Below are 113,577 nucleotides of genomic sequence, written 5' to 3'. Positions count from 1 at the left end.
ATTCCAACGGCGGGCTGATGTCTATCGACACGGTTCGCGCCTTCCCCGTGCGCACCTGCCTGTCGGGGCCTGCCGCTGGAGTGGTGGGGGCGGCCAAGGTCGCCATGGCCTCGGGCTTCCCCGATATCGTCACCTATGACGTAGGCGGCACATCGACCGATGTGTCGCTGGTGTGCGGAGGTCGTCCGGCATTTACCACCTCGCGACTGGTGGCCGATTATCCGGTGCGCTGCCCGATGCTGGATATCAATGTGATCGGCGCGGGTGGCGGCTCGATTGCCGCGCTGGATGATGCGGGCGCACTGAAGGTCGGCCCACGCTCGGCGGGCGCCTTCCCTGGCCCCGTGGCCTATGGCAAGGGCGGCACGGAACCCACCACCACCGATGCCAATCTGGTATTGGGACGGCTGGATGCAGATACGCTTCTGTCAGGTCGTATGACCGTGGATAAGGACGCTTCCCGAGAGGCGATCGACCGGCTGATCGCCTCGCCTCTCGGGATCTCCGTCGAGGAGGCAGCGCTTGGCATCTTGCATATCGCCGTCGCGAATATGGGCCGTGCAATCCGCGCGGTCTCTACTGAAAAAGGCCATAGGCTGTCAGATTTCGCGCTGTTTTCCTATGGTGGTGCGGGACCGCTGCATTCCTCGGCTGTCGCCGTCGAGACCGGTATGAAACGGGTGATCGTGCCCGCCCAACCCGGCACGATGTGCGCCCGTGGGATCCTGCTGTCAGATGTAGGTTTCGACTTCGTGCGCACCGGCGTGCGCACCGCCTCGGAAACCGGCTGGGCCGAAATCGCCCGCGAATTCCTCGAGATGGAAGCAGACGGGCAGGACTGGCTAGCCAATGAGGGCATCCCCCCCGAAGCGCGTTCGATGGAATATGTGGTCGATGCGCGCTATGACGGGCAGAACCATGAGGTGCAGGTCGTACTGGCTGAAGGTGCCGAGTTCGCGCAATTCGTCGAAGGTTTCCTTGCCGCCCACCGGCAGGAATACGGTTATGATATCGACGGACGCGCCATTGAGATTGTGAACCTGCGCCTGTCGGTCACCGGTGCCTCTGCCGCCCGCCCCGAAAGCGACTATGCCGCCGAAGACGGCGATCCGGTGCTTGGCACCCGTCAGGTCTATTTCGGCGGCGGCTGGTTCGAAACCACGCTTTACGAGCGCGCGAAACTTCCCGTCGGGCAGAAATTCGTAGGCCCCGCTATCGTGCAGGAAATGTCCTCCACAACCATCGTCGAACCGGGCCAGACACTCTATGTCGACCCTACCGGCACCATGATCATTGAGGTCTGAGCCATGACAGAACAAAACCGCCCCGCCCTTTCAGACCCCATCGCGATGGAGGTCTTCACCAACCGTCTGCTGGCTGTGGCAGACGAGATCGCAACCTCGATGATCCGCGCCTCATTCTCTTCCAATATCAAGGAGCGCAAGGATTGCTCGGTGGCGCTCTTCTCGGCCGACGGGCGGCTGATCGCGCAAGCCAGCCATATCCCGCTGCATCTGGGCTCGCTCATGGGGTCGGTGGGGGCCGTGCTTGAGGCTTATCCCGCCGAGACCATGGTCGAGGGGGATGTCTTCATCTGCAACGATCCCTATGTTGCTGGTGGCACCCATACGCCCGACATATCGGTAGTTACTCCTGTCTTTACCGGCGGGCGTCTACGTTATTTCACCGCCAATATCGGCCACCATTCCGATGTGGGTGGCACCGTGCCGGGCTCTATCCATGGTGGGGCGCGCTCGATCTTCGAGGAAGGCCTGCGGCTGCCGGTGATGAAACTCTTCCGCGCGGGCGTTCTGGACGAGGATCTTCTGCGGCTGATCTCGCTCAATTCGCGCGCCTCTGAAGAGCGCTGGCTTGACATCAAGGTGCAGGCCTCAGCCAATGAGCGCGGTGCGCGACTGATGCGGGAATTGGCCGACACGCTTGGCGCAGACAAGATTGATGCGCTAGTCGAGGATCTCTTCATCTATACCGCACAGCGCCTGCGCAACCGTATCATCGAGATGACCGATGGCAGTGCCAGCTTCCGCTCGAAGATCGAAGGCGACGGCGTGGACGAGACCGAAGTCCCGATCCAGGCCAATGTCACTGTGAAGGGCGACCGGCTGATCGTTGATTTCGAGGGCACCGGCCCGCAGGCCAAAGGTGGGCTGAATGTGGTGGCCTCAGCACTCAATGCCTCCGTATATTATGTGGTAAAGACCCTGCTTGATCCTTACCTTCTGCCCAATTCCGGTATGTTTGAGGGGGTCGAGATCTCGGCGCCCAAGGGCTGCCTTCTCAACCCCGTCGAGCCTGCGGCCACCGGCGCGCGTTCGATCACCTGCAACAAAGTAGTGCGCGCGCTGATCGGCGCCTTCTCGCAGCTTCTGCCCGAAGACCGCGCACAAGCCGCAGGGCAGGACATCGTGCCGGTCATGGTCTTTGCGGGCAAACGCCGTGGCCGTGAAGAGGGCTATGTCTATCTGGAGTCCATCGGCGGCGGTGCGGGCGCCCGCTATCAAGGCAACGGGATGGACGGGATCCATGTCCATGTGACGAATTCTTCGAACCTGCCGATCGAGCCTTTGGAGATCGAATATGATCTGGTGGTCGATGAATATGCGCTGGTCGAGGACAGCACGGGCGCAGGCAAATACCGTGGAGGTATGGGCATCGCGCGTCAAATTTCGGCTCCCAATGGAGGGGTGATCTTTACCGCGCGCTCGGATGGGCACCGCGAAGGCGCACCGGGTGCTGCCGGTGGCACCGAGGGCCGCGTTGCACATCTGGTGCAGAATGCTGGCACCGATCGGGCCCGCGAACTTAGCCCGATGATCTCGGGGCTGCCGCTGGGCCCGGGCGAGACAATTCGTCTTGAAACGCCGGGGGGCGGGGGCTTCGGTGACCCTGCAGCCCGCGATCCGGCAGCCCTTGGCCGTGACCTGCGGGACCAGCGGATTTCCAAAGCCTATGCCGAGACGCTTTACGGAGCGGCTCTCGTTGCAAAGGCGCTTGGCCAACCCGCATAGTTTCCCACCCCTCACAAGGGCACAGGACCATCGCCTTTCGGGGCGGTGGTTTTTTATGCCCTTCATGAATGTCTGCGCAATATAGAAAATTGGCAGAGCCAAATCGCACGCGGGCACGGCACATACCGCTGTAAAAGCACATAAAAATCCCCCTTCCACAAGGAAAGGGGGACAACAGGGGACTTCGTGTAAAGTCTATTTGGCAGCGATGGTTGTCACTTCGACCAGCGTGCCTTTGGACAGTTCCGCGCCGCCGATATAGGCGCGCACGGGAAAGTTCTCGGCCGAGAGCCACTCTGTCCATGCCGCGTTGAACGCATCCTTTTCTCCGAATGCGGCCGAAAAAATGGTGACCTGCAGAAGCTTGTCTTTCGACGTTCCGGCCTGAGCCAGAAGGTCATCGAGCTTGGCAAAGATTTCTTCCGCCTGCCCTTTCATGTCCTTAGTTTTATCGCTTGCGACGAGACCGCCAATATAGACAGTATCGCCATGTTCAACGATGCGATGGTGGATCTTTCCGGGAATATGGCGCGTAATCATTGCTTCTTCTCCTTGAATTGTCGGGGGTAGTAAGACAGCCGCATTATGGGCTGTCGGGATTAATGGCGGCCAGCTCGGAAAGGCTGAGCGGCTTCAGCGGCGGACGGATGCGGAAATAGCCCGCCTGATCGGGCGCGATCCCGCGCTGGTTTACGATCATCTGTGTCACTGCCAGCCCACAGACACGGCCCTGACAGGGGCCCATGCCCACCCGAAGGAAGCTCTTGAGCTGGTTCGGACCAGGCGCATTGGCAGAAATCGCGGCACGCAAACGCCCTGCCGTGATCTCCTCACAGCGACAAATCAGCGTATCATCCTGCGGGACCAGTGCCTGCGCGGCAGGCGCGTAAAGCGTCTCAAGGAAGGGGCGTATACGGGCATCTCGCGCGAGGGCTGTCCGCAAGGGGACTGCATTGCCCGCGAACTTTCCAGCCGCACGGGCAATCCCGATGGCCGCAATCCTGCCCGACAGCACTGCCGAGGCCGCGCCAAAGATACCGCCGCCGTCGCCTGCCACATAGAGCCCCTTGCAGCTCGTCTCGCCCCAGTCATCCAGCACCGGACGGAAGCAGTGCTGCCCGGCATCCCAGTGGTGGTCACAACGCATCAGACGTGTGATCTGCGCATTGGGGATAACACCGTGGTGGAGCGCGGCACTGGTGGTCAAGATCCGCTGTCTGCGGCCCCCGCTGGTAAAGCTTACTGCCTCGAGCGCGTCTGCCCCTTCAAGGGTGATATCGCGCGCGTCCTTATGAATGGGCACACCCGCACGGGCCAGCACCCGTTTCATGGCAAGCCCCTTGCGCAGATAGCCCAAGGCACCAAGCGCGCGCGGCACATGCGGCAAGGCCTTGCGCCAGTTCTCTTTTGGCACAGTCTCGACAATAGCGCGCGGCGGTTGGCCCGCCGCCACCATCTGCGAGGCGATAAGGTAGAGAAGCGGTCCCGCGCCTACCAGAACCGCATCGGGCGCTACAACGCTTGAGGATTTCAGCAAGATCTGCAGCGCGCCTGCCGTCGTCACCCCGGGCAGGGTCCAGCCCGGCAACGGCATCGGACGCTCCAGCGCACCGGTCGCCACAAGAAGCCGCGTGGCATCGACAGTGTAGGAGCCTGCCGGCCCCGAGACAGAAAGCTTAAAGCCCGGCTCCAGCGCCTCGATATGCCAGACGGTGCTGGAGGGGCGATAGTCGCAGCCACAGCCCTTGAAAACGTCATATTGCACACGGCCCTTGGCGTAATCGGGGCCAAGGCTCCTCAGACGCTGGGACGTGGCCCGTGCGATATCGCGCCAGATTTGGCCGCCTGCGTCAGCCGCTTCGTCAAGAACGAGGACCGACAGCCCCAAGGCACACGCCTCAATGGCGGCGGCCATTCCGGCAGGCCCTGCACCGATGATACACAGATCGATTGTGGTGGTCATTTTGCCGCCCCGTTCTGCACGGTTACGACCATGCCCTTGGTCGCCTTGACCATGCAGGATTGTCGGTTGGGTATGCCGTCAATGGTGACCAGACAATCGAAACAAGTGCCCATCCCGCAATACAGCGCTCGCGGCACACCGCTCTGCGGAGTGATGCGGAACACGCCCTCGCCCGCCGCTAGGAGGGCTACGGCCACGGTATCGCCCGCTTGGGCATCGATGGCGCGCCCCTCGAAGGTAAAGCGCACAGGATCGGCGAGCGGCGTCAGCCGTTTAAACATCGGAAAAGGCCCTTGAATAGCAGTGTTTAGCCTATTCTCCTTGCTTCGCTCGCCATAAATCAAATAATAATAATCTCCACCCTTATGCGGAAATATTATGGCCTACCTCTCCCAACGTGCCCTCGAAGCCTTCCAAATTGTCCTCGAATGCGGCTCCGTCTCGGGAGCGGCCGAAATCATGAATGTCTCGCAACCCGCCGTTAGCCGGTTGATCCGCGATCTTGAGGAGCGCACGGGCCTGCGGCTCTTCACCCGCTTCGGTGGCAAAATCGTGCCCACGCCCGAGGCCCATGAGCTGGCGATCGAGGTAAACCGCTCTTTCGTGGGACTTACCGCAATCGAGAAAAGCGCGCGCGATATTCGGCTGGGGCGGCGCTCGACCGTCTCGATTGCCGCGATGCCGGCACTGGCGCATTCGATCCTTGCCGATACGTTGGCCGATCTCCTGCCCCATCAGCCCGATTTCCGCGTGACATTGAACTCGATGCAGACCCACAATGTCATCAGGCAGGTCGCCAGCCGCCAGTGTCAGCTTGGATTTACCGCCCCTACCCGCCATGCCCACGACATCGATCTGATCCGTAATGTTCACCTGCCCTATGTCTGCCTGATGCCTGCAGGCCACCCCCTCGCCGCCTGCGACGTAATCCGGTTCGAGGATTTTGTTGGCCACGCGGTGATCGGATATCACGACACGACCGCCACCGGCGTGATGATGGAGCGCGCCTTCAGCCAGATGAATACTCCGCCCGAAGTGGTGGTGCGCTCACATCTGGCGACACTGGCCTCGCAGTTGGTGCTGCGTGGTCTGGGGGTCTCGGTGGCCGACCCCTGCACCGGACGGCTGCACGCGGCTGCGGGCGGGGTGACACGACCATTCGAGGCACGGACCAGCTTCGGCTTCTCTATCATTCGCCCGCGCGGCACGCTTCTCGGCCGCGATCTGGACGCGTTTCTGGACGCGTTCGACCGCCAGCTCGCAACCTATATGTCTACCACCTGAACGGAGACGGATACGCCTCTAGACTCAGGACCCATTGATTTCGGATGCATGGCATGATTCAGGATTCGCAAGGAGACCTGAACGATGAGCGATCTTTAGTGGCTAAGCGACGCCCAGATGGAGCGTCTGAAACCGTTCTTTCCCAAGAGCCATGGGAAGCCCCGCGTCGATGACCGTCGTGTTCTGAGCGGCATAATCTTCATCAATCGCAACGGGTAGCACTGATGTGATGCGCCGAAGGAACATGGCCCGCCGAAGACCCTCTACAACCGGTGGAAGCGCTGGAGCGACAATGGCGTGTTCGCCAGGATCATGGTGGGCCTGGCCGCCAAGCGCGCCGATCACAAGACGATCATGATCGATACGACCTATCTCAAGGCACACCGCACGGCGTCGAGCCTGCGATGCGCGTTCGGGTATGTCGCATCAATCATCACCGTTCGAGTGTCGGCCTTCCCAGACGCCAGCCCTTCCATGATCCGAGCGAAGACACCCATCCGGCTCCACCACTTCCAACGATTGTAGAGTGTCTTGGGATGGCCGCATTCCTTGGGCGCGTCGCACCACCTCAACCCATTGCGATTAATAAAGATAATCCCAATCAACACGCGCCTATTCTCGACGCGAGGCCGCCCGCGGCTTTTCGGAAAATAGGGTCGAAGGCGCTCCATCTGCGTTTCAGTCAGCCAGAACAGATTACTCATGACATTCAACTCCGGATCAATCAAATCCAGACTCAACCGCAAAAGTTAATAGGTCCTGACCCTAGCCCCTCTATCATTATTAGGGATCTCGGCCCTATCCGGACATTTATCGGGCTGCTCTATCCGGCGGTGCAGTTCGCTGAACCCGCCATTGTGGCACTATGCGGCACGACCCAGTTGCTCGACGTCAGCATTGCGGACACAGCTGCTAATCGGTCCCGCTTGCAAACGAGGGTCTGGCGCTGTTCGACGCCCCCGCTGAAAATTTTCTTGAATTGGCCAGAAAGACTGCAACTTACAAATAGGAAACGAATGACTCCTAAAAAAGGTAACTCTATGGGTCTCACACCAGAAACACGCCCTCGTGGCAGACCTCGAGCCTTCGACGAAGACCGCTTCCTCGATGCATCAATCGCATTGTTCAGCGCTGCAGGCTTTGCCGGGGTCAGCATGTCCGATCTGAAGACGGCGTCCGGGCTGACGACCGGCAGCATTTACAAAGCCTATAACGGCAAGGAGGGCGTCTTCGCCTGCGCGCTGGCCCGCTACATCGCCCTGCGCGAAGCCGAAATCGACGCACGCCTGAGTGCCGAGTCAGATGCACGGCAGAAGGTTGCCACCCTGCTACGGATCTTTGCCGCGTTGAGCCAGGGCCGGGATGGGCGTCTAGGCTGCATGGTCGTTTCCGGAGTGGCTGATCTGGACCTTGTCGGCGATGCAGCGACGATACTGCGCAATCAGCTGGCGACGCGACGGGACCGGCTGGAGCAGCTGATCAACGAGGGGCACAGCGACGGCTCGATTTCAAAAGAAGTCGACCCTGCCACGACCGCCGCCTTGCTGCTTGCCATGCAACAGGGTATGCGCATCTTGGGAAAGGTCGAGCTCATGGAAATGGACAGCGGGACCCTTGTCGCTGGCGCGCTCCGGCTTCTCGGGCGAGCCTGATGCCGTTTCTTATCCTCTCTGCCCTGCTGGCAGGTGCCATGCTACCACTGCAGGGCGCCTTCAATGCCAAGCTCGCGCGCGCTCTGGGATCGGCCTTCTGGGCGGCCGGCATCTCTGCGCTACTTTCGGCTTTCCTGTTGTTCGGGGCAGGCATTTACCTGACACGCGGATTGCCCCGAACGGTTGACCTCGTTGCGCTGCCACTCTGGGCCTGGGCGAGCGGGATCTGTGGCGTCATCACGCTGGCGGGGATAGCCTTTGCGACGCCGCGCTTTGGTGCCGCTGGCATGGTCGCGCTCGTGATCACCGGGCAAGTCGTGTTTTCGCTTCTGCTTGACCGCCTTGGAATGTTCGACATGTCGCAACATCCGCTGACCCTTCAACGATTTCTGGCCGACGGCATGTTGCTCGGTGGTGCGGTTCTCATTCGATAGGACTTCCCATGACATCGATAACACTTTCCCCCGCTCCCGAAGGCTTTGCGCAACGTTTCAAGCCTGTCGATGGGCTGCGCTTCCACTACGTCGATGATGGCCGCAAAGATGCGCCCGCATTTGGTCTTGCCCCACTGAAGTGGTCCACTTTTAGGGATAGTTTATCCCGTATGATGGAGGACTACTTAGATGGCAGGCAAACGCGAGAAGCCGGAAGATATCGTCATGAAGCTGCGTCAGGTTGAGGTCTTGCAGGATCAAGGCGCGAAGCTGGCGGATGCCGTGCGTCAGATTGGTGTGAGCCAACAAACCTATTATCGCTGGCGGCGTGAGTTTGGCGGTATCAACCGCGATCAGCTCAAGCGACTGAAGGAACTCGAGAAAGAGAATACGCGGCTTAGACGGGCCGTATCAGATCTGACGCTCGACAAGCTGATCCTGACGGAGGCGGCTCGGGGAAACTTCTAAGCCCTTCGCGTCGCCGACAGTGCATTGACCATGTCCGGCAGGAACTTGGCGTTTCCGAACGCCGTGCTTGGTCTGGCCCTTGGGCAGCACCGCTCAACCCAGCGCAAGATCCCGGTTAGTCGTCAAGATGAAGCTTTACTGACGGCTGACATCATTGAACTGGCAAGGCAATACGGACGGTATGGCTATCGCCAGATCACTGGCTTGTTGGTTCAAGCGGGATGGTGCGTGAACCATAAACGGGTCGAGCGAATTTGGCGACGCGAGGGGCTTAAAGTCCCGCAAAAGCAAAAGAAACGCGGGCGGCTCTGGCTGGCAGATGGCTCTTGCGTCCGACTGCGGGCCGAGCGGCCGAACCACGTCTGGTCTTACGATTTCGTCCAAGACAAGACCGCGGACGGGCGAGCCTACCGCATGCTCAATATCGTCGATGAGTACACCTAGGGCAGGTGCTGGTGATCCGCGTCAAACGCAAGCTGAACTCGGTCGATGTCATCGATGCGCTGACTGATCTGTTCATCCTTCGCGGCCCGCCGGAGTTTATCAGGTCAGATAACGGCCCTGAATTCATTGCCACCAAGCTGCGCAACTGGATCGATGCGGTGGGTGCCAAAACGGCCTATATCGAGCCAGGATCGCCCTGGGAGAATGGGTATGTGGAGAGCTTCAATGCTAGGCTTCGCGACGAATTGCTTGATGGGGAGGTGTTTTATTCGCTTAAAGAAGCCCAGATCCTGATCGAACGCTGGCGCCAGCATTACAACACGCTGCGCCCGCATAGCTCTTTGGGATATCGCCCACCAGCACCCGAAAGTATCGTGCCCGTAGACCAAAGGCCCACGATGCACTAATTTTTAAACTGGACCACTCAAGTGGGGCAGACCAAGGGGATTACCCCTATGGGTTTGCAAGACCATTCGCAAACGGATAGATCTGTTCGTAAGTTTTCAAAACGTGGAAATATGATGAAGCCCGAGGGAACTGCCAAATCTGTCACACGCCCTCGACGCACGCAGGCCGAGCGCTCGCAGGAAACACGTGCAAAAGTTTGTGATGCAGTCCTGCAGGCACTCGCCGAGCTTGGCTATGAGCAGATTTCAACGCCGCTGATTGCAAAGCGGGCCTCAGTATCACGTGGCGCCCTGACACATCAGTTCCCCACGCGGAATGATATGCTCGTTGCAGCATTCGAAACACTGGTGAACAGTTGGCGCACAGGGTACCCTTTCGGCCTGGACCCCGAGTGCACCCAGCTAAGCGTCGACGAGCTTATCGATGCGCTATGGGAGAATATCTTTGCAGACGGGCGGTACATAGCCGCGATGGAGCTGATGCTGGCCGCACGACAGGATAATGAACTAGGCCATGTGCTGCGTGACATACTGGTCAGTTGGATCCGCAAACGCGATCGTATCACCGTGCAGCTTGTCGGTGGCGATGTCGAAGATGCGGAAGCCGATCTGCATGTTCAGTTACATCTTTCGGTTCTGCGGGGCATTGCTATGCACCAGAGTTTCGATTCCGATCCAGACACCGCAAGCAAACTGATCACGCTATGGAAGCAGATCATCCGCAAGGCTTCATCGGCTTGAATAGCATTTACGAGCAGAATTGCCCGTAAAATAATCAGTATATAAACTAATTTTTACAGATGGTTACGGGATAAATTGTCAATCAGGCATTTATCCTACGCATTTTCACATGCCAGGGCTTGATTTACGAACAGAGCTGACTGCATGATGCAGACAGAGATGTTTGTAAGTTATAATATCTACGACACGAAGGAATGCCCGCCTAACGGGCCGCAACAGGGACGAACCATGACCTATAGAACGCTTCTTGGAACGACACTGGCAGCTGCACTCGCCGCGGCACCCGCGCTTGCCACGAACTGGGATCTGTCGAGCGAATATCCCGCAGGTTCGCTGCAAGGGCAGACCGCCGATTTCTTTGCCAAGGCCGTTGCCGAAAAGACCAATGGTGCGCTGGAAATCACCGTGCATCACGGCGCAGCCCTGGGCTACAAGAGCGTCGATAACTTCGATGCGGTAGGCGACGGCGCATTGCAGGCGGCCTCTTCGGCCTTCGTATTCTGGACCGGCATCGATCCGATCTTCCAGCTATCCTCCCTACCCTTCCTTGCGCCCACTTCCGACGATGTGCATGCGCTTTATGAACTGGCCAAACCCGAATACGAGAAGGTTCTGGAAGATAATAACCAGATGCTGCTGCTGGCGACCCCCTGGCCGTCCTCGGGCCTGTGGGGCAATAAGGCCTTTACATCGATCGATGACCTCAAGGGCGTGAAGGTCCGGACCTATGATGTTGCCTCCACCGAGACCATGAAAAGCGCAGGTGCCTTCCCGATCCAGATCTCCTGGGCGGATGTGCCGGCGCAGCTGTCGACCAATGCGATTGACGCGGTGCTGACCTCGCCCAATGGCGGCGTAGGTGTGCAAATGTGGGAATTGCAGTCCAATTTCACCAATGTGAATTATGCCTCCTCGCTTCAGGCGATCCATGTGAATATGGATGCGTTCATGGACCTGAGCGAAGAAGAACAAGCCGAAGTCCGTGAGGCCGCCAAAGAGGCCGAAGACTACGGCTGGGGCCTTCTCGCCGATGCGACTGCCAAGGATTTCGAGACCATGCGCAGCCATGGCATGACGGTGACCGACACGATCTCGCCCGAGTTCTCTGCCGCGCTCACCGAAGCGGCCCAGCCCTTCATCGACCAGTGGGTCAAAGATACCGGCACTCGTGCCACCACGATTATGGACGCCTATAAAGCCCGCTAAGCGCTTTGGCCTCCATTGCAGATCCCGCGCCCTCCCCCTCGTGCGGGATCTGCCCGAACTCTTCCCCCGACTTGCGCGGGGCTCTTCCCCGCGCCTCTTTTATGACCGGAGCCGCCATGCAGCGTTTCTATTCCGCCATCTATAGTATCAGCCGTCTGGCCGCCATCATCGCTGCCTGCGCACTGGTCTATATGGTTGGCCATATCGCCTACGAGATCGTGCTGCGCAGCTTCTTCGAGACCTCGACCTTCGTTCTGGATGAATTCGTGGGCTACGCCGTGATGATCTGTGTGATCTGGTCGCTGGGCTATGTTCTGGAACAGGGCGATCTGATCCGCGTGGGTCTGGTGACCAACCGTTTACCCGAACGTGTGCAAGAGCTGATGTCCGCCGTCTCCGCGCTGGTAACCTCTGCCGCAACCGCGGGGCTTGCATGGATGTTCTGGATCCGCGTGGCGCGTGCCTATAAACGCGGCACGGTGTCGTCTTCGGTGGCGGCTGTGCCTATGTGGATCCCCGAGTCCGCGATGACGGTGGGGCTGGCCCTCTTTGCGCTGGCAGCTCTCTCCTATGGGCTGCGCCATATCACCCGCCACCCTTCGCCCGCGCCGCAAGTGCCTCTGGCCACCCCTGTCGAGTAAGCTCCCATGGATACCCTTCTCACCGCCACCATTACACTTGTCTTCCTGCTGGCTTTTCTGGGCTTTGGCGCATGGGTCTTTGTCAGCCTTGCGCTGGTGGCCACGAGTGCTCTCTATTTCCTGCACGGGATGGATCTGTCGCGGATCGGCTCGATCGCGGCGGGCATCATCTACCGCTATTCCTCCAGCTGGGAACTCTCAGCCATTCCGATGTTCATCTGGATGGGCGAGATCATCTTCCGAACCGATATCTCGACCCGCCTGTTCCGCGGGCTGGCGCCTTTTGTCGATTATGTTCCGGGGCGTCTGCTGCATACCAATGTGTTGGGCTGCACGCTGTTTGCCGCTGTGTCAGGGTCATCGCCTGCCACCACTGCCACCGTGGGCCGGATCACCACCCGAGAGCTGGGCGCGCGCGGCTATGATGACCGCATGTCGCTGGGCTCACTGGCAGGCGCCGGAAGCCTTGGCCTTCTGATACCGCCATCAATCGTGATGATCGTCTATGGCATTCTGGCCGAGCAGTCGATCTCGCGGCTTTTTGCGGCGGGCGTCCTGCCGGGGCTGATGATCACCGCTCTCTATTCGAGCTACATCATGCTCCGCGCCAAGATGAATCCTGCTCTCGTGCCGCTCACCCGCGAGAAACGCCGGCCGGTAGACTTCCTGCGCGCTCTTTGGGATCTGACGCCGCTGGTGGCGCTTATGACCATCGTGCTGGGGTCGATCTATAGCGGGATCGCCACGCCCTCCGAGGCGGCCGCCGTAGGCGTCATTGCCGCGATCTTCCTGACCGCGATCACCGGACAGCTATCGCTGCGCTTGCTACGCGAAACCCTCATGGGTGGCCTACGGACCTCTACCATGGTCTGCTCGATCCTGATCACTGCGGCCTTCATGTCCACCGCCATCGGCTATCTGCATATCCCCGCCGATGTAGCCGCAGGTATCGCAGCCCTCAAGCTGCCGCCATGGGGCCTCTTGGTGGTGCTGTCGTTGTTCTACCTTGGTCTCGGGTTCTTCCTTGATGGTACCTCCATCGTGGTGATGAGCCTGCCGATCTCGCTGCCCTTGGCGCTACAGGCGGGATTTGATCCGATCTGGTTTGGCGTCTACCTCGTCTTGATGGTCGAAATGGCACAGGTCACCCCGCCCGTAGGATTCAACCTTTTCGTGCTGCAGGGCATCTCGGGCCGGTCTATCGGCTATGTCGCCCGCGCCGCTTTCCCATTCTTCGTTCTGATGCTTGTGGGTGTCGCGCTTCTGGCCGTGTTCCCGCAGATCGCGCTCTGGCTACCGAACTTCTTCTACGGATAAACAATGACTTCCCAGATTGACCTTTCTCCCCTCATCCGCGCGAGCGCGCAGATGGGCCAGCCCTTCACACTCTATCGCGCAGTGCAAGAGATGTGCGAGACGCGCTTCGGCTTCCGCTTTCTGACGGTGCTGAAAAACCTCCCCGGCACGGGCAATGTGATGCGGATGCATTCGTCAGAGGCGGACTACCCGACCGGAACCCTCAAACCCATGGGACTGACCGAATGGGGCAAGATCGTGCTGGAGGGCGGGCAGCCATGGCTGGGCAATTCGGAAGAAGATGTCCGCTGGGCCTTCCCCGATGCCGAGCTGATCCTGTCGAAAGGCTGTGAAGCCTGCGCCTGCGCGCCCGTCATCTGGGCGGGGCGCTGTGTGGGCGTTCTGTCACTGAATGCACCGCGCGACACCTATTCGCCCGAAGATATGGACGACATGACCCTGATCGCACAGTGCCTTGCGCCCGCGCTGATCTGACATCCCGAAAGGACAGACTATGACGACCCTTCTGATCAAGAACGCCCGTATCGTTGACGGCACCCAGACCGCCCCCACCGACCCTATGCAGATCGCCATCGAGGATGGCCGCATCAAAGAAGTTGCCTCAGAGGTCAGCTTCACCGCCGCCGAAGAACTGGACCTGAACGGGCTGACCGTGATGCCCGGTTTGATCGACTGCCACGTCCATACCATCGCTTCGACGGCCAATCTTGGACTGAATGCCTCGCTGCCGTCTTCGCTTGTGGCGGCACGGGCTTCGACGCTGATGAAGAATATGATCATGCGCGGTTTTACCACCGTGCGCGATCTGGGGGGGGCTGATCGTGGCCTGCAACAGGCTGTGGAAGAAGGTCATTTCACCGCACCCCGCCTTGTGATCTGTGGCAAGGCGCTCAGCCAGACCGGTGGTCATACCGATTACCGCGGCCCCTATGACAACCGCGATGTCAGCTGGTATGCGCAAGCGCTTGGTACGCTTGGTCGGATCTGCGACGGCAAGCCGGAACTGCTGCGTGCGGCCCGCGAAGAGCTGAAGAATGGCGCGCAATTCCTGAAGGTCATGGCCGATGGCGGCGTCTCCTCGCCGTCTGATCCGGTGGGCTATCTGGTGTTCTCGGTCGAGGAACTCAAGGCTTTGGTCGAGGTAGCAAATGGCTTTGGCACCTATGTCGCAGCCCACCTCTACGACGACAAGGCCATCATCCGCGCGCTTGATTGCGGCATCACCTGTATTGAACATGGCAATCTGATTGGCGACGAGACCATCAAGCGTGTCGCCCGCGAAGGGGCGGTCGTCGTGCCCACCAATATCACCTATGACCTTCTGGCCCGCAAAGGGGCAGAGTTCGGCCTACCGCCCGAGTCTGTGGCCAAAGTGGCCGATGTACGCGAGGCGGGGCTGGAACGTGTGGTCAAACTGCATGAGGCGGGCGTGACCATGGGATATGGCTCGGACCTCTTGGGCGGTATGCAAACCGAGCAATCTGGCGAATTCCCGCTGCGCGGGCGCTACATCCCGGCAGATGCGGTGATCCGCTCGGCCACGGTGGATGCGGCCAAAGTGCTGCGCATGGAAGGCGAGGTTGGCGTCATTGCCGCCGGAGCCCATGCGGACATCATTGCTGTGGATGGCAATCCGCTTCAGAACCTCGATCTGCTGACCGAACAGGGTGCGCATATGCCTCTGATCATGCAGGGCGGTCGCGCCATCAAAAAAGCCGCATCGCTTTAAGAAAACGCGGGCGGCCCGAACCGCCCGCATGTTCCAACATCGGAGATCCCTCATGAAAAAATTCCTGACCACCACGCTTCTGGCTGGCCTGCTAGCAAGCCCCGTCATGGCGAAAGACTTCATCGCCAATACCTTCTATGACGCGCAGCACCCGCTGGCGAAATACGGCTATACCGAATGGGCCGAAATCGTGAAGGATCTGTCCAAAGGCGATCTGAACCCGCAAGTCTTTACCGGAACCGTGCTGCTGGCACCGCGCGCCTCGCTGCAGGGGATCCGCGACAACGTCGTACAGGTGGGCCACCATGCTGCGATCTATACGCCTTCCGATCTGCCGGTCGCCAATGCCGTCCAGGAGCTGGGTTTCAACTACTCCGATCCGGTGGCGGCCATCTTCGCCGTGGCGGATTTCTCGATGCATGACGCGACCCAGCTTGCAGAGTGGAAAAAGCAGGGGATCGTCTATCTCGGGGCCTATGCTACCCCGCCCTATATCCTGATGTGTGCCAAACCCGTGCGTAATTTGGCCGAACTCAAGGGTAAGCGTATCCGCGTGGCGGGATCGGCCGTGTCGCAATGGGTCGAGGAAGCAGGCGGTGTGCCGGTCAATGTGCCCTCCTCCGAGATGTATACCGGGCTTGAACGCGGCACGCTGGATTGCGCAACCAATGCGGCCAACGATCTTGTAGACCGCTCGCTGATGGAAGTCGCCAAATACACCACATTGTTGCCGACCGGCATGTATTGGTCCGGCCCGAACTGGGGTTATAACCCTGACTTCTGGGCAGGCCTTACGGCAGATGAGCGTAAGGTGCTGATGGAGGCCTCGGCGCGGTCGATGGCGCGGACAATCATCAATTACAAGGCACAGGCCGAAGCAGCGCTCGTCACAGCCAAAGAGAAAGGCGTGGAAGTATACGAACCCGAAGCCGATCTGAAGGCCTCGGTCGAAGATTTCCGTAAGAAGACCCTCGAAGAGGTCTACGACAAGGCACAAGACACCTACGGTCTGACGAATGGCAAAGAGGTCATCGACGACTTCCGTGCCACGATGGACAAATGGACCGCGCTTCTGGCCGATGTCGACACCACCGATGAGGATGCGCTGACCGATCTGGCCATGAAGACCATCTATGGCGATCTCGACCCCGCAACCTATGGCGTAAAGTAACCCGCGCGGGCGGGGCTTCCCCCGCCCCCGTCTCTAGGAGGTGCCGAAGATGCATGCCCTGATCCGCTGGCTCAACCGAGCCGTCATGTCCCTTGCCTGCCTGTTCATGGTCATCATGATGGCACATATCACCATCGAGGTGGGGCTACGCTATTTCTTCGGCGGTCGATTGATCGGGACGCTTGAGGTGGTGTCCTATTACTACATGGTGGTCATCGTTTTCCTCTGCCTGGGCTTTGTCGAGCTGCGCGGTGAACATATCCGTGTGGATCTGTTCGCGCAGATGATGCCCAAGGGCGTACAGCTTGCGCTTTATGTACTGGCCTGTGTGCTGGGGCTCTGGTTCTTCGGCTTGCTGTTCTGGCAATCGGCGAAGGATGCGATCGGCGCCACGACCCGCGCCGAAGAAGCGATGAGCAATTTTACCTTCTACATCTGGCCCGCCCGCTGGGCGCTACCGATAGGCTTTGCCGCAATCTGGCTGGCCGTGCTGTCAAACCTTTTCAAATCCATCGCCCAGAAGCGCGCGCTGTAACGAGGCCCCCTATGAGCAATCTTGATATCGGTATTATCGGGACCGTCGTCGCGCTGGTTCTTATCGCGGTGCGCGTACCCATCGGCCTTGCGCTGGGGTTGGTCTCCATTGTGGGCATCTCGCAGATGTTCAACATGAATGTGGCTTGGGGCATGATCTCGGCAACGCCATTCGACTACGTCGGCCAGTGGGAACTTTCTGCCGCGCCCATGTTCCTGCTCATGGGCTTCATCTGTTCCTCGACCGATATGACGCGCGGGCTGTTCCTGTCGCTCAGGCTCTATCTGTCGCGTCTACCCGGTGGTCTGGCGATCACCTCGGTAGGGGCTTGTGCGTTCTTTGCTGCGGCATCGGGTTCGTCAGTTGCCACCGCCTCGGCAATGTCGCGTATGGCCGTGCCGGAGATGCTGAAACAGGGCTATGACCGCGGACTTGCCACCGGTACGATTGCGGCCTCGGGGACGCTGGGGTCGCTGATCCCGCCCTCGGTGCTGCTGATCCTTTACGGCGTCTATGCACAGGTCTCGGTGGGACAACTGTTCATGGCGGGCTTCATCCCCGGCATCCTTTCGGCGCTGGTCTATATGGCGATGATCATCACCCGCGTGAAACTGAACCCCGCGCTTGCAGGTATTGCGCCGCCGCCGCCCACAAATGAGGAACGCCGCGAGGCGCTGCGTGATGTCTGGCCGCTTCCCACGCTGATCCTGCTGGTGCTCGGCGGCATCTTCTCCGGCGCATTCTCTCCTACCGAAGCGGGTGCCCTTGGTGCCTTCTTCGCCGCGATCATCGGGGCCGTGCGCCGCAAGCTGACATGGAAAGCGACCGTCGAGGCCGTGACCCAAGCAGTGATCTCTACCGGATCGATCTTTATCATCCTGATCGGATCGCTGTTCTTCACGCGTTTCCTTGCGCTTTCGGGCCTGCCCACGGCGTTTTCCAACGCAATCCTTTCGGTATCCGACCAGACGTGGTGGATCCTGTTGGCAGTGGTGGTGATCTATCTGGTGCTGGGGATGCTTATCGACTCGATCGGGCTGTTGCTGCTTACACTGCCCATTCTGGTGCCTCTGGTGCAGACCACGGGGATCGACGCAATCTGGTTCGGTATCATCGTGGTAAAGCTGCTGGAAATCGGGCTGGTAACGCCGCCTATCGGGCTGAATGTCTATATGATCAACGGGGCACTCAATAATCAGGTGACTCTGCCCGAGATTTTCAAGGGCGTATGGTGGTTCATCATGATGGATATCTGCACGCTCATACTGCTCATCCTCTTCCCCGCCCTTAGCCTCTGGCTACCTTCTCTGGCTTACTGAAAGTGACGACGATGACTGACAGACCAACAATGATGCTCACCGGCGGCTCGCGCGGAATTGGTGCCGATATCGCGCGCGCCGCCCAAGCCGCAGGTTGGCATATCTGCCTTGGGCTGCGTAATCCGACAGCCATTCCTGAGGGGCTTTCCTCCGACCATCTCGACAGTTTCGTCTATGACGCAACCGACCGCGCGGCAGAAGCAGAATGGGCCCAAGCCGTCATCGAACGGCATGGCCGCATTGATGCAATTGTCGCGAGTGCAGGTCTTTTCACGGCCGAAAACATCGTCGAGGCCTCCGAGGAAGAGGTCGATCTTCTGCTTGAGGTCAATCTGCGGGCGCCACGCCGCCTCGCTATGGCCGCATGGCCAGCGCTGCAACGCTCGGGACGCGGGCGTGTGGTGATCCTCGGCTCGCTTTCGGGGAAAAGGGTCGCATCAGCGGGATCCGGACTCTACTCGGTCAGCAAATTCGCGGCGGTCGGGCTGGCCCATGCCCTCCGTTATGAAGGCTGGGATGCTGGTATCCGTGCCACCGCTATCTGCCCTGGGCTGGTCGCGACAGATATGGGCGAAACCGCCGCCAAGGGAGCACGCCCCACCGCCGAAATGACCCAACCCGAGGAAGTAGCGCACCTTGTGATGGAGGCCATCGGTCTTTCCAATACCGCTTCGGTGCCCGAAATCCATATCAATTGCCGGACAGACGGAATCTTCTAGCAGTTTTTGTCTGCGGTCATGCAACCTAGGGTGGCTTAGTCTAGCGCCGCTGGTCTTTTCCCGCTGAATTGGTCCATCTTTTGGGATAGCTTAGCCCATATGATGGCGAACGACTTAGTGAGGTGGTCCCCATTTTTTGGACAGTTTTTCGGCGGCGCTAAGCTTGCCTGTTGATCATGCTGCCGCCTTCAGATCGAGACCTTGATGAGCCGCGAAGCGTGTTCTGCCACCGAGTGTCGAATGGGGGCGCTTGGTGTTGTAGAAGGTCATCCACTTCCCGATACCGTGCCGGGCTGCGGTGCCGGTTTCAAACGCGTTGAGATAGACGCATCCGTATTTCAGCGACCGCCAGAACCGTTCGATCATCACGTTATCCATCCACCGGCCTCGCCCGTCCATCGATATCTTCACAGTGGCGTCTGACAGGATCTTCGTGAAGCGCGGGCTTGTGAACCGACTGCCCTGGTCTGTGTTGAATATCTCAGATTTTCCATGCCGTTGCATGGCCTGTTTGGTCTTGCCGCACTGAAGTGGTCCATCTTTTGGGATAGTTTATCCCGTATGATGGAGGAGTACTTAGATGGCAGGCAAACGCGAGAAGCCGGAAGATATTGTAATGAAGCTGCGTCAGGTTGAGGTCTGTGCCAAGGTCAAGGCGCGAAACTGGCAGATGCGGTTCGCCAGATTGGCGGTGAGGCATGTGCCCGCCACTGATCTGCCCCACTTTAGTGGTCCGGTTTAAAAGTTAGTGCATCGTGGGCCTTTGGTCTACTGGCACGATGCTTTCTGGTGCTGGTGGGCGATAGCCCAGCGAACTGTGCGGGCGCACCGAGTTGTAATGCTTGCGCCAGCGTTCGATGAGGATCTGAGCCTCTCTCAGCGTATAGAACACCTCTCCATCCAGTAACTCGTTGCGAAGTCTGGCGTTGAAGCTCTCCACATACCCATTCTCCCAGGGTGACCCCGGCTCGATATAGGCTGTTTTGGCCCCCACCGTCTCGATCCAGTTGCGCAGCTTGGTCGCGATGAATTCGGGGCCATTATCTGACCTGATAAACTCCGGCGGACCGCGAAGGATGAACAGGTCTGTCAGCGCGTCGATGACGTCGACTGAGTTGAGCTTGCGTTTAACACGGATCACCAGCACCTCTCGGGTGAATTCGTCAACGATATTGAGCATGCGGTAAGCCCGCCCGTCCGCTGTCCGGTCCTGGACGAAATCGTATGACCAGACGTGGTTTGGCCGCTCGGCCCGCAGCCGCACGCAGGAGCCATTCGCCAGCCAGAGCCGCCCGTTTTTCTTCTGCTTTTGCGGGACTTTAAGCCCCTCGCGTCGCCAAATGCGCTCGACCCGCTTGTGGTTGACGCACCATCCCGCCTGAACCAGAAGGCCCGTGATCTGGCGATAGCCATAGCGTCCGTATTGCCGTGCCAGTTCGGTGATATCGGCCGTCAAAAGAGCTTCATCCTGACGACCAACTGGGATCTTGCGCTGGGTCGACCGGTGCTGTCCAAGCGCCCGACAGGCGCGGCGTTCGGAGATGCCGAGTTCCTGCCGGATGTGGTCGATGCACTGGCGGCGACGCGAAGGGCTTAGAAGTTTCCCCGCGCCGCTTCCGTCAGGATCAGCTTGTCGAGCGTCAGATCCGACACGGCCCGTCTGAGCCGCGTATTCTCTTTCTCGAGCTCCTTCAGCCGCTTGAGCTGATCGCGGTCCATCCCGCCAAACTCACGACGCCAACGGTAATAGGTCTGTTGGGTTACGCCAATCTGGCGCACCGCATCTGCCAGTTTCGCGCCTTGACCCTGCAAAACCTCAACCTGACGCAGCTTCATGACGATATCTTCCGGCTTCTCGCGCTTGCCTGCCATCTAAGTAGTCCTCCATCATGCGGGATAAACTATCCCAAAAAGTGGACCACTTCAGCGGGGCAAGACCACCACTGGTTCGAGGGCCATGCCGAACCAACAAACCTACTACCGCTGGCGTCGTGAGTTTGGCGGGATGGACCGCGATCAGCTCAAGCGACTGAAGGAACTCGAGAAAGAGAATACGCGGCTCAGGCGCGCCGTGTCGGAGCTGACACTCAACAAGCTGATCCTGACGGAAGCCGCAAAGATGAGGGGCGTGTAGCAAACCCTCCAGTGGAGGGTTTGTAGCCCCGAACACGCAGCCCTTCTAAGCCCTTCGCGTCGTCGTCAGTGCATCGACCATATCCGCTCGGCGCTCGGCATCTCCGAACGCCGTGCCTGTCAGGCGCTTGGGCAGCACCGGTCGACCCAACGCAAGATCCCGCTCGGTCGTCAGGACGAAGCCCTGCTGTCCGCTGACATCATTGAACTGGCACGCCAATACGGGCGATATGGCTATCGCCAGATCACCGGCTTGCTGCACCAGGCGGGATGGTGTGTGAACCACAAGCGGGTCGAGCGGATTTGGCGGCGCGAAGGGCTTAAAGTCCCGCAAAAGCAGAAGAAACGTGGACGGCTCTGGCTGGCGGATGGCTCTTGCGTCCGGCTGCGGGCGGAGCGTCCGAACCATGTCTGGTTCTATGATTTCGTCCAAGACAAGACCGCGGACGGGCGAGCCTACCGCATACTCAACATTGTCGATGAATTCACCTAGGGACGGTGCTTGTGATCCGCGTCAAACGCAAGCTCAACTCGGTCGACGTCATCGACGCGCTGACCGATCTGTTCATCCTTCGCGGTCCGCCCGGGTTTATCAGGTCAGATAACGGCCCCGAATTCATCGCGACCAAGCTGCGCAACTGGATCGACGCGGTCGGGACTAAAACGGCCTATATCGAACCGGGGTCACCCTGGGAGAACGGCTACGTGGAGAGCTTCAATGCCAGGCTTCGTGACGAATTACTGGATGGGGAGGTGTTTTATTCGGCTCAAGAGAAGCCCAGATCCTGATCGAACGCTGGCGCCAGCATTACAACACGCTGCGCCCGCATAGCTCTTTGGGATATCGCCCACCAGCACCCGAAAGCATCGTGCCAGTAGACCAAAGGCCCACGATGCACTAACTTTCAAACCGGACCACTCAAGTGGGGCAGACCAGAACAACGACAATATATTCTACCTCATCGTATTATATTACGAGGATCTACTCAGGGTTTGGTCGGCAAAACCTAAGGGACTGCGCCTTTCGACGCTCGGCCGACGATGCACCAATGTTCAAACCAGACCACTTGAGTAGGGCAGACCACTTGAACTCCCTCTGAAGGAGGCCATTAGCGCTCCGGGTTGACGGTTCTGCACTATATCAGCGGAATTCATCGTCAATTTTCGACCAAACCGCTGCAACCAAAATCAACCAAAACTATAAACGGCTATTTTGGTTGACCGCTATACAGGAAGTTGCAAGGTCTGGGATGAACAGTCTGGAGATCACGATGCCCGAAGTGCTGCGCCCCATATTTCCCGATGCGACCGAAATGGCGCGGCAGGTCCGCAATGGTGACGTCTCGCCAGAGACGCTTGATCGGCGCGCCCGCCAGCGGCTAACGCAGGTTGACGGACAGCTGAATGCGATGGTCCATATGATCGACGCGCAGCCCAATCCCTCGGCCGTCGGTCCTTTCGCCGGGGTGCCCCTGCCGCTGAAAAACATCGGGATCGCCGTCGAAGGCTCGCAGATGAGCCTCGGCTCTAAACTGTTCGAAACGATGGTCTGCACTGCCGATAATACTCTGGCGGCGCGTCTCAGGAAAGCCGGTTTCTTGTTTATTGGCCGGACCAACACCCCGGAACTGGCCCTATCTTTCACCTCTGAACCCGCCCTGCATGGTCCGTGCCGTAACCCGTGGGATTTGGGCCGCACCGCAGGCGGGTCTTCGGGCGGGTCGGCTGCGCTGGTGGCCGCGCGGGTCGTGCCTTTGGCGCAAAGCTCGGACGGAGCGGGCTCAACCCGCGTGCCTGCGGCCCATTGCGGCGTGTTCGGTTTCAAACCCAGCCGGATGCGCAATCCGGTGGGCCCGACCCATGCCGAAAGCGTGGCGGGCATGTCCACGCCGCACGCAATTTCGGTCTCGGTGCGCGACAATGCGCGGATGCTGGATGTCAGCCACGGCGCCGACATTGGCGACCCCTATGCTGCGCCCCCGATAAGCGAAAGCTTCGAGGCCGCTATGAACCGCCCCCTTGGTCGGTTGCGCATCGGGCTGCAAGTCACGCCGCCAGAAGGGCATCACTTTGACCCCGAATGCACTGCTGCAGCCCGCTATGCCGCAGATCTACTACGAGATCTTGGCCATGAGGTCGTCGAACTGACCCCGCACTATGACAATGCCGCGCTCAAACGGGCTTGGCGGGTCATTGGCGGGGTCTCCTGTGCGCAATCGGTCGATCAGGTCGCTCGGGCCAAAGGCATTGCTGATCCGGATGCGCTGCTTGAGCCGGTCAACGCCGAATGGATCGCCGAAGGCCGCAGGACCAGTGGCGTGGCCTACCTTGAGGCCGTGCAGGTCCTGCACCGGACCAGCCGCGATATGGGTGCCTATTTCCAGCAGGTGGATGCCTATCTCTCGCCGACAACCGCCCAGATCGCACCGCAGATCGGCTATCTTGCCGGCGCAGGGATGGGGCTTGATGCTTTCTATGACCGCTTCTGGGCCCATGCGCCGCTGACGGCGGTGTTCAACGCCTCGGGCTGTCCGGCGATGAATGTGCCGCTTTACTGGACCAAGGATAATCTGCCCGTCGGATGCCAGATCGGCGCGGCTTTTGGCGCAGACGGGCTTTTGTTCCAGATTGCGGCACAGCTGGAAAAGGCCGCGCCTTGGGCGCACCGCCTCCCGCCTATGGCCAAAGAGATGCTGAGCGGCGAAACCTTTGCCGAGGCTGCCAGATGACACCTCCCCCCCTACGGAGCATCGACCCGCAATGGATGACGGCGACCCAGATCTCGCACGCCGTCCAGTCAGGCGCAATAACCGCCCGCGCAGTGACCGAGGTCTTTCTGGATCGCGCCAGTCAGATGGAGCCGGAAATTGCAGCCTTTGCCCATCTGGCGCCCGAGGTTGCGCGCGCCGCCGCCGACCGTATCGATGCACAGCCGCACAAAGGCCCCTTGGCCGGGGTCCCCTTGGGGATCAAGGATGTCTTTGACACCGCCGATATCCCCACGGCCTATGGGTCCGCCGCTTATGCAGGTCACCAACCCCGCGCCGATGCCTCTGCCGTCCATCTTGCGCGGCGCGCGGGCGCGGTTGCCTTGGGCAAGACCGTGACAACCGAATTTGCCACCATGTCGCCCGGTCCGACGCGTAACCCGCATCATCTGGCCCATACGCCCGGCGGGTCATCCTCGGGCTCTGCGGCAGCACTAGCGGCAGGCAGTTGCCTTTTGGCCTTTGGCACCCAGACCTCGGGATCGACGATCCGCCCTGCGGCCTATTGCGGGGTGGTGGGCGTCAAGCTTGGGCCACGCAGGATCGACCGCACAGGCGTCAAAACCTTGGCGGAAAGCCTCGATGTTGTGGGAATAATGGCGCGCAATACATCTGATGCCGCGCTATTTGCCGCCACCTGTGCCCGCAGGCCGGATTGGCTGATCCCCATCGACAATCGCGTGCGATATGCGCTTTTCCTACCCGATCAGCCGGGAGAAACGATCTGTGACCGCTATGCGGCGGCACTGGAAGACACGGCCTCTACCCTTGGGGCTGTTCCTCACAAACAGCCCGGCTGGTGGGCGGATCTCGGGGCCGCGCAGGAGGCCGTTTTCGCTTGGGAGGCCTCTGCCGCACTGGCCTATGAGCGCGACTGCCTGAACGATCTTCTGACCCCGATTACCCGCGATTTTACCGCCCGTCATCAGAAGATCGCCAATGCACAGGCCTATCAGGACGGCCTAATACGGCGCGATCAGGCACTGGAGGATCTCGAGGCGCTCTTTGGCACTACCGATCTGTTGCTCACGCCTTCAGCCCCCTCTGCCGCCCCCGAAGGGATAAGGTCCACAGGCCCTGCCGATTACAATATCCGCTGGACGCTCCTCGGGCTGCCAAGCCTCAGCCTGCCCATAGGCTTTGACCGGAACGGGTTACCCTTCGGCATGCAACTGGTGGCGCGCCCCGGACAGGACCACCTGCTGTTACAAGCAGCGATCCGTATTGAGACAGAGCTGACGGCAAAGGGCCTGCGCCCTGCTCTCGCCCTGCAAAGCTGAAGCGAGACCCTGATTTGAGACCTGTTCTTCGCGATTTCACCGATGCTCCAAAGGCCCTGCGTCATCTGGCACTGCTGCTCGTCTTCGGGGCGCTCGCTGTGGGAGGACTGGCATGGGCAAAGTTTCCGGCGGCCTTACTACTGGGGCCTGTCTTGGTTGCGACTGCACTTGGCCTCAGAGGCACCCCTTTACGCGTGCCGAATAGCTGGCACGAGATGGCGCAAGGCGTGGCGGGATGCATGATTGCGCATTACCTGACGCCCGAGATCCTTATGCGCGCGGTGTCGCTCTGGCCGTTTGTCGCGCTTTTCGCTGCGATGACATTGGTTCTGGCCTGCCTGGTCGGGCTGGTATTGGGACTATGCACCAAGGTTGGTAAAGAAGAGGCAATCTGGGGTTTCCTGCCCGGCATGGCAGGGGCGGTCATCGCCATGAGTTCGGAGCGCGGGCTCGACAGCCGGATCGTGGCCTTTATCCAGATCATCCGGCTTATGACTGTCATTCTTGTGATGTCCATCGTGTCGCGTCTGCTTCTTGACGACACAAGCGGCATAGCAGCCGCGACCAATGGCGCGGCCCATTATGGCGTATTGCTGACGCTCTTTCTGGCTACGACTGGGCCGCTTGCGGCGCGATATGCGCCCATTCCTGCGGCAGCGACCATGGTGCCACTGGTCCTCGCCTCTATCTTGCAAGGGGGCGGCTGGGTCGATCTGGCACTCCCCCCTTGGCTGCTGATCGGAGCATATTTTCTGCTGGGCACACAGGTGGGGCTGCGCTTTTCACCCGATACGCTGCGCACCGCCGTTAAGATTTTCTGGCCCGTCGCGCTGTTTTCCTTCGGGCTTATGGGGCTTTGTGCGGTATCGGGCATAATCCTTGCCCGCATTGCCGGAGAAACCGTTCTTACCGGCATTCTGGCGACCGTGCCGGGATCGATCGAAACCATCGCCATTATCGCGGTCAATGCCAATGCGAACCTGTCTTTCATCATGACGATGCAGGTGGTGCGCCTTTTTGCGGTCGTACTGGCGGGGCCGCCATTGGCGCGGGCGCTGAGCCTGAGCATCCGGCAAGGGCTGCGCCGCTCCAACGCGCCCCCACAAGACAGCCCGCCTGCGGAATAAAGCTAGCGCGTCAGTCCGGCCCCGATCATCAGCTGATGGATCGAGGCCAGATGACGGCGCATACCGCGTTCGGCCGTATCCGGATCGCGCCCCGCGATGGCAGCAATGATGGCCCGATGTTCATCGGTGTCGCTATTGGGCCGCAAGTTATGCCCCGAAGCCGCACTCATCCGCACCTCGCCCTCGATCTGGCGCAGCATATCGTACAGCTCATGCGCCAGCGCATTGCCCGAGGCCTGCGCAATCAGCCGATGAAGATCCCCCGCGCGGTCCTTACCGCCCTTGTCGATCTGGTCGGCGATCTTCTTCATCTCGAGGATCATATTCGGCGTCGCCCGCAGCGCGGCCAGACGTGCCAGCGTCGGCTCGATCATCATCCGCAGTTCGATCACCTCGATCGGGTTGGTGTTGCGCACGATATCCTTGGCCCCCGCCCGACGGGATTTGCGCGGGTTGCGCGGACGCGGTTGCGGCGCATCGCCTGTATCACGCAGAAAACCCAGAGCAATCCGGAGTTGGTGACGCTTGACGCCCAGCTGCTCGGCCAGTTTCCGTTCTGCCGGGAGCCGGCCTGTTTGGGCCAGCACCTCGCGGATCTGGTCCATAAGCTCTGCTTGCGAGGGCGTCGGCTCGGCGCCTGTGGCGGCCTGCGTATCATCCCATTGCCCGCTTTGATGTTCGTCCTGGTCCATCGCTACCTCGTCCCCCTAAGTTGGTCGATCCTACCATTTAAGACCAAGATCCATCAACCAGCATAGATGGTTGATGGGCATTCAAGAGGAATTAGGCATCAACCGCTGGACGAAATCGGCAATCTTTCAAAATTGCCCGCGTTTTCGGCGGAGCGTGGCGGAAGACAGATGAAAACTTCACCTATGATAGAGCCAACCAAATCAACCAAAAATAAAATATATCTATTGGTTGACAAATGAACGCACCCAAAATCTTCATAGGTCATGACCCGAAATTCCGTGGTCGACCGCCCTTTTCATCCGGCACAGAAGGCAGAAACTGCCCATGCCAACGACATATCTCATCAACAGGGAATTACACGCACCATGATCCCCCGCAGAGTGTTTCTCACCGCTGGCAGCTTCGCTTTCGCAAGCCTTCTTCCGCTCGCCGGCTGGGCCGAAGATATCAAGACCATCGCGATCGTGACCCCCGAACAGGGCACCGATTTCGGCTGGAACCAGCAAGGCGTCGAGGGCCTGCAAGCCGCCGCCGAGGCCGCTGGTATCGATCCGATCGTGGCGCAGGGGCTGGGCTACGGCAATATCCGTCCCACGCTGCGCGAACTGGCCGATGACGGTGCGCAGCTGATCGTGGCGCATGCCTCGGGCTATAGCACCGAGGCGGTCGAGGTCGCCAAAGAGATGAAGGTGATGGTCGCCGCGGCCAATATCCAGTCCGAGCCGCCCTATGTCGCCAATTACACGCTAATGGCCGAAAAAGGCGCCTTCCTTGCCGGGGTTCTGGCCGCCAAGACCACGAAAACCGGCAAGATCGGCATCGTGGTCTCGTCGGAAAGCCCGAACTGGAACGCGCAATCGGCAGGCTTTGCTCAGGGCGTGCGCTATGTCTCGAAGGATATCGAGCTGCGTTATGCGATCATCGGCCCTGCCGCCTATGCCGATGTGGCGGGTGCACGCCGCGTGACGGAAAGCGTCATCGCTTCAGGCGCCGATATCATCTTCGGTCAGGGCAATGGCTCGTCTTTCGGGATGATCCAGGCAGTCGAGACGACCACTGCCCCCGGCTCCGACAAGACATGGTTCATCGATGTGATCGGCGACAAGACCTCGCTCGACAAGGGCAATCTCCTGTCTTCTGTCATCTGGGACATGTCCCCGATCTTCGGCGATATGATCAAGGATGCGAATGACGGGAATTTTGGCAAGAGCTCCTACGCGCTCCGCCTTGAAGACAACTCGCAGCGCCTGATGAAAACCTCCCATATCCCCGATGATGTATGGGCCGAAATCGAGGCTGTGAAGGCGAAGATCATCGACGGCTCCGTGAAGGTCGATCTGGTAACCGATCCAGAGGCAACCAAAGCTCTTATGAGCTCCACGCTCAGCGCTGCAAACTGATGGATGGCGTGCCGATTATCGCGCTCGAGGCCGTAACAAAGCGCTTTCCGGGCGTGGTCGCCAATGACCGTGTCAGTTTGGGTTTTGCGAAGGGCGAGGTCCATGCCCTGCTGGGCGAGAACGGGGCGGGAAAATCCACCCTGATCTCGATGCTGGCAGGCGTGCAGCGTCCTGATGCCGGGCAGATCCTGCTGGATGGCACCCCCATCCGGCTGAGATCGCCCCGTCATGCGCTCGAGTTGGGGATCGGCACCGTCTATCAGCATCGGATGCTGGTTCCGACACTTACCGTTGCCGAGAACCTGCTTCTGGGAAGCCCGTGGTGGCAGCGCCCGAACCGCGCGGCCATCAAGAAGCGCTTCATCCGTGATGCGGCGGCCTTCGGCATTACCATCGATCTTGATACGTTGGTGGGTGATCTGTCGCTGGGCGAACAGCAGCAGGTGGAGATCATCCGCGCCCTCTGGCGCGGCGGGCGGCTCTTGGTGCTGGATGAGCCCACCGCCATGCTCTCGCCGCAAGGCGTGCGCGAGCTTGGCCAGATGATGCGGCGCATGGCCGAGCAGGGCGTGTCGATCATCTTCATCACCCATCACCTGAACGAGGCGCTCGATTATGGCGACAAGGTCTCGGTCCTGCGCGGCGGTCGCTGTGTGGGCGGCATCAGCGCACAGGATTTCCGCACCCAACCCCGTGCGGAACTGATGGAACAGATCGTACAACTGATGTTCGGCAATACGGTAGCCAAGGGCTCGCCGCCCCTGCGTCGCCCTGCAGCGACGGGCCAGACCCAGCGCCGGATGCTGGAGGTCCTGCATCTGTCCGGCGAGGGATTCGAGGATGTCAGCTTCGATGTGCGCGCGGGCGAGATCTTCGGGATCGCGGGCGTTGATGGCAATGGCCAGACGCCCTTGGCCCGTGCGATTGCGGGGCAGGACTTGGCCCGTTCGGGCGAGATCACACTGGACGGTTTCGCATTGCGGGCAAAAACCGTGCGCGAGCGTCACCATGCGGGGCTGCGCTACGCCACCGATGACCGCAATGGCGAGGGCACCGTGCCCACGCTGCCGATCACGTTCAACCTCCTGCTGAAGGATATCGGGCAGCAGCCCTTCTGGCGTCGCGGTATCGCCGATATGAAAGCCATCGACGCGCATGGCCGCGTGCGCATGACCGAATTCGACATCCGCGCACCCTCCGGCCAGACCCCGATCGGCAAGCTCTCGGGCGGCAATATCCAGAAGGCGCTGCTGGCGCGCGAACTCGAGGGCGCCCCCAAGGCAATCATCTATAACAAACCTACCCACGGGCTGGACCTGCGCAATATCGAGGCCACCCGTGCCCGCATCCGCGACACCGCCCAGAACGGGCTGGCCACCGTTCTGGTCTCGACCGACCTATCGGAGATTATCGCGCTATCGGACCGGATTGGCGTGATGTCGCGCGGGCGGCTGGTGGGCATCATCCGCAATGGCCCCGAGGCTGATCCCGAAAGCATACGCGCCGCTGTGGGCCGCCTGATGGCGGGTATCGGCGATGAGACCCAGCGAGTTCCGGAGACGGCAGCATGAGTGACACGACAGATATCCCCGAGAAATCCGCCAGACCGAAGCAGTGGCGTGCCAGCCCTCTTCTGATGGTGCTGGGGCAGACGCTTGTGCCGATCATCCTTGCGCTGGTTGCAGCGGGGCTGGTGCTGGCGATGCTCGGCTCGGATCCGCTGGCCTATTATGGCTATGTGGTCGAGCGCGGCCTGCTAAAGGCCCGCGGGCTGCAAGCCACGCTGGAACATATGATCCCGCTTCTGATCCTCGGGGCGGCGCTGATCGTCAGCTTCCGTTCGGGGCTGTGGAATCTGGGGATCGACGGACAATATCTTTTGGGCACGCTGACCGCAGGCGCATTGGGACCGGTGTTGCTGGGCGCTATGCCGATGCTGCCTGCCCTTATGCTGACGGTGCTGGCGGGCGCCGTGGTTGGGGGCCTCTGGGCGCTACCGCCGGCATGGCTCAGGGCGCGCTACGGGACCAATGAGGTGATCTCGGGCCTGATGATGAGCCTGATCGCCACCTCGCTGTCCTCGGCGCTGATCAAACTCTGGCTGAAAGACCCGAATTCCCTCGAGCCGCAGACCCTGACGATCCCTGTCGACAGCCGCCTGCCCTCGCTGGGCGGCACCGATATCGATATCGGGCTGATCCTTGCACTGGGGGTCGTTCTGGGCGTTCACTTGATGATGACCCGCACGGCGTTGGGGCTGCGCTTCCGCATCCTTGGCCTCAACCCCAAGGCGGCGCTTCATGCGGGCTTTGGCGGGCCCCTTCTGGCGATGTCGGTCCTGTGCCTGTCGGGTGCGCTTGGCGGGCTGGCGGGGGCTGTGGAGCTCAGCGGTGCACTTGGCAAGATGCAAGCCAGCTGGAACCCTGCCTATGGCTTTGCTGTGGTTCCGCTGGTGTTTCTGGCCCGGTTCAACGGGTTTGCCCTGATCCTCTTTGTGTTCGCCTATTCGGTGCTGGAAATCGGCGGCGCCTCGGCGGCGACCCGCATGAATGTGCCACAGGATTTCACGTTGGTGCTAGTGGCCTTCGTGCTGGTCTTCCTCGCTCTGGCCGAGCTTCTTACCCAAAAGCGCAAGGGACAGTAACATGGGCGCACTTCTCTCCGAGACCTTCCTGACCGCCCTTCTGTCGGGCGCCGTGATTTCGGCGGTGCCGCTGATCCTGGCGGCATTGGGTGAACAATTCTCCGAACGCGCGGGCGTGTTGAATATCGGGCTAGAGGGCATGATGCTAGGCGGAGCCTATGCGGGCTTTGCCGCAACCCTTGCCGGTGCGGGCATCTGGGGCGGCATGTTTGCGGCCCTCCTGTGCGGCGCATGTATTGGGCTCATCATGGCGGTGCTCTGCGTTCGGCTTGGAATGAACCAGATCATTATCGGCATCGCCATCACACTGGGCGTCACGGGGCTGACCGCTTTGATGCATAACGTCTATTTCGCCCGCACCTATCCGCGCCTTGATGCGGCCCCCACCATTGCCCTTCCCGGACTGAGCGATCTGCCGGTGCTGGGAGGTGCGGTTTTCACCGCTCATCCACTGACATGGCTGGCCTTGCTAGCGCCGCTGGGCTTTGCGCTCATCTACCGCAAGACCTATCTCGGCCTCGATCTGGCCGCCGCCGGCGAGCGCCCCGATGCGCTCGATAGCGTGGGCGTCAATGTCACCGCGATCCGCACCAGCGCCGTCATGGTCTGTGGCGCGATGGCAGGATTGGGCGGCGGCTTCATGGCCGTGATCGGCTCGGGCATTTTTGTCCCGCATATGACGGGCGGCGCGGGCTATATCGCCATCGTTCTGGCCATGCTTGCCCGCGCGCGTCCGCTTTGGGTGCTGGGCGGCGGTCTTCTGTTCGGACTGTGCCTTTCCGCCACCACCGCGTTGCAGGTGGGCGGCATCGAGATCCCCACCGACATCATCCAGATGCTGCCCTTCGTGGCGGTGATGATCGTCCTCATCCTCTTTGGCCGGAATGCGCGGATGCCCGCGATGCTTGGCCAAGCCTATCGTCGCGGCACCCGCTAGGCGCCGCCCCATTTTCAAAGGAGATCTTCCATGAACCAAATGACCGAAGCCAAACCGGCGAAGAAACTTCGCACCGGCGCCGAATATAAAGAGTCCCTCAAGGACGGACGCCGCGTCTGGGTCGAGGGAAAAGAACTGGGCAGCGTCTATGACGCGCCGCATCTGGCCGCAGGGATCGATCTTCTGGCCGAGATGTTCGATGACCAGTTCACCCCCGAATATGCCGAAGCCACGACCTATTACGAGCCCAAGCTCGGCGCCATCGTCTCGCGCTCGTGGCAGGCGCCGATGAGCCCCGAGCAGCTCGTCGAGCGCCGCATGATGATCGAATATACCGCCAAGAAAACCGCAGGCACCTATGGCCGCCCGCCGGATCTCGGGCCCTCGATCGCCATGGGGCTCTGGGCCTATCTGCCAACCTTCAAGGCCAAGAAATCGACCTTCGAGGGGATCAATCCCGATTTTGCCGAGAATATCGAGCGCTATATGGAATATGGCCAGCTCAACGGGATCACCTGCGCCGAGAGCCTGACGGGCCCGCAGAATGACCGCTCGCAGCCTCTGGCGCAGGCCGCCTCGCTCTTGCGCGTCACCGGCGTCGAAAAGGGCGGCGTGCGGATCTCGGGCGCGAAATCGGTGGGCTCAATCGCGGCGCAGACCAACGAGATCTTCTTCACCAACCTCGCCTATGAGGGCACGCCCCCCGAGGCCTGCATCTGGGGCTCTCTGCCGATCGGCACCGAGGGGCTGAAGCTTGTCTCGCGCGAATGCCTGTCCAATCCCGGAGCCGATCCGCATGACCATCCGCTGAACTACAAGGGCGAGGAAGCCGACCAGCTGGTGATCTTCGACAATGTGTTTGTCCCCGAAGACCGGATCTTCAACCTGGGCGATCAGGAGCTGGTGACCTATTACGGCAAGACCACCAACTGGGCGCATTGGCATATCCTGTCGCGTCTGGCGGTGAAGGCCGAGCTGTTCGTGGGCTGCGCTCAGCTGGTGCTCGACATCCTCGGGACCGCCAAGTTCCAGGCCGTGCAGGCGCTGGTGGCCGATATGATCCAATATGCCCAGACCCTGCGCGCCTTTGTGCTCGCCGCCGAAGCGCAGGCCAAGCCCACCGAGAATGGCGTCTTTGCCCCCGATATCCCGCTCCTGACCGCGGGGCGGATGTATTCGATCCAGCATTACCCCAATATCATCCATACGCTGCAGGAGCTTTGCGGTCAGGGTCTGGTGATGCGCTTTGGCAAGAAGGCCTTCGAGAACCCCGAGATCGGCCATCATCTGGTCGAACTCCTGCCTGGGCATGGGGTTTCGGGAATCGAGAAAGAGCGGGTGATGAACTTCATCTGGGATCTTACGACCTCGTCCCATGCGGGCCGTGTGGCGCTGTTTGAAAACGTCAACGCGACCCCCGCGCCTCTGCTGCGTGCGCGTCTGTTCAATGAATATGACCGCTCCGAGCATGTGAAACTGGCGCGCAAGCTGGCGGGCATGGACTGATGTCTGCGCCCGATGTGATCGAGGCTTTCTACGCGGCCTATAACCGCGCGGATGCCTCGGCCGCCACCGCCCTTCATGCACCCGATGCGGTGCATGAAGAGGCAGCCTCGGGCAAATCGCGCCAGGGGCTTGCGGCTATCGAACAAGGAACAGCGGGCTTTCTGTCCATGCTGGAGGGGCTGCGTTTAGCCCCCGCGACCCGCATCACGGCAGGGCCAAAGGTGGTGGTGACCTATGTCATGACCGGACGGATGACCCGTCCCATCGGGCCGTTCGAGGCCCATGGCCAAGTGATTACATTGGAGGGCGCACATGTCTTTCACCTTGAGGATGGCAAGATCCGCAAGCTCACCGATTACTGGTCGCCCGAGGCCTTCATGGCGCAGATCCGTGCGGAACATGCGTCTGCTTGACCCCGTTTTGGCCTTAGCCCTTATCCTTCCGATGCCCGCCTTGGCGGGCGGGCTATATGATACCACACGCCCCGATCTTCCGGACTGGTTGCGCAGCCATAACTATCTGGCCGCACCGGACGCCCCCGCAAAGGCCGCGCCTGTGGATGTGGAAAACCGATCAAGTGCGCCGGTTTTGTGCCAGATCACGCTGGCGCATTGGTATATGATCCGCACCGATCCGGTCCCTGCGGGCGGCTCCGAGACCCTGCCCTTCCGCTTCGAGCCACAAAGCGGCACGGTGTCTTGGCTGAACGCGGCAGGGGAAGATATGGCCGTTGAAGGGCTCTCCTGCGGAACAAGCGCCCAGATCGACGCCCGCCCCACGGGCCTGCCGTTCCACCGGATCGTGGCCCAAGCCCGGATACTGACCTGCACATCACAGGGCTGTGGTGCGCAGTAACCTTACAAGCGGGCAGACGCCCCCCAGCTGATCGCCGCCGTCTGCGGCGGCAGATATCCCGTGATCCGGCGGTCTTTCGTTATCTCGACGGTCACCTGCCCCAAACCGGCGGCGCGTCGGCTTTTTGCCTGAACACTATAGATGCCCGCAGGCGGCAGAAGCTGCGCGGGATTGGCCTGATATCGCCCCGCCCCCACACAAGCCACCGGCACGACCCAAGGCTGGCCCAGCAAAGCCACCGCCTGCGGCACCTGCCCCGCCGCAATCAATTGGCGCACCAGAGACGAGGACACCCGCACCCCACCTTCGCTCACATCCTCGACCACATCAAGCAGGTAGCCCCAATGCCGCCCCGAACGCTCTAACAAGTCGACATCGCCCTGCCGCCCCGCACCAAAGCGGAAATCCTGCCCGACAACCACGCGCGAGACCGCGAATTCCGCCACCAGAAAACGCTCGACAAACGCCTGCGCGGAAAGGCCCGCAAAGGCGCGGTCAAACCGCGGGGTCCAGACCGTGTGGAGCCCCTCCTCGGCCAGCCGCCCGTAGCGCGCCATGCCGCAAGAGAGCCGGAACGGCGCCAGATCGGGAGCGAAAAGCTGTTTGGGATGCGGCTCGCAGGCCATAATCGAGAGGCTCCGGCCCTCTCGGGCCGCGCAGGTCTTGGCGCGGTGCAGCAGTGCCTGATGGCCCAGATGCAACCCGTCGAAATTACCTAAAAGCATCACCGAGCCGCAGAGGGGCTGGGGCAGTGGCGCATGGCCAAGATGCAGATGGGGAAGCCGCGCATCGGACGCGGCCACCCCCAGTGCGGGCTCAAAGCGAAGCGAGCCAGCGATCGGTTTCGTCGAAGGAACAGATACGAGCATATTTCTTCATCATATCGTAGAGATTGGCGAAATGGGGACTTTCATGCAGATCGGCCACGCATTCTTCGGGCACCACCACGCGGAAACTGCGCGAGAGCGCATCGACCACCGTGGCCCGCACACAGCCCGAGGTCGAGCCGCCAGTGACGATCACACTATCGATGCCGTGGAAGGTGGCGAGCGACTGCAGATGGGTCTCGAAAAAGGCCGAAGGCATCTTCTTGTTCAGGACGATATCGCCCTTTTGCACATCCAGCCGCGGGTCAAGCGCCGCGCGTGGCGAGCCGAGCTTGATATTCTGCAGACTGTTGGGATTATCATCGCGCGTACCGAAGATGCCGCAATCGGCGCCATCCTCGTAAAAGCCCACATAGGTCCAGATCACCGGCAGGTTCAGCCCGCGCATCCGGCCCGCCAGCCGGTTGACGTAATCGCATTGCGCGGGGTCGGTCTCATAGGCGGTGATATAGCTATCCGGCTGCGTGTAGGCGCATTGCAGATCGACATTGATCAGCATCGGCTTGTTGCCGAAATCATAGATCAGGCGGTTCGGGTCGTCGCGCAGCTCGTAAAACATCTCGCGCGCGGTCTTGTTGGACAGTTCCATAGGTACTCTTTTAATGCTGGGTCACGGGGGAATATTTCATCTCGGCCACGGCCATGCGGCCATTGTCGACGATGGTCTGACCATCGAGCTTCAGCGTGGCACGGCGCAGCGGGATATCCAGATGGCAGGCGGTATCATTATTGCCGCCAAGCTCGGTATTGGGGCCAAGCGAGAACAGCACATTGCCATAGTAACTGAGCGAATTGACCCCGATCTCGGTCGTGCGGGTCGCGGAAATCAGGTTGTTATACCATTTGGCAGACCCCAGCAGCCCCCAGCCGATATGGCTGATCGCATAGGCGCGCGGGTCGTCGAAACTGTCCATGAAATCCGACATCAGGGCGGCGTCCATGCCCTCGCCATCAATCTTCGTGACATAGCCATCCTTGATGGTCAACTCGATCTCGCGCTCGACATGGCGGTTCTTGAAGGCCACGATCACATCGCCGGGCATGATGACAACTCGGCCATTAACGCGACCATCGATCCCCTGGCTCAGCACCTGCCCCGTGCCCATATGGTCCCAGCGGCCGGGCGTGTCGGTATAGCCATATTGCGTCATCACCCGATACTGGCCCAGATCATAGGTGACATCGGTGCCGTACTCCGAGGTGATATGCATCTGGCGGGCCTGCCCCAGTAGTTTTTCGCCATATTCCACACGGGCGCGCAGCGCGGGGGACGGGAAGTTGTTGACCAGCACATCGAAAGGCTCATGTACGAACAGCATTCGCGTGCCCGAGGCACAGATCTCGTTCTGCTCATGGCTGAACAGCATCCCCATCAGATCGATCACCAGATCAGCCTGTTTGAGCGCCTCGATCACGGGGCGGTTTCCGGCGATCGCCGTGCGCCCCACCGTTAGCCGCATCTCGCGGTAATCACGGCCCGCGACGTTGATCTGAAACGCGCTCGCGCCCAGTTCTTTCGCGGCCAGCAGGAAGGCCGTCGCGTAATCGGCGCGGATATCGGCCTCGGAAAGAACGATGACGGTTTCTTCGGGCGTCACCTTGCACAGCTCCAGCTGCGTGGTAAACAGCTTCACCATTTCAAGTTGGGTTGGCATAATTCGGGTCCTGCATCTATCAAGCTTGCGCCATGATTGAGAGCCTGCCCCCGCCATGTCAAACCACGAAATCAACCATATTTTGGTTGAATGTGAATTGGGCAAAGATACTCCGGTCAAGCAGGGAATCCTGCATTTAAAATAGGCAAAAAGACTCATTTTTAAGATAAAAAGCATCCTATAGGTCAAAGGATGCGCAACCAATGAATCAACCAAAATTGAAATTTGTTATGACGATAGCCGCGCTCAAGGGTGGCTTCAAACCATGCCACATCTTAAGAGGCCCGCTGAAATGTCGACCACTTCCCAGTTGCGCACCGAAACGACAGAACCGCTGGGCACAGCCACGCCACCGCGCTTCCTTCCCGATCAAGCCCAATTCCGCGCGGCCATGCGGAGGCCCGTCTCGACGGTTGCCATTGTGACCGCTGGCGCACGGGGCGAACGGGCGGGCGTGACGATTACGGCCGCCTGTTCTTTGTCGGATAGCCCACCTTCTGTCCTGATCTGCATCCACCGCGACTCTGCAGCGCTTGAGACGATCCGTAAATCTGGCCATTTCGCGCTGAATTTCCTGTCTGCAAAGCAGACAGAACTGGCCAATCTCTTTGCGGGCCGTTCGGCTTTGCGAGGCGATGCCCGTTTCAGCGATGAAGACTGGGAGCTTTTGGAAAGCGGCGCACCGGTAGCAAAAAACGCCCTGACGGTTTTCGATTGCATCTTGGCCGAAGAACTTCCCTCCCCGACCCATGCCATCCTGATCGGCAGGGTCGCAGGTATCAGTGCATCTTCGGAAGATCCCGCACTGCTTTATAGCAATGGCAGCTACCAAGCCCTCGTACAGGAACCCGCAGAATAATCTCTTTCGCGGCGCAGTCGCCGCTACGCCGCGAAAGCCTCGACTGGCATGTCAATGGGCCTTGATGATGCAATCGCCGCCTAGGCCATCTCTGTGCCAAGCTGCGTCTGCAACAATCCACAAAGGGAGCGGTCATGTCAGAAATTATTACATTAGGACTGGATCCGGCGAAGAATGTGTTTCAGGTCCACGGCTCCTACTGCAAGGGTCGCGCAATCGTGCGCAAGAAACTCAAAAAGATGCAGGTGCTTACTTTTTGGCAACTTGTCACCCTGTTTGGTGGCGATGCAGGCGTTATCACGTTAATCGGGTCGCGATTGCCTCCTCGCTGTTTGCTACGGAGGTCACGGCGATGCAGACAGCTTCCATCAGCTACAAGCGGCACCGGTTCCCGCCTTCGATCATTGCCCACGCGGTCTGGCTCTACGATTTGTTCAATCTAAGGCCGAGAAGATGATGTTCGAACGTGACATTGGTCTTGCCCCGCTGAAGTGGTCCATCTTTTGGGATAGTTTATCCCGTATTATGGAGGACGACTTAGATGGCAAGCCTATGCGAGAAGCCGGAAGTTATTGTCATGAAGCTGCGTCAGGTTGAGGCCTGTGCCAGGGCCAAGGCGCGAAGCTGGCGGATGCGGTGCGTCAGATTGGTGTGACCCGAACCGGACATATTACCGTTGGCGACGTGAGAATGGCGGGATGAACCACGATCAGCTCAAGCGACTGAAGGAACTCGAGAAAGAGAATACGCGGCTCAGGCGCGCCGTGTCGGATCTGACACTCGACAAGCTGATCCTGACGGAAGCCGCAAAGATGAGGGGCGTGTAGCAAACCCTCCAGTGGAGGGTTTGTAGCCCCGAACGCGAAGGCCTTCTAAGCCCTTCGCGCCGCCGCCAATGCATTGACCACGTTCGGCAGGAACTGGGTGTTTCCGAACGCCGCGCCTGCCGGGCGCTTGGGCAGCACCGGTCGACCCAACGCACGCCCCCGCTCGGTCGTCAGGACGAAGCCCTGCTGACCGCTGACATCACCGAACCGGCACGGCGATACGGACGGTATGGCTATCGCCAGATCACTGGCTTTCTGCACCAGGCGGGATGGTGTGTGAACCACAAGCGGGTCGAGCGGATTTGGCGGCGCGAGGGGCTTAAAGTGCCGCAAAAGCAGAAGAAACGTGGACGGCTTTGGCTGGCGGATGGCTCTTGCGTCCGGCTGCGGGCGGTCCGCCCGGGTTTATCAGGTCAGATAACGGCCCCGAATTCATCGCGACCAAGCTGCGCAACTGGATCGACGCGGTCGGGACTAAAACGGCCTATATCGAACCGGGGTCACCCTGGGAGAACGGCTACGTGGAGAGCTTCAATGCCAGGCTTCGTGACGAATTACTGGATGGGGAGGTGTTTTATTCGGCTCAAGAGAAGCCCAGATCCTGATCGAACGCTGGCGCCAGCATTATAACACGCTGCGCCCGCATAGCTCTTTGGGATATCGCCCACCAGCACCAGAAAGCATCGTGCCAGTAGACCAAAGGCCCACGATGCACTAACTTTCAAACCGGACCACTCAAGTGGGGCAGACCATGGTGCGCTCGAAGAGCTTCACCCCCAGCTTGTGCTCAAGCTGCGCCACGGTCTTCGTAACCACCGGCTGGCTCATATTCAGCATCTCCGCGGCACGGTTGAAATTGAGCGTCTCGGCCACCCGCAGGAAACAGCGCAGTTCCTTGATTTCCATTCCAGCCTCCGATTGATGCAATTAGCGAATATATAGCGATATCCAATCAGAAATTAAACATCACTACCTGACGCATATATGAGAAGCGTATCGAAGATTGCAAGCAAAGGGGCATGATGACAATGCACCGCAAACTTATCATTCTGGGCTCGGGCCCTGCCGGCTATACGGCAGCGATCTATGCTGCACGCGCGGGGCTGGAGCCGCTTCTGCTGACCGGCCTGGAACAGGGCGGTCAGCTGACCATCACGACCGATGTCGAGAATTATCCGGGCTTTGCCGATCCGGTTCAAGGGCCGTGGCTGGTTGAGCAGATGCGCGATCAGGCCAAGGCCATGGGCACCGAGATCGTGACCGATATGATCACCGAAGCCCAGCTTCAGGATGGCATCCGGCTTACCGGCGATGCCGGAACGACCTATACCAGCGATGCGCTGGTGATCGCGACAGGTGCCAAGGCACGCTGGCTGGGATTGCCGTCGGAGGCAGCCTATCAGGGCGGAGGGGTCTCGGCCTGTGCGACCTGTGACGGCTTCTTCTATCGTGGCCGCCGCGTGGTCGTGGTGGGGGGCGGCAATACGGCCGTCGAGGAGGCGCTGTTTCTGGCCAATATCGCCGATCATGTGACGCTGATCCACCGCCGCGACAGCCTGCGCGCCGAGAAGGTGCTGCAAGACCGCCTCTTTGCCCATCCCAAGATCGAGGTGCAATGGCATAGCGAGATTGCCGAGATCACCGGCACCGAAATGCCGAAGGTTGTGACCGGCGTCACCCTGCGCGACACGCGCGATGGCAGCCTGCAATGCCTTGCTACCGACGGTGTCTTCGTGGCCATCGGCCATAGCCCCGCGACCGAACTGTTTGCCGGTCAGCTGGATCTTAAGCCTGGCGGTTATCTGAAAACCGCCCCCGATAGCACCGCCACCAATATCCCCGGTGTCTTCGCCGCAGGCGATGTCACCGATGACCAGTTCCGGCAGGCCGTGACGGCTGCCGGTCAGGGCTGCATGGCGGCACTGGAAGCCGACCGCTATCTGGCCGGTCTGCCCTTGAGCGTGCCCGAAACAGCCTGACCCAAACCCGAAAGGAAACGACTATGTCCAATGATGTAACCAGCCTGAATGTCGCGAATTTCTCCGAATTCATGGATAGCCCCGGCCGTGTGAAAGTGCTGCGCTTCTGGGCCACTTGGTGCCGCCCCTGTATCGCGCTCGAGCCGGTCTTCAACGAGGTCGCCACCGAGATGAAGGATAGCGCAGGCTTTGCCGAGATCGATATCGACAAAGCCCCCGAGATCGCTGGCACTTTCGGTATCCGTTCGGTGCCAACGGTTGTGGTCATGAAAGACGGCCAGCCGGTCGATATGGTTGTCGGGCTGAATCCGAAGGACCGCTACACGCAGGTCGTCAAGGCGGCCTCCTGATCCCCGAATTTCCCAGAAAGGAACTAACATGTCCGATATCAAAATGACCTCGAGCTGGACCGGCGGGTTCAAAGGCGAAGGCAAGATCGAAGGTGAAGGCTGGAATGTCGGCATCGGCATCCCGACAGATCTAGGTGGCTCGGGCGCGGGTGCTGACCCGAAATCGCTCTTCACCGCCTCGACGCTGGCCTGTTTTACCGCGACCCTGCGCGCGATCACCGAAAACAAGAAGGTGCCGGTGAAGTCCATCGACGTCGAGACCTTTGCCGTGGCGACCGATAAGGAATTCTCGATCCATCACCGTGCCAAGCTGGTGATGGAAGCGAATGCCACGGCCGAGGATTTCTCGGCGGCCGAAGCGGCTGTCGCGACCGCAGACAAGGTCTGTGTCGTCGGCAATCTGGCCAAGAAGGCGGGTGTGATAATCGAAGTCACGCCGGAGATTACCGCTGCCGCGGATGCCTGAAAGCATGTGGGGGCTTTGGCCCCCACACTCTGTAAAAGGGCCGATCAAAGGTCCGAGCAAAGGAATGAGTAATGGCAAAAGTCGAAATCTATACCACCCCGTTCTGCGGCTACTGCTCGCGGGCGAAATCGATCCTGAAAAGCAAGAAGGTCGCTTTTAGGGAAATCGATGCGGTGTCGCGGGAGAAGCGCCAGAAGATGATCGCACGCGCGGGCGGCGCACATACAGTGCCCCAGATCTTTATCGGCGACATCCATATCGGCGGGTGCTCGGAACTGATGGCGCTTGAGCGCAATGGCAAGCTGGATCAGCTCCTCCAACTTGATTAATCGCAAATCGATATCAATCTGACAGGTAAGAAAGAATTTATCAGCTGCTCCACTTGGCGCTACGTCTTCTGCAAAGATGGAGGAGTGAGTCATGTTTACCGATATAGTTCTGTTTACGCTCGTTGTGGGCATCGGGTCGACAATTGCCTTGGACCTGTGGGGTGTGTTCACTGGCAAGATTGGCTGGATGCCCGGTACGCATTGGCCCTCCGTCGGGCGTTGGATACAGGGGCTTCCCGCAGGACGCCTCGTCTTTGACGGATCCGATACCCGCCCGTTCACCAGCTCCGAGGCCGCAACCGGCTGGATCTTCCACTATCTGATCGGTCTGGGATATGCGCTGGTTATTCCACTGGTCTGGGGGACTGACTTTATTGCAGCGCCGACATTCTTGCCGTTCTTCTGGATTGGCATTGTCATCAGCACCCTTGCAGGTCTTGTGATCCTGATGCCGGGCATGGGCGGTGGTGTCTTCGCGCGCAAACTTCCCAACACCGCAGGCATGATCGCCTATGTTCTCGTAGCCCATGTAGTCTTCGCCATCGCGCAGTATCTGCTGGCGCTAATGCTGAGCTAAGCGCAAGCTTCATATCGTGATCGGCCTGTCGTTTTAAGAGCCAGTTAGATAGCGGACGTTCAAGCAATAGGATGCGAACGGCGGCAATGGGCCGTCCGTGAAGACGGCCCACGCCATTAGATTTCGATAGCCAGCGCATCCTCAATCTCAACGCCAAGGTATCTGACAGTGCTGTCCATCTTGGTGTGCCCCAACAGAAGTTGGACCGCCCGTAGGTTGCCGGTCTTCTTGTATATCTGCGTGACCTTTGTTCGCCGCATCGAATGCGTGCCATAGGCGCTGGCTTCCAGGCCAATGGATGTCACCCAGTCACGGACAATACGCGCGTATTGGCGGGTCGAAATGTGAAGTCGTTTATGAAAGCGCCCGGGCCAGAGGTATTCGGAGCCGACCATGAGCGGCTCCCGCATCCAATTTGCCAGAGATACACGGGTGCCTTCATAAATTTCGAAACGCGCAGGTTTCTGCGTCTTGCTCTGCAAAACCGATGCGCATTCCTTGATTTGGCCGGAGGCCATGACATCGACCACTTTCATCTTCACTAGGTCGCAGCCGTGCAGCTTGCTGTCGATGGCAAGATTGTAAAGGGCCAGATCGCGATAGTTTTCGGCCAGCTCCAGCCGCACCCTAGGTGTTTGATCCCACGGTTTGATGGTGTGATCCTTTCGCAGGAATGGAAGAATGCCATATGGGACAATTTCGTCTCGGAAGCGCCACGACCACGCACGCGGTCAGAGCAGCAATACAGCGATCGCAAGCTTCGATCGCGACGCTGAGCCGGGAGCTGGGGATCAATCCAAAGACGGTTGCGAAGTGGCGCAAACGACAGACGGTAGATGATCTTAAGACCGGCCCGAAGGAGCCACGTTCGACGGTCCTTACGGAGGCTGAGGAGGCAGCCATCGTCGCGTTTCGGCGCCACACGGCTCTGCCGCTCGATGACTGTCTCTATGCGCTTCAACCATCCATTCCGCACCTGACACGCTCAGCGCTGCATCGCTGTCTGCAGCGACATGGCATTTCGCGCCTGCCTGATATCGAGGGCGACAAGCCAAAGCGGTCGAAGTTCAAACGCTATCCAATCGGGTTCTTTCAAATCGACATTGCCGAGGTGCAGACTGCGGAAGGAAAGCTCTTTCTATTCGTTGGCATAGACCGAACGAGCAAATTTGCCGTAACCCAACTCGTCGAGAAGGCGGATAGAAAGACGGCCTGGGAATTCCCGCAATATATGCTGGAGGCCGTGCCATATCAGGTCCATACCATTCTCACTGACAACGGAATTCAGTTCGCTGAGCAGCCCCGGAACCGGAACACTGCTTATTCCCGCCCCATGCGTTTCGACATGATCTGTGAGGGCGAGACATTGTCCGCCATTGGTCCGAGGACAATGGTCGAGCGGGATCGAGCACCGGCTGACCAAGCCCAACCACCCTTGAACCAACGGACAGGTCGAACGGATGAACCGCACCATCAAGGAAGCGACCGTGAAACGCTTCCACTACGACACCCATGAGCAGCTGCGGACGCACCTTGCAGACTTCATGGCGGCTAACAACTTCGCTCGCAGGCTCAAGACCCTCAACGGGCTCACACACTACGAATACATCTGCAAGATTTGGACTTCAGAGCCGGACAGATGCATCTTGAACCCGATCCACCAGATGCCGGGACTGAACACGTAGTAACGGCATATCTACAGGTCGCTTCGTTTCCCGGCAGGCTTACGGCCGAGATCTTGCCCGTTCATGCCGTCTATATGGCCCGGACAGCCGGTCTCCGACGGCTCGGGGTTTTCTCGATTGGATAAGTGAAAGGTGCGGGTAATTGTCTGTGCTGCCGAAGACTTTTCGCTCATGCCAAAACTCAATCTTTCTGAAGCGCGCCCGGCAGCGACAAAAGCCGCGCCGGGATCAGTTGGCGCAGTTCTGTCAAAAGAGGAGGCGATCAGGATTTTCCCGGATCAGGTCTCGTCAGGGAGCAGAACCATATGTTGCGGACCGACCAGACGATATTGCCGCTTCGGCGGCAGATAGTCGAATGGTCGGATCGGCGAGCGGGCCTCCGTGGGCGGAGCCACACGACGCTGGCCCTTGCGGGTCGGGTCGGGTAGGGGCACCGCCTCGATCAGCCGGCGGGTATAGGGGTGTTGCGCATTGCCGAAAATATCGGCGCGGGTGCGGATCTCGACCAGTTCCACGAAATACATCACCGCCACACGGTGGGCGATACGTTCGACCACGGCCATGTCGTGGCTGATGAAGAGATAGGCGAGATTGCGCTCCGCTTGCAGATCCATCAACAGGTTCGATACCTGCGCTTTCACCGTCACATCCAGAGCCGACACGGCTTCATCCGCGACGATGAAATTGGGATCCAGAGCCAGAGCCCGCGCGATTGAAATCCGCTGGCGCTGACCGCCTGAGAATTCATGCGGAAAGCGGTTGGCGACGGCGGCGGGCAGCCCGACCTTTTCCAGCAGCTCAGCCACATGTGTGCGGGCCTCGGCTTTGCGCATCAGCCCGTGGCTGAGGATCGGCTCCATGATGGCGTCCCCCACCCGAATGCGCGGGTTGAGCGAGGCGAACGGATCCTGAAAGATCATCTGGGTGTTGCGCCGCAGTTGGCGCAGGGCGGCACCTCGGCTGGCATCAATGGTCTGGCCGCCGATCTCGACGCGCCCGTCGGTGGCCGGTTGCAGCCCCATGATTGTACGTTCGATGGTCGACTTGCCACAGCCGGATTCCCCCACCAGCGCCAGCGTTTCCCCCGGCGCAATGGTAAAGGACACATCTTCCACGGCATGCACGCGGCCATCGGGCAGATCGAAGCGGACCGACAGGTTTTCGACCCGTGCTGCAGGCGGCGCTGTGGTCTCGGTCACCGGGGCCATTTCGCGGCCTTCGCTGGCCTTGCCTGTGGTCGGATCGACCTGTGGGAAGTGGCGCGGGGCAAGACTGCCCGCCATAGACCCAAGGCGTGGGATCGAGGCCAGAAGCGAGCGGGTGTAGGGCTCTTTCGGTGCTGCAAACACCTCTTCCGTGCGCCCGGTCTCGATCAGATCCCCCCGGAACATCACGACTGTGCGGTCGGAGACCTCCGCCACCACGCCCATGTCATGGGTGATGAACAGAACAGCCATCTGCTCGCTTATCTGCAATTCGCGGATCAGTTGCAGGATCTCGGCCTGAATGGTCACGTCCAGCGCTGTCGTCGGTTCATCTGCGATCAGAAGCTTGGGCTGACAGGCCAGCGCCATGGCAATCATTACGCGCTGACGCATACCGCCGGAGAACTTGTGCGGGTATTCGTTCAGACGGGTGCGGGCAGAGGGAATGCGCACCCGTTCCATTAGGCGCAGCGCTTCGGCCTCTGCCTGCGACCAGCTCATGTCACGGTGCAGAACCAATGCTTCGGCAAGCTGGTTGCCGACGGTGAAGACCGGGTTGAGCGAGGTCATTGGCTCCTGAAAGATCATGCCGATCTCTCCGCCGCGCACGGAGCGCATCTCGGATTCCGAAAGTTTGAGCAGGTCGCGCCCGGACAACAGAATTTCACCCCGGCTGCGGGCGGTACGTGTGGGCAGAAGGCGCATCGTGGAGAGTGCGGTGACGCTTTTGCCTGATCCGCTTTCGCCGACGACGGCCACGGTTTCACCGGCATGCACATCGAAAGAAATGTTGCGCACGGTGTCGACCCAGCCGTCAGGGGTGCGAAACGCGGTGGTCAGATTGGTCTGCCCCACTTGAGTGGTCCAGTTTGAAAGTTAGTGCATCGTGGGCCTTTGGTCTACTGGCACGATGCTTTTTGGTGCTGGTGGGCGATATCCCAAAGAGCTATGCGGGCGCAGCGTGTTGTAATGCTGGCGCCAGCGTTCGATCAGGATCTGGGCTTCTCTTGAGCCGAATAAAACACCTCCCCATCCAGTAATTCGTTACGAAGCCTGGCATTGAAGCTCTCCACGTAGCCGTTCTCCCAGGGTGACCCCGGTTCGATATAGGCCGTTTTAGTCCCGACCGCGTCGATCCAGTTGCGCAGCTTGGTCGCGATGAATTCGGGGCCGTTATCTGACCTGATAAACCCGGGCGGACCGCGAAGGATGAACAGATCAGTCAGTGCGTCGATGACATCGACCGAGTTCAGCTTGCGTTTGACGCGGATCACCAGCACCTGCCCTAGGTGTACTCATCGACGATATTGAGCATGCGGTAAGCCCGCCCGTCCGCTGTCCGGTCCTGGACAAAATCATAGGACCACACATGGTTCGGCCGCTCGGCCCGCAGCCGCACGCAGGAGCCATCCGCTAGCCAGAGCCGCCCTCGTTTCTTCTGCTTTTGCGGGACTTTAAGCCCCTCGCGTCGCCAAATCCGTTCGACCCGCTTATGATTGACGCACCATCCCGCTTGAACCAACAAGCCAGTGATCTGGCGATAGCCATACCGTCCGTATTGCCTTGCCAGTTCAATGATGTCAGCCGTCAGTAAAGCTTCATCTTGACGACTAACCGGGATCTTGCGCTGGGTTGAGCGGTGCTGCCCAAGGGCCAGACCAAGCACGGCGTTCGGAAACGCCAAGTTCCTGCCGGACATGGTCAATGCACTGTCGGCGACGCGAAGGGCTTAGAAGTTTCCCCGAGCCGCCTCCGTCAGGATCAGCTTGTCGAGCGTCAGATCTGATACGGCCCGTCTAAGCCGCGTATTCTCTTTCTCGAGTTCCTTCAGTCGCTTGAGCTGATCGCGGTTCATCCCGCCAAACTCACGCCGCCAGCGATAATAGGTTTGTTGGCTCACACCAATCTGACGCACGGCATCCGCCAGCTTCGCGCCTTGACCCTGCAAGACCTCAACCTGACGCAGCTTCATGACGATATCTTCCGGCTTCTCGCGTTTGCCTGCCATCTAAGTAGTCCTCCATCATACGGGATAAACTATCCCTAAAAGTGGACCACTTCAGTGGGGCAAGACCAGTAGACCAAAGGCCCACGATGCACTAACTTTTAAACCGGACCACTAAAGTGGGGCAGATCAAAAAACCGGCGTAGTTTGGCACGTGGCCGACAATAGATTTATCGACCCAATAAACTTCCAGGGCTTCCTCGACTGAACTCGGTTCTTTGTCGAACTTCACATTGCCTCCTTGGCACAGCCGGTTATCGCAATCACCCAAGGTCCCGCTTGTAAACTAGAAACCGGCGGGGTCTTGCGCAAGTGGTTGGATAGCCGCCCTGCTCGACCTGACCAGTCCAGCCGCTTTCAGAATCTGCCCTTCCTGTCAGCTGTCAGCGTACCGATGGATCCGCTCAGCGTTGCCCCTATGTCCGCTTATGGTATGCGTTGACAGAGTCGGTGCGGAAGCGGCGAAGGTCGGCTCTCCGCCCTTCTGGCCGCATGCTGCACTGCGTTGATTATCTTGCGACCTCTGGCAAACTTCGTGAGTGCATGCCCTTGGTTAACAGATAATTTGCCCAAACGTCAGCTTCGCGAAATCAGACTGCCCACCACCAACGGCAATCAACATCCGCAAGGCAAGCAAACTTCGCCTAAAGCTAATTCAGATGTCCAGATAGCAGTTTTCCCCGAACAAGTTGCCAACTTAGGGCGAATAAGTTCCAATTTAGGGAGAACGTCACATTTTCAGACATGACTGGGGCGGTAGGATTTCCTGACAACTAGTTGGTATTTATACAAGATAATGAAATTATAAGGATATTGTATCAACCGGTGACGCGAAAAAGAATTACTGTGCACCACTGTGAATCTCAATCAGCCGGAACCGGTTTCAAATTTCAGCTTAGAGTTTATAACCTCTCTGGCTAAGATGTAGGAAGCCCGCCAACTGCTCGAATTAATCGAAGTTGAATGTTCTACCGATCAAGATTTAAGCCTCCAACAGCATCCTATTCGCATGCTATCACTCCCAGACAAGCTACGCCTAAAAGGCATCGTCAGATCGAGCGAACACGCGGACTTCTAAGGATAGATGGTGAACAAAGAACAGATGACTATGCCGGACCGTCAGGAGAAACCATCGGAGCGTGCCTATAATGCCATCCGGACAGCGATATTGTCCGGCGTCCTCGCGCCTGGCGAGCATTTGCGCGAAGAACGTCTCACCCATCTCACTCAAACCAGTCGCACCCCGATACGCGAAGCCTTACGGCAGCTGGTGACGGATGGTCTGGCCGCAGAGCATAATCGCCATCGCTATGTTGCGGATTTCAGCGACACCGAGATCAATGTCCTATTCGATATCCGCGCCCGGATGGAAGGCTACGCCGCGGCGATGGCTGCGCGGCTGATATCGACGGAAGATCTTATCGCACTGGACGCGCTCGTTTCAAGAATGGACGCCATCGATCCTCGAGGCGGCAAGCCGTCCGTCGACATGTTCGACGCCCTGAATACGCAATTCCATGAGAAGATTGTCCAATCGACGGGTTCAGTTCAATTGGCCCGTATGGTCAAACCTGCGATGAATGCTCCTGCGATGCTGATCAAGCAACACCTTCTGCATCAGGCCGTTGGCATCTTGGCCTCAAATGCTCAGCATCGCGAGATCGTAAAAGCGCTCCGCGCACGCAGCCCGGAATGGGCAGAGGCCGCTATGCGGGCACATATTCTGTCGACGCGACCGACGCCTGTTAAATGAGAGGCCGCCCGCGCCTGTTGCGATCAACTCATGCGGCAAAAGGCAAAGGCACCAACCGGCTCTCGACGCTTGTGCGCATACCGCTTTGCGCCGCTCTTTCAATAGCAGCCAGAAGACGGTGCAGCTCTACTGCATCGGCAAAGCTTGTGGCGCTGCGGCTACCGCTTTTGATATCCGCTGCCATTCGCTGATAATTCCGTATGAGATTTCCTGGCATCGGTGCACCGGCATGCCCTTCAAACAGCACATCAGGCACGGCGATCGGCGCAAGCTCCTTGTCATCACCACGCGCGCCCATAACTGTCAGAGGCACCATTTGGAGATGTCCGAGCGGGCCGGTGATCCGCAGATCGCCTTCTGTTCCGTGGATATCCCAAGTCAATCCCGGCACGCCTCTGGGCATCCCCCCCATATAATGGATCGAAAGCGGCGCACCACACTCCAGAGTTGCCGCGACAAGAATCTCATCGGGCGTATTCATTTCATGCATCTGGCCTGTTTCAACGGAACGGACATGCGTACGGCGTTGTGTCATCTCGGCGCTTACGCTGCTTACCCTGCCCAAAACATCCTGCACACCAGCCATAGTATGACCGAGCGGGATCGTCAGCATATTGGCGCCCGAGGCATGCTCGAGCATATAGTCGCGGCGCTCGTAAAGGGAAATTGTCGGCCCCCAGTTCAACCCATAGCCGGTCAGTGACGCAGATAGCATTTCGCCGATATAGCCCTCCGCAAGCAACTTGCGCAGCATCAGCACTTCGGGAGCCACACGTGCCTGACAGCCCGCCACCGCAACGACTCCTTTCTTTGCGGCAAGTGCGGCCAGTTCTTCGGCTTCGGCCACAGTTTGGGTCAAGGGCCATTCACAATAGACATGCTTGCCAGCCTCAAGCGCCTGCAGCGCAAGTGAATGATGATGCGGCACCTTTACAGTGATGCTGACAACATCGATCTCGGGATCGGCCACCATCTCCGCAGGAGTCGAATAAGCTTTGGGAATACCCGCACTCTCGGCAGCGGTTCGACTACTTTCGGCCGAGCTGTTGGCGACCCCTTTTAACGTGAAGAGATCCGGCAAGGCGACAATCGCAGGCAAATGAGCGGTAGAGGACCAGCTTAGACCCGGGGCAAGGCCAATCAGCCCAAGAGAAAGAGGCGCGTCGGTCATAGGACATATCCTTTAATGGAAAAGATCTACTATCCATATTTGTATACAAACATCGTCATATCAGAGAAGCCCCAATAGATCTGAATGCTGACTGGAAACGAAAAGCACATATCAATTCCCCAGTGCTCAATTATAATTAATTGTCATTATTATCAGATGTTTATGAATTACTTCCACTGGCGACCAACGGAAGGAATTAGATTTACTCAGCAAGGAAACAAATTTTATGAGGTAACCTCCGTAAGAAAACCGGCACCTAAGCTGAAAATACAGGCGTAAAATAGGTAATACAAATACTGAAATAGTATACAATCATAAGGGCGTCTCATGCAGAGAAAAATACACTCCCATAGCTTAACCGGTCGCCGCATCCTGATAACAGGAGCGTCGCGTGGCCTCGGCCGCGAAATGGCACTCGAACTTGCGTCACAAGGTGTCGATCTCATCCTGCATGGCAGCACATCGTCCCGGTCCCTTGAGACCTGTCGTGAGGATGCGCTTGCCGAAGGCGCTGCAACAGTCACCACCCTGACCTTCGACGTCTCGGACTCCAGCGCTTGTGAAAAAGCGCTCGCCGACATCGGCACCGTTGATGTTGTGATAAATAATGCAGGGCGTAGCCTCCGCCTTATCTCGGAGACATTCAACACAGTGCCGACAAAATTCTGGGAAACGAGGCCAGAAGCATGGGACCACATTATCGCGACCAATCTGAATGGTCCTTTCCATGTTTCCCGATGTGTCGTCCCCGGCATGGTCGAGAGGGGCTATGGCAAAATCATCAATATCTCGACCTCCGATATCACAATGGTCCGCCGCGGCTATGCGCCTTACGGCCCCAGCAAAGCCGGGCTTGAAGCAGCTTCGCGTATCTGGGCCCAGGATCTGGAGGGCACCGGCGTTACGGTGAATGTCTTCCTGCCCGGTGGCGCCGCCGATACCGACCTGCTGCCACCCTCCCCAAACAAGCGCGGAGCCGACGGTAACCTACTACCAGCTTCGATCATGCGACGGGGCATCCGCTGGCTTTGCGGACCAGAGTCGGACGGTGTGACGGGAGCACGCTTTATCGCGCGGCTCTGGGATAACGACTGCCCTGACGATGAGGCCGCTGAAAAAGCGCGGAGCCTCACCGTTGAACGGCCAGCCATCATGTGAGCCATGCCGCGACAAGGTCAGGCGGCCTTGGCTGCCTGCCTCTGCGCAAGCCTTACTGCCATAAACCGGGCGATGGCCGGCCCCGTTGCCAAGACCACAATAAAACGTAAGGTCTGCATACCCATTACGAACGCCATATCGACATGACTTGAGGCCGCGATAATGGCAATGGAATCCGCACCGCCCGGACTTGTCGCAAGATAAGCGGTCAGAGGATCAACGCCCGCAAAGAGAACAAGCCCCGCCGCAAGCATGCCACAAAGGCTCATCAGAAGGGCGATCGACAGCATCAGCCGCGGCAGCGCGCGTGCCGCATGCCTCAGGATGTCGCGCGAGAACCGCAGACCAATCATCCAGCCGATTACAGCATATGCCAATGCAAGGCTCCATTGGGGCAACTCGGGCGTCATCCAGCCCACGCCGGAGGCGATTGAACCGATAAGAAGTGGCAGCAGGAAGGTCCCGGCATTCATGCGAGTCAGCCGCGCCAACCCGACGCCAAGCGCCATCACAATCAATGCCTGCAAGAATGCCATATCCGGCATTGGGAACCATGCAGGATGCGAGAGCACGGCATCAGGGTCCGCATGCACCAATCGCGCCACGATAGACGCACCGCCTGCGACCATACCGACCCGCAGATATTGCATGACAGCGACCAGCCGGATGTCGGCACCGTATGCCTCGGCGAGAAAGATCACCGCTTGCGCAGCCCCCGGAGACGCCCCCCATATCGCGGTGTTTCCCGGCAAGACCTGTTTGAGAGCCAACAGATATCCCAGAGCCGAGGATGCGGCGATCACTGAAACGATCCCGCCCAGAAAGATCGGCCAATCTGCCGCAATCGTTTGCAAGATATCCGCAGGAATCTGGCCCGCGATCATCGTCCCGACCATGGCCTGCGCCAACTCGAAGCCCCAGCGCGGCACCGAGATCGCGCGCGTGCCTGCCGCTACACCGGTGGCGGCGAGAAGAATACCCGCAATCATCGGCCCCAAGAGCAAAGCTGCGGGGATGCGCAAAGCTTCCAAAAGCGCAGCGATGCAAAAGGAAAGGCCTATCAATAAGATCCAGACCAGGCCAGTCGCCCGGCGCGGCATAGACAAGGGAAGCTCGGTCATTATTGGAACAGGTGCCCTCTTAAGCAAATTCTAAGTCAGATAAGGAGGTGAGGAATGTGGCCGCCTCATCTTCGCTAATGACATCCGCATATTTGGCATTCATGTCGAAAAGATTGGCCTCATGCGGCCCAGGGTGGCGGTCCCCGCAGGCATCGGCAACAACGGTGGTGATAAACCCGTGCGACATGCTGTCGACACAGCTTGCCCGTACACATCCAGAGGTCGTCAGCCCAGTGAGGATGACATTATCTATACCGAGAGATGTCAGCATCGGCGCAAGCGATGTACCGAAGAATGCTGAAGGGTATTGCTTGGAAAATACGGTTTCGTCGGCGCGTGGCACAAGGCCGTCAGCAAACGCAGCGGTAGAGCGGCCCTTGATGAAGGCGGGCAATGGTTTGGCCTTCTGCCAGAAACGGCCACCCATCAGACCCCGATCATCCGGAAAATAACTTTCGGTCAGGATCACGGGAATACCCGCCGCATGGGCCAGCTCGCGCAAGCGTAACGCCGAAGCAAGGGCCGTTTTACAGCCCTCACCGCCGTAAAGCGGGCAGTCTGGATCATAATAGGCCTGTGCGAAATCGATCATCAGCAACGCAGGTCTGCGGCCGAAACCGGCTTTGCCACCGTAGGCAAGGGCGTAATTGGCATCGAGTGTGTCAGTCACTGGTTTATCCTCTCAAGATTGGTCTGCTCCGCCCAGACCCAGTCAGGCTTCCAAGCAGCCCCGTCGGGGCGCACACACAAGGCCATCGCACCGCGCAGATGGGCGGGAATGAGCATATCTGACGTTTCTGCCATGGCATCGAAGAGATGATGCCGGAGGCGCGCCGCTTGTTCGGGATCACTGCAAAACTGCGAGGACCAATCCGGACGGGCGAGCTGGGCGACGTTATGCACCGCATCGCCGCAAAAAAGCGCCCTGCCCTCCGGATGGGTGAGCCACAGACCCATCTGGCCCGGCGAATGCCCGGCAAGGTCGGCAGATGAAAGGCGCCCCGACGCGATGGAGATCCGCGTACCGAGATCCGCCCCATCGTCGACCGTTTCCATCAAACCGGCCTCAACGATCGGCAGAACACTATCCCCGATGACCCCGTGACCAGGCATACCGGGGTTTTTGGCCTCCTCCGCCAACCAGTAATCCAGCTCCTCCTTGCCAACCAGATAGCGCGCATTCGGGAATGTCTGCACCCAGCGACCGTCAACCAGCTGCGTATTCCATCCAGCGTGATCCGCATGGAGATGCGTGCAGAACACGACATCGATATCTTCGGGTGACAGCCCGACAGCTGCCAGATTTCTCAGATAAATCGCGCCTTTCCGGTCGTGCCAGTTAGGTCGCTTGGGGCGCTGCTTGCAATCGCCCACACAGGTATCGACAAGGATATTCCGCCCGCCGATCCGGATCAGATGGCTTTGCATCGACAGGATAACCTCGGAAGTTGCAAAATCCACATGATGCGGTTCGAGCCAATCGCGATGCGGCAAGAGCGCGTCGAGAGTGGCTCCGGGAAAGAGAAAGTCGAGCGCCATCCGCCCGGGATCGATATCAACGATCCGTTCGATGGTGATATCTTCGGCAAGTTTCAGCATGGGGGTCTCCTGATGCCACAAAAGTCACAAACGGCCCGGCATATCGCGGAGCAGACGTCCGGCGCCCGCAATCGAACCGCTCCAAGGCGTATGGCGCAGGCATCCCCAAAGCGTCGCCGTGTTCGAGGACAAGACCGGAATCCCAAAAGCCGTTTCGAGCTCCTCAATCAGAGGAAGGGTCGGAAAATCCGTACATGTCAACACAATGGCCTCACTCTCCGCATGGATAACCTCTCTGGCACGCACAAGGATATCCGCGGTCGATAACTGGGCGATTTTCGGAAAATCCGAAGGGCCGTTCTTACCGAGACCGAAGCCCGAAATCGAAAGCGTCTCAATCCCGTGGTCACGCAGGAAGCTCACCTCATGGGCGTTACGCAAATCATCATATGGCGTGACCGCCGTGACCTTGGCTGCACCAAGTGCTCTCAACGCCTGAACGATACTATCCGCCGTCGTGACAACTTGCGTTCCACATGTCTCAGAAATTTTTTGGGGCAGATCCGAAGATGGCGTCACCATGGAGCCTGCCGTGCAGGCATAGGCCACGACATCCGGCTTCATCGGCAAGAGCATGTCGATCGAAGCAAGTAAATCCTTCTCCAGCTCCGCAGCGCGGTCAGGCGCACCTGCGTCCGGATGCAGCTTCATACGGAAGCTATGCGAGGTGACGCCTTCCGGCATGAGACGCGCCCATTCGGCCTCATTGACGGTGTTGGTGGGCGGAACAATCAGCCCGATCCGCCCTTCCGTCGAATAGGTCGAGAGCGGACGGGCCGTCAGGCAATCCGAGACATAAGACATGACGTTCTCCTGAAAACAAACGAGGGTCCGCAAAACGCGGAACTTCAGGGTTTGTGGGATGGCATCGTCGAGAACACATGCGCACGCATGATGGCCTCCGCCCAATCGGGGCTGCGCGCCCTGAAGGCCAGCACCAGCTCGCGATGCTGCTTGTTCGATGCCCTTATGGCGACGGGTTGTTTGAAAATATGCTGTTTGACGAGGGATTCCGTTGTCAGCAATGCCGGCCTCACCATCCGGCCAAGTTGGACCGAACCCGTCGATCTGATGATGAGATTATGAAATTGGGCATTCTTCCGCCTGAAACCATCAACAGATGCCTGCCCCCCTTCCGGATCTATCCCGTCCATCTGCTCCACAAGACGTTCAAGCAAGACAAGATCTTCCTCACCCATATTGCGCGCCGCCAAGGCCGCCGAATAACCTTCAATCCGCGCACGGATATCATACATGACATCCATCTCGGTCTGGCTGAACTCAGACACAAAGCGGTGCCGGTTGCGTTCGGCGGCCAGCCCGTCGGCCACGAGGCGCCGAAGCGCCTCGCGCACGGGCGTCCGGCTTGTTTCCGTCAGCTCCGCCAACGGCTCCTCGCGCAGATGCGCCCCGGGGGGCAGATCGCCCGAAAGGATCGCATCGCGTATCCTGCAATAGGCCCTCTCAGAGGGTTTCACCTTGCGATCCTCGAACATCGCGCGATCAGAACTCTGCCAGAAGCCTACCGAAGCCCTGAACCTTATCGGTAATCCCGTGGCTGCGCAGCGCGTGCCAATAGGTTGCGGTATTGATCGCGATCACCGGTTTACCCAGCCAGAACTCAGCCATCGCACCGACCTTAGCCATCGCAAGGTTCGTCCCCGCCTGAATGATGGCATCGACGCCCAGCTCGTTCACCTCGATAATCGCATCCCGCAGGGTCTGGGGTGTTTCATGGGCGATCAGCATCGGCCCTTTGCACTTGAGCCCCTTAACGCCAGCAACCTCATAGCCATGATCGGTGAAGAACTTGGTGACCTGATCATCACCGATCGGCATATAAGGCGTGATCACGGCGATACGCTTGATATTGCCATAGGCCTGCAGAGCGGCATTACAGGCATCCGACCCCATCGTGACCGGCACACCGGCACGGTCCTCGACCTGCCCTTTGAGCGTATCGGCGCGAGATTTCCCGTCCCAGAAGGTCTCGGCGGACATGCCCATGATCACGCCCTGCGGCTCGCAGGTCATGACACTATCGATCGCGTCCATGGTCGCCGCACGGATGCGCATCACCAGCTCGTTGAAATCCTCGTCATTGGCAACCGGATCATTCGGAATGGTGATCCGTGAGAAATGGTTGGTCACACCAACCGGACGCATATCGTCGAATTCGGGCTGAACGGAGGTATTGGTGGACGGTGCGACGACACCGAATTTCATACGGTAACCGAGGGAATCAGTCATAGGTTCGATACTCCAAATACGGATAGGGGTCAGGCAACAAGATCAAGATCGCGGAGCGACTGGATCATCGAGGCGCGCAGTAGATGGGCGCGCAGCTTGGAGCGGTCGGCCTCGATGGCGCGCAGCTCGTCGTGATAGGCCTCGCGCTTGGCAGGATCGGTCTCCGACATCATCTTGCGATTGCGCGTGGTCGAGGCCTGCACCGTATCCAGCGCGACTTTACGGCGCTGGCGATCATAGCGTTGCATGACCGAAAGATCGGCGCCGCTCTTCATCACGCTGATCAGCTTGTCGGTGAGGTTCATTGCATCGTGGATACCGCCATTCATACCCATCCCGCCCAGCGGATTGTTCAGATGCGCGGCGTCCCCTGCGAGGAAGATACGGCCATGCACATAGTTCTCAGCCACACGCTCATGCACACGGTAATGAGTCACATGGGCAATCTCGTAACGACCTTCTTTGGGCACGACGGTCTGCATACGGCGCTCGATCACATCGGGATCGGACAATTCGGACTCCGGCAAGCTCGGATCGGTCGGCAGAAGAACCCGCCACAGGGAGGGCGTGCGCAGGACAGTCATCCATTCCTTCGGGTCCGAGATATAGGCGATCGGGGCAAGGTCCGGAATGGCATCCTCGAAGCGGAACGTCGTCGAGATATTCAGGAAGATCTCGGGGATGGTCATTCCATCGAACTTCACACCAAGTGCTTTGCGGATCGGGCTATGCGCGCCGTCGGCGGCGATCAGATAGGCCCCGCGCATGGAGCGGGGCTCCCCCGCCGGATCCTTGTAATGGACAGTGACGCCAAGATCGTCCTGCTCCGCGCCTGTGACTTCATGACCATAGAGGATCTCATGGCCGTCCGCCTCCAGATCCGCGCGTGCCATGCGCGACAGTTTCCATTGCTCGCATTGGAGGCGATAAGGATGGTCGGTATCACCAGAGAGCACACCCAGATCGAAGGTAGCGACAGGTCCGGTCTGGCGATCGCGATACTGCCAGGTCTTGCAAACCAGCCCCTGCTCGATCAGCCGGTCGGTAAAGCCAAGAGGCGCCAGCATATCGAGCGTTGGCGGATGGAACGTTGACGCCCGCAGATCATCAGGCAGATCCGGCGTCTTCTCGAGAATAACTACAGGCAGACCTGCCCGACGAAGATTCGTGGCCGCAACCAGTCCGACAGGACCCGAGCCTGAAATGATAATCGGCAACTTATTTGACGTCATGATATGCGCCTTTTCCCTGTTATGAAGCTCTATTTGTATACATTGCTTGCTCGTGAATTATTTTTAAGCAACTGTTATTTTCGCGCTCCACCGATAAATCCCAGCATCGAAACCTCACGATGCAAATGAAATATATGAATAAAATTTCCTTTTATTAGTACTTTAGATCATTACTCACCGAAGAGGTGAAAATTTCTCACTAACACACTGCATACATCAATCGATCAACTCAAAGCATGAGAGTGCGGCTTTCTCAGCCCGATATCCTCTCCAATGAATACAAAACAGGGATAAGAATATGATCAAAAAACTCTCTTCAATCGTCTGCCTGGTCCTTGGACTGGCCGCAGGAAGCGCGCAGGCACAGGTTTTAAGCTTGGGTACAACTGCGGGTGGCTCCACCGGGCAGGTGGGCACCGCAATCGCTCAAACCGCAACCAATGCCGGGGAGATCCGCGTCATCCCCAAGGAAACCGCAAACACCGCGCAATATATTCCGATGGTTGATGCGGGGGCGGTGGATTTCGGCATCGCCAATTACCCGCAGACCGCCTTCGCCTATTCGGGAACAGGCATGTCTGAAGGTCAGCCCAACAAGAACCTGCGCCTTGTGGCGACAATGATGGACTTCACCTCCGGCATGCTGGTCTACAAAGCCTCTGGCATCAACACCGTCGCCGATTTCAAAGGCCACAAAATTCCGCGCTTCCCCGACAACTCGCTTGGTGACTTCGTCATCCGCGCCGTGCTTGCGACGGCAGACCTAACCTATGACGACGTAACCCCCGTTCCAACAGCGAACTTCCCTGCGATGTTCGAAGGGCTCAAGGACGGCTCACTTGATGTCTCCATCGCAACCGCTGGCGCGGCGCATGTCATGGATATTGAGGCAAGTGGCGGACCTGTGAAATTCGTCAGCCTTAAACCGGAAGACGAGGCCGCTCTGGATTCCGTCATGCCCGGCACGAAAATCTATGACATCACCGGCATGGATGCGGCAGGCGTTGAGGGCACGACCTATATCTTCGGTTACGACTACATGCTCTTTTGCAATGTGAACACGCCCGATGCAGCGGTTAGCGCGATGGCAAAGGCGCTTTACGAGAACAAGAAAGCCCTCGTTGAAAACAGCCCCATGTGGGATAGCTTCGATCCCAAAACCATGGCCCGCGCTAAGGGCATCCCCTACCATCCCGCCGCGATCGCATTCTATAAAAGCGTAGGCGTTCCGGTTCCCACCACCAACTAATTAACATTTCCACGCCCGGCCGGACTGACTGGCCGGGCCATTTCCATTGTATAATATGGGCGCCACACCATGACTCTCACACGCAATGCACTCGCGGTACAACGGACGGCCCTCATTCTTGCTGCTCTTGTCCCGATCCTGGCCCTCGGCTGGACGATGAAAATCCCCACCCACATGGGATTGCTCATTTTCCCCGAACAGATTGCTGCGCTTATCCTCGCCGCATCTTTGGCCGCCGTCTATCTCAACACACTCGGCACGAAGCAATTGCCCTGGTGGCTGGATCTTTGCGGCGTTCTGGCGAGCTTTATAATGGGCGGCTGGGTGTTTATCAGGTTCCAACTCCTATCCGAGAATGCTTTCCTCCATCCGACAGAAGCCACGATCCTCGGCATCCTTGTTCTTGTACTTGTTGTGGATGCGGTCCGACGGGTAATTGGATGGTTGCTGGTCGGCATCCTCGCTCTTTTCATCTGCTATGCGCTCTTTGGCAACCACATGCCCGGCATGCTGGCAGGACGGGCAATGACCGTAAGCGAAGTGCTTCAATTCCTCGCAGCTGACAGCTCCGCCACTTGGGGTAGCTCGCTTCAAGTCGCCTGTTTTGTCGTCGCGATTTTCGTTCTCTTCGGGAGCTTCCTGATTGCGTTGGGTGGCGGTGAATTCTTCACTCAGCTCTCCATGCGAGTGTCCGGCACTGGCCCCGGCGGCGCCGCAAAAATTGCCGTTACCGCTTCCGCTCTTTTTGGCTCGATTTCCGGCAGTGCCGTCTCCAATGTGATGTCAACCGGTGTGATGACAATCCCAATGATGATCCGTTCCGGCATCCCCGCAATCCGCGCGGGCGCAATCGAGGCGGTCGCCTCGACCGGCGGCCAGTTGATGCCACCTATCATGGGTGCTGCGGCCTTCCTGATGGCAGAGATCATTGCCGTCCCCTATAGCCAGATCGTGATCGCGGCCCTGATCCCTGCCGTCATCTACTATCTCTCGGTTTTCCTGCAGATCGACTTCATGTCACGCCGTGACAATGTCGGCACATTGAAGGATGTCACACGGCTTCCGATGCGCAGCTTGCTGGCGCGCGGCTGGATCTCGATCATTGGTTTCGTCGTACTGTTCACCGGACTTTTTGCTATGAACCTCCGCGCAGAGGTCGCTGCGGCATGGACGATCTTCATCATGCTCTTTGCCGCCTTTGCCGCGCAGGTTATCAAGCCCGGCATGGTCGGAGCAATGACGCCCAAACTCGCATGGGATACGCTGAGCAAAACCGGCATGGCGACCGCAGAGGTTATTCTGGTCACAACAGCCGCCGGTATGATCGTTGGCATCCTCGGCACGACCGGTCTCGGTTTCTCGCTCTCCTATCTTCTGCTTGATCTGGGCGGCAACTCGCTTTTTGGCATGCTTCTCTGCACGGCTTTCGTCGCGATCTTTCTCGGCCTCGGATTGCCAACAACGGCGGTCTATCTGCTGCTCGCCTCGCTTGCAGCCCCTGCCCTCGTCAAATCCGGCATTCCCGTCATCAACGCACATCTCTTCGTGTTTTATTTCGGCATGCTCTCGATGATCACACCCCCTATCGCGCTGGCATCCTTTGCTGCAGCGGCCATCTCCAAAGCCGGCCAGATCCGGACAGGGGTCGACTCGTTCAGAGTTGGCTGGGTCGCCTATCTTCTACCGTTCCTATTTATCTATAAACCCGCGCTTCTGATGCAGGGAAGTGTTTGGGGCATTGCCTATGCCATTGTCAGCTCCGTTATCGGCCTGACCCTCGTTGTGGGCGGCGCCCTGGGGTATGCGCGCAGCCCAATTACCGGGCCTCTCCGGCTGGCTTGGATCGTGATCGGCATCGCAAGCATCCTCCCGCTCTCCCACTTGGGCGGCATGGCACTCGATGGAACTGTCACAGTGATCGGATTCATATTGCTGGCATGGCATTTCGCATCATTGCCGCGCTCACGCGTCGCACAACAAGACGCAATCTGATCGCTGACTTTCAGGTTACAGCACTGCTTGTTTCGTAGCTCTCGGCCCGACAGGGTAACCGAGAGCTACGCTTTCTCCGAGAACGGATGACTTGCACCTCGCAGAGAAAGCCCCAGCGAGTTTTCCAACTTGCGCGCACTTAGCCCGCCATTTTAACCAAGTGTTCCCTGCACAAGCCGTGAGGCTTAGGGACATCCCAAAAGTCGAACGTCTGATGGCGGCTGACTTCATCAATACGCGCAGCCATAATGGTGTAAATCGGCTTCGTTTAGATTAGGCGCGACCGACCGAGGGGCCAAAACCAGGCAAAGCTATTGCCGAGAGGCCGTCTATAGATGCGCCGATGGATATAACAACAGACAACAATGCGATTGAGACCCCAGCTCTGCAAAAACAGCGCTTACTCCATAAGAGCAGAAGCAATCCTATAAAGAGCGGCCTCCCCATACCAAGGCCCGACGAGCATGGCTCCCACCGGCAGCCCATCAAGCGCGCCGCATGGCACGGTCAGGGCAGGATGCCCAGTCACATCGAATTGCGAGGTCGACACATTCACGCCCAACGCACGTTGCATAAAATCAATAAGGCTGGTTTCTGCATCAGGGAGCTTCGGAGCAACATAGGGAAGCGTCGGCATCAGCAGAGCATCGACGGTCGATAGGGCCGCGTCATAGGCCGCCCTCATCTGGAGTGATAGGTTCTGCGCCTTGGCGTAGGTCTTCCCGTGTCGCTGCCCCAACACCCAACTTCCTGCCAAAAGCGATATCTGCAAGGTTACCGGAAGCTCTTCAGCCCGTTCGCGCCATCCCTCCATCGCCTCCATCAGTTCGGGAGCATATTGCCCACGCCAATTGAACCCCATGCCGAGACCTTCCATCATCTGACGCGTCAGACCTTCCAGGCCGATCGGCGCCCAGACTTTGTCGGCGATCTTATGTTCGGGGATCGAAACCGACACGACCTCGACACCGGCTTTCCGGAGTGTCTCGGCGCAACCGCGCACCATTTCGGCGACATCCGGTTGCATATGCTCAACGGTAAAACCTTCGTCGAGAACCCCTACCCGCAGTCCCTTTGGTCCACGCCCCATCGCGCCCAGATAGTCTTGCGCCGGCATTCCATTCTGGCGGGGGTCCAATCCGTCAGGCCCTGCAATAACGCCCAGCATCAAAGCATTATCGCGCAAGGTCCGCGTCATCGGTCCTACATGATCGAGCGTCGCCTCGATCGGCATCGCCCCCGTATAGGGCACAAGGCCATGGGTCGGCTTCATGCCGACAATTCCGCAATGGCTCGAAGGAATACGGATCGAGCCACCCTGATCCCCGCCTACAGCCAGATCCACATCTCCATTGGCAACAAGCGCCGCGCAGCCTGAACTCGAGCCTCCGGCAGACCGCGTCACATCATGCGGGTTAAGCACCATGCCGCTCGCCGAGGTAAAACTGGCACCCGACATGCAGAAATTCTCGCAAACTGCCTTTCCCGCAATCGAGGCTCCCGCCTGCAGCAACCGCGTGACAACCGTTGCATCGCGCTTCGGGATAAAGCCTTCGAGGATCGACGAACCATTCGCCATCGGAATGCCTGCCAAGAAGATATTGTCCTTCAGTGCGACAGTCTTCCCTGCCAGCGGGCCGTTTTCTGCCCCCTCACATTGGCAGGTCGCATACCAGGCCTTCAGAGGATGGTCCGGCGTTTTCGCGATAAGGCGCCGCGGGAAAGACGGCTGGGGCACGACCTCCTCAAGGCTTTCACACAGATCATATGCGGCAAAACTGCCCTCCATGATCTCGCCAAACTCTGCCGCCCGCTCTTGCGTTAAAGCCAGCCCGAATTCGGCGCCCGTGGCGATGATTTGCGACACCGAAGGCCTGGGAAAGGATTTGGGCGTGCTCATGGGAACTCCTCGGATACCGATATGGCTCCTGTGTCTGCCAGAAGCCTTCCCTTGGGATATTTATTGAAATAGCAACTATTGTAAATGACAGTATATGATTTTTTCGGGACATGATCATTAACGCAAAATGCCGCCCATTGGGGCGGCACATGATCGTCACCGGCCAACGTGCTTTTACCGAAGATCACCGCTGGCGATGATGTTCAGGTCATACCCTTGGGCTTCAGCCACAAGCACGGAGGCGCGCGTTCCCACCGGCCGCATACCGCGCCCGTTACGGGCAGACCTGCGCGGCAACACCTGACCAAGCCCTTGCCGCAAAAGGCAAAGAGACGAAGACTGACTATTTTCCATCAGCGCTGCGAGCGTATAGATCCCCTCATAGACCGATTGCCCATAGGCATTGATCGGTGGCGGCGTTGCTCCGAACCGTGTGTAATAGCGTTCGAGAAAGGCCCCGTTATTTGCGGAGCGATGCCCCGCGAAATAGCTCGATACGGTGAAGAGGTTTTCGGTCTCGTCGGGGCTGAGCGAATACAGCATGGTTTCGTCGAACCCCGGGATACAGCGCGCGACGCGCCCCGAAAGACCTTCAGCAGCAAACGCACGGTTGAAGGCCACAGAATCGAGCCCGAGAAACATCGGGACAACCGTATCGGCGCGGCTCTCGCGTATCTTCTCGATCAGTAATTCGTAATCCTCGTCTTCCAGATTGTTGAAATGCTCTCCAACAACCTCCCCCCCTGCCTCGGCAATCAAACGCCGCGCAATGGCGAAGCTTTCTTGCGGCCAGCGATAGCGGGAACCACACAGGAAGACTTTCCGCACCGAACGCTTTTCACCCAGAACATTCAACGCCGTACGCAACAGATCTTCCGTCGTCTCACCCGTCGTTATGATATCTGCGGAGCGCTCATTTCCCTCGAATTGCGGCGTGTAGAGGAAAGGAATTCGCCCCCCAAGCGTCTCGGCGACATCTGCCCGCGCATAACTGGGAAACATCCCGATCAGGGCCTCGGCTCCGAGCGCCAGGCTATTCTGCGCGGCAGTCGTCGCATCGGGACCACAATCCCGCACGAAAATTTCGATTTCGCGGCCAAGAATACCACCCTGCTGATTCACTTCGTCCACAGCCAGTTCCGCCGCAGCAACCGCGGATGGCGACCAAAGGCCCGCAGGGCCAGTCTGCGCGACCATAAGACAGAGGCGCATCGGTGAGCTGATCTTATCAGGGCGAGAAGGAAGAAGTTTGCTCATGTCCCCAGACTTGACCAGCCGAAGCCGTTTCACCACGCCATTCACCTTGCAAAACACCTGCCTGTTGAAAGTTGCCCGATTATTGGGCAACGAGACATCAAGCGTACGCTTAATTGACCAAGGATTGAAGCAGCCGACCAAGCTCTGCGCGTTCCGACGGAATCATATCTTCGAAAATTTCAGCCTCGCAGGCCTCAGCCGGTTGTTCGGCGTCACTTTGCAAAGCACGGCCATGCTCTGAAATAAAGACGAGCACCTTGCGGCGGTCATGTGGATCGGGGGCCCTGTAAACCGACCCCGCAGCAACCAGACGATCAATCATCTTGGTCATCGTCGGTGGGTCGACCACTGCCCATGAAGCAAGATCCGACATAGTGCGCCCGTCTTCGCGGGCCAAAGCCGTTAGGATACGGAAATGATCGACCGTAAGCCCTTTTGCCTTAAGAACAGCGCCCAAACGACTTTCCGCCGAGCGATTCACCTGAGCGATCAATCTGCTCAGGGAGAATTCATTTACAGGCATACTCGTCCCTTCAATGCTTTCTATTCCACTTATTGCATTTTCATCTATATCCTAAGGTAGTTACAATCAAGAAAACTCTTCTGGCCGTCATTGCTCAAAAAACAGGCACATTTTACGCCCCTGAAGTTTCTTTTGAGATCGCCCTAATTTTTGATTGCCATTTCAACTATTGCCATGCCACCTAAATATAACGACAGCGTGACATGCCTGTGTAGGCCGGTTTGCAACGCGCTCGCACCAAGAACGAACAAAGCGGAGAGCCATGATGCCGTATGCCCTCGAGGCCGTCTCGATTACCAAATCCTACCCGTCAGATAACGGACGCAATGTCGTTCTGCGGGACATGTCTTTCCGAGCAGCCAAAGATGAGTTTGTAGCTTTTGTCGGACCGTCGGGATGTGGCAAATCAACGCTATTCAACATCATCACCGGACTAATGGCGCCCGATGATGGTGCGATCCTGGTCGATGGCGAGGAAACGACGGGGCGTGTCTCCGAGAAGATCGGCTATGTGCTTCAAAAAGATCTTCTCTTCCCGTGGCGGACGGTCGAGGACAACATCATTCTCGGCCTCGAAATCAAAGGCCACTCCAAACGCGATGCTCGTGCCCGCGCCTCCGAATTGCTCGTCGAATACAAAATGGCTGGCTATGAGAAGAAGCTGCCGGGAGAGCTATCTGGCGGCATGCGCCAGCGGGTCGCCCTGATGCGCACGATGATCACCGATCCTCAGATCATCCTGATCGACGAGAGCTATAAAGCCCTCGACTACCCGCTGAAGATCGAGCTTGAAGGCGAGCTTCTTGACCGTGTCAAAGGTTCGGGCAAAACCGTTATCTTCATTACCCATGACATCGAAGAAGCCGTGACGATGGCGGATCGGGTCTATGTCATGAAAGCGCGTCCCGGTGAAATCGTCGAAGAGATCGAGATTGATCTCGGCACGGATAGCCACTCGATCCCCGAGCGCCGGATGTCACCGCGCTTCAACGAATATTACAACCGGATCTGGAAACGGATCGGCGGTGCGCACGCCTCCGCAGCCTGATCGCAACGCCTCGTCCGCCCGTAAGGCCCCCTCTCCCGAACACCGGAAACTACGCCAATGACCATGAACACCGATGCTGCCTCACGGGCGGCCAGGAAGCCTATGTCCTCACCCTATTCTGATACACTTCCTATGTGGCAGACCCCGAAGGGCCGCCGCTCCATCCTCATCGGCCTACAAGCCGCGATCACGATCGCTTTCCTCGCCTTTTGGGAAATCGGGGCACAGGCGGGCTGGATCAACCGGTTTCTCTTTGCCAGCCCTTCTATGGTCTGGGATATTCTTGTGCAGCGCGCTCTTTCGGGGGAACTCCTCGAGGATGTCTGGACAACCTCTATCGAGACGCTCATCGGCTATGCCGTCGGCGCCATCGGAGGTTCGCTGATCGGCCTCGGTCTGTGGTATTCGCGTTTCCTGTCAGACCTCTCGGCGCCGTTCATCGCAGCGTTGGGCTCCATCCCCGTTCTGGCCGTCGCACCGATGACCATCATCTGGTTCGGTACCGGCATTCTGGCGAAAGTCATGATCGTGGCCTTCTCCTGTGTCGTCGTCTCGCTGACCACATCGTATAAAGGCGCAATGCGCACCGACGAGGACCTCGTCAATCTTATGCGCTCCTTCAATGCCAAACGATCGGCCATCTTCCTGAAACTGGTCGTCCCTGCTGCAATGCCGTGGGTCTTCTCCGGTCTGAAACTCTGCGTGGGCTTTGCGCTCGTTGGTGCGATCGTGGGCGAATACATCACCTCGCAGCACGGCGTGGGTCACATGATCCTACTCGGCTCCTCCAATTTCTCCATGAACATCGTCTTGGCGGGCATCGCCGTCGTGATGGTCATGATGCTGATCTTCAATGCGCTGATCACGGTGATCGAGCGTGCAATCCTGTCGTGGGAAAGGAAATGAATATGAACCGTAGAACGCTTCTTGCCTCGGCTATGGGCATCGCCCTGATGCCGTTCGCCGCTTCTGCACAGGATCTGGAAGATGTCACCATCAACCAAGCCTTCCAATCGCTGCTCTATCTCCCGCTCTATGTAGCGCAAGAACAAGGCTACTTCGCTGATGAGGGCGTCAAGGTGACGATCGAGACTGGCGGTGGTGGCGCCCAATCCTGGGCGGCTGTGATTGGCGGCTCGGCACAGTTCTCGATCCAGGACCCGGTCTTTGTTCCGAAATCGCGCGAGATGGGCGCCGATGGCGTCGTTGTTGCCGGTGTGCAGAACGCCCCGACCGTGTTTATCTTCGGGTCCGACCCCACCTCGCTGCAAGACAATCTCTCTGCCCTCTCTGGAAAGCGCGTGATCACCTCGCCAGAGCCGGATACCACCTGGGCCTTCATGTCCTATCTAATGGAACAAGAAAAACTGACCGATGTTGATATCGTCAACGTCTCCATCGGCAACGAAATCCCCGCTGTCATGGCCGGACGCGCCGATTACGCACTGGCTGTCGACCCGCAGGTCGCTCAGGCCGAGCTCGATAACGGACTGCATTCGGTTTACTCATTCTCGGCCAATCAGGACTGGTATCCCTATGCCTTCTCCAGCCTGACCACGACCCAAGCCTATCTGGATGACCATCCCGAGGCCGCACAAGGTGTCGTTACCGCCTTCGAGAAAGCCTCGCGCTTCATCTATTCGGATTTCGACCGTACCGTGGAAATCGCGCAAAAATACTTCCCGAACCTGTCGAAGGAAGTTGTGACCAAATCGGTCCAGCGCGAGATCGATGCCAAGGGCTATCCCGAGCATGTTCTGGTGTCTGAAAAGGCATGGGAAAACAACATGAAGATCTCGGTCTATGCGGGCACTCTGAAGGAATATCCCTCGGATGCGACCTCCTATGAGGCCAATGTGAATACCGCGCTGGCAACTGCTGCGGCCGAAGCGGCCGATGCCAGCATGAACTAAGACCTGCGTGCCGGGCCCTCCGTCGTGATCCGGCACAGATAAAGCTTCGGGTGCGGGGCATGTCCCCCGCACCTACCCCAATCCCGAAAGTTGCCCGATGTCTCTTCCCGATGAAACCCGCTTGGCCATGCTTGGGCTGAGCAAGGCTGACCTGACCCCAGACCTGTGCCAAGTCGTCACCGACTGGAGCGCACGCTGCGAACGCCTGACGCGCTACGCGAATGACCAGCTCGACCCCTATAACACACCCTTCACGGCGCGGGTCTCGCCTTTCGGTCCTGTGCGCTCCGAAGGAACGAACGGGTTCACACTCGCGAAGGACAGCTTCCTTGTTCGGGATCTTGGGAAGGGGGAGGAGCACTAATGGAAGACGCACTCTCCATCCGTCCGGCGACGACCAATATTTGCGATATGGATATGGTGGACGCAGCCGCTGCCGTCCGCGCCGGAGACTTTACCTTCGAGGCACTGACGAAGGCTTGTCTCGAACGTGCCGAGGCAACTGCCGAACTGCATGCCTGGGAACGGATATTCCCCGAAGCCGCCCTGACCGCCGCTCGTGCGCAGGATCTTCTTCTCGCAGCCGGTTATGATTTCGGGCCCCTGCAAGGCATGCCTATCGGGCTAAAATCGAACATCGCCATTGCAGGCCACCCTCATAGCGCAGGATCGAAACTGCTGGCGCAAACGATGGCGACACAGGATGCCTGCGTGACCGCACGCCTCAAACAGGCCGGTGCCGTGATCCTCGGCCAGACTAACATGCACGAGTTCGCATGGGGTGGCACCACGGCTAATCCGCATTATGGACAGGCCCGCAACCCCCATGACCCGAGCCGCATTCCGGCAGGCTCCTCAGGCGGATCGGGTGCAGCAGTGGCCGCAGGCTCCGCGATGGCGGCTTTGGGAACGGATACCGGCGGCTCGGTGCGCCTGCCCGCCTCAATGAACGGGATCTACGGCTTGCGCCCCGGTGTCGGCCAACTATCGGTCGATGGCATTTTCCCCTTGGCCTTCTCGCTCGATACAGTCGGCCCGATGACCCGCTCGGCCCGCGATGCCAGCCTGCTCTATGACGCGATGGCCGGACACACTGCCGCGACCCCGTCACGGCCTCTGCGCCGCATCGGCCTGCCGCGCGCCTATGTCTACGCGCGGCTGGAAGCACCGGTCGAGGCGGCCTTTACCCGATGGATTGACGCTCAAGCCGCACGCGGGATCGAGATCGTCGATATCGACCTGCCCGATATGGATCTGGCGGTCGATGCGCTGGTGATTGCAGACGCCGCCGAACCCACTGCGGTGCATGACGGCTGGCTGGATCAACATCCCGAGGCTTATGGTGCGGATGTCCGCGCCCAGCTTCTTGCAGGGCGTTCGATCCGTGCGACCGAATATCTCCATGCGCAGCGCTTCCGCGCGGTGTTCCGCAGTCGGGTTCTGGAGGCACTGTCCCATGTCGATGTGATCGCGATGCCGACGATCCCCTTCGTCCCGCCGCAGATCGGTCAAGCCGAAGTCATCCTGTCGGGCCAAGCAGAATCCACGCTAACGGCCAATATGCGTTTTACTGCACTGGCAAGCTGTGCGGCCCTTCCGGCCATCAGCCTGCCTACCGATACGCATGGCGGCCTGCCCATCGGGGTACAGCTGATCGGCCCGGACGGCTCCGAACGCGACCTGATGGCTTTTGCTGCCCAATAACTCATGTCGGCCCTTACCCGTAGAACCCGCCCCATGCGTTCAGCGACCATCCACGCACAACGTGCCTTGCCATTGGGAGCATTGGTGGCCCTTATCGGCATCTGCATCATCTGGGCCGGCAATGCGGTCATGTTACGCTACGCGATCGGGATCGCACATCTACCTCCGATCCATATCGCCGCAGGCCGGTTTATCGTGGTCGCCATCATTCTGAGCCCGCTGTTGCTGAAGCGGATCGAAAACTTGCCGCGCATATTCCTTGCAGGCTTCCTTATCGGTGCCTGTCACTTCGGATTTCTGATGATGGGCTATGCACGGATTACAGCGGTCGCGTCCGCCACAATCCTGCAACTGGCCATTCCCGCCACGGCCTTACTGTCGATGATCTTCCGGCGGGAGCCACTCTCATGGTCGCGACTGGGTCTGGTCGGGTTGGCAACCATCGCCGTTATCATCGCCGTTCAGGGACAGCATGGAGGAAACAGCCTCGATCCCTATGGCATAGCCTATATGGTACTGGCCACTTTGGCGCTCGCTGGCGGTTCCGTCCTGATGGCGGGCTGCGGGCCAGCTCCTGCACTGGTCATTCAGGCATGGACTTCGCTCGGCTCCGCTCTCATCCTGTCGTTAATCGCAACATGGGTAGAACCGAACGGCCTTGCCCAGATCCTTGCACAACCGCTTCTTTCGATAGAAGCGATCGTGTTGCCTGCCATCATCGTGACGGTCATCGCCCATACAGCCTATTACCACTTTCTTCGGAGCCATCCGCCAAGCCTCGTCTCCGCCATGACAATCCTGTTTCCCGTGCTGACGATTATCTTTGGCGCGACGTTTCTCGGCGAGATCCTTAGCTGGCAATTCGCCATCGGGACATTTTGCGCCCTCGTCTTGGTGACATTGATGATCCTGCGGCCCCAACATCCCCGTCTTCAATCCGGCCAAATTTCGAAGGAACTCTCATGAGTATTGATACTATCTCCCCAGAAACAACCGGCACCGGCTCGCTGGATCTCGGCCAACTCGACATCGACACGATCCGAAAGGGTCTTGAGGCCGGCACGTTTACCGCAGAAGATCTGACAAAGGCGGCAATCACGCAAATGAATGCGCTCAATCCGACCTATAACGCGATCATCTTCGAGAATGACGAAGCGCTCGACACCGCCCGCGAGATTGATCGCAAGCGGGCAACGGGCGCGCCGCTCGGGCCACTGGCTGGTGTGCCCGTAGTGGTCAAGGACCCGATGGATATGAAAGGTTTGCCATCGACTGCGGGCTGGCGCCTCCTTTATTCCGGTACTGGCGGCGTCGATCTTCTGCCCGAACGCGACAGTCCTGTTGTTGCACGCCTGCGCGCCGCAGATGCGGTGATCATCGGCAAAACGAATGTGCCGATCCTCAGCTGGACCGGCACCCATGCCAATGACAGCTGGGCCGGCCCCACGATCAACCCTGCCCATAAAGACCGGGCCCCCGGCGGCTCGAGTGCGGGGACTGCGGCCGCCGTCGCGACCCATATGTGCGTCTTCGGGTTGGCCGAAGAAACCGGCGGTTCGATCCAGAACCCTGCATCAGCGCAGGGGCTTGTCGGCATCAAGCCCACCATCGGCCTTGTTCCCAATGCAGGTGTCATCCCCCTTTCGGGCAACCGAGATGTGGTCGGACCGATTGCCCGCACTGTGCGTGATGCGGCCCTGGCGCTGGATGTTCTGGCCGGCTTCACCACCGAAGATCCCAAAACACTGGCAAGCGTCGACAAGATCCCCGAAGGCGGTTACGCCACCAAGCTCTCTCTGGACGGGCTGCGGGGCAAGCGCCTTGGCCTCTACGGACCGGGCTGGCGCAAGGATGCACTCTCCGAAGAGGCCGAAACGCTCTATGCACGCGCCTGTACTGAACTCGAGGCCTGCGGCGCTATTCTGGTCGATGATCCGTTCAGCGGAACGGATTTTGCAAGCCACCGTCAGATTACCCCGGGCACGCCTTTCTTCGACGGACGGGGGCTGGAATCGATCCCCTACGACATGACCCAATATCTTCGCAGACTTGGCCCGGATGCGGCAATCAAGTCATGGGATGCGTTTGTTGCCGCCACCCAGGCCGAAGATGTTTTCGCTCATGGTGCCATCCTTGGATATCTTCACGAGCTTCCGGATTTCAAGAAGGCGCTGCAATCACCGGAAACACCTCCGGATCTTCCCGCCTTCACCGCACTGAAACGCATCTATCTTTCTCTGATCGATCACGTCTTCACCGCGCACGAGCTCGACGGACTCGTATACCCGCAAATGCTCGAAGAACTGCCCGGCCTGAATTCCGATCTTGCCATCCGCGAGACAACCGTGGGCGAACTTAACATCGCGGGCATTCCAGGGGTGACAGTCCCTGCGGGCTATTACGGATCGGGAGCTCCGTTCGAGCTGATATTCCTCGGACGGCAATGGACAGAGCAGACGCTCATCGAATGTGCCTATGCCTATGAACAATCCACACGGCATCGGAAATCCGCTATCTGACAGAGTTTGCGACCCTCTAACAACGTCATCGTAGGGTCGCAAATGCCGCACGAGGCCGCACGATCAGGGATCGCCTTCACGGCTGTCCCATGATGACCAGCCCCTTCACCTCAGATCCGGTCCCGATCACACGCGGCGGTAACCCAATGACCCGCCGAGGTATATCGCTGACCATTGCCAAGGCCCGTTCAAGGGGCAGATCAAGATGGGTCATAAGGTTCTCGAAGGATTGCACCATATCGATATGGGCGCCTGCCAGAGCCCCTTCGGAATTAACAAGGCGCCCATCCCGCACGGAAATCCTCTGGCCATAGAGCTCGAACCAGTCAGGGCCGCCAACCGTCGCCATCGCATCGCTGACGACAAAGGTCGGCGCTGACGGTCCGCGCGCCTTCAGGGCGATACGCAGCATATCCCAAGAGACGTGGATACCGTCACAGATGATCCCGCAGGCCACATCGGAATTGAGGGTCGCCCCAAGAAGACCGGCCTCGCGTGAATGCATCTGCTCCATCGCGTTGAAAAGATGGGTCACACAGTTGACGCCTTGGCCAAATGCCGCGCGGGCCTGTGCGGCTGTCGCACTGCTATGGCCTGCCGAGACGATCGCACCGCTCGTAACCAGTTCATGCAAAAGACTGGAATCGGCCTCTTCGGGGGCCAGTGTGATCATGACCCGAATGGCCGCTTCGCGCAGTGCAGCGACCAGATCAACCGTCTGGCGGTCGAGCGGGCGGATATCGGCGGCCCTATGAGTGCCATGTCGGGACAGCGAAAAATGCGGCCCTTCGATATGGATACCCAGAACGCCCGTGTCTCCCGCCAGTTCTGCGGCCGCCCATGCCGCAGATTCGGTGACCTCTGGCCGATCAGTGATAACTGTCGGCAGAATATCTCCGGTACCGCGCGCGGCATGGGCCTGCGCAATCCGGCGCACCCCTTCGACCGTCGGATCGGCGTTAAGCAGCACACCACCCCCGCCATTCACCTGCAAATCGGTGAAGGGTACGGAGACAAGATGGACCATCTGGTCTTTCCCCACTGAAGTGGTCCACCTTTTGGGATAGTTTATCCCGTATGATGGAGGACTACTTAGATGGCAGGCAAACGCGAAAAGGCGGAAGACATTGTCATGAAGCTGCGTCAGGTTGAGGTGTTGCAGGGTCAAGGCGCGAAACTGGCAGATGCGGTGCGCCAGATTGGCGTAACCCAACAGACCTATTACCGTTGGCGTCGTGAGTTTGGCGGGATGGACCGCGATCAGCTCAAGCGGCTGAAGGAGCTCGAGAAAGAGAATACGCGGCTCAGACGGGCCGTGTCGGATCTGACGCTCGACAAGCTGATCCTGACGGAAGCGGCGCGGGGAAACTTCTAAGCCCTTCGCGTCGCCGCCAGTGCATCGACCACATCCGGCAGGAACTCGGCATCTCCGAACGCCGCGCCTGTCGGGCGCTTGGACAGCACCGGTCGACCCAGCGCAAGATCCCAGTTGGTCGTCAGGATGAAGCTCTTTTGACGGCCGATATCACCGAACTGGCACGGCAATACGGACGCTATGGCTATCGCCAGATCACGGGCCTTCTGGTTCAGGCGGGATGGTGCGTCAACCACAAGCGGGTCGAGCGCATTTGGCGACGCGAGGGGCTTAAAGTCCCGCAAAAGCAGAAGAAAAACGGGCGGCTCTGGCTGGCGAATGGCTCCTGCGTGCGGCTGCGGGCCGAGCGGCCAAACCACGTCTGGTCATACGATTTCGTCCAGGACCGGACAGCGGACGGGCGGGCTTACCGCATGCTCAATATCGTTGACGAATTCACCCGAGAGGTGCTGGTGATCCGTGTTAAACGCAAGCTCAACTCAGTCGACGTCATCGACGCGCTGACAGACCTGTTCATCCTTCGCGGTCCGCCGGAGTTTATCAGGTCAGATAATGGCCCCGAATTCATCGCGACCAAGCTGCGCAACTGGATCGAGACGGTGGGGGCCAAAACAGCCTATATCGAGCCGGGGTCACCCTGGGAGAATGGGTATGTGGAGAGCTTCAACGCCAGACTTCGCGACGAATTGCTTGATGGGGAGGTGTTTTATTCGCTGAGAGAGGCCCAGATCCTGATCGAACGCTGGCGCAAGCATTATAACACGGTGCGCCCGCATAGTTCCCTCGGCTACTGCCCACCCGCACCCGAGAGCATCGTGCCCGTAGACCAAAGGCCCACGATGCACTAACTTTTAAACTGGACCACTCAAGTGGGGCAGACCAGTCTCTCGTTTCGGGTTAATTGAAATCGCAGGTATGTACTCTTGCCATGCCCCACCTGTTCGGACCGGTTCTTGCCATGCATCTGCCCCCAGTTTCGGGGCATTGACCAGACACGTTTCAGAAAAGCGACTGACTGATCATAGCAGATCGTCTCCACGGCAATATCGCCGAAGAACTCCAGAGCAAGCCGCCCCAGAGACCGGATTTTGATCTGCGTCTGTCCCGGCGCCTTGGCAGCCGCCGCCTCGATCGCGTCACAGAGCGTCATCGCCGGCTTCAAAGCCTCTGCCGTAGCAGGTAGGTCAAGGCTTTCAAGGAGGGGCTTGGCAAGCACCAGAGGCTCAGCACAGTCCGTCTCGACTTGCACGGCAATCTCCTTGAGATCCCGCAACAATCGCAACAAAGACCGCGCCAGCCCAGGCTCGGAGAGTTGCTCAGCACGCAATCCGCTCTCGGCTGCGGCTGTAGCCGCCAGAGTACTTGCCGCCGTCCAGTCCCGGGCGCGCATCGCGCTCACCGCGTTGTCTGCCTGTCTTTCGGCCTCGGCGATATAGGCCGCGCTTTCGTCTGCGTCATAGGGCGCATCAAAACGGGTGACCATGGCGGTCAACTCGGCGCGCACAAGGCTACGCTGGACCGACAGGGATTGGCGTTCGCTGACCGAAGTCAGCAGTTTGGAATGGATCATTTTCTGCTCTCTCGCTTCAAATGCGGTGAGCAGGTCCGCCGACCGTTTCACCGCCTCGGAGAGAATTTTGGTGCGAGGCGAAATCGACAAAAATGCAGCCGTACCGGAATCGCACAAATCCTGCGGCCAGCGCTTGCGGAAATAGAAGACCTCGTTTCGGCGGATCAAATAAAGACCCCATCTTCTCGACGCAGTCTGTCCGCGTTTTGGAGAGCGATGTGAATCACCTTGTGAACCACTGTTGCACGAACGACGAAAAACCCCCGAAGCGGAGGCATTTACTTTGTTGATTTTCTTGGATTTTTTTACAGACATGGCTGGGGCGGTAGGATTCGAACCTACGGTGCGCGGTACCAAAAACCGGTGCCTTACCACTTGGCTACGCCCCAACTCTGTCTGTGGGCGGGTATTTAGCTAAGGCGTCGGGCAGGCGCAAGGGGAAAAATCAAAAAAGATTTGTCGCCGCCCGAACTTTCGTGCAGGGAACATCCCATGATGAGATTTGACGCAATAATCATTGGCGCTGGCGCCGCAGGCCTGATGGCCGCAATCGAAACCGGACGCAGCGGAAGGTCGGTCTGTCTGATCGATCACACTGCACGACCTGGCGAAAAAATACGGATCTCCGGCGGAGGCCGGTGCAACTTCACGAATCGCGAGCTCGATCACCTGACAGCCCGCGACCGATTCCTCTCGCAAAACCCGCGCTTTGCGCTCTCTGCACTTTCGCGCTACAGCCCGCAGGACTTTATCAATCGCCTCGACCGCGCGGGCATCGCATGGCACGAGAAACACAAGGGACAGCTCTTCTGCGACGGAAAAGCCTCGCAGATCGTCGATATGCTATGTCGCGACCTGCGCGAGGCCGGTGGGACCCTCATGCTCGAGACGACCGTCGATGCCGTCACCCGCGAGGGCACAGACTTCCACCTCGCCACCTCGCAAGGCCCCCTCACCACCCCCAAACTCGTCATCGCGACCGGCGGCAAATCGATCCCCAAAATGGGCGCCACCGGTTTCGGCTACAAGATCGCCGAACAGTTCGGTCTGTCGCTCACCGACACCCGCCCTGCCCTGGTGCCCCTCACCTTTGCAGAACAGGAACTGGTGAAAACCAAACCGCTCGCAGGGACCGCAACCCCCGTCTCCATCCGGCACAACAAAACCCGCTTCGAGGAAGATCTCCTCTTCACCCATCGCGGCCTCTCGGGCCCCGCCATCCTGCAGATCTCAAGCTACTGGCGCGACGGCGACCCGCTCACCCTCGACCTCCTGCCCGGTCAGGACATCGCCATCCTTCTGGCGGAGCAACGGCAGGAAAAAGGGCGCATGGCACTGCATAACGCGCTGGCCCGATGGCTTCCCGATAAGATCGCGGCGCTGGCGGTGGCCGAGTCGGGCCTCACGGGCCGTCTAGCCGACCAGAATAACGCCAAGCTCGACCACCTCGCCACCTATGTCCATAAATGGCAGATCAAGCCGGTGGGTTCGGAGGGCTACCGCACGGCAGAGGTCACGCTGGGAGGCGTGTCCACCAGAGAGCTCGATGCTAAAACCATGGAAGCCAAATCCCAGCCCGGCCTCTTCTTCATCGGCGAGGTCGTCGATGTAACGGGCTGGCTCGGCGGCTATAACTTCCAATGGGCCTGGGCCTCGGGCTTTGCCGCAGGCCGCGCCTGACCCGTTCCATGCGTAGGAAGGCCGCCCGCGACGGCGGCTTTCCGGATCCGTCCCCGGACAGACCTGCGGGCACCGTATCCTGCATACGGTGCCCGCAGATCAGGCCTGTTTGTAATCATACATGTAGATTTTGCGCAGAGGTTCCAGCACCTCCCAACGTCCGCGCCAGCCGAGCGGCATCATCAGCGCATCGCCCGGTCCGTATTCGGTGGTGCTGCCATCAGGCTGTATCACCTTCAACCGCCCCTGCAGGAAATGGCAAAACTCCGATCCGCCCTCCATCTCCAGATCGAACAGGCCTGCCGTGCACGCCCAGAGCCCCAGCTCGACACGACCATCCGCACTCGTCCAGAGAGACTTGGAGGCTTCGCTCAGCCCTTCGGTCAGAGCCCCATCGAGCGGGGTAAACGCGCCGAGATCAGTGGTCAGCGCATCGGGAAAACGTTGGAAATCGATCATCGAGAGTGTCCTGAAAGCAGAAAAGATAACGCAGTTTCGATGAGCGCGTGCGCCAGCGCAAGCACGATCTGACAGATCAGTCCGCCTCACGCCACCAAGATATATGCCCATGAAATAACCGCAAAAGACCGGTACATAAGCTGTTCGAAAACCCTATAGTCCGGATGACCTGCCAGCCCGAAACTTCTGCACCTACCGGAGCCCATGATGACACCGCTCGCCTATACCGCCCTGTTCTGGCTTGATATCGCCGGCATTGCCGTGTTTGCGGCCTCCGGCGCGCTGGCGGCCGCAAAGGCAAGGCAGACACTTGTGACCTTTGCCTTTTTCGCAGCGATCACCGGCATTGGCGGCGGCACATTACGTGATCTGCTGATCGACGCGCCGGTCTTCTGGGTGCATAACCCTTGGGTTCTTGCCACCTGTTTCGCCGTCAGTCTCGCGGTCTGGAAAACACCCAAGCGGTTCTGGAACGAGCGGGCGATCGACTGGTTCGATGCGGTCGGACTGGCGGCCTATGCGGTTTATGGGGCCGCCAAGGCGCTGGCTCTGGGGGTCTCGCCCCTTCCTGCCGCCGCCATGGGCGTTATCACGGCCTGTGCCGGCGGTGTATTCCGCGATGTGCTGGCGGGCCAGCCCTCCATCATCATCCGCCCCGAAATCTATGTGACGGCCGCCGCCGCCGCCTCGGCAGGATTTGTCATGCTGACATGGGCCGGTTGCCCCTTCGCGATTGCAGGCCCTCTGGCGGCCCTGCTTGGATTTGTTCTCAGGGCGCTCGCCATCGCGCGGGGCCTGTCACTGCCCTCCTATAGGGACTGATCCTATAGGGACTGACGGCGCTCGCGGCGCCTTCCGGCAGTCCCCCGAGCGCGCCCGATCACGCCTTCACCCGCCGGTTATACCGGACCGAGGACAGGAAGGCCAAAGCGATGAACCCCGCTCCCAAGAGCCCCGTCACCAGCTCGGGGATCGGCGTCAATGTCTGCACGAACATGATCACCGACAGCACGAGAATCGACCAGAACGCCCCGTGTTCGAGATAGCGGAACTCGGTCAGCGTGCCGCGCTCCACCAGCATCAGGGTCATCGCCCGCACATACATCGCCCCGATCCCGAGCCCGATGGCGATCAGAAACAGGTTCTGCGTCAGCGCGAAGGCCCCGATCACGCCGTCAAAGCTGAAGCTCGCATCCAGCACTTCCAGATAGAGAAACGCGCCCAATCCCCCCTTGGCCACAGCCCCTACGGCCTCGCGCTTGTCGAGATAGGCGCCCAATAGCTCGACCCCGAGAAAGGTCGCCAGCCCGAAAATGGCGGCAAACAGGAACTCGTCCTGCACCTCCTCGGGCAGCGCGGTCGAGAAGCCCATCATCACCAGAAGCACCAGCACGATCTCGGTGCCCTTCACCGCCCCGAACCGGCGTAACCCCCGTTCGACACCCGCGATCCAGTCGACCTCCTTCTCGGCATCGACGAAATAGCTCAGCGCCACCATCATCAGGAACGCGCCGCCAAAGGCCGCGATCTCGAGATGCGCGCCATGAATGATCTCCGCATATTCCGCAGGTTTCGTCGCTGCCAGACGCACCGCCTCGATCGGCCCGATCCCTGCCGCCACCACCACGATCAGAAGCGGGAAAATGATCCGCATCCCGAACACGGCGATCAGGATCCCCCATGTCAGGAACCGCTTTCGCCATTTCTCGTCCATTGTCTCGAGTTTGTTGGCGTTCACGATCGCATTGTCGAAGGACAGCGAGATCTCCAGCACCGCCAGAATCCCCCCGATCAGCAGGAAGCCGAAAGCGCCCGACAGCGTCGCGCTATATTGCAGCCCCAGCGCAAAGGCACCGGCCAAGGCCAGCACCGTCACCGCAAAGGGCCAGTAAAAGTATTTCAGCACATCAGGCCTCCACATATCGGCCCAGATCCACCGGGCTGACCAATTCCGCATCAGAGAAATGCGCATTCAGATTGTCGACCACAAGCCCCGCCATCGCATCTCTTGTCTCCTGCGTGCCGGATGCGTGATGCGGATAGAGCGTCACATTGGGCAAAGCCACCAGATCGGGGGCGGGTGTAGGCTCGTTGTCGTAGACATCAAGCCCCGCCATCCCCAGACGGCCGTCCTTCAGCGCGGCAATCAGCGCCGCCTCGTCCACCACCGAGCCGCGCGCCACATTGATCAACAGGCCCTCGGGGCCGAGCGCGTCGATCACCTGCCCGTCGATCAGATGGCGCGTGCCCTCGCCGCCTGCCACGATCACCACCAGCACATCGGCCTGCTGTGCCAGCCCCATCAGATCGGGCACATAGTCATAGGGCACGTCTTTCGGGCGGCGGTTCCAGTAGCGCACCTCCATCGCCATCGCCTGCGCGCGCCGCGCGATCGCCTCGCCAATGGTCCCGAGCCCGACAATGCCCATCACCTTGCCCTTCAGCGAGCGGGTCAGCCCCATCGGCCCGCGCGAGCCCCATGTGCCGCTGCGGACCCACGCCTCGCCTGCCACCAGCTGGCGCGAGGCGCCCAGCATCAGCATAATCGCACAATCGGCCACATCATCGCAAAGCGCGGGCGAGGAATTGGTCAGCACGACACCGCGCACGGCCATGCCCTCCAGATCGAACCCGTCAAACCCCGCCGAGGAACAGGCGACGATCTCCAGATCCGGCATCGCGTCCAGAATATCGGGGGTCACCTTGCAATGGCCATCCGTCGTCAGGGCCCGCACGCCCGCGCCATGGGCGGCAAGGAACGCGGCGCGGTCCTGCGCCAGATCGGCGCGCAGCACCTCGTAGCCCTCCTCCAGCCGCGCCATCGCGGCGGGGCGTAGCGGCTGCAATGCCATAACTTTCGATTTGCTCATCTCTGTCTCCATAACGGCTCCTCGCGGCGCGGCAACGCGCCGGTCATATCCATGCTTACGAAAAGAATAAGACGCCATCCGCGCAGGTGCACCCCCTCGTGCCGCTTTTCTCGCCTTCTGTCATCGGCTATCACCGCAACATGACCCAGACAGATGCTTCTTTCGACATTCCCGAGACACTGGCCGCCTGCGCGACCTCCGTTCTGACCACCGCCGATGCGATGGAAAAGACGGGGCGCTCGCGGGCCTATGCCGCCGAATGGTTCCGCCGCCGCAAAGCGGGCGACCCGATGCCCATCGGATCCTGCCCGCCGCCCCTGCAACCCGCCCGCCCCGAGGCCCCTGCCCTGCTCTCGCCGCGCGAGGTGCCGCGCCGGCGTCCGGGCACGACCGCTGGCCGCAAGGCGCTCCTGCATGCGGTGGCCCATATCGAGCTGAACGCGGTGGACCTGCATTGGGACATCATCGCCCGCTTCACCGATGTCACCATGCCGATCGGCTTCTATGATGACTGGGTGCAATCGGCGGATGAGGAATCCAAACATTTCCGTTTGATGAGCGCCTGCCTCGAGACCATGGGAAGCTTTTATGGCGAATTGCCCGCCCATGCGGGGATGTGGCGCGCCGCCGAGGATACCGCGACCGATCTGATGGGCCGCCTGACCGTCGTGCCGATGGTGCTCGAGGCCCGCGGCCTTGATGTGACGCCCGGTATGATCGAGGTCTTCCGCAAGGCAGAACAGCCCGATGCCATCGCAGCCCTAGAGACGATCTATGCCGAGGAAGTCGGCCATGTCGCCTATGGATCGAAATGGTTCAACTTCCTCTGTGGCCGCCATGCCATTGATCCAAAAGACGAATTTCACCGTCTTGTGCGCCATTACTTCCATGGCGCCCTCAAGCCGCCCTTCAACGAGGAAAAGCGTGCCGATGCGGGCCTGCCACCCGATTTCTACTGGCCGCTGGCCGAGGAGGCAGGCTTCACCCGCGATCTGCCCTAGGCCGTCGCCCAGGCCTCCAGCCCGTCCTGCAGCCGCGACACTCCTTGGGTGAGCGGGATCAGATCGGCCTGCAGCGCGTGATAGAGATCCGGCTTACCCTTGAACTGGCCGTCCGCAGGGCGGCCGGTCTCGTCGAGTTCAGGATACCAACCGCCGCGCTTGCGATCCACCAGATGCGCCTCGGCAAAGGCCCAGAGCCTGCGATACCATTCCTCGCCCCGTGCAAAGGTGCCCGTTTTCAGGATGGCCGATATCGCGCCGATCCCCTCGCAAACCGGCCACCAATAGCGCGCCTTGCGGTCCACCTGCCCGTCGAAATCCAGCGTATAGGCAAACCCGCCCTCGCGCCGCCAGGCCAGCCGCAACGCTTCCTCCACAAGGATCCGCGCAGCCTCCGGCAGGTCCTCGTCCACCCGTCCCCGCAGATCCCAATAGTGCAGCACCAGCCGCGCCCATTCCACCGAATGGCCGGGCGTCGTGCCGCGGGGCCGGAACATCGGATCCCCCTCATAGGCGCGGTCCACCGTCCATTCCTCGGTATAATGCTCGGGGATCCGCCAGTTATACTCCGGTGCCAGCCGCCGGATGAACACATCGATGATCCGCCCCGCCCGCTCCAGATAGGCGCGCTCGCCCGTCGCCTCATAGGCTGCCAGATGCGCCTCGGTCGCATGCATATTGGCGTTCATCCCGCGATATTTCGACAGATGCAGCCAATCCTCCGACCAGTCCTCGACAAAGAGCCCCGCGCCCTCGTCCCAGAACCGGCGCTCCAGCACCTCGGCCACATCCCCCAGCAACCGGTCCGCATCGGGATGCCCTGCCCGCTTGGCGGATGCCGCCGCCAGCAGCACGAACATATGGCCATAGGCCATTTTTGTCCCATTCGTCACGCCCGAGCGCACCGCCGCGAAGAAGCCCCCGCGCTTGGCATCGCGATGCTCGCGCCACAAGAACCCCATCCCCGCATCAATCATATCGGCACCCTCGGCAAAGCCGAAAGACAGGCCCAGAGAATAGGAATGGATCAGCCGCGTGGTCGTATGAAGCTCCTGCGGACCGGGGATCGCCCGCCCCTCGTGATCGAGCACCGCAAAACGCCCGCGGCCTTTCAGACTGCCCAGAAAGAACCGCAACTGCCGCTCGGCATCCTCGGCCAGCCATGCCTGATGATGCGGGTCGGCCAGCCACGCGCCATCGCTCTCCATCATCTCGCGCGGTGCAACAGGATCACACATCGAAGGCATCGGGGGACAGCTCCTTCCAGAAGGCGGCAATAGCGCCGGCATTCAGCGCCGACATCCAGCCATGACGCTCGAAATCATCCCGTTCGGCCCCTTCGAGCCGCGACAGGAACAGCCGTTTATCGGCATCACGTTGGGTGGGCGTGCGGCTAGCCGCCAGATCGCGGATCACCGTCAGCTGCCGCACCCGCGCCGACAATGTTGGATCGGGCTCGGGGTTTCGCGGCGAAACCTCCGGCGCATCGGGGCGGTAATCATCCTTTAACGCCGCGCTCAGATAGCCGATGGCGTTTTTGACTGCGCCCTGTCCCGCCACATAATCCACTTTCTGGCGCACATACTCCTCACCATGTTCGGTGATCCATTGCCGCGCCAGCCGGTCCGACACGCCGAGCGCCAGAAGCCGCGCATAGATCGGGCTCTTGCGAAGCCCCTCCCCGTCATCAAGATCGAGGATCGCCAGCTGCGGGTTCTCGCTGATCCGGAACCGGATCTCCGTCACCGAGCGCCCCATCTTCTTGAATTCCGGCGTCACCATGATGTTGGAGGATTTGTTCACCTCGGCCACGGCGGGTTTGATGATCTTGGCGTTGAGATGCTTGAACACCTCGTAATAATCGCTATCGGCCACGCCCATCAGTCGCCGGAACAGATCGAGGCTCCACCAGCCCGAAGACCCCGTCCGCACGAAGCGATAGCAATTCTCGTAAAGCGCCAGCGCATGGCCCGAGGTGAACCGCCGCTGGATATTGAGATTGATCAGCGCGAACACTTTCGGGTCATTCAGTTTCTCGGCAAGAGCGGGCGAATAGGCATATTCGCACACGCCGCCTTTCAGCTTGGCATAGGACAGAAGCGAGCTGATCCCCCATTCCTGTTTGCCCTCGCTATCGAGCATGTCCCATTCGGCCACCGTCTCGGCCAATCCGCGCAGAGACTGTTTCAGCGTATCCATATCGTTCGAGTTATAGCCGATCATCAGGCACAGCGTGCGGGCATCGATCCGGTGCACCTGCTGGCTGATCAGCGTGTCATAGGCATTCAGCAACAGCACGTTCGACAGCTTGCGCTGCAACAGTGTCAGCTTGCCCGAGACGTGGATCGCGGCCACATGTTTCTTGACTGCGCCACGGCGCAGGGACCCGCTCAGGTGGTCCTTCGGAATATCTAGCTCGTTCATCCTGCCCGGCCTTTTTCATGCCTTGTGTCGACGGGCAGAGATTCGCCCGCGCTGATCTGCGATGTAGCCGATTATTCGGCTATGAGGTACCCCATGACAACTCTTTTCTTGGCACCTCTGGGCCATCCCGTAAACGGATACCCGAGGGTCCGCGACGGGGTTTCAGGTACCCGGCTACAGGAGGGATCTGTGGAAAACCCGAGATCCCGTGAATCGGTACCTTTGAAAATGAGGCACTTATCCACAGCCTGAGTCATGATTTGCAACCTGAATCTGGCAAAACAGCGTACATCCCCGAGAATCGGAACCCCTAGCACCGGAATCAGGTACCATCCCCCCTGTATCCGGTCTCCCTTCCTCCTGTATAGCGGTGCCTTAGTATGCCTATGCCGTTGTTATTAAACGCTCTTTATGCCCATAAAGACTCTTAAAAATATCTAAAAGATTCAAAACACCCGTCTGTATGTCCCTAAAATCAATATTTTCAGGGATATAGCGCCCTGCACGATTCCCATTGCGCCCATCATGTGCGATAGTTGCCTGGATATCGCGATAAACAGCGAACATGCTGAGGTTCCATGGCAAGCAAATCTGGTAACGGCAGCCGCACGGATCTGCCCCCGTATTTCAATATAGACCCCGAAGAAGCCGCAAAGAAGCTCTCCGAAAGCATCGACACGGCCCGCTTCGCGCGCGCGGCGGCCTTCGCCTCCCGCGGCCGCGACGATCTGGCCCGCCGCGGCTACGCGCCCGATGGCAAGAAGCGCCTGCGGAAATTCTCGATCTGGGAGATCTGCAAATATCTGATCCCCGTTGCTCCGGCCCATCTCCGGCGTGTGCTCAAGGCCAATCCCGATCTGCCCCAGGGTGACGGGGATAGCGGGTCCAAATGGTTCACGCTCGAGGATATTCTCGTGCTGCGTGAGCATTTCGCCGAAGAAGGTGCGCAGAACCGGCAGTATAAACCTTGGCGCCCTGAAGGTTTACCGGCAAAAGTCGTTGCGGTAGCCAACTTTAAAGGCGGCGTCGGAAAGACCACGACCGCGGCGCATCTGGCTATGTCGGCCGCGCTTGATGGCTATAAGGTTCTGGTCATCGATCTCGACAGTCAGGGTTCGATGACATCGGTGATGGGGGGGCAGGTGGCCGATGAATGGCAAACAGCGTTCCCGATGCTGGCACATGACTATGCCAAGGCGCTGCAGGAGGAAAACCGCATTCGCGAGGCGGGGGGGCAGCCGACCTATCCCCTTGACGAGACGCTGAAAGAAGCACTGGAGGTTTCGCCGCGAAACCTGATCCAGAAAACGCATTGGCCCAATATCGATCTGATCGGGGCACAGCTCAACCTCTACTGGGCCGAGTTCCAGGTCCCGGTCTGGCGGATGCAGCTCCGGAGCTGGCCGCTTTGGGATGCGCTCTCCAACGCACTGGAAGATGGCGGTATTCTGGACGACTACGATCTCGTCTTCCTCGATACGCCTCCCGCACTCGGGTACCTGACGATCAACGCGCTGGCGGCGGCCGATATTCTTCTGGTGCCGCTCGGGGCATCTTTCCTCGAGTTCGACAGCACGGGGCGGTTTTTCGATATGATCTACTCGACCTTTGCCTCCATCGAGGATGGCGAGAACCGGATGCGTCGTGCTGATGGCCTGCCGGAGATCGGGTTCGAATGGGATGCGGTGCGTGCGATCGTGACCCGTTTCGACGCAGCCCAGCAGACCGATCTGGCCAATGTCGTGCAGGCCTATTTCGGGGATTTCATGACGACCTACCGGCAGGAGGTCACCGCGATGGTGGGGCAGGCGGGCGAGCAGGTCTCCGGGATCTACGAGACCGATTACCGAGATTTCAACCGTGACACCTATATCCGCGGCCGGGAAACTTTCGACCGGACATGGGCGGAGGTAAAAGAGGTCATTCTCGGCACATGGTGGCGGGATATGAAGCTGAACGAGGCCGAGCAGAATAGCCAGAGCGAGGAGGGCTGATCATGGCGAAACGGAGAAAACTGATAGCACCGAGCGCGGATGATCTGAGCCGTCTTGAAGACGAGTTTCGCCGCGAAACCTCCTCGCGCAGCTTTACCGCCGCACCGATTGCGCAGGTCGCGGCCGAGACAGCAAGCTCCTATGATCCGCGTCCCGCAGAGGATCGTGAACGGGCCGCGCGCGACCGTAACGATGCCGAAAGCTTCCGGCAGAAGACGGAAGCGGGGCTTGTTATGCTCGAGATCCCGCTCGAGGAGATCGATGCGGATGCGCTGGTGCGCGACCGTGTAGTGCTGGATGCCGAGGACATGCAGGAGCTGCAGATGTCGATTGCCGCCAATGGTTTGCGGCTACCGATCGAGGCCTATCCCCTGGCCGAGGATGGGCGGGGCTTCCGCTACGGGCTGTTGTCGGGCTACCGGCGCTTCCGGGCGGTGCAGGCGCTGCTCGAGCTGACCGAAAAGCCCGCCTATACAAAGATCCGCGCCGTGTTGCGCGACCCCGAGGCGATGGGCGGCACCTTTGCGGCGATGATCGAGGAAAACGAGATCCGCGCCAATTTGAGCCATTTCGAGCGTGGACGGATCGCGGTGATCGCCAGCCAGCAGGGGGCGTTTGTCAATGTGGAGGCGGCGGTCGATGCGCTGTTCCCGATGGCCTCCAAGGGCAAGCGCTCGAAAATCCGTTCTTTCGCGCTGATCTTCGAGGAGCTGGGCGACATGCTCCGCTTCCCCGAGCTGATGAAGGAGCGGGACGGGCTGAAGCTGGCAGCGGCCCTGCGGGGCGGGGCGGAAGCGCGGCTGCGCGATCTGCTTGCGCGTCGCGACCCCGCCAATGCGGCAGACGAGGCGGAGATGGTGCTCGAGGCTCTGGCGCAGCTGGAGCCGGTGGAGGCCGATCCTGCGCGGGGCGGGCGCCCGAAAAAGCCCGCCGCACGCGCGGAACGGGCGCGCGAGGTGCGCAAGCTGACAAGCGGCATCACGCTGAAGACGATATCGGAGGCGAATGGCTGGTCGGTGAAGATCGAGGGCGGGAATGTGGATGGCGAGATGATCGATGCGGTCATGCAAAAGCTGGCCTATCTGCTGGAAACCCCCTGAACATCGCTTCCCGTAAACGGATACCTTTGAGGGCTGCCCATCGGGCGGCCCTTCTTGTTTCCGGGCAGGTCGGGGCAGAAAGAGGTGTGTCCGAGGGCTTGAGGCACCCGTTTACGGTGCCTGCAATATGGCTCCTGTAAACGGGTGCCTATCGGAATATGCGGGCGCAGAAAGAGAACGCGCCGCAGGCGGCGGGCCTGCGGCGCGTGTTGGCGGGGGGCTGCTGGCGGGCTGGACCTTATTCGAGACTGCCGTCGTCGCGGGCCTCTACCTGCTTCATCCGGTAGACCCCTTCGGGCAGGCTGAGCGAGGCGGCAAGCTCGCGCAGTTGCGCATGTGAGAACACGACCCGTTGGACCGAATTCGTCTGTTCATCCAGCTGCTCGACAACAACACAATCCTCGAAGGATTCGATCTTGATGTCTTCTTGCAGGTAGTCCCGTGGATCATCCCCCTCGTCGACAAGGGTGATCACGGTAGCGTCAAATTCGTGCTCGATGGTAAACATGGAGAAAGTCTGGCCGATAAAATCGCGACCCGCCAGCAGAAAATTCGGGCGCATACAGGCCTTGTTTGCAAAATGGGCAAAATAGTCAGGGCAGGGCTTTCCACTTCGGAAGAAGCTGGCTAGGCTGAATTTTGCCCAGTTCACGAAAGGACCCGTCCTCATGCGTTTTCCGGTTTTGCCGCTACCGGCTGTTGCGGCCTGTGTCCTTCTGGCGATGACAGGTGGCGCCGTAACCGGATGCGCACCGGTGACGGGGCAGGGCTCCGATGCCAGCGACGCGTCGATGCAATTTGCCCCGAGCACGGATCTGCTGCCGCCCGAGGTGGCCGCGAAGAATTTCATGACGGCGGCGCACCGGATGGAGCCGGTGATCGAGAGCTATTGCCGCCATCACCAGCTGGCGCAGGTCCATAATTGCGATTTCCGCATCATGGTCGATGATCGCCCCGATCCCGAGCCGAATGCGTTCCAGACGCTGGACGAGAAAGGGCAGCCGGTGCTGGCCTTCAATCTGACGCTGATCTCGCAGGCGCTCAATCAGGACGAGCTGGCTTTCGTGATGGGACATGAGGCGGCGCATCATATTCTGGGCCATCTCGACATGAAGGCCGACGATTCGCAGACGGGGGCCGTCCTGATGGGAACGATCATCGCCTCGCAGGGAGCGTCGAACCGTCAGGTGCGCAAGGCGCAGACTATCGGAGCCGAGCTGGGCGCGCTGACGCGGGCCAAGGATTACGAGCTGCAGGCCGACAGTCTGGGCGCGGTGTTGAGCCTGCGGGCGGGCTATCATCCGCTGAAAGGCATCCAGATCTTCAAGCGGATCGATAATCCGGAAGATGACATCATGAGCAGCCATCCCTCCAATGCCGCGCGCATGGCCAATGTGCGGGCGACGATGTCGCGGTTGAAAAAGCGCAGCTCGGGCGTCTGATCGGGGTCCGCATGGACCTTGGTTCGGGGCGGATATGCGCTAGATCCTTGGCATAAAAGACAAGGAGTTCGGGCATGTCGCGTTGGCGCTGGCATATCAAACAGATTTTCGAGCGTATCTGGGTGCGCGTGACGGCCTTCGGCGTGCTGGGGGTGGTGACCGCATTGAGTGCGGCATGGATGGGGCGATGGGTGCCCGAGGATCTGGGGGTCGATGTCTCGGCCGATGCCATCGAAAGCATTCTGGAGATCATTGCCTCCTCGATGCTGACGGTTTCGACCTTCTCGCTATCGATCATGGTTTCGGCCTTCTCGGCGGCGCAGGGTTCGGCCACGCCGCGGGCGATCACGCTGCTGCAATCGGACCGGCTGACGCAGCATGTGCTGGCCTCCTTCATCGGGGCCTTTGTCTATGCGCTGGTGGGGATCATCGCGCTCGAGACGGGGATCTACGGCAATTCCGGCCGGCTGGTGCTGTTTGCGGTGACGATCGCGGTGGTGGCGATGATTGTCATCATGCTCTTGCGCTGGGTGCAGCATCTGAGCGAGTTCGGGCGGCTGGAGGATACGGCCTTACGGGTGGAGGAGGCCACGCGCGAGGCGCTGGTGATGCGCGCCGAAGACCCTGTGCTGGGCTGTTGTGCATGGGAAGAGCCGCCGGTGGGCAGCTGGGAGCTGATGGCCATGCGCACGGGGCATGTGCTGCATGTGGACCCGGCGGTTTTGCAGGAGGTGGCCGAGAAGCTGGGCTGCCGGATCTGGATCCTGGCGCAGCCCGGGGCATTCGTGCATCCGGGAGTGGGGATCTTGCGCTGTGATGCGCTGCTGGAGGATGCGCAGGCACGGCGGCAGGCCGAGGAGGCGTTGCACGAGGCTTTCACCATCGAACAGGCGCGGTCTTACGAGCAGGATCCCGAATTCGGGCTGCGGGCGATGTCGGAGATTGCCTCGCGGGCGTTGTCGCCTGCGGTGAACGATCCGGGGACGGCGATCGATATTCTGGGGCGGCTGATGGCGGTGTTGGGCGAGTGGGGGCAGTCTCGGCCCAAGGGCGAGGCGCCGCGCTGCCTGCGGGTGATGGCGCGCGAGCTGGACCCCGAGGCGCTGATCCGCAATGCCTTCGATGCGATCGGGCGGGACGGGGCAGGGCAGATCGAGGTGGCGATCCGGTTGCAGGACGTGCTGGCGGGGCTGGCACGGACCGAGCCGCGCTTTGCACAGCCAGCCTGCGCGATGGCCGAGCGGGCCGCCGCTCTGTCGCAGCAGGCGATGGTTCTGTCCGAGGATGCGCAAGCGGTCGCGGCACGGGCCCAGGAGCTGCGCGCGAAACTCTAGGTCTGCGCGGTGGATTTGATCCAGATCAAGGAGGGCTGCGCCTTTGCGGGGCAGGGTTGGTCCGGATTGGGCGGTCATGCGGGTCGCCTTCCCGAAAGGAGACGCAGATGACCGATCCCCGAACCCTCAATATGCATGCCGCACTTGTCGACCGGATGGGCGATGTGGTGGGTGTTGATTTCACACAGGCCAAAGCGCAAGGGCATATGTCTGATGCCGAGTGGAGCCAGACCGTGACCCGCTGCACGCAATGTTCCCAGCCCGGAAAATGTCGGGAGTTTCTGGCCGCGCGGGAGGCGCCCGAGGATCGGGAAACCGTTGCGGCACAGGCCCCCGATTATTGCAATAACCGCAGGCTGATGGGGCGGCTGCAGCGTCTGATGACCGAGGATGCCCCGATTGCGGCCGAGTGAAAGGCCGCGACTGTCGCACCGCCGGCTGATGCAAGGTCGGGCGAAGGGTGGACTTGAGAGAGAGCCTGATGTGGACGATCTGAAAGACAACCTGCATTTCTGGATGCTATGGGGCATGGCACGCCGTGCGGGGGTCGATCTGGCGGGGCTGTTGCGGAGCGGGAGGCTGGGCCATGCACGGTTCGAGGAGATGCTGGCGGTCTGCCGTCGCTGCCGCCACGCCTGCGACTGTCTGGGCGAGCTGTCCTATCTCCCTGCCGGACAGGAGCGCCCGCCCGCCTTCTGTGCCAACGGCCATATGTTAATATTTCTACATGTCTGATAAATAGTGCTTGCTTTTTATTTGTCGGCTATAAATTATGCAGCAAGTGAAAATGACGCCTGTGCAGCACTGACCGGTTTTACGGCCCGGTTTTCCGGGTGCAGCTATACGAGTCGCTTTAATGATTGACGTTGTAATGCCGCGCAGGTCGAGAACCAGTAAGCGCTTATATCCGTTCCAGACTGAGGGTTGACCCAGCGTCGCTGTGCGAAACCCTTCGGAAATACTTCAAAATGAAACGTGGATGGCTCCGCCATGCGCGTGGCGAAGTTCTGCCATGAGTATTATGAAGTATTTCTTTCCTTCCGGACAGGTTACAAAGGTTTCAAGGAATTCTTGAGGCTCCTCCTCCTCCCTGAGCCTCGGGACTATGCGGCGGCTTCCCTCCTCCTCCCTGGAAGCCGCCGCCTCCTTACCCCCCCCTTTACCTACGAAATTTACCGCTCCGACACCGTGAGTTTCCCGTTCACGCGTGCATGTCTCTATCGAGACAGGGACAGACTGCGATTCTGCAACCTTGCGCTGAGATACCCCGTGCCAGCCTTTGTCGGACCGAGAGAAAGAGTATAGCGTGATCAGAGGCTTGATCCTCATATCGGGGTTATGGTTACGCCCGTTTTTCTTCTCTTAAGGTTATACCGTCAGGTTTGTGGCCGATTGGTTTGCAGACGGGATGTATCAAGTGGCTTGGGTGAAAACATTGAAAGCGCGCCTTTACGGGATCGTGCTTTTGGCAGCATTGGCATTGTTCGGCACGTCCGAGCTTCTTTTGAAATTCTCGGTAGATAACGCGTATGACATGCGCGAGCAGCATTTGCGCGATGTGACGCAGACGGCGGTCAGCATCCTCGAGCGGTTGCAGGGGGATGTAACGGCGGGCAGGATGGACCTGTCCGAGGCGCAGGCGCTGGGGCGCGAGGAGCTGTCGAGGCTGCATTTTGCCGATAACGGGTATTTCTTCGGATTCGGCACCGATATGGTCTACCAGTTCCACCCCTATAAGCCCGAATGGATCGGCAAGAGCCAGGCGGGCTACACGGATGTGAAGGGCACCAAGGTGTTTGCCGAGATGGGACGGATCGCGCAGGCCGAGGGCGGAGGCAAGCTGATCTATTATTTCAATAATCCCGAGACCGGCGAGACGGAGGCGAAATTCGGCTATGTGACGCTGTTCCCCGACTGGAACTGGATTGTCGGCACCGGCTCCTATGTCTCCGATATCACGGCCTCTCTGGCGCATCTGCGTCTTCTTAGCCTTGTGACGATGGGCATCATGCTCGCGGCGCTGGCACTGGTTGCAGGCCTGATCGCGCGGGACATTGTCCGCCAGATCACCAATATCAAGGGCCGGATGGAGAGCATGGGCGCGGGTGATACCGAAACGCCGGTGCCCTATACCAATGGAAAATCCGAGATCGGGGCGATGGCGCGCGCCATCGAGGGGTTCCGCGTGGCGCTGATCGAGAAGGCCGAGCTGGACCGGCTGCAGGCCGATGCCGAGGTCGAGCGGTTCCGGGCCGAGGAAGAGGCGATGCACAAGCAGGCCGAGCTGCGCGAGATGCAGGTGGTGGCCGAGCGCGAGGCGCGTGAGAAGGAGGACCGTTTGCGCGAGGAGGCCGAGGCGACCCGTCAGGCGGCGGAAGACGAGCGCAAGCGCCAGATGGACGAGCAGGCGCGTGTGGTGCGCGAGCTGGGACAGGCGCTTTCGGGCATGTCGCGCGGCGATCTGACGGTTGTTTTGCGCGAGACCTTCCCCGACTCCTATGAAGGGCTGCGGCGCGATTTCAACGCGGCGATCGAGAATATGGCGCAGATGGCGGGGGCGATCCGCGCGAGCGCCTTCCGTCTCGAGGCCGAGACGATGCAGATCGATCAGGCCTCCTCCGAGCTGGGACGGCGCACCGAGACGCAGGCCGCCTCGCTTGAGGAGACGGCGGCGGCGATGAACCAGATGTCGTCCTCGGTGTCGAACGCGCTGGAGAATGCCCGGAATGCCTCGGCGGCAGTGGGCCGCACATTGCAGACGGCCAGTGACGGTCAGCATGTGGTGCAGGATACGGTCTCGGCGATGGCCGAGATCGAGAAAAGCTCGGAGCAGATCAACCGGATCACCAGCGTCATCGACGATATCGCCTTCCAGACCAATCTTCTGGCGCTGAATGCGGGGGTCGAGGCGGCGCGTGCGGGCGAGGCGGGGCGCGGCTTTGCCGTGGTTGCCTCCGAGGTGCGGGCGCTGGCGCAGCGCTCGTCGGAGGCGGCACGCGATATCTCGCAGCTTCTGTCGACCTCCGAGGTGCAGGTGCGCTCGGGTGTGGAGCAGACCAACCGCTCGTCGCAGGCGCTGAGCCAGATCGAGGCGCTGATCCGCGAGGTGGACGGGATGGTCCGTTCGATCGAGGCGGGCGCGTCGGAACAGGCGGCAGGTGTGGCCGAGATCACCAATGCGATCAACCAGCTCGATCAGGTGACCCAGCAGAATGCCGCGATGTTCGAGCAGAATTCGGCCGCGGTGCAGGCCATGTCGAGCGAGACGGTCGCGCTGAAGCAGGAAGTGTCGGTGTTCCGCCTGGAGGGCGACGACGAGGCGCCGGTGCGCCACGTCGCCTGAGCGTCTTTCCGTCCTCTCCAATCGCTACGAAAACGGGTCGCATTATTGCGGCCCGTTTGCTTATGTCGTCAGGCGCTGTCTTCGGGCAGGTCCAGCGCGCGGCGGCCGAGCCGGATGGAGCCATCGGTGATATCGGCGCGCAGGCTCGCCACCAGCGCCTGTGCGTCGCGGGCGCGCAGGGCGGCGAGCATCTCCTTGTGACGGTCGATCTTGTAATGGTCGGTGATGCCGCGCAGGACCTGCCGCTGGAATGGACCGAGCTGGAGCCAGAGGCTCTCGATCATCGGTTGCGCCGCCTGATCGGGATTGGCGCAATAGAGCAGGCGGTGGAATTCTTGGTTGAGGCGGGTGAGCCCGTCCAGATCCTGTGCCTGAAGGGCGGTGTCCATTTCGCGGTCAACGGCCTCCATCGCGTCGATCTGGCGGTCGGCGATATGGGGCAGGGCGCGCAGGGCGGCATGGGTTTCGAGCATGATGCGCAGCGCCACCAGCTCCTCGAACCGGCCCGCGGTCATCGGCGGGATCTGAAGGCGGCGATTGCCCAGCACATCGATGCCGCGCTCGGAGCTGAGCCGCCGGACCGCCTCGCGGATCGGGGTCGGGCTGAGGCCCATTTGAAGCGCCAGCCCGCGCAGGGTCAGCTGTGTGCCGGGCGCGATCAGGCCCAGCATCACCGCATGGCGCAAGCGGCGGTAACAGTTGTCCTGCACCGTGTCGCCGGTTTCCATTGGCAGGTCGGGGATCGATGTTTCTTTGGTCATAAGCAGTGCCATGAGTTGACAGACTCACATAATGCTATCACAATTGAGAAAATGCTATCACATTTTGCCGGAGCGATCATGAATAGCCGCGTCAAACACGAGCTTCAAAGCGAAACGGATGTCGAAACCGTCTTTGCCTGTATCTGCGACCTGAACGGGGTGATGCGGGGCAAGCGCCTGCCCATCGATCACGTCGATAAGGTCAAGAACGGATCCTTGCGGATGCCCCTATCGCTTCTGGGGATGGATATCTGGGGCGAGGATATCGAAGGGTCCGAGCTGGTGTTCGACACGGGCGATGCCGACGGGATCGGGGATTATACCGGCCGGCCTCTGAGCCTGATCAGCTGGACCTCGCGTCCTGCGGCCTTCGCGCAGTTGTGGATGGCCAACGAGGATGGCACGCCTTTCCTAGGTGATCCGCGTCGGGCGCTGGCTGGGGTCTGCGAGCGGTTCAGGGCGTTGGGGCTGACGCCGGTGGTGGCGACCGAGCTGGAATTCTATATCGTGGACCCCAGCGAGGCCACGCCGCAGCCGCCCTGTTCGCCGGTGACCGGCAAGCGGCTCGACAGTGACGGGGCGCTCTCGCTTGATGAGTTGCAGCATTTCGACGAGCTGCTCAACGAGATCTATGATGCCTGCCGTGCGCAGAACATTCCCGCCGATACCGCGATCTCGGAAAACGGGGCAGGGCAGTTTGAAATCAACATGATGCATGTCGATGACCCGCTGCGCGCCGCCGATGATGCAGTGCTGTTCAAGCGGCTGGTGCGCGGGATCACCCGCAAGCACGGGTTTGCGGCGACCTTCATGGCCAAGCCCTATGGCGACCGTGCCGGTTCGGGGATGCATGTGCATTTCTCGTTGATCGACAAGGATGGCAATAACGTTTTCGACAATGGCGGCGAGGAGGGCACACCGCTTCTGCGCCATGCCGTGGCGGGGCTGTTGCGCACCATGCAGGAAAACGCGCTGGTCTTCGCGCCGCATGAGAACTCGTTCCGCCGCCTGCTGCCGGGCAGCCATGCGCCCTCGTCGGTGGCATGGGGCTACGAGAACCGCACCGCCGCGATCCGTATTCCGGGCGGGCACCACAAGGCGCGGCGGATCGAGCACCGTGTGGCGGGGGCGGATGCCAACCCCTATCTGGTGCTGGCCTCCATCCTTGGCGGCGCGCTTCTGGGGATCGAGGGCGAATGGCAGCCGCCGGATCCCATCGAGGGCGATGCCTATTCGCTCGATCTCGACCACCTCTCGCTCGACTGGGCCTCGGCCATCGACGCCTTTGCGCGCGGACCGCATATCGAGCAGATCTACTCCAAACGTCTCAAGCGGATGTTCGTGCAATGCAAGCAGCAGGAGCTGCGCCGCTTCACCCGCCATGTGACCGATTTCGAATTCCACAGCTATCTGGAGGCAGTCTGATGTCTGTTTCTTATGCGGGCAATGGTGCCCATACCGGCAGTTATTATGCGGCCTCGGCCAATCCTGCGCCCCTGCGCCCCGCGCTCGAAGGCGCGCAGGAAGCCGATATCTGCGTGGTTGGCGCGGGGTTTTCGGGGCTTTCGACCGCGCTGCATCTGGCCGAGAAGGGCTATCAGGTCACCGTGGTCGAGGGCGCCCGCATCGGCTGGGGCGCGTCGGGGCGCAATGGCGGGCAGATCGTCAACGGGCTGAACGCGAGCCTGCAGAAGATCGGCAAATCCTATGGTCAGGACACCGCGCGGTTTGTGGCGGGGCTGGTGACCGAGGGCGGCAAGATCATCCGCGAGCGCGTCTCGACCTATGGCATCCAATGCGATCTGAAGGATGGCAACGTGTTTGCCGCTTTCAACGACATGCATATGCGCGAGCTGGAGGAAAAGAAACAGCTCTGGGAAAGCTACGGGCTCAATGATCAGCGGATGCTGACCAAATCCGAGATCCGCGAGCATGCCGCGACCGATCTTTATGTCGGTGGCATGATCGACCCGACGGGCGGGCATATGCATCCGCTGAACCTGTGTCTGGGCGAGGCTGCTGCCATCGAGGCCAATGGCGGCACGATTTACGAGATGTCGCCGGTGGTCTCGGTAGATACCAACGCGGCGCGTCCGGTGATCAGGACCGAAAAGGGGCAGATCACCTGCCGGATTCTGGTGCTCTGCGGCAATGCCTATTTGGGCCATGTGGTGCCCGATCTGGAAAACCGCGTGATGCCGGTGTCCACGCAGGTAATGGCGACAGAGCCCTTGGGCGAGGACCGTGCGCGGGCCTTGATGCCGGCCGATACCTGTATCGAGGATGTGCGCTACATCCTTGATTACTATCGGATGTCGGCCGATAACCGGCTGCTCTTCGGCGGGGGCACCGTCTATGGCGGAACCGACCCCAAGGATATCAAGGCCAAGCTCTGGGGCAATATGATGAAGGTCTTCCCGCAGCTGTCGGATGTGAAGATCGATTATGCGTGGTCGGGCAATTTCGCGCTCTCCTTCTCGCGCGTGCCGCAGATGGGGCGTCTGGGGAATGCGACCTATTACGCGCATGGCTATTCGGGCCATGGCGTGACCGGATCGCATACCTTCGGGCGCATTCTGGCCGAGGCGATCAATGGCGATGCAAGCCGCTTTGACGTGTTTGCCAAACTGCCTTGGATCCCGTTCCCCGGCGGGCGGACGTTCCGCGTGCCCTATTCGGTGCTGGGCTCGTGGTATTACGAGATCCGCGACCGTCTGGGTTGGTGACCTTGTTGGGCTTGCGTTTTGGCGCAGGCCCTGACTATCTGCGGCCAAGAGTTATTTCTGGAGGCCGCCCATGATCACCCATCTTGTCACCCATTCCGGCGGTTTCCATGCCGATGAGGTATTTTCCACCGTTATCCTGACGCTGCTTTTCCCGCAGGCCGAGCTGGTGCGCACCCGCGATGCGGGCTGGATCACCCCTGCCGAGGGTCGGGTGATCTATGATGTGGGCGGTGATTTTGATGCGGCCCGCAATATCTATGATCACCATCAGCGCGAGGCGCCCCTGCGCGAGGATGGCGCGCCGTTGAGTTCCTTCGGGCTCATCTGGGCGCAATTCGGGCGCGACTATCTGCGCGGGTTCGGGATTGCCGAAGAGCATCTGGACGAGGTGCATGCCAGCGTGGACCGCAGCTTCGTGATGCCGGTAGATCTGGTGGATAACGGCAAGCTGTCCGTCTCCGAGGCGGGGGCGCTGCAGGCGATGACCCTGCCGGGGCTGATCGAGACGCTGCGTCCGGTGTTTGACGACCGCGACCCCGAGGGCGAGATCAATGCCTTCTGGCAGGCTGTCGGTATTGCGCGGACCTTCCTCGAGGCGCGGGTCAACCGCTCGGCGGCGAAACTGCGCGCCGCTGGCATGGTGGCGGAGGCGATAGCAGCGGCCGGCGAAGGCCGGATCCTCGAACTGCCGATGGGCATGCCGTTCCGTCCGGCAGTGGTGAAGGCGGGCGCCGACCAGCTGTGGTTCGTGGTGACGCCGCGCGGGCCCGAGGACTGGACCCTGGGCACTATCCGCAAGTTCGATGAGGGGTTCGAGAACCGCGCCGATTTGCCGGCCGACTGGGCGGGGCTGAATGGTGCGGCGCTGGAGGAGGCCTCGGGTGTAAAGGGCGCGAAATTCTGCCATAACGGGCGGTTCATCGCGGCGGCCAGCTCGCGCGAGGCGGTGATGGAGATGGCGCGGCTGGCGGTCGAGGATGCGCTGGCCCGCGGGGTTGTGTGAGGGGCGCTGCCCCTCTTGGGGCCTGCGGCCCCAATTCACCCCGGGATATTTAGCGACGCTGGAAGCGGGATCTAGCGCAGGATCGGGGGCTTTGCCGGATCCATGCCGGGGCCTTTCCGGGGCTCGGGCTCTGCGGCGGGGGCCTCTTCGTGCTCGGGCAGATGCAGGACCAGCGCCTTGGCCAGGAGCCGCTGGGCGGCCTCGCTTTCTTCATCAAGGAAGGTGACATCCAGCTCGCCCGCGTCGAGGCCCGAGAAGGTCAGCGCCTCGCCCATGGCCTTTGCAATAGCGGGACGGGCGGATTCGGGGGTGCCGAGCAGGGCCAGGACATGGCCCTTATGGCCGTCCTCATAGGTGACGCCGCCCAGAAGCGCGTGGGTGGCCACGCCCATCAGCTGGTCGAATTTAGCCTCGAATGCCGGAAGCAGGAGCCCCAGGATCGCGGGGGGCAGGGCGGGGGCGTCGAAGCTGACCGGACGGCCGGTGGCCTGCGCGGGGCTATGGGTGAGGGTCTCGCTCAGCCAGTCGAGGGCTTCGGGCGGCAAGAGCATGGCCGAGTCGGCGACGCCCAGATTGATGCCGAGGCCGATCTCCTCGCCCACCAGATTTTGTGCGATTATCCGGCCCGGAAGGGCGGCATAGGGCATGGGGTTTGCGGAGAATTCGGCCATGCGCTCTTCGGTATCGAAGGCCAGCACGAAAGCCCCATCCTCGGTCTCGAAGACCTGAGGGCGGATATCCTGACCGTCGGCCTCTTCTTCCAGCAGCAAGAACAGTTCCGCATCGGCGAGCCGGTCATACACGGCCAAGCGCAGCGCATCATTTTCGGGCTGGGCGCTCATTGCGGCATGGGCGCGGTCATAGGGGGTCATGGCAGGTCCTTCATGCAGATGCAGCAGACGGTTTTGACGGAATCCCTATTGCGCAGGGCCGGATATGGCAAGCCCCGAAGCCTGTGGCGAGGCTTCGGGGCTCGGGATCTGCCATCGTGCTGGGCCGTCTCTAGCTCGAGACCTGTTCGCGCAGTACCGAGGCGGTGAGCGACAGCATCAGGTAGATGCCGGCAAAGATCAGGAAGGCCACCAGCGTATCCTCGAAAGCGCGCGGATAGGTGGGCGCATCCGGGGTGATCGGGCGCACCCCCATCTCCAGATAGCGGACCTGTTTGTTGGCCTCGAGACGGGCGGTCTCCATTTGCTGGGCGGCCTGTGCCAGAAGGCCCTGGCGGGTGGCCAGATCGGCCTCGGCGATGCGCAGATCCCCCGAGACGGCCGCGATGGAATTGGTGGTCGCGGTATTCTGGGTCAGCTGCTTGCGCAGGCTGGCAATCAGCGTCTCGAGGCGTCTGATATCGCCCTGCACACCTGCGACACGAGCCGCGTTGGGGCTCGGGTTGTCCTGAAGCTGGCCCAGTTCGAGCCGTTTCTGCTGGAGCTGGGTCTCGAAGGCGGAGACCTGGCTCATCACGAGGCTGCCTTCGGAGGCGGGGTCCAGAACCCCTTGTTTCTGCTGGAGCTCCAGCACTTTCTGCTGGGCGTCGCGGACCTTGGCCTCTGCGTCGTCATAGCTGTCGCGAGCTCCCTGCATCTGGTCGCCGCGCAGGCGCGAGGTCAGCTGGTCCACCTGTTCCTCGGCATAGGAGATCAGGGCCTTGGCAAAGCGCGTCGAGGTTTCGGGATCGGCGGCGATCACCTCCATCTTGATCACGCCTTCCGATGGATCATAGCCGATTTTCACGACCTTCTTGTAAAGCGCGTAGGCTTCTTTGTCGGTGGCGGGCGTGGGCAGCCGTTGCAGCGGATCGATGAAGGATTGCTGGAAGTGTTTCTTGAAACCTTCTTCCTCATCGAGCCGCTTCATCGCTTCCATCGATTGCAGGAAGCTCTGCACCGTCACACTATCCTGATTGGTGGCGAGTTGCGTGCCCGAGAAGAGGCTGCTCATGGAGCCTGCGGCCGAACTGTCGGCCTTCTGGATGACGAATTCGCTCTTGGTCGAATAGGTGGGCGTCGCCATGGCGAAATAGTAATAGGCCGCAATGAGCGTCGGCAGGAAAACGAAAAACGCCAGACGGGTCGCCAGCAGCATCAGCTTGCGCCGCCTGCGGCGGGCAATATCGCGCTGGATGGCGAGGATCTCGCTGGCGCGATGTTCTTCGGTCATTGCTTCGGCGGGCAAATGCGGGGCGGTCGCCACGGCCATCGTGCTGGTTCTGGCGAGGCTGCGTTTGCCCGCAACCGCCGGAAGGTTCTCCGGTTTGTCGGGTTTGACCAGCGACAGGATGTTGGAACGGTCGAGCGGATCGATGCCCTTTCGGCGCAGCAATAGCACCGCCTCGAAATCGGAGGTGGCCTCGATCCCGTGTTTCTGGGCCATGCGGCGGGCAAGGCGCAGCTGGCGGCCGGTCAGACTTTCGCGACGGATGGCCTCTATTTCCTCGTCGAGCGTCTTCTCGCCCTTGTCGAGAACCTGATCGGCATTGGCTTCGGCCTGCATGCGGGCGGCATCGGCGAATTTCATATCTCCGAAGCCATCATCATGCTGCTCGAAGATCGCCGCCGGATCGTCCGGATCTGGTGCGGGGCCTGTCTTTGGCGGCTGGCCCATCATGCCAAGGGCCGCATTGCGCCGAGGAGCGCTGTTCCGTGCGGTGTCGGCTCTGGCGGGATCGGTCTTTGTGGCGGGCGGCTCCGCAGGCGGGGCTTGGATCGCGGCGGGGGGGCGCTGTGTGGCAGTCACCGTCCCGGATACCGTGTCCGCTGCGGGCGCCTGTGCGGGGCTCTGGGCGGGCATGTTCCGTTCGGGCTCCTCCCGCAGTGGCGCGGAACGGGCCTTGGCGCCGCTCTGGATCTCGTGGCGGCGGATGCGGTATTTGGTGGTCCTAGGTTGTGTAGTCATACATCCGCTTCGCTTCTTCCAGAGTGTCGAACATATAGAGCTGGCCATCGCGCAGAACGGCCGCAGTCCGGCAGAATTTTTCCAATGTCTCGGCCTGATGCGAGACGACAATGACGGTGGAGTTCTGCAACCTGTCGCGCAGGATGGTGCCTGCCTTGCGGTTGAAGACCACATCGGTTGTGGAGGGCATGCCCTCGTCGATCAGATAGATGTCGAATTCGAGCGCGAGGAGCAGCGAGAAGGTGAAACGGGATTTCATCCCTGCGCTGAAGGTGCCGACGGGCATATCGAAATATTCGGCGATCCCGCAGAGCCAACGGCAGAAGGCTTCGACGTAATCGGGGTCCAGCCCGTAGAGTTGGGCGATGAAGCGCGCATTCTCGCGGGCGGTATGTTTGCCGACGACCCCGCCCATGAAGCCCAGCGGAAAGGATACACGGCAGCTGCGCCGGATCGCGCCCTCATCGGGTTTCTCGAGCCCTGCCATCATGTTGATGATGGTGGTCTTGCCGGTGCCGTTGGGGGCGAGGATGCCGAGCGAGTTGCCCAGCTCCACACGGAAGCTCGCGCGATCAAGGATGACCTTGCGCTGCTTGCCCGTCCAGAAGGACTTGCTGACATTTTCGAATTCGAGCATTTCCCTCCCACCCCTGGTTGTGACGCTCTGGGACGTCAGGCCCTGTCATACAACTAGCCTAACGTCGTTAACAAAGCTCCTATGATCACAATCGGGCAAGATTATGTCGGGTTAACCAGAAAATATGCGGCAAGACTTTGGCATTGTTTCTGTTTTGGGGATTATAGGGTGGTTTCTGGCAGTGCTTTTCGTAAGGGCGCGATTCGTTCGCGCTTAACGGTCGAGCCTGTCGCGCAGGCGGTAATAGTCGATTGCCAGCGTGCCATAGACGCGGTGCAGCCCGTAGAGAGGCATTCTCGTGACCGTCTTCTGCACCGGCATCGGCAGGGTGCGACCGGTCAGGAAATGCTCGGCAATCCGTTTGCCCAAGGCCGTCGAGAGCGCGACCCCGCGCCCGTTGAATCCAGTGGCGGCCAGAAGGCCGGTCTCGGGCGAAAAGATCCGCATCCGGTGATCGCGTGTCATGGCGACGGCGCCGAACCAGTAATGCTCCATCTCCAATCCCTTGCCATAGAGCCATTCGACCTCGCGCTGGATCATGGCAAATCGCGCGGGGCCCTGTGGATCGGCAAAATCCCCGCGCCCGCCCAGCATCAGCCGGTTCTGCGGCCCGATCCGGAAATAGGTGCCCACGCGGCGGTTTTCCGAGACGGGGGTGCGATGGGGCAGGATGCGGGTCAGTTCCTCGGCACTGAGCGGACGGGTCGCGATCTGGAAACTATTGGCGGGCAGGGTGGCGCGCATCAGATCGGGGTCCAGTTCGGGCGTGGTATAGCGGTTGGTGGCCGTCAGCACGCGGTCTGCGGTGACGGTGCTGCCATTGGGCAGGCTGGCCACCCAGTGGCCCTTGCGCGTGAGGCCGGTGACCGGCGAGCGGGCACAGATCTTCACCCCCGCAGCCAATGCGGCAGCGGTCAGCGCGCGCACCAGTTTCAGCGGATGGATCTGGCCTGCGCGGCGGTCGAGCCAGCCGCCCTTGAACCGCGTGCTACCGGTATAGGCGGCCATCTCGCCCGCATCGAGCCAGTCCACATCGGCGCCGCGCGCCTTCCATTCGGACATGCGCTGTCTGAGCGCGGGTATCAGCACATGTTTGTCACCGGTCTGGATCCAGCCCGTGCGCTCGGCATCGCAGTCGAGCCCGAGGCGCTCCACCAGATCGAAGAGAACCGTGGCCGTCGAGCCGGCAAATTCGGTGGTGTCCTCGCCAAAGAGGCGGTCGAGCGTGTCGGGGTCGTCCTTGAGCCCGGGGATGACCTGCCCCCCGTTGCGCCCCGAGCCGCCCTCGCCCGGCTCATGCGCCTCGAGCAGCACGACGGAGGTGCCGGCCTCGGCCAGATGCAGCGCGGTCGAGAGACCCTGGAAGCCTGCACCGATCACCAGCACATCCGTTTTCAGGCTCTCCTCCAGCTGCGGCAGGGCGGGGCCTGCGGGGCCTGTGGCATACCATAGCGAGGTCATGGACATGGGAGAGGGCCTTGTGATTGCTTTCCTGCCACATGCGCAGGCCCGTTTTGCGATGTCTAGGAGGAAGGGGCGGATTTGTTGGGGCCAGAGCTGTCCTGCCTAATTCGGCGGCAGGGCGCCACGAAAAACCCCGGCCAGTGGCCGGGGCAGTTCGGACAGCGATGCGGCCTGCCTCAGATCTTCTCGCGACCGATGGCGAAGATACAGGCCAGCGTGATCACGGCAGCGGCGGCCATGTAGTAGCCCACATAGGCCAGCCCGTAATTCGACTGCAGCCAGGTCGCGGCATAGGGGGCCAGCGAGGCACCCACGATACCGGCGAAGTTGAAGGTCACCGAGGAGCCGGTATAGCGCACACGGGTCGGGAAGGGCGCGGCCAGAGCCGTGCCGATCAGCCCGTAGGTCAGGCCCATCAGGATCATCGACAGCGTCACGAACAAGAGGATCGCTCCCTCATTGGCCACCATCAGCACGGGCACGAGGAAGGAGAAGGCGGCGATCAGCAGGGTCGTCACGATCAGCACCTCGCGGCGGCCGAACCGCTCGGCCAGCAGGCCCGCGCAGGGAATGGTCAGACCGAAGATCACCGCGCCCCAGAGCTGGATCACCAGCGCGTCGGTGAACGGGATCTCGAGCACCTTGACATTATAGGACAGCAGGTAAGCGGTGCCGATATAGAACAGCACGAAGGTCACCATAGCCACGAAGGTGCCCAGGAAGATCGAGAGTTTGTGTTTGGCAAACAGCTCGAATACCGGCACGGCCACGCGCTCGTTCTTCTCGATAGCCTTCTGGAAGGCAGGCGTTTCGGTGATCGACAGACGCACCCACAGGCCGATGACCACCAGCGCGATGGAGGCGATGAAGGGGATACGCCAGCCCCAGCTCAGCAGCTGCTCCTTGGGCATGAACTGCAAAAGCACCCAGAAGAGGCCCGAGGACAGGAAGAGCCCGACGGGTGCGCCCAGTTGCGGGAACATACCATACCAGTTCTTCTTGCCTTCCGGTGCGTTCTCGGTGGCCATCAGCACGGCACCGCCCCATTCGCCGCCCAGACCGAAGCCCTGACCGAACCGGCAGAGTGCCAGCAGGAGTGGCGCGACGACGCCGATCTGCGCATAGGTGGGCAGGAGACCGATAATGACGGTCGAGATGCCCATCGTCAGCAGCGCCGCGACCAGTGTGGCCTTGCGCCCGATACGGTCACCGAAATGGCCGAAGACGATGGCGCCCAGGGGACGCGCGAAGAAGGCGATGGAGAAGGTCGCGAAAGAGGCCAGAAGGGCGGTCATACCATCGCTGTTGGGGAAGAACAGCGTGGGGAAGACCAGCACGGCGGCGGTCGCATAGACGTAGAAGTCAAAGAATTCGATCGTGGTCCCGATCAGGCTGGCCAGCAACACCTTGCCCGCCGAGTTGGTGGCAGAGGTATTCGCGTCGGCGAAGCCATTGGCTGATGATATGTCCGACATTTTATTTCTTATTCCAGTGTTTATTGTTCGCAAAATTGCCAACTTGCGCGGCCTATCGCAATGAAAGCTTTGCTGTAACCCCTTTATTTGTGAGCATGTGCACATACATCCTGTCAGACACGCGCCTATAGCGGTGGCTGATAGGACCTGCGGAGCTGATCTGCCCTGCTCGAGTGGTCCGGTTTGAAAGTCAGTGTAGCGTGGGCCGAGCGTTGAAAGGCGCAGTCCTTTAGGTCTTGCCGGCCAAAACCTGAGAAGACCCTCGTAATATAATACGATGCGGTAGGATATACTGTCGTTGTTCCTCTCGGAGAGGTGCAGGTTTGTTGTTCATCATGTCGATGAGTTTATAAACCGCGTTTTCCCCGATCTGCTCGCGTGGTTGCGCGACTGTGGTCAGAGGCGGATTGGCAATCGCGGCATATCGAGTGTCATCAAAACCTGTTACGCAGATGTCGCGCGGGACGACCAGCCCTTGGGCGTGGATTTCCGCCATCGCAGCTAGCGCGATGTCATCGGTTGCGCAGATGATTGCCGTCGGTTTCTTCTGCGTGTGCAAAAGTGCAGTCGTAGCGCGACGTGCCTCTTCGATTGTTACGCCAGCGTCGGCGATCCAATCAGGCGACAATTCTATATTCGCCTCTTTCATGGCCAGCTTATAGCCGTTCTCGCGTTCCACAAGAGGCACTGTCGCTCCCGCAACCCCCAGAAATCCGATTTGGTAATGTCCTTGCCCGATCAAGTAGCGGGTCATTTCATGCGCAGCCGAACGGCCGTCGATCTGAAAACGCGGATAGCGGGCAAGTTCGGGGTCGGATGTTTCGCCGCAAACCACGATCGCATAGCTTGCGTCTCCGGCGTCACGCTCAGAATGACGGAAGGGCCAGGGGCTCCCGAGCACGACGATCCCATCCGCTTGGCGCGACGAGATGAAACTGCTTAGATCGTTGCTGCTCAACGGTGTTCCATCGTAGAGTTCCTCAATTCGTACCGTGTAGCCCTTGGACCGGGCGACACGTCCGATGCCGCTGATAACGTCGCCATAAAACGGATCGCCAATCCCGGATGTCAGGACTAGAATCACGCCTGTGCTACCGGTCCGGAAATTGCGGGCGAGAATATTGGGGGAATATCCTAATGTTTCTATGGCCGCCTGTATTTTGTCGCGTGTGGCGGGGCTCACACGCTCGGGTTCATGATTGAAACGCGACACGGTTCCATTTGAAACTCCAGCAAGTTTTGCCACATCGGCGATAGTCACAATGCCCTTTGGTCGGACCGCCGATACCATAATTCTTGCCTCCTGAAATCTAGCTTGAAAACTATATTGACTTTAAAAACGTGCAATGCAAACGTTTTAATAAGATTATAAAAGATCACTTATCCCGACAGGTAAAGACGAGTAAAATGCCTCTGAGCAGATCATATCACCCGACATGCAATGAAAACGTTTTCATAAACCATGGTCGAGTCTAATGGAGCAGGCATCGAACACCGGCAGATGGGGGCTGTGGATCTTTGTTCTCCTCAGCGCGCTCTTTTTTCTTCTTCCTCTTTATGTGATGGGTGTGACCTCGCTGAAGGATATGGCTGAGGTCCGCAATAGCTCTATCTTTGCGCTCCCCCAGCACCCGAGCTTCGCTGCATGGGATCAGGCATGGAATCACGCCTGTTCGGGGCTTCACTGCGAGGGGTTGCGTACTGGATTCTGGAACTCGGTCATTATTACGGTCCCGAGTGTCTTCTTTTCCGTGTTGCTAGGGGCAATTAATGGCTATGCGCTGGCATTCTGGCGTATCCGCGGAGCAGAAGTACTCTTCGCTATCATGCTGATCGGCGCCTTCATTCCCTACCAGCTGTTCATCTATCCTCTCGCCATGTCTTTTGCCTCATTGGGCCTCGGGAAATCGCTCTTCGGTGTTGTCTTGGTGCATGTGATCTTCGGCATGCCGGTGACGACCCTGATTTTCCGGAACTTCTATTCGGGAGTGCCGGATGTGCTGCTCGATGCCGCCAAGATCGACGGCGCTGGATTCTGGCAGATTTTCGGGCGCATCATTCTCCCCATGTCAGTGCCGATCCTCGTCGTGACGGTCATTCTGCAAGCGACGGGCATCTGGAACGATTATCTTTTCGGTCTCATCTTTGCCGGTCAGGGCAACCAGCCGATGACGGTCCAGCTGATTGGTCTCGTTAATACACGCATGGGTGAGCATCCCTATAACGTCCACATGGCCGCGACGATCCTGACGGCCCTCGTTCCCCTTGCAATCTATCTCTTGTCCGGCCGCTGGTTCGTCCGCGGCATCGCAGCCGGCGCCGTGAAAGGATAATCATGCTCGACGCTCAGACTACTTCTGTTTCGATCCGCGACTTGCGCGTGACCTATGGTACGATGCACGTACTCGACGGGCTTAATCTCGACATCGCCGAGGGCGAGTTTCTTGTGCTCCTTGGCTCTTCTGGCTGCGGGAAATCTACGCTGTTGAATGCGATAGCGGGGCTGAACACGGTAACCGCAGGCAAGATCATGATCTCCGGTCAGGATGTCACGCGCGCCGAGCCGAAAGATCGCGGTATCGGCATGGTCTTCCAGTCCTATGCGCTCTATCCGCGGATGACCGTCGCGCAGAATATGGGCTTCGGCTTAAAGATCCGTGGCATGGCCAAGGCAGAGATCGCCGAACGCGTGAACCACACTGCCAAATTCCTACAAATCGAACACCTCCTGAAACGTCGTCCCGCCGATCTGTCCGGCGGACAGCGTCAGAGGGTAGCCATCGGGCGTGCTCTAGTCCGTAAGGCGGATGTTTTCCTTTTTGATGAGCCGCTATCTAATCTCGACGCGCAACTGCGTGCAGATCTGCGCATCGAGATCAAGCGCCTTCACCAGTCGCTTGGCAATACGATGATCTATGTCACTCATGACCAGGTCGAGGCCATGACGCTTGCAGACCGCATCGCGGTGATGAAGGACGGCAAGATCCAGCAACTGGCACCTCCAGCCGAGGTCTATACCCGCCCTGCAAATCTCTTTGTTGCCGGGTTCCTCGGAACTCCCAAGATGAACTTTATTGAAGGCGAGATCTCCTCCGGACCGCAGGGACCTCATTTCACGACGGCTGGCATGAGTTTTGATCTTGATCGGATCTCGAGCGCGCCTCTCGCCTTTACCGGCCCCGCAACATTAGGCCTACGCCCCGAAGATTTCGTGCTCTGTCCAGAAGGCACCGCCGGATCATTAGAGGCAGAGGTCACATTGATCGAGCCACTTGGCTCGGAGACCATCATCTGGGCCACGACCGCCAACGGCACCCAGCTCTCGCTTCGTTTGGGCAGCGCACAAGGCCAACACTTGCCTGCTCTCGGCACACAGGTCTTCCTCCAGCCCGATCTGGTACGTGCCTCCCTCTTCGATACCCAATCAGGCCAGCGCCTGTAACCTACTTCCATCCGTCAGGAAAAATCATGACTTCTCCGCTTCTTTCGTTCCAGCTCTATACCGCCCGCGCGTCTGACTCACTCGACACCCAGCTTGCCGAACTGGCAGCTATGGGGATCACCAATGTCGAGCCTTTTGGCGAGCTTTATGCAGATCTGGACGGGCTGCATTCCATTCTAGCTCAGCACAACATGACAGCACTTAGCGGGCATTTCGACCTCGAGATGCTCGAAGCAGAACCTGCCCGTGCCATCGAGATCGCCCGTCGATTGGGGATGAAAACCATTATCGCGCCTTGGCTCGAGCCCGAAGACCGCCCGGTCGACCTGGCAGGGTGGCAAGCCCTTGCAGCGCGCCTTCTTGCGGTTGGCGACCAGATGCGCGCGGGAGGCTTTATCTTTGCATGGCATAACCACGAGTTCGAATTCGAGCCTTTGCCCTGTGGCACGATGCCGATCGAAGTCATCATGAACGAGGCAGGCTGCGCGCTGGAACTCGATGTTGCATGGGTCGTGCGCGCGGGGGGGGACCCGCTCATGTGGATCGAGCGTTATGCCGAGCGCATCATTGCCGTCCACGTCAAGGATATCGCGCCCGAAGGCCAGAACCTCGATCAGGATGGCTGGACCAATGTCGGCCAAGGCATCGTCGACTGGCCTGCTGTGTGGGCGATGCTTCCCAAAACTGGCGCACGTCTTGCAATTCTCGAACATGACGAACCGAAAGACTGGCTCGATTTCGCGACCCAAAGCTCTGCAGCCGTTCGCCAACTCGACGGAGTTGCAGTGTGAGAGAGAATACTAAACCTCTGCGCGTCGGGGTAATCGGATGTGGAAATATCTCCGATACCTATTTTACAAATGGACCGCTCTTGCAAGACATCGACTACATCGCCTGCGCAGACCTGCGCCCCGAGGCGGCGCGGTCCAAAGCTGCGGCATACGGCATCGAGGCGATGGAGGTCGACGCACTTCTGGCGCGTGATGACCTCGATGTCATTCTCAATCTGACCATACCTGCCGTGCATGCCGAGACCTCCTTGCGCATCCTCGATGCGGGCAAACATGTCTATACCGAAAAGCCTCTGGCGCTTAGCCTAGCCGAGGTCGATGCGATGGAGGCCGCAGCCGCTGCGCGTGGCCTGCGGATTGGTACTGCGCCGGACACGTTCCTCGGCCCCGCGCAGCAACAAGCGCGGGCTCTCGTTGATGCGGGTACAATCGGTGAGGTGGTCACCGGTCTTGCCACCGTCCTGTCGCATGGGATGGAAGACTGGCACCCTTCGCCAGACTTCTTCTACCGCAAAGGCGGTGGTCCTGTTCTCGACATGGGCCCCTATTACATTGCGTCACTCGTCAATATGCTCGGGCCGGTCACGCGGGTTCAGGCCAGTGGACGGATCGGCCGGCGCACACGTCTGGTCACGGCCGACGGCCCTCTCAAGGGGCAGAGCATTCCTGTCGAGACCTTCACCACGCTCAATGCCCTCCTGAGCTTCGAGAGCGGCGCCGAGATTACCTTCCTCGCAAGCTGGGATGTCGCAAATTCTGATCTACGCCCGATCGAGTTGCACGGCACCAAAGGCACGCTCCGGATTTGCGATCCCAATGATTTTGGCGGAATCATCGCGCAGGGCGATCTTGTAGGGGGCTTCACCGAGATAGATACATCGACCCGCGCTTTCGGGGCCAATAACCGTCTGTGGCTGGGCGAGTTTCCATTCTCCTGCTATCGCGGGCTAGGGCTTGCGGAAATGGCCCGCGCGATTTCTGAGGGACGCGCACATCGCTGTGATACCGAATTCGGACGGCATGTGCTTGAGGTTATGCTCGCCATCGAGACGGCAGCCATTGAAGGACGCTCCCTCTATATCAATAGCCGCCCCAAGCGGCCCGCAGCCTTTACACCCGAGGAGGCCATAACCTTCCGTGCAGCGCAATCCGTGGAGGTGCTCCCGTGACCCCACGCACGATGAAAGGACCGGGCCTGTTTTTGGCGCAGTTTATCGGCGCCGAGCCGCCGTTCGACAGCCTTACCGGTCTGGCGCAATGGGCGTCTGGCCTTGGATTCAAGGGCCTGCAGATCCCGACCGGAGATCCGGCAATCTTCGATCTGGCCCTTGCGGCCAGCTCGGACAGCTATTGCGATGATGTGAAAGGGCTGTTGTCGGATCATGGCTTGGAAATCACCGAGCTCTCGACCCATATTCAGGGCCAGCTTGTGGCAGTGCATCCTGCCTATGACACGCTTTATGATGGTTTTGCTCCTGCGGCAAAGCGTGGCAACCCCGCCGCACGGCAGGCATGGGCTGTCGAGAGCCTGATGCTGGCAGCACAGGCCAGCCGTCGGTTGGGACTAGACGCTCATGCGACATTTTCTGGTTCGTTGGCTTGGCCCTATCTCTATCCATGGCCGCAGCGTCCTGCGGGACTGATCGAGGAAGCCTTTGACGAACTCGCCTCGCGCTGGCGCCCGATCCTCGATGCGTTCGATGCTGCGGGAGTGGATCTGTGTTACGAGATCCATCCCGGAGAGGATCTTTTCGATGGTTATACGTTCGAGATGTTCCTCGACCGTGTGGGTGGGCATCAACGTGCCAAGATCCTTTACGACCCCTCCCATTTCGTCTTGCAGCAGCTTGATTATCTAGGGTTCATAGACCGCTATCACGAGCGTATCGGAATGTTCCACGTCAAGGATGCCGAGTTTGTACCGTCCGCCAGTCAGGGTGTCTATTCGGGCTATGCGCCTTGGGTCGAGAGAGCGGGCCGCTTCCGCTCGACCGGAGATGGTCAGGTCGACTTCAAAGCCGTCTTCTCGCGCCTTGCACAATATGGCTTCGACGGTTGGGCCGTGCTTGAATGGGAATGCGCCTTGAAACATCCCATGGATGGCGCCGCGGAAGGGGCGCGCTTTATCGCGGATCATATCATCCGCGTTACAGATCGCGCCTTTGATGACTTTGCGGCCGCAGGAACCGATGCCGCAGCCAACCGGCGACTATTGGGGCTTTCTTCATGAGCCGCCGGATCCGACTGGGTATGGTAGGGGGCGGCGCGGGCGGATTTATCGGTGGTGTCCATCGCATGGCCGCGCGCCTTGACCACCGCTTCGATCTCGTCGCAGGTGCGCTCTCATCGGACCCCGCCCGCGCGGCGGCCTCCGCCGTGGAATGTGGCATCGCTCCCGAACGCAGCTATAGCGATTATCGTGATATGGCCCGAAAGGAAGCTGCCCGTCCCGATGGTGTGGAGGTCGTGTCGATTGTTACGCCGAACCACCTGCATGTACCGGTAGCTTGCGCGTTTCTCGAAGCAGGTATCCATGTGATCTGCGACAAGCCCTTGGCCAGCACCTACGAAGATGCGCAAGCCCTATACGAGGTTCTGGAACGGGCGGGGCGCCTGTTTGTCCTGACCCATAACTATTCGGGCTATCCTATGGTGCGGCATGCACAGGAGCTGGTGACCCAGAATGCCTTAGGTCCGCTGCGCGTGGTTCAGGTTGAATATGCGCAGGACTGGCTTGCTCGCAATGTCGAGCGGCAGGGCGTGAAAGGTGCGGAATGGCGGACTGACGTGGCGCGCGCCGGTCTCGGCGGGGCGATCGGGGATATCGGCACGCATGCATACCATCTGATGCGGTTCGTGACGGGGCTGCGTCCCGAGAGCCTTCGTGCGGAGCTCAGTTCATTTGTGTCCGGACGAAGCCTCGATGATGACGCGCAGGTCATGTTGCGTTTCGAAGGTGGAGCGCGCGGGATGCTTTGGGCAAGTCAGGTCGCCAGTGGACATGCGAACGGGCTCCGGCTGAGGGTCTATGGTGAAAAGGCCGGCATCGAATGGCTACAGGAAGAGCCAGACCGTCTGTCCTTCAGACCGCTGGATGGGCCTGCCCAGACATTTATCCGCGGTGGGCACGGGATCGGCGAGGCCGCTACGGCGGCGACCCGCATACCGGGCGGCCATCCTGAAGGATATCTCGAGGCGTTCGCCACGCTCTATCGCGAGGCGGCAGACAAGATCCTTGCCTTCGAGACAGGAACGCCTTCTCCGGACCTTCCAGGCATCGTCGAAGGTCTTGAAGGCATGCGCTTTATTCTCGCGGCGGTCCAATCTGCCCAGAACGATGGCAGCAGAGTGCTCCTCCACTCGGCCGACGCATAAAAACCGGTCCGGCCATATGGCCGGATTGCCAAAATACCAAAATACATCAACAGGGAACAACATGATGAAAAAGAAGAACATGTCACGGTCACTTTCGGGGCTTACCTCCGGTATCGCGTTGAGCGCGTTCTGCCTTGTTACCCCCGCTCATGCCGATCCGGTCAAGGCACAGGTCATGCATTGGTGGACTAGCGGCTCCGAGGCGTCAGCATTGCAGGTGATGGTCAAAGATTTCAACGCCAATGGCGGTGAATGGGTCGATAACGCCGTGCCCGATTTCGAGAGTGCGCTCGCAGCGGCGACCAGTTCGATCATCGGCGGTAATCCTCCGGATGCTCTGCAGTTCAACGCAGGCACCCAATTTGCCGATCTTGCCCAGAAAGGCTATCTGACTGACCTGAGCAGCTATGCCGAAACCGGTCATTGGGACAAAGCTCTGCCGCCTGCGCTACTGAAAGCCGTGTCCTATGATGGCAAGGTCTATGCAATGCCGGTCGATAACCATGGCGAGAACTGGCTCTGGGTCAATAAAAAGGTCATGGCTGATGCGGGGGTGACGATGCCCGAGGATTGGTCCGGCTTCTTCCCGATGCTCGACACCCTCAAAGCCGCAGGTGTTACACCCATCGCGCATGGCGGTGAAGCGTGGCAAACGCTCGAGCTGTTCTATCAGGTCATGATGTTCCGTGGCGATCTCGACCTTTACAATGCGATCTTGGTCGATGGCGATACCGACAAGATCAACTCACCTGAATTCAAGGCTTTTGCCGAGGACTTCAAACGCCTCACCAATTATATCGACGCAGGATCGCCCGGCCGCAAATGGAATGACGCGACGGCCATGGTCATTCAGGGCAAGGCTGCGATGCAGTTCATGGGCGATTGGGCCAAGGGCGAGTTTACCGCAGCTGGCCTCGAGGCAGGGAAGGATTACGAGTGTCTTCTCGGCCTTGGTGGAAAAGACCACTTTGTCATCAGCAGCGATGTCTTCGTGCTGCCTGCTGCCAAGAGACAGGACAAGAAAGCCGTTGATGATTTGCTGGTCAAAACCATGATGTCCCCCGAGGTTCAGGTCGCATTTAACAAAGTGAAGGGTGGTATCCCGGCACGGCTCGACGCGGATGGAAGCTCGCTCGATGCTTGTGCCTCGAAAGGATATAAAGCCATGCAGGATCCGTCCATGCAGGTTGCAGGACCCGAGATCAGTGCGAGCGCTGACCGCGTCGGGGCCATTCAGGATGCCGTTTCGGAATATTGGAATACGCCTTCGATGAGCGCCGAGGACTTTGCGGCATCGCTCACCGATGCGATCGAAATGACGGCAGAATAAGGATAGTTCCATGGCGGCTCGAATGATAACCCCCATTTTTCGCCCAAGCAGGGCCGCCATGGCTCTTTGGCCCACCTGGATCATCGTGCTGGCCGCCTATGTCGGCACGATGATCTGGACCGTCGGCATTTCCTTCACACCGTCAAAACTCGTGCCAGAAATGGTCTTTGCGGGAGGCAAGCAATACGAGCGTCTCTTCCATGCCTCGCGCTGGATGAACTCGGTTGATAATATGCTGGTTTTTGGCGTGCTTTTCGTAGTCGCCAGTCTTGTTCTGGGCACATTGATGGCCATCGCACTGGACCGCAAGATTGCATTGGAAGGCACGATCCGGACCATCTATCTCTATCCCTATTCTTTATCTTTTATCGTTACAGGTGTCGTCTGGCGTTGGATGATGGATCCTACCCTTGGTATCCAGAAGACTCTGAACGACCTTGGCTGGACGTCTTTCCGCTTTGATTGGGTGGTTGATCCGGACAAGGCGATTTATGCGGTCGTGCTCGCAGCAGTTTGGCAATCGGCAGGGCTTGTTATGGCGCTTATGCTTGCGGGATTGCGTGGCGTGGATCCTGATTTGTGGAAAGCGATCAAAGTCGACGGGATTCCAATCTGGCGTGGTTGCGTTTCCATCGTGCTGCCCACACTCCGTCCCATTGTCGTTACGGCAGTTGTCCTTCTCGGCTTGGGTGTAGTGAAGTCCTTCGATCTGGTCGTGGCACTCACGAATGGTGGCCCGGGAATGGCGACCGATGTTCCTGCGAAATTTATCATGGACTTCCTGTTCCTGCGTTCGAACATCGCATTCGCGTCCGCAGCCGCCACTGTTATGCTCGTGACTGTCGCGATTGCCATCGCGCCATGGATATACGTTGTCTATATTCGGAAACGTTGAAAGAAGCTGTGCTGGGGCCTTGATGCTGTAACCGCCCCCGTCGGTATCTCTGGGCCATCGTGCGGCTGAAACGATCCATAAGGGGAGCGGATATGTCAGAACCTATGGTTGTGTCGCAAGAAATACGGCTTGGCTCGAAACGCCCCTCGCTTGGATATGCTTATCCTGCGAGCGCCGCGATGATCTGGAATGCGTAGGGCTCATCACGCTATCTGCCCTTTAGGGAGGATGTGCGCGGTCCCACGCCAGCGCAAGTGGCGGCGGCTGAGCAAAAGGCTTCGAACCCCATTATCGGGCGCGTAATGGGCATGATAATGCGGTGGTGGTGCTGAAGTGGTCCCCATTTCCCGGACAGTTTTTCGGCGGCGCTGAGGTTGCCTATAGGTCATGCTGCCGCCTTCCAATCGAGACCTTGATGGGCTTTTGGGGGGCATCGAGCGTCGAATGGGGGCTCTTGGTAATCTAGGAGATCATCCGCTTCCCAGTGCCGCTGCGAGCTGGGGTGCCTGTCTCAAACGCGTTCAGATAGACGCATTCGTAGTTCAGCGACCGCAGAAGCCGCGCGATCATCAC

Annotated in this window: 103 protein-coding genes, 1 tRNA gene and 11 pseudogenes (2 of these 115 only partly in view); 72 read left to right on the top strand and 43 right to left on the bottom strand. The window is 59.7% G+C overall.

Translation table 11 applies throughout. The features are described from left to right. Both ABEB22_RS16900 and ABEB22_RS16895 read left to right on the top strand, forming a co-directional pair. Positions 1 to 1,304: the 3' portion of a hydantoinase/oxoprolinase family protein gene (locus tag ABEB22_RS16900; protein WP_349295505.1), read on the top strand. The gene continues 718 nt to the left of window position 1, outside the view; 1,304 of the gene's 2,022 nt are visible here — the last part of the coding sequence; the start codon falls outside the window, past its left edge; the stop codon is at positions 1,302 to 1,304. A 3-nt stretch (positions 1,305 to 1,307) separates the two neighbouring features. Then, positions 1,308 to 3,029, top strand: a complete 1,722-nt coding sequence (locus ABEB22_RS16895; protein WP_349295504.1) for a hydantoinase B/oxoprolinase family protein — start codon at positions 1,308 to 1,310, stop codon at positions 3,027 to 3,029. Between the two features lie 195 nt (positions 3,030 to 3,224). Here the strand turns inward: ABEB22_RS16895 and ABEB22_RS16890 are convergent, their stop codons facing one another. The 3 genes from ABEB22_RS16890 to ABEB22_RS16880 are packed head-to-tail and all read right to left on the bottom strand — an operon-like array spanning position 3,225 to position 5,273. After that, on the bottom strand, positions 3,225 to 3,569 hold the full coding sequence (locus tag ABEB22_RS16890) for a RidA family protein (protein WP_339114740.1): 345 nt from the start codon (positions 3,567 to 3,569) through the stop codon (positions 3,225 to 3,227). Positions 3,570 to 3,612: 43 nt separating this feature from the next. Further along, positions 3,613 to 4,992, bottom strand: a complete 1,380-nt coding sequence (locus ABEB22_RS16885; RefSeq protein ID WP_349295503.1) for an NAD(P)/FAD-dependent oxidoreductase — start codon at positions 4,990 to 4,992, stop codon at positions 3,613 to 3,615. Continuing rightward, the gene (locus ABEB22_RS16880; protein ID WP_339114742.1) at positions 4,989 to 5,273 is read right to left on the bottom strand and encodes a (2Fe-2S)-binding protein; all 285 of its coding nucleotides are present in this window, start codon (positions 5,271 to 5,273) and stop codon (positions 4,989 to 4,991) included. Before ABEB22_RS16880 ends, ABEB22_RS16885 begins: the two co-directional genes overlap by 4 nt. Before the next feature lie 97 nt (positions 5,274 to 5,370). On the opposite strand from ABEB22_RS16880, the gene ABEB22_RS16875 reads away from it, so the two are divergent. Beyond that, positions 5,371 to 6,276: a LysR substrate-binding domain-containing protein gene (locus tag ABEB22_RS16875; protein ID WP_339114743.1), complete on the top strand. Its 906-nt coding sequence runs from the start codon at positions 5,371 to 5,373 to the stop codon at positions 6,274 to 6,276. 117 nt (positions 6,277 to 6,393) lie between these two features. Beyond that, positions 6,394 to 6,693, top strand: a pseudogene (locus tag ABEB22_RS16870) (transposase); the annotation flags it as partial. Here ABEB22_RS16870 and ABEB22_RS16865 read toward each other — a convergent pair. Next, positions 6,678 to 6,980: pseudogene (locus ABEB22_RS16865) on the bottom strand (transposase); the annotation flags it as partial. The pseudogenes ABEB22_RS16870 and ABEB22_RS16865 sit on opposite strands and share 16 nt — an antisense overlap. 312 nt (positions 6,981 to 7,292) lie before the next feature. Here ABEB22_RS16865 and ABEB22_RS16860 point away from each other — a divergent pair. From ABEB22_RS16860 to ABEB22_RS16800, 13 genes and pseudogenes are all read left to right on the top strand, one after another. Then, positions 7,293 to 7,928, top strand: coding sequence for a TetR/AcrR family transcriptional regulator (locus ABEB22_RS16860; protein ID WP_406871178.1), 636 nt, complete (start codon positions 7,293 to 7,295; stop codon positions 7,926 to 7,928). After that, entirely contained in the window at positions 7,928 to 8,362 is a 435-nt protein-coding gene (locus ABEB22_RS16855) for a DMT family transporter (RefSeq protein WP_349295501.1), read from the top strand. The genes ABEB22_RS16860 and ABEB22_RS16855 overlap by 1 nt, the downstream gene beginning before the upstream one ends. Before the next feature lie 189 nt (positions 8,363 to 8,551). After that, a pseudogene (locus ABEB22_RS16850) lies at positions 8,552 to 9,681 on the top strand (IS3 family transposase). Between the two features lie 48 nt (positions 9,682 to 9,729). After that, a complete protein-coding gene (locus ABEB22_RS16845) occupies positions 9,730 to 10,422 on the top strand; it encodes a TetR/AcrR family transcriptional regulator (RefSeq protein WP_406871177.1) in 693 nt (230 codons plus the stop codon). Positions 10,423 to 10,650: 228 nt separating this feature from the next. Continuing rightward, on the top strand, positions 10,651 to 11,628 hold the full coding sequence (locus ABEB22_RS16840; protein ID WP_349295499.1) for a TRAP transporter substrate-binding protein: 978 nt from the start codon (positions 10,651 to 10,653) through the stop codon (positions 11,626 to 11,628). 116 nt (positions 11,629 to 11,744) lie between these two features. Further along, entirely contained in the window at positions 11,745 to 12,269 is a 525-nt protein-coding gene (locus ABEB22_RS16835) for a TRAP transporter small permease (protein ID WP_349295498.1), read from the top strand. Positions 12,270 to 12,275: 6 nt separating this feature from the next. Further along, positions 12,276 to 13,586 carry a TRAP transporter large permease subunit gene (locus tag ABEB22_RS16830; protein ID WP_339114749.1) on the top strand — a complete coding sequence of 437 codons (1,311 nt, stop codon included), beginning with the start codon at positions 12,276 to 12,278 and terminating at the stop codon, positions 13,584 to 13,586. Positions 13,587 to 13,589: 3 nt separating this feature from the next. After that, positions 13,590 to 14,060: a GAF domain-containing protein gene (locus ABEB22_RS16825; protein WP_339114750.1), complete on the top strand. Its 471-nt coding sequence runs from the start codon at positions 13,590 to 13,592 to the stop codon at positions 14,058 to 14,060. A gap of 19 nt (positions 14,061 to 14,079) precedes the next feature. Next, positions 14,080 to 15,315: an amidohydrolase family protein gene (locus ABEB22_RS16820; RefSeq protein WP_339114751.1), complete on the top strand. Its 1,236-nt coding sequence runs from the start codon at positions 14,080 to 14,082 to the stop codon at positions 15,313 to 15,315. Between the two features lie 52 nt (positions 15,316 to 15,367). After that, positions 15,368 to 16,486: a C4-dicarboxylate TRAP transporter substrate-binding protein gene (locus ABEB22_RS16815; RefSeq protein ID WP_349295497.1), complete on the top strand. Its 1,119-nt coding sequence runs from the start codon at positions 15,368 to 15,370 to the stop codon at positions 16,484 to 16,486. Positions 16,487 to 16,535: 49 nt separating this feature from the next. Then, the gene (locus ABEB22_RS16810; protein WP_349295496.1) at positions 16,536 to 17,021 is read left to right on the top strand and encodes a TRAP transporter small permease subunit; all 486 of its coding nucleotides are present in this window, start codon (positions 16,536 to 16,538) and stop codon (positions 17,019 to 17,021) included. Positions 17,022 to 17,032: 11 nt separating this feature from the next. Next, positions 17,033 to 18,340, top strand: a complete 1,308-nt coding sequence (locus tag ABEB22_RS16805; RefSeq protein ID WP_349295495.1) for a TRAP transporter large permease — start codon at positions 17,033 to 17,035, stop codon at positions 18,338 to 18,340. Between the two features lie 11 nt (positions 18,341 to 18,351). Beyond that, a complete protein-coding gene (locus tag ABEB22_RS16800) occupies positions 18,352 to 19,059 on the top strand; it encodes an SDR family NAD(P)-dependent oxidoreductase (RefSeq protein ID WP_339114755.1) in 708 nt (235 codons plus the stop codon). A 174-nt stretch (positions 19,060 to 19,233) separates the two neighbouring features. Here the strand turns inward: ABEB22_RS16800 and ABEB22_RS16795 are convergent. Further along, positions 19,234 to 19,572, bottom strand: a pseudogene (locus ABEB22_RS16795) (transposase); the annotation flags it as partial. Positions 19,573 to 19,639: 67 nt separating this feature from the next. On the opposite strand from ABEB22_RS16795, the gene ABEB22_RS16790 reads away from it, so the two are divergent. Beyond that, positions 19,640 to 19,801 (top strand): hypothetical protein, encoded by a 162-nt coding sequence (locus ABEB22_RS16790; protein ID WP_349295494.1) that lies wholly within the window; start codon positions 19,640 to 19,642, stop codon positions 19,799 to 19,801. A 3-nt stretch (positions 19,802 to 19,804) separates the two neighbouring features. Here the strand turns inward: ABEB22_RS16790 and ABEB22_RS16785 are convergent. Next, positions 19,805 to 20,931 (bottom strand): IS3 family transposase gene (locus ABEB22_RS16785; RefSeq protein ID WP_349295493.1). Its coding sequence is split into 2 segments (ribosomal slippage): positions 19,805 to 20,667 and positions 20,667 to 20,931, totalling 1,128 coding nucleotides; the frame shifts between segments, so codons are not numbered across the junction. A gap of 85 nt (positions 20,932 to 21,016) precedes the next feature. Here ABEB22_RS16785 and ABEB22_RS16780 point away from each other — a divergent pair. The 4 genes and pseudogenes from ABEB22_RS16780 to ABEB22_RS16765 all read left to right on the top strand — a co-directional run bounded on the left by ABEB22_RS16780 (position 21,017) and on the right by ABEB22_RS16765 (position 26,367). Next, a pseudogene (locus ABEB22_RS16780) lies at positions 21,017 to 22,094 on the top strand (IS3 family transposase). Between the two features lie 348 nt (positions 22,095 to 22,442). Continuing rightward, positions 22,443 to 23,921: an amidase gene (locus tag ABEB22_RS16775; RefSeq protein ID WP_349295492.1), complete on the top strand. Its 1,479-nt coding sequence runs from the start codon at positions 22,443 to 22,445 to the stop codon at positions 23,919 to 23,921. Next, positions 23,918 to 25,240, top strand: coding sequence for an amidase (locus tag ABEB22_RS16770; RefSeq protein ID WP_349295491.1), 1,323 nt, complete (start codon positions 23,918 to 23,920; stop codon positions 25,238 to 25,240). The genes ABEB22_RS16775 and ABEB22_RS16770 overlap by 4 nt, the downstream gene beginning before the upstream one ends. Positions 25,241 to 25,254: 14 nt before the next feature. Further along, positions 25,255 to 26,367, top strand: a complete 1,113-nt coding sequence (locus ABEB22_RS16765; RefSeq protein WP_349295490.1) for an AbrB family transcriptional regulator — start codon at positions 25,255 to 25,257, stop codon at positions 26,365 to 26,367. 2 nt (positions 26,368 to 26,369) lie between these two features. Here the strand turns inward: ABEB22_RS16765 and ABEB22_RS16760 are convergent, their stop codons facing one another. Then, entirely contained in the window at positions 26,370 to 27,059 is a 690-nt protein-coding gene (locus ABEB22_RS16760; protein WP_349295489.1) for an FCD domain-containing protein, read from the bottom strand. Between the two features lie 366 nt (positions 27,060 to 27,425). Here ABEB22_RS16760 and ABEB22_RS16755 point away from each other — a divergent pair, with 366 nt between their 5' ends. The 7 genes from ABEB22_RS16755 to ABEB22_RS16725 are packed head-to-tail and all read left to right on the top strand — an operon-like array spanning position 27,426 to position 34,402. After that, positions 27,426 to 28,460, top strand: coding sequence for a BMP family protein (locus ABEB22_RS16755; RefSeq protein ID WP_349295488.1), 1,035 nt, complete (start codon positions 27,426 to 27,428; stop codon positions 28,458 to 28,460). Continuing rightward, positions 28,460 to 30,031 (top strand): ABC transporter ATP-binding protein, encoded by a 1,572-nt coding sequence (locus tag ABEB22_RS16750; protein ID WP_349295487.1) that lies wholly within the window; start codon positions 28,460 to 28,462, stop codon positions 30,029 to 30,031. Before ABEB22_RS16755 ends, ABEB22_RS16750 begins: the two co-directional genes overlap by 1 nt. Further along, a complete protein-coding gene (locus tag ABEB22_RS16745; RefSeq protein ID WP_349295486.1) occupies positions 30,028 to 31,104 on the top strand; it encodes an ABC transporter permease in 1,077 nt (358 codons plus the stop codon). The genes ABEB22_RS16750 and ABEB22_RS16745 overlap by 4 nt, the downstream gene beginning before the upstream one ends. Before the next feature lies 1 nt (position 31,105). Then, a complete protein-coding gene (locus ABEB22_RS16740; RefSeq protein WP_349295485.1) occupies positions 31,106 to 32,041 on the top strand; it encodes an ABC transporter permease in 936 nt (311 codons plus the stop codon). 30 nt (positions 32,042 to 32,071) lie between these two features. Further along, the gene (locus tag ABEB22_RS16735) at positions 32,072 to 33,547 is read left to right on the top strand and encodes a 4-hydroxyphenylacetate 3-hydroxylase N-terminal domain-containing protein (protein ID WP_339114765.1); all 1,476 of its coding nucleotides are present in this window, start codon (positions 32,072 to 32,074) and stop codon (positions 33,545 to 33,547) included. Further along, entirely contained in the window at positions 33,547 to 33,960 is a 414-nt protein-coding gene (locus ABEB22_RS16730; RefSeq protein ID WP_339114766.1) for a nuclear transport factor 2 family protein, read from the top strand. Before ABEB22_RS16735 ends, ABEB22_RS16730 begins: the two co-directional genes overlap by 1 nt. After that, positions 33,947 to 34,402 (top strand): hypothetical protein, encoded by a 456-nt coding sequence (locus tag ABEB22_RS16725; protein ID WP_339114767.1) that lies wholly within the window; start codon positions 33,947 to 33,949, stop codon positions 34,400 to 34,402. The genes ABEB22_RS16730 and ABEB22_RS16725 overlap by 14 nt, the downstream gene beginning before the upstream one ends. Positions 34,403 to 34,404: 2 nt before the next feature. Here the strand turns inward: ABEB22_RS16725 and ABEB22_RS16720 are convergent, their stop codons facing one another. From ABEB22_RS16720 to ABEB22_RS16710, 3 genes are read right to left on the bottom strand one after another with little or no spacing between them, the layout of a single operon-like run. Beyond that, on the bottom strand, positions 34,405 to 35,271 hold the full coding sequence (locus tag ABEB22_RS16720) for a hypothetical protein (RefSeq protein ID WP_349295484.1): 867 nt from the start codon (positions 35,269 to 35,271) through the stop codon (positions 34,405 to 34,407). Beyond that, on the bottom strand, positions 35,219 to 35,878 hold the full coding sequence (locus ABEB22_RS16715; protein WP_339114769.1) for an isochorismatase family protein: 660 nt from the start codon (positions 35,876 to 35,878) through the stop codon (positions 35,219 to 35,221). The genes ABEB22_RS16720 and ABEB22_RS16715 overlap by 53 nt, the downstream gene beginning before the upstream one ends. Positions 35,879 to 35,888: 10 nt before the next feature. Next, complete coding sequence (locus ABEB22_RS16710) at positions 35,889 to 36,944, bottom strand: leucyl aminopeptidase (protein WP_349295483.1); 1,056 nt, start codon at positions 36,942 to 36,944, stop codon at positions 35,889 to 35,891. A gap of 292 nt (positions 36,945 to 37,236) precedes the next feature. On the opposite strand from ABEB22_RS16710, the gene ABEB22_RS16705 reads away from it, so the two are divergent. The 4 genes and pseudogenes from ABEB22_RS16705 (at position 37,237) to ABEB22_RS16690 (ending at position 39,348) form a co-directional block, all read left to right on the top strand. After that, a complete protein-coding gene (locus ABEB22_RS16705) occupies positions 37,237 to 37,803 on the top strand; it encodes a flavin reductase family protein (RefSeq protein WP_339114771.1) in 567 nt (188 codons plus the stop codon). A gap of 134 nt (positions 37,804 to 37,937) precedes the next feature. Further along, a pseudogene (locus ABEB22_RS16700) lies at positions 37,938 to 38,097 on the top strand (IS110 family transposase); the annotation flags it as partial. 58 nt (positions 38,098 to 38,155) lie between these two features. After that, a pseudogene (locus tag ABEB22_RS16695) lies at positions 38,156 to 38,254 on the top strand (IS6 family transposase); the annotation flags it as partial. Between the two features lie 90 nt (positions 38,255 to 38,344). Beyond that, a pseudogene (locus ABEB22_RS16690) lies at positions 38,345 to 39,348 on the top strand (integrase core domain-containing protein). 17 nt (positions 39,349 to 39,365) lie between these two features. Here ABEB22_RS16690 and ABEB22_RS16685 read toward each other — a convergent pair. Next, entirely contained in the window at positions 39,366 to 39,536 is a 171-nt protein-coding gene (locus tag ABEB22_RS16685; protein ID WP_349295482.1) for a LysR family transcriptional regulator, read from the bottom strand. Between the two features lie 113 nt (positions 39,537 to 39,649). On the opposite strand from ABEB22_RS16685, the gene trxB reads away from it, so the two are divergent. The 5 genes from trxB to ABEB22_RS16660 all read left to right on the top strand — a co-directional run bounded on the left by trxB (position 39,650) and on the right by ABEB22_RS16660 (position 42,331). Beyond that, positions 39,650 to 40,609 carry a thioredoxin-disulfide reductase gene (trxB, locus tag ABEB22_RS16680; RefSeq protein WP_350938568.1) on the top strand — a complete coding sequence of 320 codons (960 nt, stop codon included), beginning with the start codon at positions 39,650 to 39,652 and terminating at the stop codon, positions 40,607 to 40,609. A 23-nt stretch (positions 40,610 to 40,632) separates the two neighbouring features. Then, positions 40,633 to 40,959, top strand: a complete 327-nt coding sequence (locus ABEB22_RS16675) for a thioredoxin domain-containing protein (RefSeq protein WP_349295481.1) — start codon at positions 40,633 to 40,635, stop codon at positions 40,957 to 40,959. A 28-nt stretch (positions 40,960 to 40,987) separates the two neighbouring features. Beyond that, the gene (locus ABEB22_RS16670) at positions 40,988 to 41,425 is read left to right on the top strand and encodes an OsmC family protein (protein ID WP_349295480.1); all 438 of its coding nucleotides are present in this window, start codon (positions 40,988 to 40,990) and stop codon (positions 41,423 to 41,425) included. Between the two features lie 71 nt (positions 41,426 to 41,496). Beyond that, positions 41,497 to 41,754, top strand: a complete 258-nt coding sequence (grxC, locus tag ABEB22_RS16665; RefSeq protein ID WP_349295479.1) for a glutaredoxin 3 — start codon at positions 41,497 to 41,499, stop codon at positions 41,752 to 41,754. A 91-nt stretch (positions 41,755 to 41,845) separates the two neighbouring features. Next, positions 41,846 to 42,331 (top strand): DUF2938 family protein, encoded by a 486-nt coding sequence (locus ABEB22_RS16660; RefSeq protein WP_349295478.1) that lies wholly within the window; start codon positions 41,846 to 41,848, stop codon positions 42,329 to 42,331. A 116-nt stretch (positions 42,332 to 42,447) separates the two neighbouring features. Here the strand turns inward: ABEB22_RS16660 and ABEB22_RS16655 are convergent, their stop codons facing one another. Next, positions 42,448 to 43,002, bottom strand: coding sequence for a tyrosine-type recombinase/integrase (locus ABEB22_RS16655; protein ID WP_349295832.1), 555 nt, complete (start codon positions 43,000 to 43,002; stop codon positions 42,448 to 42,450). Between the two features lie 17 nt (positions 43,003 to 43,019). Between ABEB22_RS16655 and ABEB22_RS16650 the strand changes: the two are divergent. Then, positions 43,020 to 44,016, top strand: a pseudogene (locus ABEB22_RS16650) (IS481 family transposase). Between the two features lie 278 nt (positions 44,017 to 44,294). On the opposite strand, the gene ABEB22_RS16645 reads toward ABEB22_RS16650, so the two are convergent. Beyond that, positions 44,295 to 46,076, bottom strand: coding sequence for an ABC transporter ATP-binding protein (locus ABEB22_RS16645; RefSeq protein WP_349295477.1), 1,782 nt, complete (start codon positions 46,074 to 46,076; stop codon positions 44,295 to 44,297). A 21-nt stretch (positions 46,077 to 46,097) separates the two neighbouring features. Beyond that, a pseudogene (locus ABEB22_RS16640) lies at positions 46,098 to 47,229 on the bottom strand (IS3 family transposase). Positions 47,230 to 48,310: 1,081 nt separating this feature from the next. On the opposite strand from ABEB22_RS16640, the gene ABEB22_RS16635 reads away from it, so the two are divergent. After that, the gene (locus tag ABEB22_RS16635) at positions 48,311 to 48,979 is read left to right on the top strand and encodes a GntR family transcriptional regulator (RefSeq protein WP_349295476.1); all 669 of its coding nucleotides are present in this window, start codon (positions 48,311 to 48,313) and stop codon (positions 48,977 to 48,979) included. Between the two features lie 28 nt (positions 48,980 to 49,007). On the opposite strand, the gene ABEB22_RS16630 is transcribed toward ABEB22_RS16635, so the two are convergent. Beyond that, entirely contained in the window at positions 49,008 to 50,150 is a 1,143-nt protein-coding gene (locus ABEB22_RS16630) for a Gfo/Idh/MocA family oxidoreductase (RefSeq protein WP_349295475.1), read from the bottom strand. A 408-nt stretch (positions 50,151 to 50,558) separates the two neighbouring features. Between ABEB22_RS16630 and ABEB22_RS16625 the strand changes: the two genes are divergently transcribed. Then, positions 50,559 to 51,308, top strand: a complete 750-nt coding sequence (locus ABEB22_RS16625) for an SDR family oxidoreductase (protein ID WP_349295474.1) — start codon at positions 50,559 to 50,561, stop codon at positions 51,306 to 51,308. Between the two features lie 17 nt (positions 51,309 to 51,325). Here ABEB22_RS16625 and ABEB22_RS16620 read toward each other — a convergent pair whose 3' ends face one another. From ABEB22_RS16620 to ABEB22_RS16590, 7 genes are read right to left on the bottom strand one after another with little or no spacing between them, the layout of a single operon-like run. Next, the gene (locus ABEB22_RS16620) at positions 51,326 to 52,429 is read right to left on the bottom strand and encodes an AbrB family transcriptional regulator (RefSeq protein WP_406871176.1); all 1,104 of its coding nucleotides are present in this window, start codon (positions 52,427 to 52,429) and stop codon (positions 51,326 to 51,328) included. A 19-nt stretch (positions 52,430 to 52,448) separates the two neighbouring features. After that, positions 52,449 to 53,099, bottom strand: a complete 651-nt coding sequence (locus ABEB22_RS16615; RefSeq protein ID WP_349295472.1) for an isochorismatase family protein — start codon at positions 53,097 to 53,099, stop codon at positions 52,449 to 52,451. Beyond that, entirely contained in the window at positions 53,096 to 54,028 is a 933-nt protein-coding gene (locus ABEB22_RS16610) for an MBL fold metallo-hydrolase (protein WP_349295471.1), read from the bottom strand. The genes ABEB22_RS16615 and ABEB22_RS16610 overlap by 4 nt, the downstream gene beginning before the upstream one ends. Positions 54,029 to 54,052: 24 nt before the next feature. Continuing rightward, positions 54,053 to 54,937: an aspartate/glutamate racemase family protein gene (locus ABEB22_RS16605; protein ID WP_406871175.1), complete on the bottom strand. Its 885-nt coding sequence runs from the start codon at positions 54,935 to 54,937 to the stop codon at positions 54,053 to 54,055. Beyond that, complete coding sequence (locus tag ABEB22_RS16600; RefSeq protein WP_406871174.1) at positions 54,877 to 55,524, bottom strand: GntR family transcriptional regulator; 648 nt, start codon at positions 55,522 to 55,524, stop codon at positions 54,877 to 54,879. Before ABEB22_RS16600 ends, ABEB22_RS16605 begins: the two co-directional genes overlap by 61 nt. A 7-nt stretch (positions 55,525 to 55,531) precedes the next feature. Further along, positions 55,532 to 56,278, bottom strand: a complete 747-nt coding sequence (locus ABEB22_RS16595; protein ID WP_349295468.1) for an arylmalonate decarboxylase — start codon at positions 56,276 to 56,278, stop codon at positions 55,532 to 55,534. A gap of 29 nt (positions 56,279 to 56,307) precedes the next feature. Further along, positions 56,308 to 57,510, bottom strand: a complete 1,203-nt coding sequence (locus ABEB22_RS16590; RefSeq protein ID WP_349295467.1) for an FAD-dependent monooxygenase — start codon at positions 57,508 to 57,510, stop codon at positions 56,308 to 56,310. A gap of 298 nt (positions 57,511 to 57,808) precedes the next feature. On the opposite strand from ABEB22_RS16590, the gene ABEB22_RS16585 reads away from it, so the two are divergent. Beyond that, a complete protein-coding gene (locus ABEB22_RS16585; protein ID WP_349295466.1) occupies positions 57,809 to 58,759 on the top strand; it encodes a TAXI family TRAP transporter solute-binding subunit in 951 nt (316 codons plus the stop codon). 69 nt (positions 58,760 to 58,828) lie between these two features. Further along, entirely contained in the window at positions 58,829 to 60,751 is a 1,923-nt protein-coding gene (locus ABEB22_RS16580; protein WP_349295465.1) for a TRAP transporter fused permease subunit, read from the top strand. Between the two features lie 400 nt (positions 60,752 to 61,151). Here ABEB22_RS16580 and ABEB22_RS16575 read toward each other — a convergent pair whose 3' ends face one another. The 3 genes from ABEB22_RS16575 to ABEB22_RS16565 all read right to left on the bottom strand — a co-directional run bounded on the left by ABEB22_RS16575 (position 61,152) and on the right by ABEB22_RS16565 (position 64,431). After that, positions 61,152 to 62,651 (bottom strand): amidase, encoded by a 1,500-nt coding sequence (locus ABEB22_RS16575; RefSeq protein WP_349295464.1) that lies wholly within the window; start codon positions 62,649 to 62,651, stop codon positions 61,152 to 61,154. Between the two features lie 174 nt (positions 62,652 to 62,825). Continuing rightward, entirely contained in the window at positions 62,826 to 64,049 is a 1,224-nt protein-coding gene (locus ABEB22_RS16570) for a substrate-binding domain-containing protein (protein ID WP_406871173.1), read from the bottom strand. Further along, positions 64,018 to 64,431, bottom strand: a complete 414-nt coding sequence (locus ABEB22_RS16565) for a MarR family transcriptional regulator (RefSeq protein ID WP_349295463.1) — start codon at positions 64,429 to 64,431, stop codon at positions 64,018 to 64,020. The genes ABEB22_RS16570 and ABEB22_RS16565 overlap by 32 nt, the downstream gene beginning before the upstream one ends. A 265-nt stretch (positions 64,432 to 64,696) precedes the next feature. On the opposite strand from ABEB22_RS16565, the gene ABEB22_RS16560 reads away from it, so the two are divergent. The 7 genes from ABEB22_RS16560 to ABEB22_RS16530 all read left to right on the top strand — a co-directional run bounded on the left by ABEB22_RS16560 (position 64,697) and on the right by ABEB22_RS16530 (position 71,615). After that, a complete protein-coding gene (locus ABEB22_RS16560) occupies positions 64,697 to 65,479 on the top strand; it encodes an ABC transporter ATP-binding protein (RefSeq protein ID WP_349295830.1) in 783 nt (260 codons plus the stop codon). 132 nt (positions 65,480 to 65,611) lie between these two features. Continuing rightward, positions 65,612 to 66,385, top strand: a complete 774-nt coding sequence (locus tag ABEB22_RS16555; protein WP_349295462.1) for an ABC transporter permease — start codon at positions 65,612 to 65,614, stop codon at positions 66,383 to 66,385. Between the two features lie 2 nt (positions 66,386 to 66,387). Further along, positions 66,388 to 67,392, top strand: a complete 1,005-nt coding sequence (locus ABEB22_RS16550) for an ABC transporter substrate-binding protein (protein ID WP_349295461.1) — start codon at positions 66,388 to 66,390, stop codon at positions 67,390 to 67,392. Positions 67,393 to 67,519: 127 nt separating this feature from the next. Continuing rightward, the gene (locus ABEB22_RS16545; RefSeq protein WP_406871172.1) at positions 67,520 to 67,756 is read left to right on the top strand and encodes a hypothetical protein; all 237 of its coding nucleotides are present in this window, start codon (positions 67,520 to 67,522) and stop codon (positions 67,754 to 67,756) included. Next, entirely contained in the window at positions 67,756 to 69,096 is a 1,341-nt protein-coding gene (locus ABEB22_RS16540; RefSeq protein ID WP_349295459.1) for an amidase, read from the top strand. The genes ABEB22_RS16545 and ABEB22_RS16540 overlap by 1 nt, the downstream gene beginning before the upstream one ends. 33 nt (positions 69,097 to 69,129) lie before the next feature. Continuing rightward, positions 69,130 to 70,062, top strand: coding sequence for a DMT family transporter (locus ABEB22_RS16535; protein ID WP_349295458.1), 933 nt, complete (start codon positions 69,130 to 69,132; stop codon positions 70,060 to 70,062). Then, positions 70,059 to 71,615, top strand: a complete 1,557-nt coding sequence (locus tag ABEB22_RS16530; protein WP_349295457.1) for an amidase — start codon at positions 70,059 to 70,061, stop codon at positions 71,613 to 71,615. Before ABEB22_RS16535 ends, ABEB22_RS16530 begins: the two co-directional genes overlap by 4 nt. A gap of 76 nt (positions 71,616 to 71,691) precedes the next feature. Here the strand turns inward: ABEB22_RS16530 and ABEB22_RS16525 are convergent, their stop codons facing one another. Beyond that, a complete protein-coding gene (locus ABEB22_RS16525; RefSeq protein WP_349295456.1) occupies positions 71,692 to 72,642 on the bottom strand; it encodes an amidohydrolase family protein in 951 nt (316 codons plus the stop codon). A gap of 69 nt (positions 72,643 to 72,711) precedes the next feature. Between ABEB22_RS16525 and ABEB22_RS16520 the strand changes: the two genes are divergently transcribed. Then, positions 72,712 to 73,838 (top strand): IS3 family transposase gene (locus ABEB22_RS16520; RefSeq protein ID WP_349295455.1). Its coding sequence is split into 2 segments (ribosomal slippage): positions 72,712 to 72,976 and positions 72,976 to 73,838, totalling 1,128 coding nucleotides; the frame shifts between segments, so codons are not numbered across the junction. 17 nt (positions 73,839 to 73,855) lie between these two features. Here the strand turns inward: ABEB22_RS16520 and ABEB22_RS16515 are convergent. Next, the gene (locus tag ABEB22_RS16515; protein WP_349295454.1) at positions 73,856 to 74,875 is read right to left on the bottom strand and encodes a DUF6538 domain-containing protein; all 1,020 of its coding nucleotides are present in this window, start codon (positions 74,873 to 74,875) and stop codon (positions 73,856 to 73,858) included. Next, positions 74,875 to 74,949: transfer RNA gene (locus ABEB22_RS16510), tRNA-Gln, on the bottom strand. The genes ABEB22_RS16515 and ABEB22_RS16510 overlap by 1 nt, the downstream gene beginning before the upstream one ends. 103 nt (positions 74,950 to 75,052) lie before the next feature. On the opposite strand from ABEB22_RS16510, the gene ABEB22_RS16505 reads away from it, so the two are divergent. Next, positions 75,053 to 76,240, top strand: coding sequence for an NAD(P)/FAD-dependent oxidoreductase (locus ABEB22_RS16505; RefSeq protein WP_349295453.1), 1,188 nt, complete (start codon positions 75,053 to 75,055; stop codon positions 76,238 to 76,240). A 99-nt stretch (positions 76,241 to 76,339) separates the two neighbouring features. Here ABEB22_RS16505 and ABEB22_RS16500 read toward each other — a convergent pair whose 3' ends face one another. Beyond that, positions 76,340 to 76,699 carry a cupin domain-containing protein gene (locus tag ABEB22_RS16500; RefSeq protein ID WP_339114773.1) on the bottom strand — a complete coding sequence of 120 codons (360 nt, stop codon included), beginning with the start codon at positions 76,697 to 76,699 and terminating at the stop codon, positions 76,340 to 76,342. 204 nt (positions 76,700 to 76,903) lie between these two features. Here ABEB22_RS16500 and ABEB22_RS16495 point away from each other — a divergent pair, with 204 nt between their 5' ends. Beyond that, a complete protein-coding gene (locus tag ABEB22_RS16495; protein WP_349295452.1) occupies positions 76,904 to 77,521 on the top strand; it encodes a trimeric intracellular cation channel family protein in 618 nt (205 codons plus the stop codon). Positions 77,522 to 77,579: 58 nt separating this feature from the next. On the opposite strand, the gene ABEB22_RS16490 is transcribed toward ABEB22_RS16495, so the two are convergent. Together ABEB22_RS16490 and ABEB22_RS16485 are read right to left on the bottom strand one after the other, a co-directional pair. Beyond that, complete coding sequence (locus tag ABEB22_RS16490) at positions 77,580 to 78,620, bottom strand: DUF475 domain-containing protein (RefSeq protein ID WP_349295451.1); 1,041 nt, start codon at positions 78,618 to 78,620, stop codon at positions 77,580 to 77,582. Beyond that, complete coding sequence (locus ABEB22_RS16485) at positions 78,607 to 79,569, bottom strand: 2-hydroxyacid dehydrogenase (protein ID WP_349295450.1); 963 nt, start codon at positions 79,567 to 79,569, stop codon at positions 78,607 to 78,609. The genes ABEB22_RS16490 and ABEB22_RS16485 overlap by 14 nt, the downstream gene beginning before the upstream one ends. A gap of 140 nt (positions 79,570 to 79,709) precedes the next feature. Here ABEB22_RS16485 and ABEB22_RS16480 point away from each other — a divergent pair, with 140 nt between their 5' ends. Then, positions 79,710 to 80,570, top strand: a complete 861-nt coding sequence (locus ABEB22_RS16480) for a ferritin-like domain-containing protein (protein WP_339114777.1) — start codon at positions 79,710 to 79,712, stop codon at positions 80,568 to 80,570. On the opposite strand, the gene ABEB22_RS16475 is transcribed toward ABEB22_RS16480, so the two are convergent. The 3 genes from ABEB22_RS16475 to ABEB22_RS16465 form a co-directional block, all read right to left on the bottom strand. Beyond that, on the bottom strand, positions 80,567 to 81,808 hold the full coding sequence (locus tag ABEB22_RS16475) for an AGE family epimerase/isomerase (RefSeq protein ID WP_339114778.1): 1,242 nt from the start codon (positions 81,806 to 81,808) through the stop codon (positions 80,567 to 80,569). The two genes, ABEB22_RS16480 and ABEB22_RS16475, sit on opposite strands and share 4 nt — an antisense overlap. Then, positions 81,801 to 82,994, bottom strand: coding sequence for a replication initiation protein (locus tag ABEB22_RS16470; protein ID WP_349295449.1), 1,194 nt, complete (start codon positions 82,992 to 82,994; stop codon positions 81,801 to 81,803). The genes ABEB22_RS16475 and ABEB22_RS16470 overlap by 8 nt, the downstream gene beginning before the upstream one ends. Before the next feature lie 384 nt (positions 82,995 to 83,378). Next, the gene (locus tag ABEB22_RS16465) at positions 83,379 to 83,561 is read right to left on the bottom strand and encodes a hypothetical protein (RefSeq protein WP_349295448.1); all 183 of its coding nucleotides are present in this window, start codon (positions 83,559 to 83,561) and stop codon (positions 83,379 to 83,381) included. An 11-nt stretch (positions 83,562 to 83,572) separates the two neighbouring features. Here ABEB22_RS16465 and ABEB22_RS16460 point away from each other — a divergent pair, with 11 nt between their 5' ends. Both ABEB22_RS16460 and ABEB22_RS16455 read left to right on the top strand, forming a co-directional pair. Further along, complete coding sequence (locus ABEB22_RS16460; RefSeq protein ID WP_339114781.1) at positions 83,573 to 84,988, top strand: AAA family ATPase; 1,416 nt, start codon at positions 83,573 to 83,575, stop codon at positions 84,986 to 84,988. Positions 84,989 to 84,990: 2 nt separating this feature from the next. Further along, a complete protein-coding gene (locus ABEB22_RS16455) occupies positions 84,991 to 86,088 on the top strand; it encodes a ParB/RepB/Spo0J family partition protein (protein ID WP_349295447.1) in 1,098 nt (365 codons plus the stop codon). A gap of 238 nt (positions 86,089 to 86,326) precedes the next feature. On the opposite strand, the gene ABEB22_RS16450 is transcribed toward ABEB22_RS16455, so the two are convergent. After that, positions 86,327 to 86,596 (bottom strand): hypothetical protein, encoded by a 270-nt coding sequence (locus ABEB22_RS16450; RefSeq protein WP_349295829.1) that lies wholly within the window; start codon positions 86,594 to 86,596, stop codon positions 86,327 to 86,329. A 160-nt stretch (positions 86,597 to 86,756) separates the two neighbouring features. Between ABEB22_RS16450 and ABEB22_RS16445 the strand changes: the two genes are divergently transcribed. From ABEB22_RS16445 to ABEB22_RS16425, 5 genes are all read left to right on the top strand, one after another. Next, a complete protein-coding gene (locus ABEB22_RS16445) occupies positions 86,757 to 87,530 on the top strand; it encodes a M48 family metalloprotease (protein ID WP_339114783.1) in 774 nt (257 codons plus the stop codon). Positions 87,531 to 87,604: 74 nt separating this feature from the next. Further along, on the top strand, positions 87,605 to 88,864 hold the full coding sequence (locus tag ABEB22_RS16440) for a DUF2254 domain-containing protein (protein WP_349295446.1): 1,260 nt from the start codon (positions 87,605 to 87,607) through the stop codon (positions 88,862 to 88,864). A 107-nt stretch (positions 88,865 to 88,971) separates the two neighbouring features. Further along, the gene (locus ABEB22_RS16435; protein ID WP_339114785.1) at positions 88,972 to 89,277 is read left to right on the top strand and encodes a DUF6455 family protein; all 306 of its coding nucleotides are present in this window, start codon (positions 88,972 to 88,974) and stop codon (positions 89,275 to 89,277) included. A 70-nt stretch (positions 89,278 to 89,347) separates the two neighbouring features. Then, on the top strand, positions 89,348 to 89,599 hold the full coding sequence (locus ABEB22_RS16430) for a DUF6455 family protein (protein ID WP_349295445.1): 252 nt from the start codon (positions 89,348 to 89,350) through the stop codon (positions 89,597 to 89,599). A gap of 691 nt (positions 89,600 to 90,290) precedes the next feature. After that, a complete protein-coding gene (locus ABEB22_RS16425) occupies positions 90,291 to 92,207 on the top strand; it encodes a methyl-accepting chemotaxis protein (protein WP_349295444.1) in 1,917 nt (638 codons plus the stop codon). 68 nt (positions 92,208 to 92,275) lie between these two features. Here ABEB22_RS16425 and ABEB22_RS16420 read toward each other — a convergent pair whose 3' ends face one another. Continuing rightward, entirely contained in the window at positions 92,276 to 92,968 is a 693-nt protein-coding gene (locus ABEB22_RS16420; RefSeq protein WP_339114788.1) for a GntR family transcriptional regulator, read from the bottom strand. 78 nt (positions 92,969 to 93,046) lie between these two features. Here ABEB22_RS16420 and ABEB22_RS16415 point away from each other — a divergent pair, with 78 nt between their 5' ends. From ABEB22_RS16415 to ABEB22_RS16405, 3 genes are all read left to right on the top strand, one after another. Then, positions 93,047 to 94,393, top strand: a complete 1,347-nt coding sequence (locus tag ABEB22_RS16415) for a glutamine synthetase family protein (protein ID WP_349295443.1) — start codon at positions 93,047 to 93,049, stop codon at positions 94,391 to 94,393. Beyond that, a complete protein-coding gene (locus ABEB22_RS16410) occupies positions 94,393 to 95,694 on the top strand; it encodes an FAD-binding oxidoreductase (RefSeq protein WP_339114790.1) in 1,302 nt (433 codons plus the stop codon). Before ABEB22_RS16415 ends, ABEB22_RS16410 begins: the two co-directional genes overlap by 1 nt. A gap of 70 nt (positions 95,695 to 95,764) precedes the next feature. Continuing rightward, the gene (locus tag ABEB22_RS16405) at positions 95,765 to 96,697 is read left to right on the top strand and encodes an MYG1 family protein (protein WP_349295442.1); all 933 of its coding nucleotides are present in this window, start codon (positions 95,765 to 95,767) and stop codon (positions 96,695 to 96,697) included. 71 nt (positions 96,698 to 96,768) lie between these two features. Here the strand turns inward: ABEB22_RS16405 and ABEB22_RS16400 are convergent, their stop codons facing one another. The 6 genes from ABEB22_RS16400 to ABEB22_RS16375 all read right to left on the bottom strand — a co-directional run bounded on the left by ABEB22_RS16400 (position 96,769) and on the right by ABEB22_RS16375 (position 104,462). Further along, positions 96,769 to 97,569, bottom strand: coding sequence for an SseB family protein (locus ABEB22_RS16400; RefSeq protein ID WP_339114792.1), 801 nt, complete (start codon positions 97,567 to 97,569; stop codon positions 96,769 to 96,771). A 130-nt stretch (positions 97,570 to 97,699) separates the two neighbouring features. Continuing rightward, on the bottom strand, positions 97,700 to 99,595 hold the full coding sequence (locus tag ABEB22_RS16395) for a capsule biosynthesis protein (RefSeq protein ID WP_349295441.1): 1,896 nt from the start codon (positions 99,593 to 99,595) through the stop codon (positions 97,700 to 97,702). After that, positions 99,579 to 100,232, bottom strand: a complete 654-nt coding sequence (locus ABEB22_RS16390; protein WP_339114794.1) for an ATP-binding cassette domain-containing protein — start codon at positions 100,230 to 100,232, stop codon at positions 99,579 to 99,581. Before ABEB22_RS16390 ends, ABEB22_RS16395 begins: the two co-directional genes overlap by 17 nt. Before the next feature lie 213 nt (positions 100,233 to 100,445). After that, entirely contained in the window at positions 100,446 to 101,699 is a 1,254-nt protein-coding gene (locus ABEB22_RS16385) for an FAD-dependent oxidoreductase (protein WP_349295440.1), read from the bottom strand. Between the two features lie 173 nt (positions 101,700 to 101,872). Further along, positions 101,873 to 103,171: an MFS transporter gene (locus tag ABEB22_RS16380; RefSeq protein WP_350938969.1), complete on the bottom strand. Its 1,299-nt coding sequence runs from the start codon at positions 103,169 to 103,171 to the stop codon at positions 101,873 to 101,875. 229 nt (positions 103,172 to 103,400) lie between these two features. Continuing rightward, positions 103,401 to 104,462, bottom strand: a complete 1,062-nt coding sequence (locus ABEB22_RS16375) for a LacI family DNA-binding transcriptional regulator (RefSeq protein ID WP_339114796.1) — start codon at positions 104,460 to 104,462, stop codon at positions 103,401 to 103,403. A gap of 184 nt (positions 104,463 to 104,646) precedes the next feature. On the opposite strand from ABEB22_RS16375, the gene ABEB22_RS16370 reads away from it, so the two are divergent. The 8 genes from ABEB22_RS16370 (at position 104,647) to ABEB22_RS16335 (ending at position 113,004) form a co-directional block, all read left to right on the top strand. Next, positions 104,647 to 105,504: a carbohydrate ABC transporter permease gene (locus tag ABEB22_RS16370; protein WP_349295439.1), complete on the top strand. Its 858-nt coding sequence runs from the start codon at positions 104,647 to 104,649 to the stop codon at positions 105,502 to 105,504. A 2-nt stretch (positions 105,505 to 105,506) separates the two neighbouring features. Next, entirely contained in the window at positions 105,507 to 106,613 is a 1,107-nt protein-coding gene (locus tag ABEB22_RS16365) for an ABC transporter ATP-binding protein (protein WP_349295438.1), read from the top strand. A gap of 26 nt (positions 106,614 to 106,639) precedes the next feature. Beyond that, entirely contained in the window at positions 106,640 to 107,404 is a 765-nt protein-coding gene (locus ABEB22_RS16360; protein ID WP_349295437.1) for a sugar phosphate isomerase/epimerase, read from the top strand. Beyond that, positions 107,401 to 108,573, top strand: a complete 1,173-nt coding sequence (locus ABEB22_RS16355) for a Gfo/Idh/MocA family oxidoreductase (protein ID WP_349295436.1) — start codon at positions 107,401 to 107,403, stop codon at positions 108,571 to 108,573. Before ABEB22_RS16360 ends, ABEB22_RS16355 begins: the two co-directional genes overlap by 4 nt. An 11-nt stretch (positions 108,574 to 108,584) precedes the next feature. Then, a complete protein-coding gene (locus ABEB22_RS16350) occupies positions 108,585 to 109,634 on the top strand; it encodes a sugar phosphate isomerase/epimerase (protein WP_349295828.1) in 1,050 nt (349 codons plus the stop codon). Continuing rightward, positions 109,631 to 110,779, top strand: a complete 1,149-nt coding sequence (locus ABEB22_RS16345; RefSeq protein WP_349295435.1) for a Gfo/Idh/MocA family oxidoreductase — start codon at positions 109,631 to 109,633, stop codon at positions 110,777 to 110,779. Before ABEB22_RS16350 ends, ABEB22_RS16345 begins: the two co-directional genes overlap by 4 nt. A 61-nt stretch (positions 110,780 to 110,840) precedes the next feature. Next, positions 110,841 to 112,109, top strand: coding sequence for an ABC transporter substrate-binding protein (locus ABEB22_RS16340; protein ID WP_339114802.1), 1,269 nt, complete (start codon positions 110,841 to 110,843; stop codon positions 112,107 to 112,109). Between the two features lie 58 nt (positions 112,110 to 112,167). Beyond that, positions 112,168 to 113,004, top strand: a complete 837-nt coding sequence (locus ABEB22_RS16335; protein WP_349295434.1) for a sugar ABC transporter permease — start codon at positions 112,168 to 112,170, stop codon at positions 113,002 to 113,004. A 486-nt stretch (positions 113,005 to 113,490) separates the two neighbouring features. Here the strand turns inward: ABEB22_RS16335 and ABEB22_RS16330 are convergent. After that, positions 113,491 to 113,577, bottom strand: a pseudogene (locus tag ABEB22_RS16330) (IS3 family transposase) (its annotated part continues 636 nt past the right edge of the window); the annotation flags it as partial.

It is taken from the genome of Thioclava sp. 'Guangxiensis' (assembly GCF_045348365.1).
Taxonomy (GTDB): Bacteria; Pseudomonadota; Alphaproteobacteria; order Rhodobacterales; family Rhodobacteraceae; genus Thioclava; species Thioclava kandeliae.
This window is presented reverse-complemented; position numbering and strand designations above follow the sequence as displayed.

Excerpts from the sequence above, each read along its gene's own strand:
- ABEB22_RS16875 (WP_339114743.1), top strand. The coding sequence starts at position 5,371 with ATGGCCTACCTCTCCCAACGTGCCCTCGAAGCCTTCCAAATTGTCCTC.
- ABEB22_RS16480 (WP_339114777.1), top strand. The coding sequence starts at position 79,710 with ATGACCCAGACAGATGCTTCTTTCGACATTCCCGAGACACTGGCCGCC.
- ABEB22_RS16505 (WP_349295453.1), top strand. The coding sequence starts at position 75,053 with ATGATGAGATTTGACGCAATAATCATTGGCGCTGGCGCCGCAGGCCTG.
- ABEB22_RS16515 (WP_349295454.1), bottom strand. The coding sequence starts at position 74,875 with ATGTCTGTAAAAAAATCCAAGAAAATCAACAAAGTAAATGCCTCCGCT.
- ABEB22_RS16810 (WP_349295496.1), top strand. The coding sequence starts at position 16,536 with ATGCATGCCCTGATCCGCTGGCTCAACCGAGCCGTCATGTCCCTTGCC.
- ABEB22_RS16455 (WP_349295447.1), top strand. The coding sequence starts at position 84,991 with ATGGCGAAACGGAGAAAACTGATAGCACCGAGCGCGGATGATCTGAGC.
- ABEB22_RS16610 (WP_349295471.1), bottom strand. The coding sequence starts at position 54,028 with ATGCTGAAACTTGCCGAAGATATCACCATCGAACGGATCGTTGATATC.
- ABEB22_RS16760 (WP_349295489.1), bottom strand. The coding sequence starts at position 27,059 with ATGGACCAGGACGAACATCAAAGCGGGCAATGGGATGATACGCAGGCC.
- ABEB22_RS16770 (WP_349295491.1), top strand. The coding sequence starts at position 23,918 with ATGACACCTCCCCCCCTACGGAGCATCGACCCGCAATGGATGACGGCG.
- ABEB22_RS16800 (WP_339114755.1), top strand. The coding sequence starts at position 18,352 with ATGACTGACAGACCAACAATGATGCTCACCGGCGGCTCGCGCGGAATT.
- ABEB22_RS16840 (WP_349295499.1), top strand. The coding sequence starts at position 10,651 with ATGACCTATAGAACGCTTCTTGGAACGACACTGGCAGCTGCACTCGCC.
- ABEB22_RS16660 (WP_349295478.1), top strand. The coding sequence starts at position 41,846 with ATGTTTACCGATATAGTTCTGTTTACGCTCGTTGTGGGCATCGGGTCG.
- ABEB22_RS16715 (WP_339114769.1), bottom strand. The coding sequence starts at position 35,878 with ATGGAACTGTCCAACAAGACCGCGCGCGAGATGTTTTACGAGCTGCGC.
- ABEB22_RS16575 (WP_349295464.1), bottom strand. The coding sequence starts at position 62,651 with ATGAGCACGCCCAAATCCTTTCCCAGGCCTTCGGTGTCGCAAATCATC.
- ABEB22_RS16740 (WP_349295485.1), top strand. The coding sequence starts at position 31,106 with ATGGGCGCACTTCTCTCCGAGACCTTCCTGACCGCCCTTCTGTCGGGC.
- ABEB22_RS16560 (WP_349295830.1), top strand. The coding sequence starts at position 64,697 with ATGCCGTATGCCCTCGAGGCCGTCTCGATTACCAAATCCTACCCGTCA.
- ABEB22_RS16345 (WP_349295435.1), top strand. The coding sequence starts at position 109,631 with ATGAGCCGCCGGATCCGACTGGGTATGGTAGGGGGCGGCGCGGGCGGA.
- ABEB22_RS16825 (WP_339114750.1), top strand. The coding sequence starts at position 13,590 with ATGACTTCCCAGATTGACCTTTCTCCCCTCATCCGCGCGAGCGCGCAG.
- ABEB22_RS16390 (WP_339114794.1), bottom strand. The coding sequence starts at position 100,232 with ATGCTCGAATTCGAAAATGTCAGCAAGTCCTTCTGGACGGGCAAGCAG.
- ABEB22_RS16630 (WP_349295475.1), bottom strand. The coding sequence starts at position 50,150 with ATGACCGACGCGCCTCTTTCTCTTGGGCTGATTGGCCTTGCCCCGGGT.
- ABEB22_RS16895 (WP_349295504.1), top strand. The coding sequence starts at position 1,308 with ATGACAGAACAAAACCGCCCCGCCCTTTCAGACCCCATCGCGATGGAG.
- ABEB22_RS16745 (WP_349295486.1), top strand. The coding sequence starts at position 30,028 with ATGAGTGACACGACAGATATCCCCGAGAAATCCGCCAGACCGAAGCAG.
- ABEB22_RS16845 (WP_406871177.1), top strand. The coding sequence starts at position 9,730 with ATGGGTTTGCAAGACCATTCGCAAACGGATAGATCTGTTCGTAAGTTT.
- ABEB22_RS16440 (WP_349295446.1), top strand. The coding sequence starts at position 87,605 with ATGTCGCGTTGGCGCTGGCATATCAAACAGATTTTCGAGCGTATCTGG.
- ABEB22_RS16485 (WP_349295450.1), bottom strand. The coding sequence starts at position 79,569 with ATGAGCAAATCGAAAGTTATGGCATTGCAGCCGCTACGCCCCGCCGCG.
- ABEB22_RS16670 (WP_349295480.1), top strand. The coding sequence starts at position 40,988 with ATGTCCGATATCAAAATGACCTCGAGCTGGACCGGCGGGTTCAAAGGC.
- ABEB22_RS16395 (WP_349295441.1), bottom strand. The coding sequence starts at position 99,595 with ATGACTACACAACCTAGGACCACCAAATACCGCATCCGCCGCCACGAG.
- ABEB22_RS16675 (WP_349295481.1), top strand. The coding sequence starts at position 40,633 with ATGTCCAATGATGTAACCAGCCTGAATGTCGCGAATTTCTCCGAATTC.
- ABEB22_RS16855 (WP_349295501.1), top strand. The coding sequence starts at position 7,928 with ATGCCGTTTCTTATCCTCTCTGCCCTGCTGGCAGGTGCCATGCTACCA.
- ABEB22_RS16600 (WP_406871174.1), bottom strand. The coding sequence starts at position 55,524 with ATGTTCGAGGATCGCAAGGTGAAACCCTCTGAGAGGGCCTATTGCAGG.
- ABEB22_RS16815 (WP_349295497.1), top strand. The coding sequence starts at position 15,368 with ATGAAAAAATTCCTGACCACCACGCTTCTGGCTGGCCTGCTAGCAAGC.
- ABEB22_RS16755 (WP_349295488.1), top strand. The coding sequence starts at position 27,426 with ATGATCCCCCGCAGAGTGTTTCTCACCGCTGGCAGCTTCGCTTTCGCA.
- ABEB22_RS16375 (WP_339114796.1), bottom strand. The coding sequence starts at position 104,462 with ATGGTATCGGCGGTCCGACCAAAGGGCATTGTGACTATCGCCGATGTG.
- ABEB22_RS16470 (WP_349295449.1), bottom strand. The coding sequence starts at position 82,994 with ATGAACGAGCTAGATATTCCGAAGGACCACCTGAGCGGGTCCCTGCGC.
- ABEB22_RS16735 (WP_339114765.1), top strand. The coding sequence starts at position 32,072 with ATGAACCAAATGACCGAAGCCAAACCGGCGAAGAAACTTCGCACCGGC.
- ABEB22_RS16710 (WP_349295483.1), bottom strand. The coding sequence starts at position 36,944 with ATGCCAACCCAACTTGAAATGGTGAAGCTGTTTACCACGCAGCTGGAG.
- ABEB22_RS16725 (WP_339114767.1), top strand. The coding sequence starts at position 33,947 with ATGCGTCTGCTTGACCCCGTTTTGGCCTTAGCCCTTATCCTTCCGATG.
- ABEB22_RS16705 (WP_339114771.1), top strand. The coding sequence starts at position 37,237 with ATGTCGACCACTTCCCAGTTGCGCACCGAAACGACAGAACCGCTGGGC.
- ABEB22_RS16880 (WP_339114742.1), bottom strand. The coding sequence starts at position 5,273 with ATGTTTAAACGGCTGACGCCGCTCGCCGATCCTGTGCGCTTTACCTTC.
- ABEB22_RS16410 (WP_339114790.1), top strand. The coding sequence starts at position 94,393 with ATGTCTGTTTCTTATGCGGGCAATGGTGCCCATACCGGCAGTTATTAT.
- ABEB22_RS16350 (WP_349295828.1), top strand. The coding sequence starts at position 108,585 with ATGAAAGGACCGGGCCTGTTTTTGGCGCAGTTTATCGGCGCCGAGCCG.
- ABEB22_RS16790 (WP_349295494.1), top strand. The coding sequence starts at position 19,640 with ATGGCAGGCAAACGCGAGAAGCCGGAAGATATTGTAATGAAGCTGCGT.
- ABEB22_RS16590 (WP_349295467.1), bottom strand. The coding sequence starts at position 57,510 with ATGACGTCAAATAAGTTGCCGATTATCATTTCAGGCTCGGGTCCTGTC.
- ABEB22_RS16555 (WP_349295462.1), top strand. The coding sequence starts at position 65,612 with ATGTGGCAGACCCCGAAGGGCCGCCGCTCCATCCTCATCGGCCTACAA.
- ABEB22_RS16525 (WP_349295456.1), bottom strand. The coding sequence starts at position 72,642 with ATGGTCCATCTTGTCTCCGTACCCTTCACCGATTTGCAGGTGAATGGC.
- ABEB22_RS16420 (WP_339114788.1), bottom strand. The coding sequence starts at position 92,968 with ATGACCAAAGAAACATCGATCCCCGACCTGCCAATGGAAACCGGCGAC.
- ABEB22_RS16450 (WP_349295829.1), bottom strand. The coding sequence starts at position 86,596 with ATGTTTACCATCGAGCACGAATTTGACGCTACCGTGATCACCCTTGTC.
- ABEB22_RS16805 (WP_349295495.1), top strand. The coding sequence starts at position 17,033 with ATGAGCAATCTTGATATCGGTATTATCGGGACCGTCGTCGCGCTGGTT.
- ABEB22_RS16775 (WP_349295492.1), top strand. The coding sequence starts at position 22,443 with ATGAACAGTCTGGAGATCACGATGCCCGAAGTGCTGCGCCCCATATTT.
- ABEB22_RS16750 (WP_349295487.1), top strand. The coding sequence starts at position 28,460 with ATGGATGGCGTGCCGATTATCGCGCTCGAGGCCGTAACAAAGCGCTTT.
- ABEB22_RS16585 (WP_349295466.1), top strand. The coding sequence starts at position 57,809 with ATGATCAAAAAACTCTCTTCAATCGTCTGCCTGGTCCTTGGACTGGCC.
- ABEB22_RS16380 (WP_350938969.1), bottom strand. The coding sequence starts at position 103,171 with ATGTCGGACATATCATCAGCCAATGGCTTCGCCGACGCGAATACCTCT.
- ABEB22_RS16625 (WP_349295474.1), top strand. The coding sequence starts at position 50,559 with ATGGCACTCGAACTTGCGTCACAAGGTGTCGATCTCATCCTGCATGGC.
- ABEB22_RS16460 (WP_339114781.1), top strand. The coding sequence starts at position 83,573 with ATGGCAAGCAAATCTGGTAACGGCAGCCGCACGGATCTGCCCCCGTAT.
- ABEB22_RS16340 (WP_339114802.1), top strand. The coding sequence starts at position 110,841 with ATGATGAAAAAGAAGAACATGTCACGGTCACTTTCGGGGCTTACCTCC.
- ABEB22_RS16595 (WP_349295468.1), bottom strand. The coding sequence starts at position 56,278 with ATGACTGATTCCCTCGGTTACCGTATGAAATTCGGTGTCGTCGCACCG.
- ABEB22_RS16885 (WP_349295503.1), bottom strand. The coding sequence starts at position 4,992 with ATGACCACCACAATCGATCTGTGTATCATCGGTGCAGGGCCTGCCGGA.
- ABEB22_RS16890 (WP_339114740.1), bottom strand. The coding sequence starts at position 3,569 with ATGATTACGCGCCATATTCCCGGAAAGATCCACCATCGCATCGTTGAA.
- ABEB22_RS16835 (WP_349295498.1), top strand. The coding sequence starts at position 11,745 with ATGCAGCGTTTCTATTCCGCCATCTATAGTATCAGCCGTCTGGCCGCC.
- ABEB22_RS16580 (WP_349295465.1), top strand. The coding sequence starts at position 58,829 with ATGACTCTCACACGCAATGCACTCGCGGTACAACGGACGGCCCTCATT.
- ABEB22_RS16820 (WP_339114751.1), top strand. The coding sequence starts at position 14,080 with ATGACGACCCTTCTGATCAAGAACGCCCGTATCGTTGACGGCACCCAG.
- ABEB22_RS16685 (WP_349295482.1), bottom strand. The coding sequence starts at position 39,536 with ATGGAAATCAAGGAACTGCGCTGTTTCCTGCGGGTGGCCGAGACGCTC.
- ABEB22_RS16635 (WP_349295476.1), top strand. The coding sequence starts at position 48,311 with ATGGTGAACAAAGAACAGATGACTATGCCGGACCGTCAGGAGAAACCA.
- ABEB22_RS16830 (WP_339114749.1), top strand. The coding sequence starts at position 12,276 with ATGGATACCCTTCTCACCGCCACCATTACACTTGTCTTCCTGCTGGCT.
- ABEB22_RS16730 (WP_339114766.1), top strand. The coding sequence starts at position 33,547 with ATGTCTGCGCCCGATGTGATCGAGGCTTTCTACGCGGCCTATAACCGC.
- ABEB22_RS16540 (WP_349295459.1), top strand. The coding sequence starts at position 67,756 with ATGGAAGACGCACTCTCCATCCGTCCGGCGACGACCAATATTTGCGAT.
- ABEB22_RS16720 (WP_349295484.1), bottom strand. The coding sequence starts at position 35,271 with ATGCTCGTATCTGTTCCTTCGACGAAACCGATCGCTGGCTCGCTTCGC.
- ABEB22_RS16860 (WP_406871178.1), top strand. The coding sequence starts at position 7,293 with ATGACTCCTAAAAAAGGTAACTCTATGGGTCTCACACCAGAAACACGC.
- ABEB22_RS16465 (WP_349295448.1), bottom strand. The coding sequence starts at position 83,561 with ATGTTCGCTGTTTATCGCGATATCCAGGCAACTATCGCACATGATGGG.
- ABEB22_RS16565 (WP_349295463.1), bottom strand. The coding sequence starts at position 64,431 with ATGCCTGTAAATGAATTCTCCCTGAGCAGATTGATCGCTCAGGTGAAT.
- ABEB22_RS16435 (WP_339114785.1), top strand. The coding sequence starts at position 88,972 with ATGACCGATCCCCGAACCCTCAATATGCATGCCGCACTTGTCGACCGG.
- ABEB22_RS16550 (WP_349295461.1), top strand. The coding sequence starts at position 66,388 with ATGAACCGTAGAACGCTTCTTGCCTCGGCTATGGGCATCGCCCTGATG.
- ABEB22_RS16475 (WP_339114778.1), bottom strand. The coding sequence starts at position 81,808 with ATGTGTGATCCTGTTGCACCGCGCGAGATGATGGAGAGCGATGGCGCG.
- ABEB22_RS16620 (WP_406871176.1), bottom strand. The coding sequence starts at position 52,429 with ATGACCGAGCTTCCCTTGTCTATGCCGCGCCGGGCGACTGGCCTGGTC.
- ABEB22_RS16445 (WP_339114783.1), top strand. The coding sequence starts at position 86,757 with ATGCGTTTTCCGGTTTTGCCGCTACCGGCTGTTGCGGCCTGTGTCCTT.
- ABEB22_RS16370 (WP_349295439.1), top strand. The coding sequence starts at position 104,647 with ATGGAGCAGGCATCGAACACCGGCAGATGGGGGCTGTGGATCTTTGTT.
- ABEB22_RS16415 (WP_349295443.1), top strand. The coding sequence starts at position 93,047 with ATGAATAGCCGCGTCAAACACGAGCTTCAAAGCGAAACGGATGTCGAA.
- ABEB22_RS16335 (WP_349295434.1), top strand. The coding sequence starts at position 112,168 with ATGGCTCTTTGGCCCACCTGGATCATCGTGCTGGCCGCCTATGTCGGC.
- trxB (WP_350938568.1), top strand. The coding sequence starts at position 39,650 with ATGATGACAATGCACCGCAAACTTATCATTCTGGGCTCGGGCCCTGCC.
- ABEB22_RS16365 (WP_349295438.1), top strand. The coding sequence starts at position 105,507 with ATGCTCGACGCTCAGACTACTTCTGTTTCGATCCGCGACTTGCGCGTG.
- ABEB22_RS16405 (WP_349295442.1), top strand. The coding sequence starts at position 95,765 with ATGATCACCCATCTTGTCACCCATTCCGGCGGTTTCCATGCCGATGAG.
- ABEB22_RS16535 (WP_349295458.1), top strand. The coding sequence starts at position 69,130 with ATGCGTTCAGCGACCATCCACGCACAACGTGCCTTGCCATTGGGAGCA.
- ABEB22_RS16530 (WP_349295457.1), top strand. The coding sequence starts at position 70,059 with ATGAGTATTGATACTATCTCCCCAGAAACAACCGGCACCGGCTCGCTG.
- ABEB22_RS16490 (WP_349295451.1), bottom strand. The coding sequence starts at position 78,620 with ATGTGGAGGCCTGATGTGCTGAAATACTTTTACTGGCCCTTTGCGGTG.
- ABEB22_RS16500 (WP_339114773.1), bottom strand. The coding sequence starts at position 76,699 with ATGATCGATTTCCAACGTTTTCCCGATGCGCTGACCACTGATCTCGGC.
- ABEB22_RS16360 (WP_349295437.1), top strand. The coding sequence starts at position 106,640 with ATGACTTCTCCGCTTCTTTCGTTCCAGCTCTATACCGCCCGCGCGTCT.
- ABEB22_RS16495 (WP_349295452.1), top strand. The coding sequence starts at position 76,904 with ATGATGACACCGCTCGCCTATACCGCCCTGTTCTGGCTTGATATCGCC.
- ABEB22_RS16385 (WP_349295440.1), bottom strand. The coding sequence starts at position 101,699 with ATGTCCATGACCTCGCTATGGTATGCCACAGGCCCCGCAGGCCCCGCC.
- ABEB22_RS16400 (WP_339114792.1), bottom strand. The coding sequence starts at position 97,569 with ATGACCCCCTATGACCGCGCCCATGCCGCAATGAGCGCCCAGCCCGAA.
- ABEB22_RS16545 (WP_406871172.1), top strand. The coding sequence starts at position 67,520 with ATGCTTGGGCTGAGCAAGGCTGACCTGACCCCAGACCTGTGCCAAGTC.
- grxC (WP_349295479.1), top strand. The coding sequence starts at position 41,497 with ATGGCAAAAGTCGAAATCTATACCACCCCGTTCTGCGGCTACTGCTCG.